The sequence below is a fragment of the Roseateles subflavus genome, from assembly GCF_030285365.1.
In the GTDB taxonomy this organism is placed as follows: Bacteria; Pseudomonadota; Gammaproteobacteria; order Burkholderiales; family Burkholderiaceae_C; genus Roseateles_B; species Roseateles_B subflavus.
The window spans coordinates 56,060-170,031 of the sequence record NZ_JASVDS010000007.1 but is presented as its reverse complement, the minus strand read 5'-3'; the positions used below and the strand labels follow the sequence as shown (position 1 = coordinate 170,031).

At 70.3% G+C, this 113,972-nt stretch carries 93 protein-coding genes (2 of these 93 running past the window's edge); 40 read left to right on the top strand and 53 right to left on the bottom strand.

Going from position 1 to position 113,972, the window contains the following annotated elements; genetic code table 11:
• Together QRD43_RS20355 and aat are read right to left on the bottom strand one after the other, a co-directional pair.
• On the bottom strand, window positions 1–516 hold the 5' portion of the coding sequence (locus tag QRD43_RS20355) for an arginyltransferase (RefSeq protein ID WP_285984337.1). It extends 228 nt beyond the left edge of the window; only the first 516 of its 744 coding nucleotides appear in the window; the start codon lies at window positions 514–516; its stop codon lies off the left edge, out of view.
• 14 nt (window positions 517–530) lie between these two features.
• Window positions 531–1,313: a leucyl/phenylalanyl-tRNA--protein transferase gene (gene aat / locus QRD43_RS20350; protein WP_285984336.1), complete on the bottom strand. Its 783-nt coding sequence runs from the start codon at window positions 1,311–1,313 to the stop codon at window positions 531–533.
• 64 nt (window positions 1,314–1,377) lie between these two features.
• Here aat and QRD43_RS20345 point away from each other — a divergent pair, with 64 nt between their 5' ends.
• The 3 genes from QRD43_RS20345 to QRD43_RS20335 all read left to right on the top strand — a co-directional run bounded on the left by QRD43_RS20345 (window position 1,378) and on the right by QRD43_RS20335 (window position 3,889).
• Window positions 1,378–1,731, top strand: a complete 354-nt coding sequence (locus QRD43_RS20345; RefSeq protein ID WP_285984335.1) for an ArsC family reductase — start codon at window positions 1,378–1,380, stop codon at window positions 1,729–1,731.
• Between the two features lie 193 nt (window positions 1,732–1,924).
• Window positions 1,925–3,127: an ammonium transporter gene (locus QRD43_RS20340; RefSeq protein ID WP_285984334.1), complete on the top strand. Its 1,203-nt coding sequence runs from the start codon at window positions 1,925–1,927 to the stop codon at window positions 3,125–3,127.
• Between the two features lie 63 nt (window positions 3,128–3,190).
• On the top strand, window positions 3,191–3,889 hold the full coding sequence (locus QRD43_RS20335) for a riboflavin synthase subunit alpha (protein ID WP_285984333.1): 699 nt from the start codon (window positions 3,191–3,193) through the stop codon (window positions 3,887–3,889).
• Window positions 3,890–3,910: 21 nt separating this feature from the next.
• Here the strand turns inward: QRD43_RS20335 and QRD43_RS20330 are convergent, their stop codons facing one another.
• From QRD43_RS20330 to QRD43_RS20310, 5 genes are all read right to left on the bottom strand, one after another.
• Entirely contained in the window at window positions 3,911–5,368 is a 1,458-nt protein-coding gene (locus QRD43_RS20330; protein ID WP_285984332.1) for an aminotransferase-like domain-containing protein, read from the bottom strand.
• A 9-nt stretch (window positions 5,369–5,377) separates the two neighbouring features.
• Window positions 5,378–5,965 (bottom strand): LysE family translocator, encoded by a 588-nt coding sequence (locus tag QRD43_RS20325; RefSeq protein WP_285984331.1) that lies wholly within the window; start codon window positions 5,963–5,965, stop codon window positions 5,378–5,380.
• 129 nt (window positions 5,966–6,094) lie between these two features.
• Window positions 6,095–8,425, bottom strand: coding sequence for an eCIS core domain-containing protein (locus QRD43_RS20320; RefSeq protein ID WP_285984330.1), 2,331 nt, complete (start codon window positions 8,423–8,425; stop codon window positions 6,095–6,097).
• 2 nt (window positions 8,426–8,427) lie between these two features.
• Complete coding sequence (locus QRD43_RS20315; protein WP_285984329.1) at window positions 8,428–9,042, bottom strand: hypothetical protein; 615 nt, start codon at window positions 9,040–9,042, stop codon at window positions 8,428–8,430.
• Between the two features lie 6 nt (window positions 9,043–9,048).
• Window positions 9,049–10,002, bottom strand: coding sequence for a DUF2272 domain-containing protein (locus QRD43_RS20310; protein ID WP_285984328.1), 954 nt, complete (start codon window positions 10,000–10,002; stop codon window positions 9,049–9,051).
• Window positions 10,003–10,241: 239 nt separating this feature from the next.
• Here QRD43_RS20310 and QRD43_RS20305 point away from each other — a divergent pair, with 239 nt between their 5' ends.
• A complete protein-coding gene (locus QRD43_RS20305) occupies window positions 10,242–11,633 on the top strand; it encodes a methyl-accepting chemotaxis protein (protein ID WP_285984327.1) in 1,392 nt (463 codons plus the stop codon).
• Window positions 11,634–11,661: 28 nt separating this feature from the next.
• On the opposite strand, the gene QRD43_RS20300 is transcribed toward QRD43_RS20305, so the two are convergent.
• The 21 genes from QRD43_RS20300 to QRD43_RS20200 form a co-directional block, all read right to left on the bottom strand.
• Window positions 11,662–12,306, bottom strand: a complete 645-nt coding sequence (locus QRD43_RS20300) for a hypothetical protein (RefSeq protein WP_285984326.1) — start codon at window positions 12,304–12,306, stop codon at window positions 11,662–11,664.
• 49 nt (window positions 12,307–12,355) lie between these two features.
• The gene (locus QRD43_RS20295; RefSeq protein WP_285984325.1) at window positions 12,356–13,966 is read right to left on the bottom strand and encodes an eCIS core domain-containing protein; all 1,611 of its coding nucleotides are present in this window, start codon (window positions 13,964–13,966) and stop codon (window positions 12,356–12,358) included.
• 74 nt (window positions 13,967–14,040) lie between these two features.
• Entirely contained in the window at window positions 14,041–15,216 is a 1,176-nt protein-coding gene (locus QRD43_RS20290; protein WP_285984324.1) for a hypothetical protein, read from the bottom strand.
• Entirely contained in the window at window positions 15,213–17,957 is a 2,745-nt protein-coding gene (locus QRD43_RS20285; RefSeq protein WP_285984323.1) for a hypothetical protein, read from the bottom strand. The genes QRD43_RS20290 and QRD43_RS20285 overlap by 4 nt, the downstream gene beginning before the upstream one ends.
• Window positions 17,954–19,297 carry an ATP-binding protein gene (locus QRD43_RS20280; protein ID WP_285984322.1) on the bottom strand — a complete coding sequence of 448 codons (1,344 nt, stop codon included), beginning with the start codon at window positions 19,295–19,297 and terminating at the stop codon, window positions 17,954–17,956. Before QRD43_RS20280 ends, QRD43_RS20285 begins: the two co-directional genes overlap by 4 nt.
• Window positions 19,281–21,827 (bottom strand): contractile injection system tape measure protein, encoded by a 2,547-nt coding sequence (locus tag QRD43_RS20275; protein WP_285984321.1) that lies wholly within the window; start codon window positions 21,825–21,827, stop codon window positions 19,281–19,283. The genes QRD43_RS20280 and QRD43_RS20275 overlap by 17 nt, the downstream gene beginning before the upstream one ends.
• Window positions 21,824–24,409, bottom strand: a complete 2,586-nt coding sequence (locus tag QRD43_RS20270) for a hypothetical protein (RefSeq protein WP_285984320.1) — start codon at window positions 24,407–24,409, stop codon at window positions 21,824–21,826. Before QRD43_RS20270 ends, QRD43_RS20275 begins: the two co-directional genes overlap by 4 nt.
• A complete protein-coding gene (locus tag QRD43_RS20265; RefSeq protein WP_285984319.1) occupies window positions 24,406–25,212 on the bottom strand; it encodes a hypothetical protein in 807 nt (268 codons plus the stop codon). Before QRD43_RS20265 ends, QRD43_RS20270 begins: the two co-directional genes overlap by 4 nt.
• The gene (locus QRD43_RS20260) at window positions 25,209–29,180 is read right to left on the bottom strand and encodes a baseplate J/gp47 family protein (RefSeq protein ID WP_285984318.1); all 3,972 of its coding nucleotides are present in this window, start codon (window positions 29,178–29,180) and stop codon (window positions 25,209–25,211) included. The genes QRD43_RS20265 and QRD43_RS20260 overlap by 4 nt, the downstream gene beginning before the upstream one ends.
• A 15-nt stretch (window positions 29,181–29,195) precedes the next feature.
• On the bottom strand, window positions 29,196–29,603 hold the full coding sequence (locus QRD43_RS20255; RefSeq protein WP_285984317.1) for a GPW/gp25 family protein: 408 nt from the start codon (window positions 29,601–29,603) through the stop codon (window positions 29,196–29,198).
• 1 nt (window position 29,604) lies between these two features.
• Window positions 29,605–29,904: a PAAR domain-containing protein gene (locus QRD43_RS20250; RefSeq protein ID WP_285984316.1), complete on the bottom strand. Its 300-nt coding sequence runs from the start codon at window positions 29,902–29,904 to the stop codon at window positions 29,605–29,607.
• 10 nt (window positions 29,905–29,914) lie between these two features.
• Window positions 29,915–31,702 (bottom strand): type VI secretion system tip protein VgrG, encoded by a 1,788-nt coding sequence (vgrG, locus tag QRD43_RS20245; protein ID WP_285984315.1) that lies wholly within the window; start codon window positions 31,700–31,702, stop codon window positions 29,915–29,917.
• 4 nt (window positions 31,703–31,706) lie between these two features.
• Complete coding sequence (locus QRD43_RS20240; RefSeq protein ID WP_285984314.1) at window positions 31,707–32,375, bottom strand: CIS tube protein; 669 nt, start codon at window positions 32,373–32,375, stop codon at window positions 31,707–31,709.
• 2 nt (window positions 32,376–32,377) lie between these two features.
• A complete protein-coding gene (locus QRD43_RS20235) occupies window positions 32,378–32,587 on the bottom strand; it encodes a DUF5908 family protein (RefSeq protein WP_285984313.1) in 210 nt (69 codons plus the stop codon).
• Window positions 32,584–33,099 (bottom strand): phage tail protein, encoded by a 516-nt coding sequence (locus QRD43_RS20230; protein ID WP_285984312.1) that lies wholly within the window; start codon window positions 33,097–33,099, stop codon window positions 32,584–32,586. Before QRD43_RS20230 ends, QRD43_RS20235 begins: the two co-directional genes overlap by 4 nt.
• A gap of 7 nt (window positions 33,100–33,106) precedes the next feature.
• Window positions 33,107–33,565, bottom strand: coding sequence for a phage tail protein (locus QRD43_RS20225; RefSeq protein WP_269633486.1), 459 nt, complete (start codon window positions 33,563–33,565; stop codon window positions 33,107–33,109).
• Between the two features lie 78 nt (window positions 33,566–33,643).
• A complete protein-coding gene (locus tag QRD43_RS20220; RefSeq protein ID WP_285984311.1) occupies window positions 33,644–35,257 on the bottom strand; it encodes a phage tail sheath family protein in 1,614 nt (537 codons plus the stop codon).
• Between the two features lie 9 nt (window positions 35,258–35,266).
• Window positions 35,267–35,986 (bottom strand): hypothetical protein, encoded by a 720-nt coding sequence (locus QRD43_RS20215; protein WP_285984310.1) that lies wholly within the window; start codon window positions 35,984–35,986, stop codon window positions 35,267–35,269.
• On the bottom strand, window positions 35,983–36,564 hold the full coding sequence (locus QRD43_RS20210) for a Pvc16 family protein (RefSeq protein ID WP_285984309.1): 582 nt from the start codon (window positions 36,562–36,564) through the stop codon (window positions 35,983–35,985). The genes QRD43_RS20215 and QRD43_RS20210 overlap by 4 nt, the downstream gene beginning before the upstream one ends.
• 241 nt (window positions 36,565–36,805) lie before the next feature.
• Window positions 36,806–37,462, bottom strand: a complete 657-nt coding sequence (locus QRD43_RS20205) for a response regulator (protein ID WP_285984308.1) — start codon at window positions 37,460–37,462, stop codon at window positions 36,806–36,808.
• On the bottom strand, window positions 37,459–38,157 hold the full coding sequence (locus tag QRD43_RS20200; protein ID WP_285984307.1) for a sensor histidine kinase: 699 nt from the start codon (window positions 38,155–38,157) through the stop codon (window positions 37,459–37,461). Before QRD43_RS20200 ends, QRD43_RS20205 begins: the two co-directional genes overlap by 4 nt.
• A gap of 276 nt (window positions 38,158–38,433) precedes the next feature.
• Between QRD43_RS20200 and QRD43_RS20195 the strand changes: the two genes are divergently transcribed.
• The 9 genes from QRD43_RS20195 (at window position 38,434) to QRD43_RS20155 (ending at window position 46,579) form a co-directional block, all read left to right on the top strand.
• Complete coding sequence (locus QRD43_RS20195) at window positions 38,434–38,982, top strand: META domain-containing protein (RefSeq protein ID WP_285984306.1); 549 nt, start codon at window positions 38,434–38,436, stop codon at window positions 38,980–38,982.
• Between the two features lie 101 nt (window positions 38,983–39,083).
• A complete protein-coding gene (locus tag QRD43_RS20190) occupies window positions 39,084–39,560 on the top strand; it encodes a hypothetical protein (RefSeq protein WP_285984305.1) in 477 nt (158 codons plus the stop codon).
• A gap of 106 nt (window positions 39,561–39,666) precedes the next feature.
• A complete protein-coding gene (locus QRD43_RS20185; RefSeq protein ID WP_285984304.1) occupies window positions 39,667–40,209 on the top strand; it encodes a YbaK/EbsC family protein in 543 nt (180 codons plus the stop codon).
• A complete protein-coding gene (locus tag QRD43_RS20180; protein WP_285984303.1) occupies window positions 40,206–40,445 on the top strand; it encodes a DUF1289 domain-containing protein in 240 nt (79 codons plus the stop codon). Before QRD43_RS20185 ends, QRD43_RS20180 begins: the two co-directional genes overlap by 4 nt.
• Window positions 40,446–40,484: 39 nt before the next feature.
• Window positions 40,485–41,132: a 2-hydroxychromene-2-carboxylate isomerase gene (locus tag QRD43_RS20175; RefSeq protein ID WP_285984302.1), complete on the top strand. Its 648-nt coding sequence runs from the start codon at window positions 40,485–40,487 to the stop codon at window positions 41,130–41,132.
• A 250-nt stretch (window positions 41,133–41,382) separates the two neighbouring features.
• On the top strand, window positions 41,383–43,065 hold the full coding sequence (locus QRD43_RS20170; RefSeq protein ID WP_285984301.1) for an MFS transporter: 1,683 nt from the start codon (window positions 41,383–41,385) through the stop codon (window positions 43,063–43,065).
• A 227-nt stretch (window positions 43,066–43,292) separates the two neighbouring features.
• On the top strand, window positions 43,293–44,336 hold the full coding sequence (locus tag QRD43_RS20165; protein ID WP_285984300.1) for a LacI family DNA-binding transcriptional regulator: 1,044 nt from the start codon (window positions 43,293–43,295) through the stop codon (window positions 44,334–44,336).
• 761 nt (window positions 44,337–45,097) lie between these two features.
• Complete coding sequence (locus QRD43_RS20160; RefSeq protein WP_285984299.1) at window positions 45,098–46,195, top strand: hypothetical protein; 1,098 nt, start codon at window positions 45,098–45,100, stop codon at window positions 46,193–46,195.
• 63 nt (window positions 46,196–46,258) lie between these two features.
• Window positions 46,259–46,579 carry a hypothetical protein gene (locus tag QRD43_RS20155; RefSeq protein ID WP_285984298.1) on the top strand — a complete coding sequence of 107 codons (321 nt, stop codon included), beginning with the start codon at window positions 46,259–46,261 and terminating at the stop codon, window positions 46,577–46,579.
• A gap of 38 nt (window positions 46,580–46,617) precedes the next feature.
• On the opposite strand, the gene QRD43_RS20150 is transcribed toward QRD43_RS20155, so the two are convergent.
• Complete coding sequence (locus QRD43_RS20150) at window positions 46,618–46,803, bottom strand: hypothetical protein (RefSeq protein ID WP_285984297.1); 186 nt, start codon at window positions 46,801–46,803, stop codon at window positions 46,618–46,620.
• Window positions 46,804–47,180: 377 nt separating this feature from the next.
• On the opposite strand from QRD43_RS20150, the gene QRD43_RS20145 reads away from it, so the two are divergent.
• The 7 genes from QRD43_RS20145 (at window position 47,181) to QRD43_RS20115 (ending at window position 56,487) form a co-directional block, all read left to right on the top strand.
• Entirely contained in the window at window positions 47,181–49,481 is a 2,301-nt protein-coding gene (locus tag QRD43_RS20145) for a TonB-dependent receptor (RefSeq protein WP_285984296.1), read from the top strand.
• A 10-nt stretch (window positions 49,482–49,491) separates the two neighbouring features.
• Entirely contained in the window at window positions 49,492–50,493 is a 1,002-nt protein-coding gene (locus QRD43_RS20140) for a PfkB family carbohydrate kinase (protein ID WP_285984295.1), read from the top strand.
• Window positions 50,490–51,845 (top strand): MFS transporter, encoded by a 1,356-nt coding sequence (locus tag QRD43_RS20135; protein ID WP_285984294.1) that lies wholly within the window; start codon window positions 50,490–50,492, stop codon window positions 51,843–51,845. Before QRD43_RS20140 ends, QRD43_RS20135 begins: the two co-directional genes overlap by 4 nt.
• 69 nt (window positions 51,846–51,914) lie before the next feature.
• Window positions 51,915–53,402: a sucrose phosphorylase gene (gene gtfA / locus QRD43_RS20130; protein WP_285984293.1), complete on the top strand. Its 1,488-nt coding sequence runs from the start codon at window positions 51,915–51,917 to the stop codon at window positions 53,400–53,402.
• Window positions 53,403–53,510: 108 nt separating this feature from the next.
• Window positions 53,511–53,723, top strand: coding sequence for a hypothetical protein (locus QRD43_RS20125; protein WP_285984292.1), 213 nt, complete (start codon window positions 53,511–53,513; stop codon window positions 53,721–53,723).
• A 125-nt stretch (window positions 53,724–53,848) separates the two neighbouring features.
• Window positions 53,849–55,813 carry a type IV pili methyl-accepting chemotaxis transducer N-terminal domain-containing protein gene (locus tag QRD43_RS20120; protein ID WP_285984291.1) on the top strand — a complete coding sequence of 655 codons (1,965 nt, stop codon included), beginning with the start codon at window positions 53,849–53,851 and terminating at the stop codon, window positions 55,811–55,813.
• 8 nt (window positions 55,814–55,821) lie between these two features.
• Window positions 55,822–56,487, top strand: a complete 666-nt coding sequence (locus QRD43_RS20115) for a response regulator (protein ID WP_285984346.1) — start codon at window positions 55,822–55,824, stop codon at window positions 56,485–56,487.
• Window positions 56,488–56,600: 113 nt separating this feature from the next.
• Here the strand turns inward: QRD43_RS20115 and QRD43_RS20110 are convergent, their stop codons facing one another.
• Complete coding sequence (locus QRD43_RS20110) at window positions 56,601–57,164, bottom strand: outer membrane beta-barrel protein (protein WP_285984290.1); 564 nt, start codon at window positions 57,162–57,164, stop codon at window positions 56,601–56,603.
• Between the two features lie 312 nt (window positions 57,165–57,476).
• On the opposite strand from QRD43_RS20110, the gene QRD43_RS20105 reads away from it, so the two are divergent.
• The 10 genes from QRD43_RS20105 to QRD43_RS20060 all read left to right on the top strand — a co-directional run bounded on the left by QRD43_RS20105 (window position 57,477) and on the right by QRD43_RS20060 (window position 71,451).
• Window positions 57,477–58,766 carry an MFS transporter gene (locus tag QRD43_RS20105; protein ID WP_285984289.1) on the top strand — a complete coding sequence of 430 codons (1,290 nt, stop codon included), beginning with the start codon at window positions 57,477–57,479 and terminating at the stop codon, window positions 58,764–58,766.
• 34 nt (window positions 58,767–58,800) lie between these two features.
• Window positions 58,801–60,456, top strand: a complete 1,656-nt coding sequence (locus tag QRD43_RS20100; RefSeq protein ID WP_285984288.1) for an MFS transporter — start codon at window positions 58,801–58,803, stop codon at window positions 60,454–60,456.
• Between the two features lie 79 nt (window positions 60,457–60,535).
• On the top strand, window positions 60,536–64,303 hold the full coding sequence (locus tag QRD43_RS20095; RefSeq protein ID WP_285984287.1) for a nitrate reductase subunit alpha: 3,768 nt from the start codon (window positions 60,536–60,538) through the stop codon (window positions 64,301–64,303).
• Between the two features lie 143 nt (window positions 64,304–64,446).
• Entirely contained in the window at window positions 64,447–65,970 is a 1,524-nt protein-coding gene (narH, locus tag QRD43_RS20090) for a nitrate reductase subunit beta (protein WP_285984286.1), read from the top strand.
• A 130-nt stretch (window positions 65,971–66,100) separates the two neighbouring features.
• Window positions 66,101–66,811 carry a nitrate reductase molybdenum cofactor assembly chaperone gene (gene narJ, locus QRD43_RS20085; RefSeq protein ID WP_285984285.1) on the top strand — a complete coding sequence of 237 codons (711 nt, stop codon included), beginning with the start codon at window positions 66,101–66,103 and terminating at the stop codon, window positions 66,809–66,811.
• On the top strand, window positions 66,808–67,551 hold the full coding sequence (gene narI, locus QRD43_RS20080; RefSeq protein WP_285984284.1) for a respiratory nitrate reductase subunit gamma: 744 nt from the start codon (window positions 66,808–66,810) through the stop codon (window positions 67,549–67,551). The genes narJ and narI overlap by 4 nt, the downstream gene beginning before the upstream one ends.
• A gap of 30 nt (window positions 67,552–67,581) precedes the next feature.
• Window positions 67,582–68,439, top strand: a complete 858-nt coding sequence (locus QRD43_RS20075; protein ID WP_285984283.1) for a peptidylprolyl isomerase — start codon at window positions 67,582–67,584, stop codon at window positions 68,437–68,439.
• 17 nt (window positions 68,440–68,456) lie between these two features.
• Window positions 68,457–69,245 (top strand): carbonic anhydrase, encoded by a 789-nt coding sequence (locus QRD43_RS20070; protein WP_285984282.1) that lies wholly within the window; start codon window positions 68,457–68,459, stop codon window positions 69,243–69,245.
• Window positions 69,246–69,588: 343 nt separating this feature from the next.
• Entirely contained in the window at window positions 69,589–70,344 is a 756-nt protein-coding gene (locus tag QRD43_RS20065; protein ID WP_285984281.1) for a hypothetical protein, read from the top strand.
• A 75-nt stretch (window positions 70,345–70,419) separates the two neighbouring features.
• Window positions 70,420–71,451 (top strand): thioredoxin domain-containing protein, encoded by a 1,032-nt coding sequence (locus QRD43_RS20060; protein ID WP_285984280.1) that lies wholly within the window; start codon window positions 70,420–70,422, stop codon window positions 71,449–71,451.
• Between the two features lie 103 nt (window positions 71,452–71,554).
• Here the strand turns inward: QRD43_RS20060 and QRD43_RS20055 are convergent, their stop codons facing one another.
• Both QRD43_RS20055 and QRD43_RS20050 read right to left on the bottom strand, forming a co-directional pair.
• Entirely contained in the window at window positions 71,555–72,286 is a 732-nt protein-coding gene (locus tag QRD43_RS20055) for a hypothetical protein (protein ID WP_285984279.1), read from the bottom strand.
• 451 nt (window positions 72,287–72,737) lie between these two features.
• Window positions 72,738–74,303 (bottom strand): sensor histidine kinase, encoded by a 1,566-nt coding sequence (locus tag QRD43_RS20050; protein WP_285984278.1) that lies wholly within the window; start codon window positions 74,301–74,303, stop codon window positions 72,738–72,740.
• A 412-nt stretch (window positions 74,304–74,715) separates the two neighbouring features.
• Here QRD43_RS20050 and QRD43_RS20045 point away from each other — a divergent pair, with 412 nt between their 5' ends.
• The 4 genes from QRD43_RS20045 to QRD43_RS20030 all read left to right on the top strand — a co-directional run bounded on the left by QRD43_RS20045 (window position 74,716) and on the right by QRD43_RS20030 (window position 79,221).
• Window positions 74,716–75,933, top strand: coding sequence for an NAD(P)H-dependent flavin oxidoreductase (locus QRD43_RS20045; protein WP_285984277.1), 1,218 nt, complete (start codon window positions 74,716–74,718; stop codon window positions 75,931–75,933).
• A gap of 104 nt (window positions 75,934–76,037) precedes the next feature.
• On the top strand, window positions 76,038–76,949 hold the full coding sequence (locus QRD43_RS20040) for a DMT family transporter (protein ID WP_285984276.1): 912 nt from the start codon (window positions 76,038–76,040) through the stop codon (window positions 76,947–76,949).
• A gap of 4 nt (window positions 76,950–76,953) precedes the next feature.
• Window positions 76,954–77,742, top strand: coding sequence for an SDR family oxidoreductase (locus QRD43_RS20035; protein ID WP_285984275.1), 789 nt, complete (start codon window positions 76,954–76,956; stop codon window positions 77,740–77,742).
• 174 nt (window positions 77,743–77,916) lie between these two features.
• Complete coding sequence (locus tag QRD43_RS20030; protein WP_285984274.1) at window positions 77,917–79,221, top strand: CsgG/HfaB family protein; 1,305 nt, start codon at window positions 77,917–77,919, stop codon at window positions 79,219–79,221.
• A 72-nt stretch (window positions 79,222–79,293) separates the two neighbouring features.
• On the opposite strand, the gene QRD43_RS20025 is transcribed toward QRD43_RS20030, so the two are convergent.
• On the bottom strand, window positions 79,294–80,199 hold the full coding sequence (locus QRD43_RS20025) for a DMT family transporter (protein ID WP_285984273.1): 906 nt from the start codon (window positions 80,197–80,199) through the stop codon (window positions 79,294–79,296).
• Between the two features lie 188 nt (window positions 80,200–80,387).
• Between QRD43_RS20025 and QRD43_RS20020 the strand changes: the two genes are divergently transcribed.
• Window positions 80,388–81,350, top strand: coding sequence for a quinone oxidoreductase family protein (locus tag QRD43_RS20020; protein WP_434063913.1), 963 nt, complete (start codon window positions 80,388–80,390; stop codon window positions 81,348–81,350).
• Between the two features lie 4 nt (window positions 81,351–81,354).
• Here the strand turns inward: QRD43_RS20020 and QRD43_RS20015 are convergent, their stop codons facing one another.
• The 3 genes from QRD43_RS20015 to lspA form a co-directional block, all read right to left on the bottom strand.
• On the bottom strand, window positions 81,355–82,872 hold the full coding sequence (locus tag QRD43_RS20015) for a hybrid sensor histidine kinase/response regulator (protein ID WP_285984271.1): 1,518 nt from the start codon (window positions 82,870–82,872) through the stop codon (window positions 81,355–81,357).
• 120 nt (window positions 82,873–82,992) lie between these two features.
• Window positions 82,993–83,871, bottom strand: coding sequence for a DUF2189 domain-containing protein (locus QRD43_RS20010; RefSeq protein ID WP_285984270.1), 879 nt, complete (start codon window positions 83,869–83,871; stop codon window positions 82,993–82,995).
• 113 nt (window positions 83,872–83,984) lie between these two features.
• Window positions 83,985–84,482: a signal peptidase II gene (lspA, locus tag QRD43_RS20005; protein WP_285984269.1), complete on the bottom strand. Its 498-nt coding sequence runs from the start codon at window positions 84,480–84,482 to the stop codon at window positions 83,985–83,987.
• 429 nt (window positions 84,483–84,911) lie between these two features.
• Here lspA and QRD43_RS20000 point away from each other — a divergent pair, with 429 nt between their 5' ends.
• On the top strand, window positions 84,912–85,370 hold the full coding sequence (locus QRD43_RS20000) for a cache domain-containing protein (RefSeq protein WP_285984268.1): 459 nt from the start codon (window positions 84,912–84,914) through the stop codon (window positions 85,368–85,370).
• Between the two features lie 71 nt (window positions 85,371–85,441).
• Window positions 85,442–87,022, top strand: coding sequence for a methyl-accepting chemotaxis protein (locus QRD43_RS19995; protein ID WP_285984267.1), 1,581 nt, complete (start codon window positions 85,442–85,444; stop codon window positions 87,020–87,022).
• 76 nt (window positions 87,023–87,098) lie between these two features.
• On the opposite strand, the gene ileS is transcribed toward QRD43_RS19995, so the two are convergent.
• The 8 genes from ileS to QRD43_RS19955 form a co-directional block, all read right to left on the bottom strand.
• A complete protein-coding gene (ileS, locus tag QRD43_RS19990) occupies window positions 87,099–89,939 on the bottom strand; it encodes an isoleucine--tRNA ligase (protein WP_285984266.1) in 2,841 nt (946 codons plus the stop codon).
• A 106-nt stretch (window positions 89,940–90,045) separates the two neighbouring features.
• A complete protein-coding gene (locus QRD43_RS19985; protein WP_285984265.1) occupies window positions 90,046–91,068 on the bottom strand; it encodes a bifunctional riboflavin kinase/FAD synthetase in 1,023 nt (340 codons plus the stop codon).
• Between the two features lie 60 nt (window positions 91,069–91,128).
• The gene (locus QRD43_RS19980; protein ID WP_285984264.1) at window positions 91,129–92,916 is read right to left on the bottom strand and encodes an ATP-binding protein; all 1,788 of its coding nucleotides are present in this window, start codon (window positions 92,914–92,916) and stop codon (window positions 91,129–91,131) included.
• A 224-nt stretch (window positions 92,917–93,140) separates the two neighbouring features.
• Window positions 93,141–93,872, bottom strand: a complete 732-nt coding sequence (locus tag QRD43_RS19975; protein WP_285984263.1) for a pseudouridine synthase — start codon at window positions 93,870–93,872, stop codon at window positions 93,141–93,143.
• A 7-nt stretch (window positions 93,873–93,879) separates the two neighbouring features.
• Entirely contained in the window at window positions 93,880–94,836 is a 957-nt protein-coding gene (locus QRD43_RS19970; RefSeq protein WP_285984262.1) for a P1 family peptidase, read from the bottom strand.
• A gap of 17 nt (window positions 94,837–94,853) precedes the next feature.
• On the bottom strand, window positions 94,854–95,420 hold the full coding sequence (locus tag QRD43_RS19965) for a DUF3617 domain-containing protein (RefSeq protein ID WP_285984261.1): 567 nt from the start codon (window positions 95,418–95,420) through the stop codon (window positions 94,854–94,856).
• Window positions 95,421–95,500: 80 nt separating this feature from the next.
• Entirely contained in the window at window positions 95,501–96,610 is a 1,110-nt protein-coding gene (locus QRD43_RS19960; protein WP_285984260.1) for an acyl-CoA dehydrogenase family protein, read from the bottom strand.
• 18 nt (window positions 96,611–96,628) lie between these two features.
• Complete coding sequence (locus tag QRD43_RS19955; protein WP_285984259.1) at window positions 96,629–97,828, bottom strand: acyl-CoA dehydrogenase family protein; 1,200 nt, start codon at window positions 97,826–97,828, stop codon at window positions 96,629–96,631.
• A gap of 183 nt (window positions 97,829–98,011) precedes the next feature.
• Here QRD43_RS19955 and QRD43_RS19950 point away from each other — a divergent pair, with 183 nt between their 5' ends.
• The gene (locus QRD43_RS19950) at window positions 98,012–98,971 is read left to right on the top strand and encodes an isoaspartyl peptidase/L-asparaginase family protein (RefSeq protein WP_285984258.1); all 960 of its coding nucleotides are present in this window, start codon (window positions 98,012–98,014) and stop codon (window positions 98,969–98,971) included.
• Between the two features lie 105 nt (window positions 98,972–99,076).
• Here the strand turns inward: QRD43_RS19950 and QRD43_RS19945 are convergent, their stop codons facing one another.
• The 3 genes from QRD43_RS19945 to QRD43_RS19935 form a co-directional block, all read right to left on the bottom strand.
• Window positions 99,077–99,934 carry a PEP-CTERM sorting domain-containing protein gene (locus QRD43_RS19945; protein WP_285984257.1) on the bottom strand — a complete coding sequence of 286 codons (858 nt, stop codon included), beginning with the start codon at window positions 99,932–99,934 and terminating at the stop codon, window positions 99,077–99,079.
• Window positions 99,935–100,201: 267 nt separating this feature from the next.
• A complete protein-coding gene (gene prsT, locus QRD43_RS19940; protein WP_285984256.1) occupies window positions 100,202–102,994 on the bottom strand; it encodes an XrtA/PEP-CTERM system TPR-repeat protein PrsT in 2,793 nt (930 codons plus the stop codon).
• A 103-nt stretch (window positions 102,995–103,097) separates the two neighbouring features.
• Window positions 103,098–103,592, bottom strand: a complete 495-nt coding sequence (locus tag QRD43_RS19935) for a YajQ family cyclic di-GMP-binding protein (RefSeq protein ID WP_285984255.1) — start codon at window positions 103,590–103,592, stop codon at window positions 103,098–103,100.
• A gap of 76 nt (window positions 103,593–103,668) precedes the next feature.
• Here QRD43_RS19935 and murB point away from each other — a divergent pair, with 76 nt between their 5' ends.
• The gene (murB, locus tag QRD43_RS19930) at window positions 103,669–104,748 is read left to right on the top strand and encodes a UDP-N-acetylmuramate dehydrogenase (protein ID WP_285984345.1); all 1,080 of its coding nucleotides are present in this window, start codon (window positions 103,669–103,671) and stop codon (window positions 104,746–104,748) included.
• A gap of 39 nt (window positions 104,749–104,787) precedes the next feature.
• On the opposite strand, the gene QRD43_RS19925 is transcribed toward murB, so the two are convergent.
• From QRD43_RS19925 to argG, 3 genes are read right to left on the bottom strand one after another with little or no spacing between them, the layout of a single operon-like run.
• Window positions 104,788–107,058 carry an ATP-binding protein gene (locus QRD43_RS19925; RefSeq protein ID WP_285984254.1) on the bottom strand — a complete coding sequence of 757 codons (2,271 nt, stop codon included), beginning with the start codon at window positions 107,056–107,058 and terminating at the stop codon, window positions 104,788–104,790.
• 4 nt (window positions 107,059–107,062) lie between these two features.
• A complete protein-coding gene (locus QRD43_RS19920) occupies window positions 107,063–107,602 on the bottom strand; it encodes a putative pterin-binding protein (protein WP_285984253.1) in 540 nt (179 codons plus the stop codon).
• 2 nt (window positions 107,603–107,604) lie between these two features.
• On the bottom strand, window positions 107,605–108,939 hold the full coding sequence (gene argG, locus QRD43_RS19915; protein ID WP_285984252.1) for an argininosuccinate synthase: 1,335 nt from the start codon (window positions 108,937–108,939) through the stop codon (window positions 107,605–107,607).
• Between the two features lie 252 nt (window positions 108,940–109,191).
• Here argG and QRD43_RS19910 point away from each other — a divergent pair, with 252 nt between their 5' ends.
• Complete coding sequence (locus tag QRD43_RS19910) at window positions 109,192–110,922, top strand: long-chain fatty acid--CoA ligase (protein ID WP_285984251.1); 1,731 nt, start codon at window positions 109,192–109,194, stop codon at window positions 110,920–110,922.
• A 38-nt stretch (window positions 110,923–110,960) separates the two neighbouring features.
• Here the strand turns inward: QRD43_RS19910 and QRD43_RS19905 are convergent, their stop codons facing one another.
• The 3 genes in view from QRD43_RS19905 to QRD43_RS19895 are tightly spaced (at most 60 nt apart) and all read right to left on the bottom strand, a layout consistent with a single transcriptional unit that may run on beyond the window.
• Window positions 110,961–111,221 (bottom strand): GNAT family N-acetyltransferase, encoded by a 261-nt coding sequence (locus tag QRD43_RS19905; RefSeq protein WP_285984250.1) that lies wholly within the window; start codon window positions 111,219–111,221, stop codon window positions 110,961–110,963.
• Between the two features lie 25 nt (window positions 111,222–111,246).
• Window positions 111,247–113,409, bottom strand: a complete 2,163-nt coding sequence (locus tag QRD43_RS19900; RefSeq protein WP_285984249.1) for a prolyl oligopeptidase family serine peptidase — start codon at window positions 113,407–113,409, stop codon at window positions 111,247–111,249.
• A 60-nt stretch (window positions 113,410–113,469) separates the two neighbouring features.
• Window positions 113,470–113,972 carry the 3' portion of a YaeQ family protein gene (locus QRD43_RS19895; RefSeq protein WP_285984248.1) on the bottom strand. It continues 58 nt past the right edge of the window, so 503 of the gene's 561 nt are visible here — the last part of the coding sequence; its start codon lies off the right edge, out of view — the gene reads right to left on this strand; the stop codon is at window positions 113,470–113,472.

The following is a 113,972-nucleotide window of genomic DNA, read 5'->3' as shown; positions in this document are numbered from 1 at the left end:
GAGGATGTCGAGGATGGAGACCATCTTCAGCACGGCACTGCCGTCGGGCCGGGGCTCGCGGAACTCCACGAGGCGGGAGTTAATGCGGGACTGCAGCAGGAACTGCGAGTACTGGTCGACGCTGTCGTGGTCCATGCCGCCACCGCTGTGCCGGCCGGCCTGGTAGCGCAGGTAGAGCTGGTAGTGCTCCTCCGAGAAGCCGAGGCGCATCACGCGGGCCTGCAGGCCCTGGTGCTGCTGCCAGGCGCGGCGCTGGCTGCGCGAGGGCTTGAAGTCCGCCACGGGAATGCGCATGGGCACGCAGGCCTGGCAGCCTTCGCAAAAGGGCCGGTAGGTGAACATGCCGCTGCGGCGGAAGCCGGCCTCGACGAGGCCGGAGTAGGCGTCGGCGTGGATCAGGTGGCTGGGCGTCGCGACCTGCGAGCGCGCCATGCGCTGCGGCAGGTAGCTGCAGGGATAGGGTGCCGTCGCGTAGAACTGCAGCTCGGCCAGCGGAAGTTCCTTGGGATGCGTCACGGTGGCGGCAGGGGCTAAGGGGCGTCAGGCCGGTCAGGCGGGCGGTGGTCAGGGGGCGCCGCTGGCGGATCCAGCAGGTCCCAGAGGCTCGGATGATAGGCCCAATCGCGCGGGGCCTCCTCAGCAACCCTCGCCTGCAGATGGGCCTCGAAGGCCTCGCGGGGGACCTCGAAGGCCCCGAGGGAGCTCAGATGGCGCGTGTTCTGCTGGCAGTCGATCCAGGGGATGTCATGGCGGCGGCACAGGCACACCAGGGCGGCGAGCGCGATCTTGGAGGCGTCGGTGCGGCGCATGAACATGGACTCGCCGAAGAACATGCGGCCGAGGTTGACGCCATACAGGCCGCCGGCCAGTTCGCCATCGATCCAGGTCTCGACGCTGTGCACCACGCCGGCGCGCGCCAGGGCCCGGTAGGCCGCCTGCATCTCGGGGAGGATCCAGGTGCCGCTCTGCCCTTCGCGGGGGCTGCCCGCGCAGGCTGCGATGACCTCGGGCGTGGCGCTGTCCACGCGGATCTCGCAACCGGGCGTCTGGCGGAAGCGCTGCAGTGTCTTGCGCAGCGAGCGGGCGAGCTTGAAGTGCCGCGTCTGCAGCACCATGCGCGGGTCCGGGCTCCACCAGAGGATGGGCTGGCCCTGGCCGTACCAGGGGAAGATCCCCCGGGCGTAGGCGGCCCGCAGCCGCGCGGGCGAGAGGTCCCCGCCGGCGGCGAGCAGGCCCGGGGCTTCGGAATTCGCGCCGAGTGCCTGCCGGACCGGGGGAAAATCCAGGGAATCGGGGGCCAGCCAGGGAATCATGGGTGGATGGTAGCCGCTGCCCTGCGAGCGGCCCCGGCTCGGCATACGTTCAAGAGAGGATCAGATGATCAAGGTCTACGGCATTCCCAATTGCGACACGGTCAAGAAGGCCCGCAGCTGGCTGGACGCGCAGGGGCTGCCCTACGAGTTCCACGATTACAAGAAGGCGGGCGTGCCGCAGGCGTCGCTCCCGCAGTGGCAGGCCGCCCTGGGCTGGGAGCCGCTGATCAACCGCAGCGGCACGACCTGGCGCAAGCTGGACGAGGCCGTGCGTGCCGCCGTGGTGGACGCCGCGTCCGCGCAGGCGCTCATGCAGGCTCAGCCGAGCGTGATCAAGCGCCCGCTGGTGGACTGGGGCAATGGGCGCCTCAGCCTGGGCTTCAAGCCGGAGCAGTTCGAGGCCCTGCAGCGGCCGTGAACCGCTGTGCGCACTTGGTGCGCGTCCGTGTGACGTGCGCCAAGGTGGGGCGGGCGCCGCTGCGCGATGCACCGATTCGGTGCCTGCAGGGCGCATCTCCAGCGCCCCAATGTGGGCATTCTTCTTGCGTTCCTGGTGCGCGGTGGTCTGCGCTGGTGCGGGCCCGGCTTCCCGCAACGCCCCAAGGACGCTCATGGAGACCCTCAAGCAAAGTGCCGACGCGCTGTTCATCCTGCTCGGCGCCATCATGGTGCTGGCCATGCACGCCGGCTTCGCCTTCCTCGAGCTGGGCACGGTGCGCAAGAAGAACCAGGTCAACGCCCTGGTCAAGATCCTGGTGGACTTCGCCGTCTCCACCATCGCCTACTTCCTGGTGGGCTACACCGTGGCCTACGGCGTCCATTTCTTCACCGGGGCGGAGGCCCTGGCCGCGAAGAATGGCTACGAGCTGGTCAAGTTCTTCTTCCTGCTGACCTTCGCGGCGGCCATCCCCGCCATCATCTCGGGCGGGATTGCCGAGCGCGCGCGCTTCGGCCCGCAGCTGATGGCCACGGCGGTCATCGTGGGCCTGGTCTACCCCGCCTTCGAGGCCGTGGCCTGGAACCAGGCGCTGGGCTTCCAGGGCTGGCTCAAGGCGCAGTTCGGCGCCGAGTTCCATGACTTCGCCGGCTCCGTCGTCGTGCATGCCGTGGGGGGCTGGATCGCCCTCGGCGCGGTCGTCCTGCTCGGGCCGCGCATGAACCGCTACCGCAAGGACGGCGCCATCAGCGCGCACCCGCCCTCCAGCATCCCCTTTCTTGCGCTGGGTGCCTGGGTGCTGGCCGTGGGCTGGTTCGGCTTCAACGTGATGAGCGCGCAGACGCTGGACAAGATCTCCGGCCTCGTCGCCGTCAACTCGCTCATGGCCATGGTGGGCGGCACGCTGGTGGCGGTGCTGATGGGTCGCAACGACCCCGGCTTCGCCTACAACGGCCCGCTCGCCGGCCTGGTGGCCGTGTGCGCCGGCTCGGACGTCATGCACCCGCACGGCGCGCTGATCACCGGCGGCGTGGCGGGCTTCATCTTCGTCAAGATGTTCACGCTCACCCAGAACCGCTGGAAGATCGACGACGTCCTCGGCGTCTGGCCCCTGCACGGCCTGTGCGGCGCCTGGGGCGGCATCGCCTGCGGCATCTTCGGGACGCAGGCCGGCGGCGGCATCGGCGGCGTGAGCTTCTGGTCCCAGCTGATCGGCACGCTGATGGGCGTGACCTGGGCGCTCGCGGGCGGCTTCGTGGTCTACGGCCTGCTCAAGCGCTTCGTGGGCCTGCGCCTGAGCCAGGAGGAGGAGTTCGAGGGCGCCGACCTCTCCATCCACAAGATCGGCGCGACGCCGGACCGCGAGGTCAGCTGGTAAGCTCAAGGCCTCTTTGACCCCACGCACCGCCTCCGGGCGGTGCCTGCATTTCGAGCGTTCCCGATGTTCACAGGCATTGTTCAAGGCGTGGCCCAGGTGGCCGCTTTGCAGGACCGTCCCGGCCTGCGCAGCTTCACCCTGCAGTTCCCGCCGGGCTTCTGCGAGGGGCTGGAGATCGGCGCCAGCGTCGCCTCCGACGGCGTCTGCCTGACCGTCGTCGCCCTGCACGCGGGCGATCGGGCCGACTTCGACGTCATGCAGCAGAGCCTGAACCTCACCACGCTCGGGGCGCTGCAGGTGGGCAGCCGCCTCAATGTGGAGCGCGCCGCAAAGGAGAACGCCGAGATCGGCGGCCACCCGCTCTCGGGCCATGTGGACTTCATGGCGACGGTCGAGGCCATCCGCCAGCCGGAGAACAACCACGTCATCCGCATCGGCGTGCCCGCGCCCTGGATGCGCTACATCTTCCCCAAGGGCTACATCGCGGTGAACGGCGCCAGCCTCACCGTGGCCGAGGCCGGCCGCGAGCGCGACGGCTCGGGCTGGTTCGAGGTCTGGCTCATCCCCGAGACCCTGCGCATGACCACCTTCGGCGAGAAGGGCGTCGGTGCGCCGCTGCACATCGAGATCGAGCGCCAGACGCAGGTGCTGGTGGACACGGTGCGCGACGCCGTGGACGAGCGCCTGGGCCCGCTGCTGCCCTTGCTCGAGCAATGGGCGGCCGAGAAGGGTCAGGTCTTGCCTGACCTGCTCAAGGGCTGAGCGCGCGGGCCGCCGGCGGCATCAGGAACGCTGCGCCGCGCGCTGCAGCACGTCCTGCACGCCGCTGAGCGCCTGCAGCCGGCTGCGCAGGTAGTCGCCCAGCCGGGCCTGCTGGCTGAAGGCCACATTGAAGCGGATGTGCGGATCGGGCGTCTTGAGCGCCGAGAACGTCGCGCCCGGCACCAGCAGGATCTTGTTGCGCCAGGCGTCCTGCACCAGCTCGTCCACGTCCACGCCCTCGGGCACCGAGGCCCACAGGAAGAGGCCGCCCTCGCCGGGGTGGTCCAGCCGCAGGCCCGCCTCGTCCAGCAGACGGCCCGCCTGCATGCGCGCCTGCAGCAGCCGGCGCTGCAGGCGGTCCAGGTGCTTGCGCAGGCGCCCGGCCATCAGCACCTCCAGCAGCACGTACTCGTTGAGCGCCGCACTGCTGAGCACGGAGCAGATCTTGGCGCGCAGCAGCGGCTTGAGCAGCGCCGGCTCCGCGGCGATGTAGCCCATGCGCAGGGCCGGGCTCATGACCTTGCAGAAGCTGGAGTAGTAGATGACGCCTTCCAGGCCCGCGAGCGCCGCGAGGCGGCTGGGCGGGCCTGAGGTGCCCGAGGCGCCCGGGTGGAAGTGGCCGTGCACGTCGTCCTCGGCGATCAGCACGCCGTACTGCCGCGCCAGCACGAGCAGGCGGTACAGATTGGCCGGGCTGCTGCCCCAGCCCGTGGGGCTGTGCAGCACCGGCTGGAGGAAGAGCAGGCGCGGGCGGTGCTCGCGGCAGGCGGCCTCCAGCTGGTCGAGGTCCAGTCCGTCCGGGCGGCGGCGGATGGCGATGGGCGTCACGCCCTCCTGGCGCAGCCGGTCGAACATCAGGAAGTAGCCCGGGTCCTCCACCAGCACCGTGTCGCCCGCGCGCAGGAAACTGCGGCAGATGAGGTCGATCGCGTGGGTGCCGCCGTAGCAGGTCATCAGCCGGTGGGCGTCCACCGCGATGCCCTGGCCTCGCAGCAGCAGGGCGATGCGTTCGCGCAGCTCGGGCAGGCCCTGCGGCGGGCAGCGCGAGGCCATGCCGGCGCTCGAGCGCGCCAGGCCGCGCTGCACGGCCGCGGCGGGAATCGCGTCCTCCAGCCAGGCCGGGGGCAGGGCCCCGCTGCTGGCCAGCAGCACGCCGGGGCGCTGGTCGTTGGCCTGCTGCGCCAGCCACACGCCCTCCAGCGCATCGCCGGCCTCCAGCCAGGCCTCGTCGCGCTCCATCAGGGGCGCCTCGCAGACGTAGTAGCCGGCCGTCCCGCGGGACTCGATGCGCCCCGCCGAGGCCAGCCGGTCGTAGGCCAGCACCACGGTGTTGGGGCTGACGGCGAGCTGCGTGGCAAGGGCGCGGATCGAGGGCAGGCGGGCGCCCGGCGGGAGCTGGCGGCGTTCGATCAGGCCGGCCAGGCCGGACTCGATCTGGTCGGCCAGAGGCTGGGTGGCGTGGCGGTTGAGCGGGATCACGCGGCGAGCTTAGCGGAGAAAGCTGAACGCCAGCACGGCCAGCGATCCGGCCATGACGAGGTTGAAGCCGCGCATCACGGCCGGGCGCTCCAGCAGCCGGCGGATGGCCACGCCGAACAGCGCCCACATCGAGATGGCCGGAAAGCCCATCAGCGTGCTGACCAGGGCGACGAGCAGGGCGGCCGACAGCGGCGGCAGGCCGGCCGGCATGAACACCGAGGCCAGCGTCACGGCCTTGATCCAGTTCTTCGGATTCACGAACTGGAACAGCGCCCCGTGCCGGAAGCCCAGGGGCCGCGGCAGCGCGCCGGCCTGTGCCAGCGTCGAGCCGCTGAGCTTCCAGGCGAGGTACAGCAGGTACAGCGCGCCGCCGATGCGCAGCCCCTGCTGGGCCAGCGGCCAGGCCAGAAAGAGCTGCCCGAGGCCCAGGCAGCACGCCATCGTCAGCACGAAGCCGCCCATCAGGATGCCGAGAATCTGCGGGAGCGTGGCGCGGTACCCGAAGTGCGCCCCGGAGGTTGTGAGCATCACGTTGTTGGGACCGGGGGTGCCGGACATGAGCAGGCAGTAGCTCATGAGGGGGAGGAGTTCGGACATGGCGTGGCGTGCGTCTGGAGCAAGGAGGGCTTCAGCCTAGGGGCCAGCCGGCAGCGCACCAAGGGACAAGGACGGGTGTGCGGACCAGGGTGTGTATCAGTGCAGCAGCGGATACAGCGATGCGCCCGGCTACTTCTTCGGCTTTTTCAGCAAAGGCTCCATCCCGCCCGTGTCGTCGTCGCTGGGGTCGGCGAACGGCGCGGTGCCGGTAGTGGAGGTGTGGTGGGCCTGGGAGGGGGACTGCGTGGGCAGGTGAAGCAGGCCCGTCAGGCTCCCGAGTGAGAAGGGCACGCCCTGCGGGCTGAATGTCCCCGGCGAAACCTGGACGGATCCACCTCCCGTGCCGCCCTGCAGGGGCACTGCGGCGAAGCTCGGCAGATGGCTGGGGGGCACCGAACCGCCAGGCCGTCCATCACGCGGAGTTCCCTGCGAGGTCTGCAGGCTGGAGGGCGGGGACTGGCCGGAGGATGCCCCTGGAAGGGTTGGCAGCAGGGGCGGCCTCGGGCGCAGGGGGAGCGCCGTTGTCGAGCTCATGGGCATGCCTTGCTGCAACGGCAACCTGCTGGGCTGCGAGGGGGGGCGGCCAGACACATCGCCGTGTGAATCGTGCGGCGTGGTGGACGACGGGTACGGCTGGGGCTGGTGGGTGGGGTAGGGCTGTGGCTGGAACGACGAGTACAGCTGGGGCTGGTGGGTGGGGTAGGGCTGTGGCTGGAACGACGAGTACAGCTGGGGTTGGTGGGTGGGGTAGGGCTGTGGCTGGAACGACGGGTACAGCTGGGGTTGGTGGGTGGGGTAGGGCTGTGGCTGGAACGACGGGTACAGCTGGGGTTGGTGGGTGGGGTAAGGCTGCGGCTGGAACGACGGGTACGGCTGGGGCTGGTGGGTAGGGTGGGTCTGGGGCTGGTACGACGGGGTGCTCACTGGGTGGCCTGGCACGAGTGGCAGACCGATGGGCCGGCCCGGACCTTGTGTGGAGGATGTCGAACTGCTGGAGGCCTGACCCTTGCCATGGCTGCCAGATGCGCCCGGTTGCGGCAGGGACGAACCCGTGGGCAAGCGGGTGCCTGCGCCATAGGCGGTGGATGTGCCCGGCGGGGCTTTGCGCTTCTTCGAATGAGAACTCGTACCTGTGCCGGGGGGCTGGTAGTGCGTGAAGTCGGTGGAATGGAAGACGACCTTCTTGCCGGCGGTGGACGACTGACTGGACTGCTTTCCGCTGGCCAGGATCTTCTCGGTTTCCTTGCGCTTGCTGGCCATGGCCTTCTCGTAGATGTCGGCGTCGAAGGCGAGATCGCCGGTGGTGGGATCGATCAGCTCGTTGACGTTGAGCGCGGGCGTCTTGTCGATCAGGGGACCGTTGCTGATGCTGGTCCCCGACAGAATGGCCTTGAAGTCGACGACGTAGCGGCTGTGGGGGTCGGGGATATAGGTGGCCTTCTCGCCCACGTAGGACGATTCCGTGTCACCCGCGATGTCGTAGCTTTCCAGCCAGTCGGTGCCTGCGGAAGCCTTGTTCTTCCTGATGAGATCCAGGCGAGCGCGAAAGGCGCCTTCGAAGACGGAATAGGCCTTGGTGTTGACACCGGCGTCCTGGGCAAACACGTTGTCCTGGCTGCCCGTGCCGCCGAGGGACAGGGCCAGCACATGCCCGGCATGCGCGCCGCTGTATTCGTTGGGGAAGGCTTCGGACTTGACGATGATGGGCTTCTTGGCCTTGTTGCCCTCGTCGAGGATGGTGTACTGGGCCTGGTAGGCCTTCACCCCATTCCAGCCGATGGAGCCGGCAGGCTCCCCGTCCTTGAAGTCCTCGATGGGCCCCTTGGCGGTGACCAAGACGTTCGAGGCGCTCGGCGCGGCGACGACCGCCACCTTGCGCTGAATCGGGGACCACGGCGCGGGCGGCAGCGGGCGCCTGGCTTGGGCGTGGGGGCTCGCGCCGTGCATGGACGCCAGGCGGCACCCCATCACATCCGCCTCCCGCTCCAGCGCCGCATCGTCATTGATCCCGACGCCGCCCTTCCTCTGCACCGTGGCGCGCACCCGCCCCTGCGCCTGCTGCACCACATGCCAGGCCTCGTGCGGGAGATGCTGCTCCTGGCCCGGCCCGAGGTGGATGTCCAGACCCTGCGCGTAGGCATGCGCCTGCAGGGTGGCCGGCTGGCTGGAATTGCGGTGCACGCGAACGCCCGACAGGTCGAACCCCGAGAGGGCCTCGAGGCCGGCGCGCAGCGACGCCGGCAGGCCGTTCGAGGCGGGGCTCGAGGCGGGGCTCGCGGCGGGGGGCGCCATCGCGCGCAGCTGGGCGATGCGCTGCTGCTGTGCCCGCTGGCGCGGCGTGTGCGCCACGCTGAGGGCCGGCCCGTGCGAGGCCCGCGGCTGCGCGGCGGTGGCGGCCGGCCCCCAGGTCCGGGGCCCGGACGCCGAGGCGAGGGTGCGCGCGGAGTCCGGCGTTCGCATCGTCACCCGCCGGGGCACCCCGGCTCCTTCCCCGGCGGCAGCTTGCGGCTGAACTCGTAGCACGCCCGCAGCCACTGGATGTTGGAACCCAGGTCGTTCAACGGCTTGCCCGGCCCTTTCCAGTTCGCGGCCAGCGCCTGGCGCAGCGGCGCGGTGCGGTCCATGTACTCGTCGGGGAAGGCGATGATCTCGTAGACCAGCGTGAACTCGATGTAGCCCAGCTTCACGAGCGCACCGAGCTGCTCGTAGTGGTAGTGCACGGCCGCGTAGTCGGCCATCTCGTCGGAGAGGTAGAAGGCCTCGCCGCCGCCGGCGACCTCGATCTTCTGGGCGATGCGCGGCTGGATCTCGCGCCAGTGGGTGTCCAGGAAGCGGTGGGCGCGCCGGGCGATCTTGGCGTCCTCGGCGAAGAACTCCTTCACGTGGGACAGCGCGGCAAGCCGGCGCGACATGTCGCCCTTGACCGAGTTGTCCACGAACTCGCGGAACTGGCCGACCGAGATGATGGCCCCCACGATCACGCTGATGCCCGAGGCAATGCCCACGAGGCTGCGCCAGCGCATCAGCAGGGCGCCCAGCCGGGAGCCAGGGGCGGGGCTGGTCAGGTCCTCATCCATGGCGGCTCAAGGGCGGGGCCGGGGGCGGGAGGGGGCGATCCCCGCGGGGTCGAGCGTCCGCCGCAGCACCACGATCCAAGGGCGCTCGGGGTGCATGAGGAGATGGCCCTCGCCATCGATCGCCGCCTCGGTCCACACCACCCGCTCATGCACATTCCCGCCAATGGCACCGACCTTGTCCGGCGCCACCTCGACCACCAGATCGCAATGGAAGGGCCAGCTGCGTTCCCGCTCCTGGCGTGTCAGGCGCTGCAGCTGCGCAAAGCTGCCCAGGCGCTGGACGGCGGCCTCGCGCGGGGCGCAGATGAGGTCCCCGGGCTGCGGGCGGGCCAGGGCGGCGTCCAGGGCCTCGAAGCTGCTGCGGCGCGGCTGTTCCAGGCTGGCCCGGATGTAGCTCCAGTGGGCCGCGCTCGGCGGGAATTGCTGCGCGCTGAGCCCGGCGGTGCGGGCCAGGTAGGAGATGAAGGCCGCGGACCACGGCAGCATCGAGCCGTCGGGGTAGACGAGCCGCTGCTGGGTCTCGGCGGCGCCGATGGCGAACCAGTAGTGCAGCACGCGACTCGTGAAGGCCGGTTCCGCCTCCGTGGGGCTGGCCAGGCCGCGCGGACGCTCCAGCTCGTCCGTCTGCAGCTTCCAGCGCACCTGCCCCCACAGCGTCCACTCCTGCTGCGCGAGCTGCGTGATGCGCTCGTTCCAGTCCGGCAGGCTGACGGGATGCCCACCCGCGCCGTCGCCCTCGCTGCGCTCGATCGTCTCGACATCCGGCAACGTCGGCTCGACGCGCACGGGCGGTGCGGGCGGCGGCGCGAGCGTCGTGCAGCCACCCAGCAGGGCCAGCGCAGCGGCGATCGCCCCCGCCCGCGCCCGGGTGGCGTTGCACAGGCGCGTTCCGGCCGCACGCCGCGCTGAGTCAGCGACGGGAGCGCGGCAAGGACGGGGGGGCAGGGCACCTGCATGCATGGGAACTCCGCCGGACGGCGTGGAGCACGGGAGCCGCAGTGTGGCGCGCGGGGTGGGCCGGCGCCTATCCGTCAAATTCGGATTTCGGCTCGGACAAATGCCGATCAGGCAAGCGGCGGCGGCGCCCCGCCTGTGGCCTGCGGCGCCCGGACAACGGGGCCACGGACCTCGCTTGCGCCCCCGCCCAAAGTCGCTAGCCTTGGGGCTCGCCTCGCATGGGGACGGGGCTGGAGCAAACAATGCAGTGGACGCTCAAGAAACGCTTGACCCTTGGCTTCGGCTTGATGCTGGGCCTCCTGGCCCTGGTCGCCCTGGTCGGGCAGTACCAGCTCGGCCGGATCCAGCACTACAACAGCCGCCTGGACGCCCGTGCGTTCCGGCTCTCGCTGGCTCAGGCCTGGGAGACGCAGGTCAAGCTCGCCGTGGCGACGTCGGCGCCCATGCCGTCGCTGGACCTCGAGCCGGTCGTCAAGCTCAAGTCGCTGGTCGAGGCCCGGGAAGAGCGGACGCTGCTGGAGGCGGCCCTGGGCTCGCAGGCGGGGACACCGGCTTCGCATCAGGCGGCGGTGGGCCAGCTGGCCGGCGGGCTCGTGCAGATGCAGATCACCGACAGCGGCCAGCTCCAGGCGGCCTTGAGCCGCGGCGTCACGCTGAACTGGACGGTGCTGGCCCTGGGCGTCGTGGCGGGCCTGATCGTGGCCGCGCGGCTGCTCCAGGCCATCATCACGCCGCTGCAGAAGGCCTCGGCGCTGGCGGCGCACATCGCCGACGGCGACCTCACCGGCGTGGTGGGCGCCCATGCCAATGACGAGCTCGGCGCGCTGCTGGAGTCCCTGGAGCGCATGCAGGCCAAGCTCGCCACGCTCGTGGGGCAGGTGCGCAACGGGGCGGAGTCGGTGGCGAATGCCTCGTCGGAGATCGCCTCGGGCAACCACGATCTCTCGGCGCGCACGGAGCAGCAGGCGGCCTCGCTGGAGCAGACGGCGTCCAGCATGGAGGAGCTGGGCTCGACGGTGCGTCACAACGCCGACAGCGCCCGGCAGGCCAACCAGCTGGCGCAGCAGGCGTCCACGGTGGCCCGCGACGGGGGCATCGTGGTGGGCGAGGTCGTCCACACCATGCGAGGCATCCACGAGGCCTCGCGCAAGATCGGGGACATCATCGGCGTGATCGACGGGATCGCCTTCCAGACGAACATCCTGGCCCTGAACGCCGCCGTCGAGGCGGCCCGCGCCGGCGAGCAGGGGCGCGGCTTTGCCGTCGTGGCCGGGGAGGTGCGCAACCTCGCGCAGCGCAGCGCCGAGGCCGCCCGCGAGATCAAGGGCCTGATCGGGGCCAGCATGGAGCGGGTGGAGAAGGGCACGGCCCTGGTCGATCAGGCCGGGGGCACGATGAACGAGGTCGTCGGGGCCATCCAGCGTGTCAGCGACATCGTGGCCGAGATTTCCGCCGCCAGCGAGGAGCAGGCCAACGGCGTCACGCAGGTCGGTGATGCGGTCCACCACATGGACCAGGCCACCCAGCAGAACGCGGCACTGGTCGAGGAGATGGCCGCCGCGGCCAGCAGCCTGAAGTCCCAGGCCGACGAGCTGGTGAAGCAGGTCGGGGTGTTCCGGGTGGGGCGCACCTGAGGCGCGCCTGAGGAGCGCCTGCGCCGCGTCAGTGCACGCCATCCACGAGCAGGGCGCTGGCCCCGCTGGCGCCGCCGTCATCCCGGCGGTCGCGATGGAAGTCCTTCCGCCAGTCCTCGACGTCCTTCTCCTTGCGGGCCTTCTCCTGGCGCGCTTCCTCTTTGGCCTTCTTCGTCGCCTCCTTGGCCTCGTTCAGGGACTGCTGGGTCGCGGCGTTCTGGCCCTTGGTGTTGTTCCGGGACGCATGGCCCTTGACGCGCTTGTTGATCTCGCGCGTCGCCTTGGAGCCAATCTGCTTCTCCTGGCCCTTCACGAAGTCCGGCGAGTACTTCGCGGCGTTGTTGGCCTGCCGGTCGGCCTTGCTCTGCGCCCGCCGGCTGCGCTGTTCGGCGGCGGAGACCGTCGGCTTGCCGCCGCCCTTGCCGTCACTCTTCTTCCCGCCGCCCTTGCCACCTCCTTTGCCGCCCCCTTTGCCCCCGCCCTTGCCCCCTCGGCCGCTCAGCTGCACCGTCGGTTCGGCCGCTGCCTTGAGCTGCGCCAGGCGCTGCGACTGCTGCTGTTGCCGGGGGCTGTCGGCCAGCAGCTGGGCCGTCTGTCGGGCCGGCGGGCTCGCGCAGTCGGCCGCCGCCTGATGCTGGGGCGCTGAGGCGGTCTGGGTGTGAAGGCTCTTCATGGGGCAGCTCCTGTTCAAGGGTCGAGGCTGGGCGTCGTGGCCGTCCGCCTCAGTCTTCCCAGTCCGACTCGGGGTCGGACAGGTACTCCACGCGCGGGTCGTCCTCGTCGGACTCGTAGCCCTGCTCCTGCGGCGTGAAGCTGAAATGCGTGTTGAAGGGCTTGAGGCCCGTGTCGCGGCGCTCGCTGTCGCCTGAGCGCGTGTCGGGGTTGCCGCCCCGGACCGTGTTTCTCGGCTGCTTGGCGCGCTTGACCTTGACGCGATAGCCCGTCTGCTTGGCCAGGGCCTGCAGCTCGTCGGGGCTGACGGCCATGTAGGGGTTGGCGTTCTCGCCCGGGTACTTGGCCTTGACCTTCTCGCGCCGGGCCGTCATCTTGCGGGCCTCTTCCCCGCGCAGCTTGTCCATCGGGAGGCGGCTCAGCTTCTGGTCCCGGATCACGTTGCTGCGCCCATACATCTCGACGCTGCCGCCGGGCTTGAGCAGGGGCTTGGCGCTGCTCAGGAAGCGCGGGTCGGTGCGCCATTTGGCTTTGCCGGTGCCCCCGGGGTTCTCCTCCTTCAGGCCGTAGCTGGCACCCCCGAGGCCCTTGACGCCAAAGGGATTGGCCCCCACCACGTGGTCCAGCGATCCCGGGCTGAAGTGAGACCCCAAGGCATTCGCGTTGACCGAGAAGCGCGACTGCAGGCCCTGCTGCTTCGCGATGGAGAGGAAGCCGTTCGGCCCCGCTGTCGGTGCGATGTCCGTGGCCGCGTAGTTGTCGCCGTACTTGGCGGCGAAGGCGCTGGAGAAGCGCCCCTCGCCCGCGCCGGCCTCGACGACGCTGGGCCGGCCGGCCTGCCGGTAGTTCGTCAGGCGCTGCTCGCGCCGCTCGATGTTCTTGCGCGCGGCGCTCTTGCGGGGCTGCAGCTGATCCAACTTGTCCAGGGAGGCCGCGACCACCGGGTCCGGATGGGTGCTCGGCATGCCTTGATTGCGTCGATCAACGGCCGCCGAGCGCCGGGCTTCCTGCGCCTGGGCCTTGTGACGGGCCTTGTTCCTGCGCCGCTTGCCGTCGAGCTGGGCCACGCCGTGGGAGGTGAAGACCGCCTGGGCCGTCTCGCCCCGGGTCTGGCCGAGCGTCTGCGCCTGCGCGGCCTGCCGCGGCGATGCCGCCACCGCCTTCGGCTTCAGCTGCAGGGCACGAGCGCCCATGACGTCCGCCTCCTCCTCCAGGCGATGGTCGTCGTTGATGGCCACGCCGCCGTGCATCTGGACCGTCGGCCGCACGCGCCCCTGGGCCTGCTGTACCAGGTGCCAGGCCTCGTGCGGCAGGTGCCGCTCCTGACCGGGGCCGAGGTGGATGTCCTGGCCCTGGGCGTAGGCATGGGCCTGCAGCGCCGCGGGCTTGCTGGAGTTCACATGGACCCGCACGCCGGACATGTCCATGCCGGACAGCGACTCGATGCCGGCGCGCAGCGCGTCCGGCAGCCCGTCGGCCGCCGGTGTCGGTGGGGAGGCCGAGGCGGGCTCGGCCGCAGCGCTGCGCAGCTGGCTGATGCGCTGCCCCTGCTGCTGCTGGCGCGGGCTGTCACCGCCATTGCCGCCGTTGCCGCTGGCATGCTCCGCCGCCTGCCGAGGGCCGGCCTGCGGGCCCGCCCGGGTTCGATCTGTCGACTTCATGGCCTCTCCTTTGTCGTCCCCCACAGCGCCACAGGCGCCGCCCCGACACGCCCCGTTCGGGGACGCGCCGCGGGCTACTTCTCCAGCCGCCGGCGCTCCTCCACCATCTTCTGGCCGCGCTTGGAACGCCCGTTGTCCTTCACATAGGTCTCCCGCGTGCCGTCGATGCCGTCCCAGCGCGTGGTGATCGCACGCTCCGGGACGTTGGCACTCACCACTTCCATGTTGCGGTAGCCGCTGCGCCGCACCACCTCGTCGCGCTCCCCGGGCGAGACGGCCGGCTTGATGCCTTTCGTCGGTCCCAGGTCCTTCTCCTTGAAGCCCAGCGCCGAATGCACGCCGGGTGCCAAGGGCACCTTGTGCCCGGTGACGGGGTCGAGCTGCCACTGGGCCAGGAAGCTGCCCGGGTCCAGCTGGGACAGGTCGGTCAGGATGGCGCCGTTGTCGTGCTCGCCGAAGCTCGTGTGGCTGTTGCTGAGGATGGGGCGCTGCGTGGCCGTGTGGCTGAAGGCGAACTGGTTGCCGCCGCCACCGCCGCTTTGCTGCATGAACTCCCGGTGCGGCCAGCTGATGCCGTCCGTGCCCTGCAGGCCGGTGGTGTCCATGTTCTTGATGTCGGAGAGCCCCTGGTAGGTGCTGATGCCGGTCGGGTTCAGGTCCCCGGTCTTGGGGTCGTTGCGGTTGAGCTCGCGCCGGATGTAGCGGGGGACGAAGGTGCCGCGCGAGTCCTTCACGTACTCCTTCTTGTTGTCGCCGCGCTTGTACACCCCCGTCTCGCCGACCGGGGCGCCGTAGTAGGCATCGCCGTGGACATGGGCCTCCTCGGGCAGGTCCTTGCCAAGATCCCGGATGCCTTCCTCGTAGCGCTGGCGGATGCTGGCCATGTCCTCGTTGTAGCGCTGGTCCGTCGAGTCGTCGGGCTGCTGGAGCCAGTCCAGGGCGCGCTGGTCCTTGCTCTCCCGCTTGCTCTTCTTCAGCTGCTCGATGGCCAGGCGCACGCTTTCGCGTTTGCTCTCCGGCACTTTGTCGAGGTCGATGCGTCCCTTGCGCTGAATGGGGCCGGGGCCGCCGGCCGGGGCCTGCAGCAATGCCAGCTGCGCCCGCTGCTGGCGCTGCAGCGGCTGGCCGGACCAGGGGCCGGGGCTTGCGGTCTGCGTGGCGGCGGGCGCGGCCGGTCCGGTGTCGTGTGTCGCGGCGGCCGCCGCGCGGGGCGCCGCCCCCGCCGTGTGGTTTGCATCATGGGCCTTCATGGCTTCTCCACCTTTCGCTTGAGCAAGGCCGCCAGCGCGGCGATGACGGGCATCGCGATCAGCGTCACGAGCTGCGCGTTGCTGTTGCGGATGCCGGCCAGCGCCGGGTCGCACTGCAGCAGCGCCGCGCCGACGATCACGGGCGGAATGCCCGCCAGCAGTGCAAGGCGGCCGTACTTCGCGCGCCATTCGCAGTTCCATTGGAAGGCCACCCAGGTCAGCACGCCGGCCAGGAGCAGGAGCTCGAGCAGCAGCCGCAGCGCCCAGCGGTTGGGGCACACCACGCCGCACACGGCCTCGCTGAGCGGGGACGGCGGATCGGTCACGAACACGCGGCGCAGGGTGTGGCGCTGCTCGGCGGTGATTTGGCTGTCCATCAGCGGCGCGGGCCAGAAGCCGATGCCGTCGAAGTTGTCCTGGACGTAGACGAGGTCGTCCTCGTACTGCTGCGGGTTGCGCTGCGGCAGCACGAGCAGGGGCACGACGCTGCGCAGGAAGATGCGGCGGTCCGCGCCCTTGAGCGCCGGGCTCTCCTCGATCAGGCGGCGCAGCTGCTTCTTGCTCTCCGAGCTGGGCTCGGGCAGGAAGACCAGGAAGCGCAGCACCACGTTGCTGCCGCGCTTGTAGGCGTCGCTGCTGGTCTCGACGATGCGGCCGTTGACCTCCTGCGGCTTCTCCACGGCCTTCAGCAGCTCGAACAGCCGTGAGACCGACATCGCGCCGCCCGTCTTGATCTGCTCGAGGTTGATCAGCAGGTTGAGCGAGTAGCTGCGCTGCGGGTTCTCTCCCATCGCGCCGGCCAGGCGCTTGACGAACTGCGGGTAGAACTCGCCGAAGTTGCGGAAGGCCACGCTCTGCTCGTCCGACGGGGTGTTGTCGAAGTAGAGGGTGAGCCCGTCGCCCAGCCGCTGGACGCTGCCGAAGCCGGGCAGGTAGGCCTTCCAGCGCGCCGAGAAGCCGGGCAGCGGCGCATCGAGCCACAGGCGCGCCTGGCGTGGCACGTCGTCGAGCAGGCGCTGCACATAGCGCTCGCGTTGCTGGGGCAGGGTGTCCTCCAGGAAGCGCCAGTCCTGGTGGTAGATGCCCAGGTCGACGCGGGTGTCGTGCCGGCGCGCCGTCTCGATGAAAGCCAGGCGCTGCTTGAGGTCCGGGTCCTCGCCCGGCGGCGTGGCCTTGCGCTGCAGCAGCTGGGGCAGGCTGAAGCCGAAGGCGGTCAGGCGGTGGATGAGGCTGTAGTCGAGCGCTTCGGCGTCGATGCCGGGCTGCCACGTGGGGGCGATGGCGTAGAGCGTCTGGCGCTCGCTCACGTTCACGCAGTCGCAGCCCGCCTCGGCCTTCCAGGCGGCGGACGCGGCCGGGGCGGCCCGGGGCAGGGGGTCGAGCACGCGAGGCTGTGCGGCGGCCTTGGCCAGCCAGACGCCCAGCGGGCCGGGCAGCAGCCACTCCGGCAGGCCCTCCGTGGGCAGGGCCGTGCCGCTCTTGCCGGCGGCAGAGGCCGTGGCGGGCGGCGGTGGTGCGGCGGAGGGTGCGGCGGAGGGTGCGGCGGAGGGCGTCCGGGCCGCGGCCACGGGGCCGGTCGCTGCTGCCTTCTCCTGCGCCTCGGCCCGCTGCCGCGCCTCGGTCAGCCGCTGCTCGCAGGTCCTGGCGCCCGGCGCCGGCCGGACCCGCGGGCGACCCGTGCGCTGGGACTCGATGTTCAGCAGGGCGTCGACCTGCTCGCAGGCCAGGGCGTTCACGGCCGCGAGGAACAGCGCGCGGCTCGGGTACTCCACCCCCATCACCGGCGCCAGCCAGTGCTGGAGCTGCGTCTGCTGGGCTTCGCTCCAGTCCATGGGCGGGGCGGTCGGCGTCGGCTGCTCGGCGGGGAGGCCGGAAGGCGCGGCGGGCGGGCTGGCCGGTGCCGCCGGGGGCAGGGCTGCGCCATCGCCGGCGGGGGCGGGCTCGGGCGCGGTGTAGATCGTCTTGAGCTCGTCGAGCTGCGCCGGCTGCAGCTGGTAGACGATCATGTCCGGCCGGGGCAGCCCGGCGCCGGCCACCTGCTTCAGGTCCACCTGCTGCAGGGGCGTCGGGCTCGAGGCCGGCCGGGCGGGAGGGGCGCTCTTCTGCGGCGCCGGCAGCACCTGCAGCAGATAGGCCTGCTGCGCCTGGCGCCCGACCGCATCCCGCACCATCACGACGAAGCGGCTGCGCTGTACCTGTGAGGGCGTGCCCTGGAGCAGGCCCTGCGGCGTGAGCTCGATGCCGGCCGGTGGCTGGCCGTCCACGACGGTGTAGACATAGGGTGCCTGTCCGCCCTCGGCCTGGATGACGCGCAGGTAGGCAAGGCCCTGGCGGCCCCGGGGCAGGGTCTCCGGCAGGCGCTCCAGGCTCAGCGGATGGGGATCGATGCAGGGCGGTTTGACCGGCGCGCGGCAGGCGGGCCCGGGCGGCAGCGCGATGCTGGAGATGACACCGGCGGGCTGCACGGCCTGGGTCTCGGCCGCCGCGGGCGCGCTGGCGGCACCGGACGTCGCGAGGACCGCCGCGGGCGCCGAGGCGCTGGCGGCCCTGGCCGTCTCGCCGGCCGATGCGGGGGCGCTGGCGGAGGCCGCGGCGGGTGTGCCGGTGGCGGGGCCGGCGGGGGCGGCCGTCCAGGCCGACAGCCCGGCCATCAGCAGCCCGGCCAGGGCCGGCAGCGCCCAGAGGCGTCGGCGGGTGGGCGCGGGGCGCGCCGCCGCATGGGAGGGGCCGGGGTGGCTCATAGCGTCCTACCTTCCTTGCGGAGTTCCTTGGCCAGGCCGGTGCGCAGCTCCAGCAGGCGGATCTGCTGGCGCCCGTCGCGCAAGGCGCTCAGCGCCGCGTGGCGGATCACGTTGGCAATGGCGCCGCCGGCCAGCTCGTGGCGCTGGGCCAGCGCGATGAGGTCGACGTCCGGGGCCAGGTGTTGCGCGGCGAGCATGCCTTGCCACAGGCGCAAGCGAGCCTCCGCGTCGGGCATGGGGAAATAGATCATGGATTGAAAGCGGCGAGAGAAGGCCTCGTCCAGGTTGCTGCGCAGATTGCTGGCCAGGATGACGACGCCGGGGAAGTCCTCCACGCGCTGCAGGAGGTAGGCGATTTCCTGGTTGGCGTGGTGGTCGTTGGCATTGCTCACCGCCCCGCGCTTGCCGAAGAGGGCATCGGCCTCGTCGAAGAACAGGACCCAGCGCCGCGTGGCGGCCTGGTCGAAGACGCGGGCGAGGTTCTTCTCGGTCTCGCCGATGTACTTGGACACCACCATCGAGAGATCGATGCGGTAGACATCGGCGCCGGTGCGCTGGCCGATGAGGGTCGCGGTGAGTGTCTTGCCGGTGCCGGGCGGGCCGTGGAAGAGGGCGCGGTAGCCCGGCTTCAGGGTGCGGGCCAGGCCCCAGTCCTCCATCAGCGTGCGGCCCTGCTGCATCCAGGTGCAGACCTGCTCCACCTCGTCCATCACGTCGGGCGGCAGGATCAGGTCGTTCCAGTCCAGGGGCGATTCGATCCGCTTGGCCGGGAACTGCAGGCTGTAGTCCGGCCGGTCGGCGCGCCCGGTGCTCAGCAGCTGCAGGGCTTCGCTGCTGAGGCTCAGCGTGCCGCTCAGGCGGGGCTCGCCCGGGGGCGGCAGGTCCAGCTGCAGGAAGCCGCGCTCGACCAGCGGGTGGCGGGGATCGAAGAGTTCCAGCAGCGCCACGCGCCGCGCGAGGGACTCCCCGGCGAGCAGGAAGGCCGCCGTCTCGCCCGTCGGCAGGAAGCCGCCATGCGCCTGCGCCTTGATGCCGCCGAACTCGGTGAAGCCGCGCTCCAGGTTCTCGTTGCGCATGAAGAGCAGGTCCAGCGCCGCAGGCCGCAGGTGGGGCACGAGCGCGAGCGCCAGCAGCAGGCGCTCCTCGGTGCCGAGCCGCATCTGGTCGACCCAGCGGCCCAGCTCGCTGCCCGCGGGCGGCGGGGGCGGGGCCTCGGCCGCTTCCAGGCCTTCGCTGCGCTGCTGGAAATGCTGTTCCAGGCGCAGGTTCAGCACCCGGTCGAGCCAGTCCAGCTCGCGGGTCAGGGCCGCGCTGTGCGGGGTCTCAACGCCATTCCACATGCAGCACTCCTTCCATCCAGGGCAGGCGGATCGTCGAGAAGCCCCAGGGCAGGCGGTCCAGCAGCACGTCCAGGCCGCGCTTCTCGACGCGCAAGCGCCACGCCGGCGGGGCATCGTGGCGGGGCCGCTCCTTCAGCAGGCGGCCACGGCGCTGCAGAAAGGTCTCGCGCAGGCCCGCGATCGAGGTGCGCCCCAGCGCCTTCCAGTGCGCGATCACGGCCTGCAGCATCTGCTCCAGCAGGGCCTCGGTCTCGGGCGGCAGCGGCGGCACGTCGGGCAGGCGAGTGGCCGGTTCGGCGCCGCACAGCAGGCGCGAGAGCACGGTGTCGCACTCGTCCCGCACCTGCTCGCCGTGGCACAGGCGTTGCAGGCATTGCACGGCGCGCGCGCGGGCGGCCTCGTCCCGGAAGCGGCCCTGGTCCAGGAGGTCCAGGTGCTTGAACAGCCGTTCGGCATAGGCGGCCAGCAGCACCTGGCCCGCGTCGTCCACCCAGATGGGCTCGCGCTCGGTCGCGGCCGGCGGCGCGGGCCGGGAGGCGGGCTCCGGCGGTGGGGGCGCCGGGGCCTGCTGGTAGGCGTCGCGCAGGGCGTCCGCGGTGGCCGGGCGCCCGTCGAGGAACAGCGCGCGGGTGAGCCGGCGCCAGTGCTCGGCCAGGGCCGCCGCGGGCTCCTGCACGGTCTGCCCGAGCCAGCGCAGCAGGCGGCCGGCGCGCTGCTGCAGGGCTTGCGAGGCTGCGCCGAACTGGGCGCGAATCATCTGCCAGCGCCGGGATTCGTCGAACAGGCGCAGCCAGCGGGTGCAGGCCTGTTCGCTGCTGAGCAGCCGGGCCAGGCGCAGTCGCTGCGGCCAGTGCCAGCGGCCCTGCTCGCACTGCCGGGCCAGGCCCTGCAGCGCGCGGTCCAGCGGTGAGGCTGCCGGGCCGTCCGGCGCCTGCGGGCGCACCGGGCGGGGCGGCGCCGGGGGCAGCCAGGGCGAGGCGGCGGCGGACTCCCCGCCGGCGCGCGGCTCGGCCCCTGCCCGAGGGGGCGCGCGTTCGGGCGTGGGACCGGGCGCCTCCCAGCGCTGCCAGGCGGCGTCCCAGAAGCGTTGCCAGCCGGCGTGGTGGTCGGGCAGGCGTTCGCCGCGGGAGGCGGCGTCGAGGCAGGCTTCCATCAGCAGGGACTGCAGCCGTGACAGCCCGGGACGCAGCCCGGGCGGCGCGCGGCGCTGCAGCCGCAGGGCCGCCTGGCGCAGGGACTCCGCAAAGTGCACGGCCGGGGCCGCCGGGGCGAGCGGCAGCGCCTCACCGGCGCGGGGCGGGGCCGCCGGCGCGGGCATCAGGCAGCCGAGCAGGCCGCCGAAATGCGCCGGGCTCAGCGCGAGCGCCCAGCGGCGCCGCGCGGCGCCGGCCTGGATCCACTGCAGCAGACGCTGGCCCAGCGCCGGGCCGTGGTGGCTGCCCAGCAGGCGCAGCTGGCGCAGGAGGCGCTGCTGCTGGGACAGTGGCAGCGGACGTCCCGCATCCAGCAAGGGGCGCAGGCGCAGCAGCCCGGCCTCCCAGACACGGCCGGGGGAGCGGCCGAGCAGGGTCGCCGCGCTCCCGAGTTCGAGGGTCGCCAGGTCCGCGCTCAGGTCGGCGCTCAGGGCCGGGGTCAGGTCTTGCCTGCGGGACGGGCCGTCGCGGGCCTGCAGCAGCTCCTGCAGCAGGCCGCGCTCGCCGCGGGGCGGGGCGAGCGGCTGCAGGCGTGCCTGCCAGCCCGCACCCAGGGCCTGGCTGAGCTGCGCCTGCAGCGCCCGCCGCAGGCGCTCCCGGCGGGCCTCGCCCAGCGGGCGGCCGCGGGCCTCCCACAGCAGGTCCAGGGCCTCGGCCCGGAGCACCTGCTGGAGGCGCTGGCGTTCATAGGCGCTGAGGCGTCCGCTGGCCTGCAAGGGCAGCAGCGCCTGCTCGTCCAGCTGCTCCAGCTGCCGCCCGAGGTGGGGATCACGCTGTGCCAGCAGCGCCTGCAGCCCCTCGTGCGGGCTGATGCCGCGCAGCCGCGCGAGCAGCCGCGGACCGGCCGGATGCCGCTCCAGGGCCCGCCAGAGGGCGCCCCCCTGCTGCCGCACCAGCCAGGCGAGCCAGCGGGACAGCGAGCCCTGCGGCGTGCCCGCCAGCTGCCAGGGCAGGTGGCCACGATCGAGGTAGCCCAGGAAATGCTGCAGGGACTGCGCCGCCCCGGCGGACGCCGCCGGCCGCCCGTGGGCGCCCCCCCGTTCGTCCGGCGCCACGGCCAGCGGCAGCAGCGCTTCCTCCAGCGCCACGGCGAGGCGGCGCTGCCATTCCTGCTCGTCCTGGCCCGGCCGCAGGCAGCCGAGGTCCAGCTCCAGGCGCCGCAGCAGCGGCTCGCGCAGGCGCGGGGCCCAGTGGTCGAACTGCTGCTCGATCAGCCGCAGCCCGTCGCCGCGGAGGAAGCGCAGCAGCCGCTCGTGGAAGGCATGGCCCTGGGTGGCGGCCTGTCCGCTGCGGTGCCGCAGCTCCAGGCTGAGCGTCTCGATCACGTGCGCGTTCATGGCTGCTCCTGGCCGGCGGCCTGTGTCTGCAGCCAGGCGAGCAAGGCGGTGCCCGCCTCGTCCAGCGGATCGGCGATGCGGGGGGAGACCGAACCGGCCAGCAGGGCCAGGCAGTAGCGGCGCCGCAGCCCGAGCCAGCGGGCCCACATCGTCTCGAAGGCGCGCATCTCCCCGGCGTCCAGCCACAGCAGGCCGCAACGCAGATGGGCCGGCGCCTCCCGCAGCAGCTGCGCCTGCACGAGCTCCCGGTAGCGCTCGTCGCGCGCACGCGCCGTCCAGCCGGTGCACACCAGGTAGAGATCGACCGCTGGTCGTCCCGAGGGCTCCCCGGCGGTGCCGGTCCCCTGCACCACGTCCACGGGGCGCAGCAGCAGCGGCTCGACCAGATGCAGGCCCTCGCATTGCAGCTGGATGAGGCAGGCCAGCTCATGCAGCTCCTGCGCCAGCGCATAGGCCGACGCAGGCCCGTCGTCCCGGCCGCGCCCGCCGAGCTCGATGGACCAGGCCTGCCGGCCGGTGTCGTCCAGCAGCAGCAGCGGGCCGCGTTCGCCGGCCTGCTGGAAACGCTGCGGGTGCAGCGCCGCCTGGAGCCAGGCGAGATCGGGACCCAGCGGCCGCAGCACGTGCGCGAGCCCGGAGAGCCGCTCCGCCAGTGGCGGCCCTTCGAGCGGGCGGGCGCGGGACTGCGCTTCGAGCACGGGGCGCAGGTGGCGCTCGTCGTCCTCGCGGAGGCGGCGCATCGGCCGCTCGCCGGCGCTGTCCACGTCGTCGGTGTCGGTGTCGTCGGTGTCCATCGGCGCCGCGAGGTGCTCGAACAGGGCCTCCAGCGCGCCGCTCAGCCGGCGGCTGTGCCCGGCCAGACAGCCGAGCTGCAGGGCCAGACGCTCCTGCAGCGGGGGTGCGTGGTCCGGGTGGTCCAGCAGCGGCAGGCTGTAGTCCGCCCCCGCGTGGCGGTCCTGCGTGAGCCGTGGCAGGCGCCGCGCGAAGCGGCGCTTGAGCCGCAGCAGGTGCTGCGTCCAGGCCTGGGGCTCGAAATAGCAGGGCAGCCCCTGCAGCGTGCCGTGGTCCAGCAGCTCGCCGTGCAGGGCGAGCTGGTAGTCCAGCAGGCGATGGCGCCGGTCCAGCGCCTCGTCGTCGATCCATGCGCCGCGCGGCAGCCGCTCGCGCCGGTTCTGCAGCAGGGCATCGAGCCCGGGCAGCTGAGCCTCGCCCGGCAGGCCGGGCCAGTAGCTGCGGTGTTCGGCCTGGTCCAGCGCGTAGAGGCGCGGCAGCTGCTCGCGCTGCACCTGCACCTGCACCAGGCCCTGCTCCAGCAGCGCACGATAGCCGGTCCACTGCGCGCGAAGCCCCGGGCCGTGGCCGGCCCCGGCCTGCAGTGCCTGCTCGTAGAGCGGTGGCAGCGCGGCGGTGGCCGGCAGGTGGTCGTCCCGCCAGGCCGGCAGGGGCGGCAGCGCGGCGGGGGCGGGAAAGCCGGGCCAGGGCTGGGCCAGGGCCTGCGACACCGCCTCGCCACCGCTGCCGGCGCGACGCAGGGACATCACCCGCCGCCACTCCTGCAGCTGGCCCAGCAGGGCCCCGCGATCCAGGCGCATGGCCGCGCCGTCCTTGAACACCTGCCAGCCCGCCAGGTCCTGCGGCCGGTCCGGCCAGCGCAGGCGCAAGGCCCAGTCCATGCCCCAGCGCTGCAGGCTGCCCTGCGGCAGCGCCGCGGGGGCGGCACGCTCGGCGTCCTCGCCGGCGAGCGCGAGGTGCAGGTCCTCGACGCCCGCAATGCCGGGCAGCTCGCCCAGCTGCCGGGCGAGGTCGGCCGGGTGCAGCACCGGATGGCGGGACTCCAGCCACTGCAGCTCCTCCTCGTGGGGCGGGCGCCCGAGCGGTCCGTCGCAGAACTCGGGGCCGTGGAGGGGCAGGTCTTGCTCCGGGCTGTCCGGAATGCGGCTGGAGATGGCATCGTCGCAGCGCTGCAGCAGTTCGCCCAGCAGCTCCGCCAGCTCGCGCTCGCCGGTCACGGCGACACGCAGATGCGCCAGCGCGACCCAGCGGGGCGCCAGCGAATGCGGCGGATGGGCCAGGTCCTCGGCCAGGTTGCGGCGGCTCCAGAAGGCCTTGAGCGCCTGCTGCCGCAGCCCCGACCGCTCCAGCGCGTCATCACCCCGGTCCTGCAGGGTGAGCGACCACTGGCCCGTGAAGCGGCCGTCGGCGTCGAGCCGCGCCCGCATCTGCAGCTGGCGGGCCTGGGGCAGTTGCTGGCGGAGCCAGAGCTGCCAGTCCTGCTCGCTCAAGGGGCGGCAGGGCTCCTGCTGACCCCGGCGAGACAGACCGAAGCGCTCCCACGCCGCATCGTCGGCGAGGGGGTCGAGGCCCAGCAGGGTCGGCACCTCCTGGCGGGCGGCGAACACATCCTCGGTGAGCGCGTAGCACAGGGCCTCGATCAGGCTCACGCCCGGGTCGTGCAGGTTGTAGTCCGTCCAGATCCGGCCGGAGGCCTGCTGTGCCCACGCGATGCCCCGCTCGCGCAGGACGTCGAAGCCGAGCGGGTCCGGGCGGTCGCCGCGATGCCGGGCGATGCTGGAGGCGCTCATGGCTGGGCTCCCGGTGCGGCCTGGACCGGGGGCTGGCAGCCGGCCATGTGCGGGTCGAACCACAGCTGGGTCAGGTGGACCTGGATGCGCAGCGTGTCGCCGAAGTTGCAGGCGGTGCGGATCTGCAGCCGGTAGCTCGCCTGGCGGCCCTCGCTGCCGAACCAGCGCAGCTGCAGCCGGTCGCAGCGGCGGCCCCACCAGGCCTGCGTCGTGCGGATGCCGCGCTGGCGGCGGAACCACGTCAGCAGGCCTCGGCCGGGGTTGTAGGTGCTGAGCGCCACGGCGTGCATGAGGCCGAAGTGGCCGCTGCCCGGCTGCCCGGCACCCGCGACGATCTCGAAGCCCTGGCAGCCCTCCAGGTCGCCCGTCAGGTCCTGCCACTTGCCGTTGGCCAGGACGGGGCCGGGCAGCGGGAGGTTGCCGCGCCGCCCGTGCGAGGCCACGTGGCCGCTCACATCGAGCTTGTCGGCCGGGCTGGCGGTGCCGATGCCCACGCGCTGCTGGCGGTCCAGGGTCAGCAGCGGGTCCTTGCCGAGGCCGGGACTGTGGATCAGCAGCTGATCCCGCTGCGCGTGCAGGCCCGCCTGCCACAGCACCTGCTCCGGCATCTGGTCGCGGTAGAAGCTCAGCAGCGCGTCGTGCCCGACGGGGGCGTAGATCTGCTCGCCATGCGCCACGGTCTTGCGGAAGCCCTCGTCGGCCATGTTGAGCATGGAGTCGATGAGGTCGTGGAAGTGGTCCTGCGTGGGCAGCTGCCCGTCGCGGAAGTAGTTCTTCAGCGTTTCACGGTTTCTGCTCGTCATGCTGTGTCCTGCCCGATGATGAAGCTGCCACCCAGGGTGAGCTTGGCGATCCCGCTGGCGGGCGCGTGGGGGCTGGGGTGTTCGCTGAGTTCGAGAAGATGGCTGCGCGTGGGCAGCGCCAGGCTCCAGGGCCGGGCCGGCCGGAGCAGGCGGCCCACGAGGGCGGTGTCGCGCAGCGTGTGGCGGCCGTGGTCGTCCCGCACGATCTGCAGCACCGAGGCCTGCCCGAGCGAGGCCACGCCCGGCTGAGCGCGCAGGAAGGCCTCGACTTCGTCGACCTGCAGGCGCCAGTCGAACTGCATCGTGGGTCCGCCCTCGCGCCAGGGCGAGAGGAAGCCGCGCAGGGCGTCGTTGAGCTGGCGCAGGCGCTCGCCGCGGGGCTCGCCGGCCCTGAGGCGCAGGCTGCAGCGGACCTGCAGCCGCTCGTAGCTCGCATTGCGCACCAGCAGCGGCTGGCCCGGCGGCATGCGCGCGGCCACCCAGCGGTGGATAAGACCCAGCGTGGCGGCATCCAGCTTGGGCGCCTCGGCGCCGTCCGGGGCCATGCCGGCGGGCAGCGCGGGGACGACGACGAGCGTCAGGCGCCCGTCGCCCCGCGGGTCCGAGGCGGGGATGCACTTGATGCGCTGCACCTGCGGGAACTGCTGCAGCACCAGGCGCTCGTAGTCCCAGGGCATGGCCGCGCGGCCGCGGTGGCGCAGGCGCTCGGCGATGCGGGTGATCCAGTCGGGCTCCGCCTCGGCGGCGCGCTCGGCAAACGAGGCCCAGGGCTGGCGCACGGTGGCAAGACCTGGCACCGCGTCCTGCGCCGCCCGGATGGACAGTGGCGCCAGCGGTCGCGGCAGGGGCGCGCCCTGCAGCCGGGCCAGCAGGCCGTTGGTCCAGACGCCCTGCAGCCCGGCCAGCAGCGGTAGGCGCTCGTCGCCCAGCAGGCGCAGCCAGTAGGCGCCGGGCGGCAGGGCGGGGCAGTCCGCGCTCATGCCCACCGGCAGGTCCAGCACGACGACGCCCGTGCGCAGCAGGCCCTGCGTGCCGTCCAGCAGCACGCGGTGGGCCTCGAGATCCGCCCAGTCGTCCCCGCACCAGGCCTGCCATCGCAGCAGGGGCAGGTCACGGCCGAGCGGCTCGCGGGCCGATTCGGCCCGCAGCTGGAAGAGCAGGCTCAGCGCCCCTTGCGGCGGCTCGCCCTCGAGGCCGATCAGCAGCTGGCCGGTGGCGGGCCAGCGCTGCAGCACGTGGCGCGGGGCGGCCTGCGGGAGCGTGTGCAGCGCCTGTGAGCCGAAGGGGCCGAGGTAGCGGATCTCGGTGCCGTCGGCCAGCGGTGCGGTCCCGTGGGCGGCGATGCGCTGCGTGGCGGCGTAGTCGGCCTCGACGCTCGCCAGCGTCGGCGTGTAGGGGGCCTGGGGCAGAGGGGCCGGCTTCTTCAGACGGCTGTTGAGCGTCAGCGTCTCGGTCAGCAGGCGGGGGTAGGCGGCATGCCCGAAGGCGTGAGGCGAGCCGGCCAGGCTCAGGCGGAAATAGCCATGGCGGGTGAGCAGGTTGTAGTCCTGCCCGGTGCCGGGCACGGCGCCGGCGGGGCGGTGCAGGCGCAGCAGCGGCGTGCCGTCGAAGTCCAGTGTCTGATCGCTGGCGGGGCGGCCGCGCGTCGTGTCGCCGAACAGCGGCAGGCCGGGGCCGCCGATGTCCCGCCACTGCCCGTCGGCCAGGACCGAGGTCTGCGCGATCAGGGTGCGGGGGGTCCACGGGCAGTCGGGATAGCCGGCGTAATGCTCGTCCCAGGGCCGGCGCGGCAGACCCTGCCACTGCAGGCGCAGCTGCAGCGACTGCAGCGCCTTGCCCGCCAGTTCCGGGTGGCTGAACATCAGGTAGGCGCCCGTCTCCGGCAGCGGGCCGAAGGGCATGAAGGGCTTGCTCGGGTCCAGCCGGCCCAGCTGGTTGTGTAGCTCGAGCGCGCGCAGGCCCTGCACCCGGACCTCCAGCTGCAGGGACTCCAGCGGCAGCTGCTGCAGCAGGCTGCTCGCAAAGAGGCGCGATCGGCTCTGCAGCGTGAGCTGCAGGACCGGCAGCCCCGGCCATTCGGCGCCATGGACGGCCGCGGTGGTGGCGCCGATGGCGGGCTGGTCGGACCCGATCTGCAGCGACAGGACGAGGCCGCAGGCCCGCGCGGGGGGCGGGGGGTCCGGGCTCTCGAGGCCCGGATCGTGGAGCGGCGCCTTGCCCGCATCCGGGCTCGGCGCCGGGTCCGGCTCGCCCTGGGATCCATGCGTGGCGAACACCTCGTCGTGGGTCATCCAGCCCTCGGCGGTGCTCAGCCGCGCAGACCAGGCGCCCCGGAAGACGCGGTCGAAGATGAGCGAACGCTCCAGCGGGCGCTCGGAATAGAGCAGGGCCAGCGGATCATCGACATCCACGTGCTGGCCGGGCTCGGGCACGTAATCGACCAGCACCTGGGCCGCGTGGCGGCGCAGCAGGGCCAGCGCATCACGGCTGAGATGGCGGGTCGTGGCGCACAGCCAGACGGCGAAGAGGCGACCGAGCCAGGGCGTCAGCGTCTCGGGGCGGTTCGCGTGCAGGCAGCGCACGAGCAGGTACTGCAGCCAGGGGGCGCCGGCGAGCCCCGGGGCGTCGCTGCCCAGGCGCTGCAGCCACTGCGCCCACTCGGCCGCCGCGGGCTCGGCGCCCACCGGCAGCCAGCCCTCCTGCCGCTCGCGCTGCGCCAGGTGGGTGCAGGCCAGGGCGCTGGGCGTGGGGCCGCCGTCCTCGAAGCCGGACGGGACGCGCAGGTTCACGTGCAGCTGCAGGTGGCGACGCCCCTCGTGCAGCAGAAGCAGCGGGCTGGCGAGCGCGAGTCCCTGCCGGGCGGGCACCGCGTCCGGACCGCCGCCCAGCGGCGGACGGGCGCGGGGCGGAACGTCCGCCAGCGTGTCCGGTGCCGGCGTGCGGCCCTGCCAGGCGACGGCGCTGGTGGCGTAGCCGTAGTCCCGTTCGGGGGAGATGTCCTCGTCCTGCGGCTGGTGCAGGCTCAGCAGGTGCGTGACTTTCTGCGGGCTCAGCCAGAGCTCGTGCAGGGACTCGGCGCTGCGGCTGCTGCCGTCCTGCGTCGCCACGAAGCGCGTGCCTGCGGGCAGCTGCACCGGGCGCCGGGCATGCGGCTGCCGCTCCAGCAGCAGGTGCACGAGCGCCGGGGCATCGGGCTCGCGGCCGAGACCGAGCCGGGCGGCGTAGTAGTGGTGGGTCAGGCGCTCATTGAAGCGGTCCAGCGGCTCGCGGCTGTGCTGCAGCAGCTGCGTCACCGCGAGCAGCAGGCCGGTCGAGGGCTCGTGGTGCTGCGTGCGCAGGCTGTCGGGCAGCGCCTTGCGCGCGGCCTGCTGCAGCCCGGCGAGCACGCGGCACATCGAGAGCCACAGCAGCCGGTGGTCACGCAGCTCGCTCGGGGGCGCCTCCGCCGGATGGGCGGCATCCGGCGGCAGGCCCCAGTGCGGATGCCAGTGCAGCGGCGCCGTGCGGCCCGGGTCGTCCGCCGCGAGCAGGCGCTGCACCTGGGGCGCGAGCACGCCGGTCAGGCGGTCCTGCAGCAGGCGGGAGACGGCATGCAGCGGGTCGTCCGTCCGGATGCCGGGCTCGTCCAGGCAGGCGAGCAGCCGGGCATGCCAGCGGTTGATCGCCTGAGCCAGGGCCAGGCACTGCCGGCGCTGCTGCGTGATGGACAGACGGTCCAGCTGCAGGGCCTGGGCCTGCCACTGGGCCAGCGGCAGCGCGGACAGCTCGGCCAGCAGCAGGCTCAGGTCCTGCTCCAGGAGGTCGGACCAGCGGCCCTCGGCCTGCCCCTGCAGCGTGACGAAGTCCAGCTGCCGCGCCCATTGCAGCAGCTGGCGCAGGCGCTGGGCCAGGCTCAGCTCGTCGGGCCGGAAATGGCCGGGGCGCAGCGCGGGGCTGAGCCGGGTGTCCTGTTGCGATCCGGTGTGCATGCCTGGCGTCCTGGGTCAGGTGGCCTGCACCGGATGGCTGGCCTGCTCCAGGTAGAGCGGGTAGACCATGTTGTGCCGCGTGTTGGTGGTGCGCACGCGGTAGCCGAGCTGCACCTCGACGCGCGCCCAGTCCTCGGGCGAGACGACCGCCTCGAGGGTCTCCACCTCGATGCGCGGCTCGAAGTACATGATGGCCAGGCGCAGCATGCTGCACAGCTCGGTGAGCGTCTGTTCGTTCGTCAGCTCGAAGACGAAGTGGTGCAGCAGGCTGCCGTAGGCATGCTGCATCACCCGCTCGCCGCGGCGGGTGCGGAAGAGGATGTGCAGGCTCTCCTCGATGTCCGGCACGTCCTCGCACAGCACGGCGCGCTGGTCGGCGTCGAAGCGCGGGGGGAAGCTCCAGCCACGGCCCAGGATGCTCATCTCAGCCTCCGATGATGACGGTGAAGCAGCCCAGCACGATGCTGCCGCCGTGGGCCGTGGTGTCCCCGATGCGGGCGGCCGGCTTGCCGCCGATCAGCACCGTCGTCGAGCCCATGGCGATGCAGTCGGGCGGTCCGACGCACACCGCGTTGTCGCCGACCACCGCCGCCGGCAGCATGCCGATCAGCACCGTCGGCACGCCCGGCCCGATGACCGGGCCGCCCACATGCGGGATCGGCGGCAGGCCGGGGGTCTGCTGGGGGCAGGTGTGGAGGTCGGTAAGGCGGGCGGCGGGCGGCATGGCGGGCCTCTCAATTGATCATGACCAGACCGCCCTTGACGGTGGTCTGGCCGGCAGCGGACAGCTCGGCCGTGGCGTTGCCCTTGGCCGTGAGACCCACCTGGGCTTCCGCGGAGATGTTCAGGGCCGACGCCTTGAGGTTGGCCTGCGCGTTGAGCGTGATGCCCGCCGTGGCGTCGCCCTGGATGTTGGCCTGGGCGGTCATCTTGATGTCCTTGACGCTGTTCAGCGTGATGCCGCCGGCGTCCAGGGTGATGCTGTTGCCGTTCTGGTCCTTGAGCACGCACTGCTTGCCGTCGTCGTCGAGGATCAGCGTGTTCTTCGAGGCGGTCTCGATGGTGATGGACTTCTTGTCCTCGTCGAAGATCACGCGGTGCTTGTAGCGCGTGACGATGGCCTTGGTGTTGTTCTCCGCGGCGAGCTCGTAGGGCGGCGGGCGGCTGCTGGAGTAGAGGCTGCCCAGGACCACGGGATGCGAGGGGTCGTCGTTGAAGAAGCCCACGATCACCTCGTCGTCCACCTCGGGCAGGAAGAAGCTGCCGAAGCCGTTGGAGGCATGGAACTGCGCGAGCCGGGCCCAGACATCGGGGGTCTCGGCCATCAGGGCGGGCAGGGAGATCTGGACGCGCTGCTGGCCGTCCGGGTCGCCGTCCAGCTTGACCACCTTGCCGATGTGCAGGCCGCGCACGCCGGGCAGCAGGCCGGCGTTGGGCGGCGCCTGGACGTCGGCGCGCTGCATCTGCCAGTCGGCGGGCATGCCGAAGTCGGCGTGGCAGATCCAGTTGCCGTCCTGGATCTCGTGCTGCACGGCGCTGAGGTAGCAGTTGCCGCTGAAGCGGGCGCCGATGCCCTTGAGTTCGAGCACGGTGCCAGGTCTTGCCAGCGCCGAGCCCTGGAAGCTGAGGCTGCCCCGGTGGCGGGCGAGCGCGGCCTTGAGCTGGGCGGACTTGGCCCAGGCGTCGAGCAGCGGCTTGGCCTGCGGGGCGCAGCTCTGCAGGGCGTAGGTGGCGGGGGAGGCGACGGCCGCCAGCGTGCTGCCGTCCAGGTTGCCCTGGCCGGTGCCGGAGGCGGGCTCCTGGCTCGTGCCCTGGAGCAGGGCCTGGCTGGCGATGTCCCAGCTAGAGGCCTGGACGGCGGTCCATTGCGGACGGGCGTCGATGTCGCTGCTGAACTCGATGAGGTCCGTGCCCCACGTCACCTGCAGCGCTGCGGCGGCGTCGAAGGCGGGCGCCTTCACGGCGAGCTTGCCGTCCTCGCACTGCACCACCAGGCCGAGGAGGTCGGCGCGGGCGAGCATGAAGTCCCAGTCGCTGCAGTAGTGCTGGGCCAGGGTCTTGTGCTGGACCGTGGTGGCCTCGACATCCGCCGTCAGCCCGTGGTTCGAGATGAGCGTTTCGATGATGGCGCTGTCCGTCTGGTCCACGTGGTGGGCGCTGCGGCGGCCCAGCGTCATCTTGCAGGCCGTGTGGCGGCATTCGATCTCGAGCCGGCTGTCGTTGTCGCCGTGGATGCGGAAACCGTGGCGCACCACGATGCCGCTGAAGAGGGCCTGCTCGTCGTCCCCGTAGCCCACGCTGATGCTGATCTGGGCGCCGGGCTTGAAGAGATCGCCATCGCTCAGCGGCACCTTGCCCTCGGGCATGTCGCCGTCCTGCAGGACGAGTCGGGCCCAGGACACCGTGTTGAGCGCGTGGCGCACGTTCAGCGAGATCAGCGGCAGCCCGTCCTGGGGCGTACCGTCGCAGGTGACGGTGACCCGGACCGGGCCTTCGGTGTCGACGGCAGGGGACTGCGGCATGGCGTCAGCTCAGCGGCGGGAAATGCAGGCGCAGGCCGGGCGGCAGGCGGCGGAACTCCCGCAGGCCGTTGAAGGCAGCCACCTCGGGGTAGTAGCGGGCGTCGCCGTAGATGCGCAGGCACAGCAGGGGCAGGGTGTCCCCTTCGACGACCTCGACGGCGTGGCTGAGGTCGGGCGAGGAGCGGTTGGCCTCGAGGTTGCCCTGCGTGTTGCTCGCGAAGCCGACGAAGCTCAGCTCGCAGCGCGCGCGCAGCGGGGCGCCGCTCGGCTTGAAGAGGGTGTACTGCGTCGTGAAGGACTGCAGCCGCCCATTGAAAATCAGCGTGCCCCAACCGACCTGCACGTGGTGCGGCTCGTGGGCGCTGCTGTCGTAGTTGTAGACGATGCGGCTGAGCTGCTCGAGCTGCGTCACGACCTCCACCGGCGGGCCGTCGCCGCCCACGGCGCCGGTGCCGTCCAGCACCAGGCTGAAGGTGATCGTGCCCGGGTCGATGGCGCTGAAGCGCATCGGGTTGCTGTTCTGGCCCTGCGTGCGCTGGCGGTTGTAGCGGATCCGCCGCGTCTGGCTGAACTCCGACGGGTTGATCTGCACCTTGAAGCGCTTGCTCTTGTCGGGCTGCGGCGGGTTGCTGTTGGGCACCAGCTGCGTGATGGTGAGGGGCAGCTTGCTCATGATCAGCGCTCGCGCTGCTGGCGCAGGGCGTCCTGGAACCACTGGCGGCAGGCGGCGAGGATCTCCTGCTTGAGCTGCTCGGGGTCGAGCGCCGGCGTGGCGCGGTCGTCCGATGCCGAGCCGGACGCGCCCGGCCGGTCGTTCGCGGCCTCCTCGTCGGCGCCATCGGCCACGGTCGCCTTGAGCACCAGCTGTCGGACTTCCAGGCTCATGACGGGCTCACCAGCGTCTGGTAGACCAGCTCGACTTCCTCGATGGCCACCTCGTTGCGTTGGGACTCGAAGCCGTTGACGCTCCAGCGGACGGGGTAGGCGTTGTTGCAGGCCCAGACCATCAGCGGGCGGCGATCGGCATCGATCAGCTGCACCTGGACGTCGATGAGCTGCAGCGGGTCACCCAGGCCGCCCTGCAGATGACGCCGGCACCAGCCGACGAAGCTGCCGTCGCGCTGCACCAGGCCGCGCTTGAGCTGCAGCCGGCGCGGCTTGGGCTGCGTGGGCAGCTGGTGGACGAAGCGGTTCTCCCCGCCCTCGGGCACGTCCTCGGTGTTGAGGCTGTGCTCGAGGCCGGACACCTCCTGGAACGACGCCGTGACCGGATTGGGCTGGCCGGGCATGCGCAGGAGCGAGACGCGGAAGGCGAAGGCCACCGGCATCTCGGCCGGCGGCGTGGGCGCCGCGAAGGCGGCGACCGAACGCATCCAGGCGGGGAGCTTCTCAGCCATCGTGACCTCAGGCGTTGGCGATCGTGAGGCCCTCGTGGACGATCTCGATCGTCTCGACGGCCACTTCGTTGCCCTCGGACTTGAGGTCCGTGCCGGTGATCTTGCTGGGCCAGGCATTGGTGAGCGTCCACACCATCGTGGGCTTGCCTTCCTCGTCCAGCAGGCTGATCGTGACCGGCACGCGCTTGATGGTGTTCATCTTGATCTGGTTGAACCATTCCCAGAACTTGTTGTCCGACTTGAACACGCCCTTCTTCATGGTCACGTTGCCGTACTTCTTGAGGCCCGGCATCTTGATCGCCGAGAAGACGGGGCTGTCGCCATGCCGGTACTCGATCGGCTGGGCCTCCACGTCCAGCCCCGAGATTTCCTCGAAGGACAGCACGGCGGAATCCCACTTCACCTGGAAATAGAACTTGGGCAAGGGCCACACATTGGTGGATTGCTTGGAACCGTCATCAGCCATTTCTTTGCTCCGTTGCTTGTTGCCTTGGGGGCAGGGGGGCTAGCGCACCGCCCTGCGGCCAGTCGAATGCCGTCCCGTTCAGGACTTGGGCATCTGCTGCTGGAAGGTGATCTCGATGAACTCGGCGGGGCGCACCATGGCCACCAGCACGGTGACGCGCAGGATGCCCTCGAGCACGTCGTCGGGCGTCATGGTCTCGCCCAGGCCCACGTGGACGCTGAACGCGTCCTCGGGCACGGCCCCCATCAGGCCGCCGCGCTTCCACACGCTCGTGAGGAAGTTGCTGATCATGCTCTTGACGGTCACCCAGGTGTTCGCCACGTTCGGCTCGAAGACGAGGGCCTTGGCGGCCAGGCGGCAGGACTCCTCCAGCATGATCATCGTGCGCCGCACGTTGATGTAGCGCCAGTCCAGGCTGTTGCCGTCCAGGGTGCGGGCGCCCCAGACCAGCACGCCCTCGCCGATGAAGCTGCGGATCGCGTTGATGGACTTGCCCTGGGCCGTCACGTTCAGGTCTTCCTGCTGCTCGGCGGAGATGCTGACGGTGGGCGACGTGACGCCGGCCAGGCTCACGTTGGCCGGGGCCTTCCAGACACCGCGGGTGTTGTCCACCATGGTGTAGATGCCGGCCATCGCGCTGCTGGGCGGCATGACGTTGAGGTGGCGGCGGGACTCGGCCAGCACGGTGTTGAAGACCGAGCTGTGGCGGCTCAGGGTCTTGTTCAGCAGGGCCTTGCGGGCGAGGATGCCGGCCTCCATCTCGTCGGGCGTCAGCGGCTTGGCGTTGGGGCGCTTGGCCGCCTCGTCGGTGACCAGCTTGGCGAAGTCGCCGTTGATCTCGTCGATGGCGTCGTTCAGCGCGCGGGTCTGGGCGCTCACGCCGTCCGGCAGCGGGCTCGCAATGCGCAGCTCGGCGCGGATCAGGGACTTGAGCAGGTCGATGCTGTCCGTGGAGACGTTCTCGAAGCTCAGGTCCTTCTCGCCGACGACCGTGGTGTTCAGCCACGGGTAGTAGGCCGCCGCGAAGTCCAGGAAGTTGATGCCCAGGTTGTCGCGGAACTTGCCGACCGGGTTGTCGTCATTCAGGGCCTTGTGGCCGTTGTAGACGTCCAGGATGGCGATGCGGTTGCGCATGCGGTTGCCGCAGTGCTGCAGCATGGCCTGCTGCAGGTCCGTGCACTGCTCTTCCTTGAGCTTCACGGCCTCGGGCACCAGCAGCATGGTGGGCTCCTGCTCCTTCAGCAGCTCGTCGATGCCCAGCTTGAAGCGGTCGGGATCGAGCTCCTGCTTGTAGGTGCCCACCGAGACGATGTAGCAGGGCCCGCCGCCGTTCTGGTAGAAGTGGCGCAGCGCCTGGTAGAGCGTGTAGCTGCCGCCGTCCGGGCCGTCCAGCTGCGTCATCCGGTAGCCCTTCTTGCTGGACGGGTCGTCCACCACGGTCTGGGCCATGAAGTCCGGCTGGTCGGCGGTCTCCTCGAGCTTGAAGACGGGCTTGGGCGGTCCGCCGAAGAACTGGTGGTACTCGGCCATGGAGCTGATGCGCCAGGGCGTCAGGGCCAGCGGCTTGTTGCGGTTGTCCGCGAACTCCGTGTGGCCGACGAAGGCCGGGACCGCGGTCGCGACCTCGACCACGGAGTTGGGGAAGGCGTTCTTCTCGACGATGTAAACGCCTGGCGTCTTCATAACGGCCATAGGGCTCTCCTAGGGGTGAACAAAGATCTCGCTCACTGGCCGCGTGCGACCATGGCGCTTCTCGAGGATCAGGCCGCGCGGGGCGGCCAGGGGCAGGCGGGCCTGCAGGATGCGTTCGCGGCGTCCTGCGAGGTCCTTCAAAACCAGGTGCTGCGGGCCCAGCGCGCCCATCGGCCAGCGCCGGCGCGAGCGAAAGACCCAGGCCGTGCGGCCGTCCGGGAGCCGCTCGTCCTCGTCACGGCGGAAGGCCGCGGGCTGGCCGGCCATCTCCAGCGTGGGCGCCTCGGCATCCCAGGCGCCGAGGAACAGGTACTTCCAGGTGCACAGTCGCGGCCGTAGCTCGATGGCGAGCTCCTGCGGTGCGCGGCCGGGCAGCTCCTGCAGCGTGCCGACGGCGGCATCGATCAGCGGCGCCTCCAGCGTGCGCGGGGCGCGACGGTCGGTGTAGAGCAGGTAGTCCGGGTCCGCGGATTCCAGCTGCCACTGCAGCCGCCGCGGCCGGCCCTCGGCCTGCAGGCGTTCCGACCACAGCAGGTCCAGGCGGTCCGCGGGCGCGTGCAGCCACAGCTCGGTGCCGTCGCAGCGTTCCACGAGCTGGTGGCGGGCCACGAAGGCGGCGGTCTCGGGCGAGGCCCGCAGGCGCAGGCGCTGCGGGCGCCCCTCGGCGAAGAAGCCGTGGCGCAGGCGCAGCACCAGCAGGGCCTGCCAGCTCATCAGGCGCGGGTTCATGACAACCCCCGCAGGGACCGCGGATCGACCTGCGAGATCGGCGTCTCGCGGCCCAGGACCTGCTGCCCGCTGATGCTGACCATGCGGATGCGGTAGAGCACCGAGGGCAGGTAGCGACCGCTGTGGATGCCCCACAGGCTGTGCATCTCGGCGCTGCTGAGGTTCTCGATGTTCAGCACGAGCTTGTCCAGCCGCGCATCCAGCTCCGGGGTGTTCTGGTGGTCCAGCACGGGCCGCTCGTGGAAGAAGTGGATGGCGCCGGAGAGGAACTTCAGCGCCTCCGGATAGTTGCTGCCGCTGAAGTTGGCGGCGCACATCATGAGCAGGTTCAGGTAGACCGGCTCGGCGCCGCGCAGCTGGCCCTGGGCGTTCATGCCCATGCCGATCGCGCGATGCGCGTAGGCGTCCTGCTCGACGCCCACGAGGAAGAGCACCAGCTTGTTGGCGATGAGCGGCACGAGCGTGCCGTTCTGCTCGAGCAGGTTCGACAGCACGGCCAGGTCCTCGTTCACCTGGAAGCGATGGCGCAGGTGCACATTCAGCTGGCTGGTGATCTGGGTGAGGGCGGCGTCGATCATGGCGGAGCGCGAGGGCAGGATGCAAGACTAGGTCCCGCCCGGCGCGGCCGCCATCGGCACGGCGCGGAAATCATCTAGGTCAAATGCTGAGGGCCCTCGGCCCGGAGCGGAGAACGGCCCCACGACGCGGCGCGCTGCGTGAACGACATCGCCCCCGGCGGCGACGGGGCCGGCGGGGGCGATGCAAGCTTCCGCGAACTCTGTGGGGGTCAGGTCTTGCCTGATCGGGGCGGGGCGCGGATCAGTGGCGGCTGCGGTGGACGTCCAGACTGCTGATGCCCTCGCGCAGGGCGAAGCGCGTCAGCTCCGCGATGCCGTGGATCTGCAGCTTGGCGAAGACGTTCTCGCGGTGCGTCGCGACCGTCTTGGCGCTCAGGTGGAGCTGGTCGGCGATCTCCTGGGCGCTGTAGCCCTCGGAGAGCAGCTGCACCATCTGCCGCTCGCGCGGCGTCAGGCGATGGCTGTCACGCGGGGGCGTGAGCTGCGGCTGCAGCAGGGCGCCCATCAGCTCGCCGCTGACGAAGACCTGGCCCATCATGACGTTGCGCACGCCGCGTGCCAGCTCCTCGTAGGAGTTGTGCTTGAGCAGGTAGCCGCGCGCGCCGGCATCGAGCACCTGGCGCACCTGCGCGGCGTCGGCCTGCACGGACAGCGCGATGCAGCGCGGCCCCCAGTCCTCCTTGCGCATGTGCTGGATGGCCTCGATGCCGTTGAGACCGGGCATGCACAGGTCCACCAGGGCGACGTCGGGCGCGAGCTCGCGGCAGTGTCGCATCAGCTCCATGCCGTCCCGCGCCTCGGCGAGCACGCAGATGTCGGCCTCCCGTTCGAGCAGGGCGACCAGGCCCTCGCGGACCAGCTTGTGGTCATCGGCGATCACCAGGCGGATGGACTTCATGCGGCACTCCTGGGAGCGGGCCAGAGGATGGCGGCGTGGACGCGGTCGCTCTGGCGTTGCCAGAACAGCTGGGCGTCGATGGTGGACAGCTGCTCGCGCACGAGGCTCAGGCCGCGGCCGCCTGCGAGGCGTCGTTCGGGGGTGTCGGCAGGGAGGGCCCCTGGCGGCGCCGCATTGGTCACGCTGATGCGCAGCTGGCGGTGGCCGCCCACCAGTCGAAGCCGCGCCGACGAGGGGCGGCCATGCTGGCAGGCGTTGATCAGCAGGCCGCGGCTGGCGGCGAGCAGGGTCTGCACCGTGCCGGGCGGCAGCTGCTCCGTGTGCCCCAGGGCGCTGAAGCCCAGCTGCTGCTGGTGCTGGTCCGCGAGGTCCTGCACGCTGAGGTGCAGTCCCGCGGCCAGGTCGGCGAAGCCGGCCGTGGAGAGGGGCGATGCCGGGCTGCGCACCTGCTCGATCAGCCGGCGGCAGGACTGCAGGGCGTCCAGCACGCGCAGCTCGGCCTTGCGCAGGGGGTCGGTGTCGGGCTGCTCGCGGCGGGCCTGGGCCAGGTGGACCAGGCCGAGGGAGAGGAGCTGGCAGAGTTCGTCGTGCAGGATGCGGGCCAGTTGCAGAGGCTGGGCGGCAGGGGATTTGAGGGCGGCAGCGCCCGGGGGAGTCGTTGTGCTGGCGGCGGGACCCTGGCGAGGGCTGTTCATGGGCGGAACCTCATTGCCTGGACGTTTCGAGAGGAGGGCCTGCGGCGCTTCTCGCGCGGCATCACCCTGCAGACGAGGACCGGTGACCGGGCAACACGGGGACCAGGCATGTCGTTTGCCGCAGCAGATTAGGTGGTCGTTTCAAAGAGGGTCAAGCTGTAAGAACTCGCAAGGTAGGGGGTTCCCGGCATCACTTTGGTGGCTGGCCTGCGCAGCCACCAGATCGCACCTGCGACTGCGCCGCGCGCGATGCCGAAGGGCCGCTAACATGCGCTGATGCGCCTGCCCACCCCTGCTTCCGTTCGCTGCCATCGCCGGTCGATCCGCGTCTTCGGCGCGTGGCCCGCGCGGGGCCTGATCGCCGCGGGCCTGATGGCCACGGCCCTGGCCGGCACGGCCGCGGAGCGTCCGGCCGCCGAGTCCGCATCAGCCCCGCGCGAGGCGGCCTCGGTGCCGGCCGGCGCGCAGCAGGCGGCGCAGCAGGGGCTCTTCGGTGTGCGCTGGCGGGTGCAGGAGCTGCTGGGTGCGCCGCTCGGGCCGGCCGCGGGCGGGCAGCGGGCGCCGCATCTGATCCTGGATCCGTCGCACATGCGCCTCAGCGGCAGCGGCGGCTGCAACCGGCTGATGGGCAGCTTCGCGGTCGACGGCGCCCGGCTGACCTTCAAGCGCGTGGTCACGACGATGATGGCCTGCCCCCAGGGGATGTCGCAGGAGCGCCGGCTGATCGAAACGCTGGGCGACGTCCAGCGCTGGCACCTGGAGGACCGCACCCTCCTGCTGATGAACTGGCAGCAGCAGGTGCTGGTCAAGCTGGTCCAGGCGTGAGCCCGGGTCCTGTTGGCGTCTTGCAAGGCATGTAAGCGCTTGTCAGCCGCTGTCCTCCGAGCGGTCTCCTCGGGCGTTGGGTCCCTACACTGGAGGCACCTATGCAGATCGCCCGTCTTTGCGCCCTTGCGCTTCTCCCTGTCACGCTGATGCTGGCGCCGTCGGCGCGTGCCGCTGACGTCGGCATCTCCCTGAGCGTCGTCCAGCCCGGTGTCTACGGCCGCATCGACATCGGCCCGCAGTACCGCCCCGATGTGGTCTACGCCGAGCCCGTGTGGATCGAGCGTCCGCGCCGGGTGTACCGTGCGACCGCGCCCATCTATCTCTACGCACCGCCGCACCATGTGCGGGACTGGGGCCGCTACTGCGGCAGCTACCGCGCCTGCGGCCAGCCGGTGCTGTTCATCGAGGACCGCTGGGTGCGGGACTGGCATGAGCATCGCGGCTGGGAGCGCCACCACGGCCACGGGCACGGGCACGGCCATGACCGGGACCGCGGCTGGGACCGCGACGATCGCGGCCGCGGCTGGGACCGCGACGGCGACCGCTACGCCCCGCGTCGGGACCGTCGCGACTGAGGCTCACCCGCTGCCGGGCGGCGGGGCGCGTTCGCGACATCGCCATGGCGCCCCCCTTCATCACCCGGCGGGCGCGGCGGTTCCCGGCTGCTGAGACAATGCAGCCATGAGTGATCTTCCGACTCCCCTGGCGGCCGACGCGCCGGCCGCCCCCTCGCATGAAGGTTTCGAGCGCGTGCGCGACGCGCTGCAGCGCCTGTCGCATGCGCATCCCCCCCGCTGGCTGGACGTCGCCGCCCGCACCGCCCAGGAAGCGGCGGACGCCCTGGGCGTGAGCCTCGGCCAGATCGCCAAGAGCGTGGTGTTCCGCCGCCGGGCCGACGACCGGGCCGTGCTCGTGATCGCCGCGGGCGACCGCCGGGTCGACGAGAAGAAGCTGCAGGCGCACACCGGCCCCCTGGGTCGCGCTGACGCCGATTTCGTCAAGTCCCGCACCGGCTTTTCCATTGGCGGCGTGTCTCCGCTGGGCTTTGCGCCCACGGAAGGTCAGCCGCTGCCTTCGCTGTTCATCGATGCCTCGCTGATGCGCTTCGACCGCATCTGGGCCGCCGCCGGCCACCCGAACGGCGTCTTCCCGATGACGCCGCAGGAGCTGCAGGCCCTCACCGGCGCACCGGTGATCGAGGTGGTGCAGGAGGTGTCGGCATGAGCACGCTGCCCCTGACCCCGCCGCCGCCGCCCCGCGTGGCTTCGCCGTGCACCAACGTCTGCCGCATCCACCAGCCGACGGGCTGGTGCGAGGGCTGCGCCCGCACGGTGCCGGAGATCACCGTCTGGTCCAAGGCCGACGATGCCACGCGCCTGGAGATCCTGGCCCGCCTGCCCGAGCGCCGCCTGGCGCTGGTGGAGCAGGGCATCTTCACGGCTGCCGAACCGAGCGTCTGACCCGCCCGGCCCGGCACGATCACGCCCGAGGAGTCCGGCATGCGTCACCTGCGCTTCTACTTCGACCCCATCTCGCCCTATGCGGCCCTGGCCTTCGCGCGCCTGCCCGAGGCGCTCGCCGGTCTGGGGGTGACTGTGGACTATGTGCCGGTGCTGTTCGCCGGCTTCCTCAAGGCACACGGGCACAAGGGTCCCGCCGAGATCCCGGCCAAGCGCGACTGGACCTACCGCCAGGTGCTGTGGGAGGCGCACCGCCTGGGTCTGCCGCTGCAGCTGCCGCGGCACCATCCCTTCAACCCGCTGCCGCTGCTGCGCCTGTGCTGGGCGACGGCGCCCGAGGGGATGACGCCCTCGCGCTGGGCGGTGGAGCAGGTGTTCCGTCATGTCTGGGAAGGCGGCGGGGATCCGCTGGACCCGCAGCGCCTGCAGGCCCTGCAGACGCACCTGGCGCCCGCGCTCGACCCGACCGCCGAGGTCGTCAAGCAGCGCTTGCGCCAGGCCACCGACGACGCGGTCGCGGCCGGGCTCTTCGGGGTGCCGACGGTAGTGGTGGACGGGCAGCTCTTCTGGGGGCTGGACGGCCTCGCGCTGCTGGCGGCCTATCTGCGGGGGGACCCGTGGTTCCAGGGGCCGGACTGGGCGGACGCCGCCCGCCTGCCCATCGGCCAGGCGCGTCCCGGCAGCTGAGCGCCGCAACGCGTCGGCGCGCGGCCGGGCAAGACCTGACCCTCGTTCCCCGGAGCGCCTGACGCGCTCCCCGGGCTTTCCCGAGCGTCCGTCGCCAATTTCTCCATGTGAAATTTCTCCTCCGGGTTCCAACGGGTTTCGTCAGCGAACGTTCAGGCTCGCGTCAGATCGAGGTCAGAGGAAGGGATCACAGTCGCCCCAAGGCTCACCGGGGTGGTGAACCTCAGACGAAAGATCCAGGAGACAAAACATGGCGACTGCTTCCGCAGTGTCGACCAGCACGCCGATGACGGCTGAAGAGAAGAAGGTCATCTTCGCCTCTTCACTCGGCACGGTGTTCGAGTGGTACGACTTCTACCTCTACGGTTCGCTGGCAGCCATCATTGCCAAGCAGTTCTTCTCGGGCCTGGACCCGTCCGCGGCCTTCATCGCCTCGCTGCTGGCCTTCGCCGCCGGCTTCATCGTGCGCCCCTTCGGCGCCCTGGTGTTCGGGCGACTGGGCGACATGATCGGCCGCAAGTACACCTTCCTGGTCACCATCCTGATCATGGGCCTGTCGACCTTCATCGTCGGCGTGCTGCCCAGCTATGCGCACATCGGCGCAGCCGCACCGGTCATCCTGATCGGCCTGCGGATGCTGCAGGGGCTGGCGCTCGGCGGTGAGTACGGTGGCGCCGCCACCTACGTGGCCGAGCACGCGCCGCAGGGCCGCCGCGGTGCCTACACCTCCTGGATCCAGACCACCGCGACGCTGGGCCTGTTCCTGTCGCTGATGGTGATCCTGGGCACCCGTACCGCCATCGGCGAGACCGCCTTCGCCGAGTGGGGCTGGCGCGTGCCGTTCATCGTGTCGATCCTGCTGCTGGCCATCAGCGTGTGGATCCGACTGTCGATGAATGAATCGCCTGCCTTCCAGAAGATGAAGGCCGAGGGCAAGACGTCCAAGGCCCCGCTGTCCGAGTCCTTCGGCCAGTGGAAGAACCTGAAGATCGTGCTGCTGGCGCTGTTCGGCCTCGTGGCCGGCCAGGGCGTGGTGTGGTACTCGGGCCAGTTCTACGCGCTGTTCTTCCTGACCAGCGTGCTGAAGGTGGACTCGGCCACGGCCAACATCCTGGTCGCCGTGTCGCTGATCATCGGCACCCCGTTCTTCGTGGTGTTCGGCACGCTGTCCGACAAGATCGGCCGCAAGCCCATCATCATGGCGGGCCTGCTGCTGGCCATCGTGACCTACTTCCCGCTGTTCAAGGCGCTGACGGAAGCCGCCAACCCGGATCTCGCCAAGGCCCAGGCCACGGCCCAGATCACGCTGACCGTCGACCCGGCCACCTGCTCCTTCCAGGGCAGCCCGGTGGCGCGTGAAGTGGACTTCACCAGCTCCTGCGACATCGCCAAGCGCGCCCTGGCCCAGTCGGCCGCCAGCTACGAGACCATTCCCGGTCCCGCCGGCACGGTCGCCCAGGTCAAGATCGGCGAGACGGTCGTGAACTCGCTAAACGCCACCAAGGCGACCGAGCACAAGTTCGACGAGGCCAGCACCAAGGGCATCGCCGCCTTCAAGAAGGAACTGGCTGACGCCCTGAAGTCCGCCGGCTACCCCGCCAAGGCCGATCCGGCCAAGGTGAACAAGCCGCTGGTCGTCGCCATCCTGACCGTGCTGGTGATCTACGTCACCATGGTCTACGGCCCGATCGCCGCCATGCTGGTGGAAATGTTCCCGACCCGCATCCGCTACACCTCGATGAGCCTGCCGTACCACATCGGCAACGGCTGGTTCGGCGGTCTGCTGCCTTCGATCACCTTCGCGATGGTGGCGCAGAACGGCAACATCTATCACGGCCTCTGGTACCCGATCGGCGTGGCCGCCATGAGCTTCGTGATCGGCATGCTGTTCGTGCGCGAGACCAAGGACGTGGACATCTACGCCCGCGACTGACCTGCATGACCCGAGGGGACTCCCCTCGATCCGCAAAGGCGGCCCCCGGGCCGCCTTTTTTCATACCTGCGCGCGGAGGCGGCGGCGGGAGAGGGGGGAGGTCGCAAGCTTGATATTGGTCAAGACTTCACGAATGGACCACTCTTCTGGATGCCGAAGCCGGCTGCGAGGCCCGTGACTGGGGGGAGTTGCGGGCTGGCGCGCCCGGGCGCAGTATGCTTGCGCCCATGAGTGAAGAGAAGCAAATCCCGCGCGCGGAACAGCGCCGCCTGCAGATGGCCGACATTGCGCGCCTCGCGGGTGTGTCCGTGTCCACCGTGTCCCGTGCGCTGAACGGCAGCACGCTGGTGAATGCCGAGACGCGGCAGCGCGTGGCCGACCTGGCCCGCTCGCTGAACTACTCGATCAACCTCAGCGCCCAGAACCTGCGCCTGCAGAAGAACCGGACCATTGCCGTGGTCGTGCCCTATGACGCGGGCTCCCGGCAGCACATTTCCGACCCGTTTTTCCTGTCCATCGTGGGTGCGATCGCCGACGCACTGACGGACCGCGGCTACGACATGCTGCTCCAGCGCGTGGACGCCGAGCACCTGGATCAGGCCTCGCATGCCGTCGATTCCGGCAAGGCCGCGGGGCTGCTGATCATCGGCCAGTGGCGCCACCACGACCAGCTCAACGAGCTCGCGGCCCGCAAGCTGCCGGTGGTGGTCTGGGGCGCGCAGCTGCCGCAGCAGCTCTACTGCAGCGTCGGCGGCGACAACGTGCTGGGCGGGCGCCTGGCCACGGAGCACATGCTGTCGCTGGGGCGCCGTCGCATCGCCTTCCTCGGAGATGCTGACCTGCCCGAGGTCATGCACCGCCGGGAAGGCTACTGGCAGGCCCTGCGGGCCGCCGGCCTGCAGCCCGAGCCCGCGCTCGAGCTGCCCGCGCCGTTCGAGGTCAGCATGGCCCGCGAGCAGATGCAGGACTTCTTCGCGACCCACCCGGAGGTCGACGCCGTGGTCGCCTGCAGCGACCTGCTGGCCCTGCAGTCCCTGCAGGTGCTGCGTGCGCAGGGGCGCCGCGTGCCCGACGAGGTGGCCGTCATCGGCTATGACGACATGGCCCTCGCGGCCTACAGCGACCCGCCGCTGTCCAGCGTTCACCAGCCCGTCTCCAAGGCCGGCGCCGAGCTGGTCGAGGCCCTGCTGAAGATGCTGGAAGGCGAGCGTCTGGCGCCCATCATGCTGCCGGTGCACCTGAGCCTGCGCGCGAGCGCGCCGGCACGCTGAGCGACCGAGGGGCCGCGCAGCGGTCCCTGCCGGGCCTGCCGGGAGGCAGGGGCGTTCGCTCGACGGGGGCGTGAGCGGGGGGGCAGACCCGCAGACTTGAGGAGATTCCGCATGCTTGCCGTTGACCGGAGTGGGCGATAGGAATGACCTCACAAGTACGCGTCTAGAGGGCGGCGCAACGCACGGTGGCACCTGATGCCAGGCGTCGTCGGCCCGTCGATCTTCCGGTGCGCCGCACCTCCGATCATCCCCATCAGGGAGCAGCCGATGTCTTGCCGTCCTTGGCGCGCCACCATGCGCCGGTCCACCGGGTCGTTCGAGAAGGCGCTGGCCGCTCCCGGAGGATCCTCCAGCCTCGCCCTGTCACTGGCGGCACTAGGGCTCTTGTGCAGGCCCTCGGCCGCGGTGGCCGCCTGCACGGTCCCCGGCCTTTGGTCCGATGCCTACGGCGGAAATGCCAACATGGCGCCCCCGCTTGCGGGCACCATGAAGCTTCCCTACTGCGCCGCCACGCACCACCTGACGGTCACGCTGGTGGGCACAAGCGGTTTCAGGATGGTTGCTCGCGATGGCGGTGACGGCGCCGACTGCCAGGGCTTCGCCGAATCCCTCACTTCCGCCACGGACTGCAGGCCGGCCGCAGGCAGCTGTGTCCACGTCGACGGCGGGCCGGGCTGCATGCGCGGGCTGCGCCAAGCCGCAGGGAGGGGCGGCGCTTGCCAGACACCGCAAGGCAGTACCTGTCCAGGGAGTGCATTGAAATGAATCGACTGCTTTCCTTGATGGCCGTGGCGCTTGTCGCCGGAGCCAGCCTCTGTGCCGGAACATTGGCGGCGTCGCCCCTGTCGGGCCTGAGGATCGCCGCAGTGCGCGGCGGCCAGGTCTGCGTGAGCCTCGACGGCGGCGCCCTGCATTGCTTCGGCATGGCCTCGTCCCGGGCCCGGCTGCCAGCCTGGTCGCGTGACGGCAGCCGGATCGCCTACATCGACGATGCGGACCCGGGCTCGGCCCTGGCCTGGCTGGTGGTGATCGACCCGCAGGGCCGGGTGCTGACCCGCCTGCCCGTCAAGCCTCTTGCTGCCGGCGAGGTGCGCAGTGGCCTGCGTTTCGTCGAGTCTCTGGAATGGCTGGGCAGCGACCGCGTGGTCGCCAGCGGGAGCCTGAATCCCTCGAGCACGGAGAGCCTGGTGTTTGATCTGGGCCGCAACGCGGTGGTCGCCGAATACGTGGATGACGGCCGTGGGGCCTCCTTCTCGCCGGATGGCAGGCACGTGCTCCTCGTCGAAGGGGCCCCGCACTTCACGAGCGGGGACACGCGCGCGCCGGTGCTGAGCCTGAATGGTCACGCCGTGCTGGCCGGCCTGCCCGTCGACCTGTCGGCGATCGGCCCGGTTCGCTGGTCCGCGGACGGAACGCGTTTCGCCTTGACGGCACGGGACGCCTCCGGGCGTCACCGCCTGGTCCTTGGGCACGCGCAGACGAAGGCCGCCCGCTGGGTCGACCTTCCGCCTGCACCGTCTGACGCGGCCCCGGCGCCTGAGCTGTTCTGGTCGGGTCATGACTTGCATGTGCAGCGCCTGGTGCCGGGCGAAACGCAGGGGGCGGCCTCGGAGGCGAAGGGGAGCGCACCCGGCGCCCGCCCGCTGCGCATGGGCGACCATGTCCTGAACACGGATCAGCGCGAGAGCCGCTGGAAGCGCGTGGCCGAACCGGCCGTCAATCCCGTCCACGCCGCCGCGACATGGCGAGCGACCACCCTGGGGCATTCCTTGCCTGCCGGGGTTCTTGATGCCGACGTGTGGTGCAAGTCTTGCGCGCTGGACCTGGTGGCACGACGGCGCGGCGACGCCGCTGACTGAGGCCCCCACGGGCTGCGCCGAAGCTTTCGCGCCTGTCCGATTCATTGTCATGAGGGCTGCCGCATGAATCTGTCATCTCTTCTTCGCGTGCTCGTGCTCGGCGCGTCTTGTCTCGTGGCCCAGCCTGCCACCGCCGTGCCCATCACCTACCGCCTTTCCGGCGTTGGCAGCGGCCACCTCGGAAGCCAGGCCTTCACTGATGCGGCTTTTGTCTTCACCGGGGTCGGCGACACCGACGCCATCGCGCCCATCGGCGGCGGGGTGTGGGTGAATCCGCTGCTGTCGCTGCAGGTGCGAGTGAGCGGGCATGGCGCAGCGCAGGGAGCTCCACGCGGTCGATTTCTTTGTCAACAAGACGTCTGGCGGCCTGGGCTTTCTGGATGAGCTCGTCGGGGACATCATCGATGTGCTGGGGCCAGGCATCAGTGATGTCGACGGCCGGCGAGTTCCTGCTGGCGCAGGGGGGGGGGCTCACTGGTGTTCACGGCCCAGTTGGCGCCAGCCACGGTGCCGGCGCCGGCCTCGTCCTGGCTGGCGGTCAGCGCCTTGCTGACCCTGGCCTGGGTCCGGCGGCGCGCACGCCAGTCCACCGCCGCGGCTCCGTACATTGCTCCTGGCCCGCAGGTCTTGTAAGGGCGAGGCGCGTACGCTGGTGCTGCAGGGGCAGGTTGGCATGGCATGGCGTGGCGGCCTCTGGTTGCTGGTGATCCGTTCGCAGCATCGGCAGTCGCTCGACCTATCGAGTGCAATGGATTGCAGCTGTGATGCGAATGTGTTGGCTTGAGAGCCTGTTTGCTTCATTGAAATGGCAAAATTGTTCTCGTTTGTCCTTAGATGCAATCGATTGCAAAACAAGGCGCATCACTCCACAATAGTGCCAGCGGTTCCCCATTGGTGCTTGACGCCTCCATATGGCGCAGGCGGGTGAACCGTCGCATGATCAGCGGCGCCACAGCCGCAGCCCCCCGGGCACTCAGGAGACAAGATGCAGCACCGTTCACTTTCGCGCGCCAGCGGCTGGCGCCATGCTTCGCAGGCGGGGTTCCGCCTCCAGATCCTTTGCGCGGCCCTCGCCGCCCTCGGCGCCGGAGCCCAGGCGCAGGAGGCCGTCCCGGCCCCCGCTGCCAGCGATGGCCTCAAGCTGGACCAGGTCGTGCTGACCGGCACCTCCACCCAGGTCTCCAAGATGAAGCAGAGCCTGTCCGTGTCCAGTGTGGATGCGGAACAGATGGGCAAGATCGGCGCGACCAACGCGGCGGAATTGCTGCGCGCGGTGCCGGGCCTGCGCTCGGAATCCTCCGGCGGCGAAGGCAACGCCAACATCACCGTGCGCGGCGTGCCGCTGTCGGCCGGCGGCTCGCGCTACGTGCAGATGCAGGAGGACGGCCTGCCGGTGCTGCTCTTCGGCGACATCTCCTTCGGCACCGCGGACCAGTTCGTGCGGGCCGACTACAACGTCGAGCGCCTGGAGGTGGTGCGCGGCGGCTCGGCCTCCACGCTGGCGAGCAACTCGCCCGGCGGCCTGATCAACTTCATCAGCAAGACCGGCAAGGAGTCGGGCGGCAGCCTCGGGCTCAGCGCCGGTCTGGGCAACCGCCTGTGGCGCGTGGATGCCGACTACGGCGGCAGCCTCGGCCGCGGCACCAGCTTCCACGTGGGCGGCTACCAGCGGGTGGGCGAGGGCGGCCGGCCGACGGGCATGAACGTCGAGAGCGGCGGCCAGATCAAGGCCAGCATCACCCAGCAGTTCGACCAGGGCTTCATCCGCCTGAGCCTCAAGGCGCTGGACGACAAGACCCCGTCCTTCATGCCCGTGCCGGTGAAGGTCAGCGGCGGCCAGATCCAGGAGATCCCCGGCATCGATCCGCGCAAGGCCTTCTTCATCACCCCGAGCCTCGCCCGCGACACCACCTTCAACAAGGACGGCGGTCTCACCACCAGCAGCACCCGCGACGGCCTGCACGTGAAGAGCAACGCCATCGGTCTGGAAGCCGGCCTGGACCTCGGGGCCGGCCTGCGCCTGGACGAGAAGTTCCGCAAGAGCAGCAACAGCGGCCGCTTCATGGCGCTGTTCCCCGCCGACAACGGCAATGGCACCGGCAACAGCGGCACCGCCGGCAGCTTCACGGGCACGCTGTTCAACACCTCGCTGGACGACATGGGCAACACGTTCAACGACGTGAAGCTCACGAAGACGATCCAGTCCGGCGCCGGCAAGTTCAATGTGGTCGGCGGCCTGTTCTATGGCTCGCAGACCGTGGCCCAGACCTGGTTCTGGAACCAGTACCGGCTGAGCATGGACGGCAACAACGCCCAGGTGCTGGACGCCAACGGCAAGCCGTCGACCGCGCCCATCGCCGAGGGCTGGACGACCTGGGGGGGCTGCTGCACGCGCACCTACCACGTCGAGTACACCCAGACCTCGCCCTACGCCGCGCTGACCTGGGAGCAGGGGCCGGTGAACCTGGACTTCAGCCTGCGCCGCGACGAGCAGAAGGCCAGCGGCTACACGCTGTCGGGTGACAACGCCAACAAGCGCTGGGACGCCGCCAGCCAGAAGACCATCAACTACAAGGTCGCCCACACCAGCTACTCCCTGGGCGGCAACTACGCGCTGGACAAGGACACCTCGCTGTTCGCACGCGCCAGCAACGGCGTCTCCTTCAGCGCCGACCGCCTGCTGTATGGCAATCCGCTGGACGGCTCCGTGCCCGTCGCGCTCAACGAGATCGACCAGCAGGAAGCCGGCGTGAAGTGGCGCGGGGCCGGTCTGAGCCTGTTCGCCACCCTCTTCAACGCCCGCACGAGCGAGAGCAACTACGAGGTCACCACCCAGAAGTTCACCGCCAACAAGTACAAGGCCAACGGCCTGGAGCTGGAGGCGGCCTACACGATGGGCGAGCTGCGCCTGAGCGGGGGCGCCACGTTCACGCATGCCACGATCTCGGCGTCCAATGACGCCAGCACCGTGGGCAAGACGCCGCGCCGCCAGGCCCGCCTGGTGTGGCAGCTGAGCCCGAGCTACGTGATGGGCCCGCTGGAGTTCGGCGCCTCGCTCGTGGGCTCCGGCAAGTCCTATGGCGATGACCAGAACACCATCACCATGCGCGGCTACACGGTCGTCAACGGCTTCCTGAGCTACCAGATCAACCCGAAGACCACCGTGTCCCTGCAGGCCAACAACCTGTTCAATGCGCTGGCCTACACGGAGATCGAGGGCGACGGCCACGCCGCCCGTGCGCTGAACGGCCGCAGCCTGCGCGCGACGCTGAAGTTCGACTTCTGATCGACGCCGCATGAACGCAGTCCTTCATCCGGGCGTGATGCTGGTCGGTGAGGCGCTCGTCGACGAGTTCGCCGAGCAGCCGGTCGCCGGCGGCGCGCCGCTCAACGTGGCGCGCTCGCTGGCGGCGCTGGGGGTGCCGGCCACGCTGGTCTCGCGCCTCGGCGTCAGTCAGCACCTGGGGCCGGGCACCGGCGCCAGCGCGGCGGACGCCGGCGCCCGCCTCGTGCTGGCCAGCCTGCGGCGCTTCGGCCTGGACGAGCGGGGGCTGCAGTTCGACACGGCGCACGCCACGGGTCGCGTGTCCGTGGTGGAGGAGGGCGGCACGCACGCCTTCCACATCCACCCGGACGCTGCCTGGGACCACCTGGACGGCGCCGCCGCCCGAGCGCTGCTGCAGGCGCGGCCTCCGGCGGTGCTCTACTTCGGCAGCCTGGCGCAGCGGGCGCCGGCCTCCCGCGCGGCCATCCAGGCGCTGCTGCAGGACGCCCGGCGGCTGCGCTGCCTGCGCTACCTCGATCTCAATCTGCGCGAGGGCTGCATGGAGCCGGCGCTCGTGGCCGGCAGCCTGGCGCAGGCCGACTGGCTCAAGCTGAACGATCCGGAGCTGTTGCAGGTGCACCAGTGGTTCGGCAGCGGCCCGCTGGACCCGCTCCAGCCCGCGCCGCAGCTGCAGCCGGCGGTCCAGGCGCTGATGCGCCGCTTCGGCGTGCAGCGCCTGATCCTCACCCGCGGCGCGGCCGGCTATGCCTGCTTCGGGGCCCGGGGCGAGGTGCTGGCAGAAGGGACGGGTCAGCAAGACCTGACCCTCGTGGACACCGTCGGGGCAGGCGATGCCTTCAGCGCGATGACCCTCGCCGCCCATCTGCGGGGCCTGGACATTGCCCACGCGCTGCACCTGGCCAATGGCTACGCCGCCGCCATCTGCGGGCAGCGCGGCCCCATCCCGGACAAGGATCCGTTCTTCCAGCCCTGGCAGCAGGCGCTGGCGCAGGCAGGAGTCGCCACCGCATGAATGCACGCCACCTCTCCGAGACCACGGCCAGCGGCAAGCCCCGCCTGAGCCTGTGGCAGATCCTGAACATGAACATCGGCTTCTTCGGGATCCAGTTCAGCTTCGGGCTCCAGCAGAGCAACATGAGCCCGATCTACAAGTACCTGGGGGCGGACGAGGCCAGCCTGCCGCTGCTGTGGCTGGCCGGGCCGCTGACCGGCCTGCTGGTGCAGCCCGTCATCGGCGCCATGAGCGACCGCACCGTCAGCCGCTGGGGCCGGCGCACGCCGTACTTCCTCATCGGCGCGCTGCTGTGCAGCCTCGGCCTGCTGCTGATGCCCATGAGCCCGACGCTGTGGTTCGCCGCGGGCCTGCTGTGGATCCTCGACGCCGCGAACAACGTGACGATGGAGCCCTATCGCGCCTACGTCAGCGACCGCCTCGACGAAAGCCAGCATGCCCAGGGCTTCCTCAGCCAGAGCGCCTTCACGGGCCTGGCCCAGACGCTGGCCTACCTGTCGCCCTCGATCATGGTGTGGTGCGGCATGAACCCGGACGCCCTCAATGCCAGCGGGATCCCACAGGTCACCGTGGTGGCCTTCGTGCTCGGGGCGGCCCTGTCCTTCACCACCGTCTGGTGGTCCGTCCGGCGCGTGCCCGAGCTGCCGATGAGCCCGGCCGAGCAGGCCGCGCTGCGCGCCCGCCCACGGGGCCTGGCCGCCACGCTCGGCGAGATCTGGCTGGCCGTGAAGGAGATGCCCGAGACCATGCGCCAGCTCTGGTGGATGAAGCTGCTGCAGTGGTACGCCATGATGTGCTACTGGATCTACATCGTGCCGTCGCTCGCACTGACGCTCTACGGCACCAGCGACGCCAGCGCCCAGGGGTTCCGCGACGCCGGCCTGGTGAACGGCCAGATCGGGGGCTTCTACAACTTCGTCGCCTTCCTCTCGGCCTTCGCCATGCTGCCCTTCACGCGCCGCTTCGGTGCGCAGAAGGTCCACGCGCTGTGCCTGACGCTCGCGGGCCTGGGCCTGATCGCGCTGCCTGCGCTGCACAGCAAGGCGCTGCTGTTCATCCCGATGCTGGGCCTCGGCCTGGCCTGGGCCAGCATCATGGGCAATCCCTATGTGCTGCTGGCGGGGAGCATCCCGCCGGAGCGGGCCGGGGTCTACATGGGCATCTTCAACATGTTCATCGTGATCCCCATGCTGATCCAGATGCTGACGCTGCCCCTGATCTACGGCCCGCTGCTGCAGGGGCGGCCCGACAACGTCATCCGGCTGGCCGGGGTGCTGCTGCTGGGCGCGGCACTGGCGGTCCTTCGCGTGCGGTCGACCCGCGGGGGCGCGGCGCCTCCAGGCAAGACCTGACCCGGCAAGACCTGACCCTTTCACCCGATCTTGAGCCATGCGGCGTCGTCCGCAGGGAATGCAGTACCCATGAAGAACCAAGTCCAACTCATCACCTACGTCGACCGGCTGGGTGGCGGCGGTCTGCCGCTGCTGCGCCGGATGCTCTCCACCCACGGGGAGGGCCCGCTGGCCGGGCTGTTCGGCGGCGTGCACCTGCTGCCCTTCTTCCACCCGATCGACGGGGCGGATGCCGGCTTCGATCCCATCGACCACACCCGCGTGGACCCGCGCCTCGGCGACTGGGAGGACGTGCGCGCCCTGGCGGCGGACGTGGACGTGATGGCGGACGTCATCGTCAACCACATCTCCGCCGATTCGCCGCAGTTCCAGGACTACTCCGCGAAAGGCGCCGACTCGCCCTATGCGGGCCTCTTCCTGACGCTGGACACCGTGTTCCCGGACGGTGTGACCGAGCAGCAGCTGCTCCAGGTCTACCGCCCCCGGCCCGGCCTGCCGCTGACGACGGCCACGCTGCGCAACGGCGAGAAGAGGATCCTGTGGACCACCTTCACGCCCAAGCAGCTGGACATCGATGTGCAGCATCCGCAGGGCGAGGCCTATCTTGACGGCATTCTGCAGCGCCTGGCGGACAGCGGCGTGCGCATGATCCGGCTGGACGCCGCCGGCTATGCCATCAAGAAGGCGGGCGCGTCCTGCTTCATGATGCCCGAGACCTTCGAGTTCATCGCGCAGTTCAGCGCCCGCGCCCGCGCGCTGGGGTTGGAGGTGCTGGTCGAGATCCATGCCTACTACCAGCGGCAGATCGAGATCGCTCGACAGGTGGACTGGGTCTATGACTTCGCGCTGCCGCCCCTGGTGCTGCATGCCTTCGCGTTCGGCACGGCGGCGCCGCTGCTGCGCTGGATCGGCATGCGCCCCACGAACGCGCTGACGGTGCTGGACACGCACGATGGCATCGGCATCATCGACATCGGTGCCGACAGCGCGGACCGTGCGGGCTCGCCCGGCCTCGTTCCCCCCGAGGAGCTGGACGCGCTCGTGGATCGCATCCACGACGCCAGCGGCGGGCAGAGCCGCCTGGCGACGGGGGCGGCCGCCTCCAATCTCGACCTCTACCAGGTCAACTGCAGCTTCTTCGACGCCATGGGGCGGGACGAGCGTCGCTACCTCCTGGCCCGTGCGCTGCAGTTCTTCCTGCCCGGCGTGCCCCAGGTCTATTACGTGGGCCTGCTCGCCGGCCTCAACGACATGGCGCTGCTGGCGCGCAGCGGCACCGGCCGGGACATCAACCGCCACCACTACACGCCGGCCGAGATCGAGGCGGCGTGCCAGCGCCCGGTGGTGCAGCAGCTGCTGCAGCTCATCCGCCTGCGCAACGACCATCCGGCCTTCGGCGGGCGCTTCGAGGCCCAGCCCCTGGGTGACACCGGCCTGCGCCTGCGCTGGGATGCGCCGGGCGCGAGCGCCACGCTGGAGCTCGACTTCGCCACGCTGGCCCACCAGCTTCGCTTCAGCCGGGACGGCGAGGCCGATGTGACCCTGCAGCTGGGTTGAGCGGGAAGGGGGCGGACGCGTGCCGGACGGCCCGTGCACGCCTCAGCCAGCTGTCAGGGAAGGTCGCCAGAATCCCCCCATCGTTTACAAACCCGGTGGATCAAAACCATGTGGAAACTCGTCGTCGGCTTCATCGCCTTTGCTGCCCTGGCCCTGTTCATCCTGTTGAAGAGCGGGGGTGACATCGACATGAGCGGCGAGAAGCACGACGTCGGCGCCGGCCATGCCGAACCGGCCGCCTCGGTGGCTTCCGCCGCCGCGCCCGCCGCCGCCTCGGCCCCCGAGGCCGCCAGCGCCCCGGCCTCCGGCGCCTCGCAGTAAGCCTGTCACCCCTTGCGCGCCGACGCCCGGATGGGCGGGCGGCGCGCCTCCGGCCCGTGTCCGCCCTGGCCTGGAGTTGACATTGGTCAAGCCGGCCGGGAGGCTTCGCTTCTATCGTGCGCCCCATGCGCACCCTGTTTCGCAGCCTGGCGGGCAAGCTCGCCCTCATCCAGACCACCTTTCTGACGGTGGCGCTGGCGGCCATCGCCTTCACGCTGTGGGTGTCCTGGCAGCTCGAGGGCGGCGCCGGTGCCATCAACGAGGCCGGGCGGATGCGCATGATGACGTACCGCCTCGCCCTGGCCCATGAGCGCGGGGACTACGGCGAGGTGGCCGGTGGCGTCGAGGTGTTCGACGACATGGTGGCCAGCCTGCGCCAGGGCGACCCGAGCCGCCCGCTCTTCATTCCCGACAACCAGGCCTGTGCCGACCGCTTCAACGAGGTGGCCGCCGCCTGGATACCGCTGCGCCAGCAGCTGCTGAAGCCCGGCGAGCGCGCCCAGCTGCGCGTGCAGTCCGACCAGTTCGTGAGCACGGTGGACGGCTTCGTCTCGGCCATCGAGCGCACCATCTCCACGCGCACGGCGCTGCTGGGTGGCATGTGCTTCGGCCTCGTGGTGCTGGTGGTGGGCGCCTCCGTCGTCTTCGTGTCCGGCACGCTGGTGTGGATCGTGCGCCCGCTGCAGCGCCTGCGTGACGGCCTGGCCACGATGGCGGCGCGGGACTTCTCGCCCCGCATCGACGAGCGCAATTCGGTGGAGGAGTTCTCCTCGCTGGCGCAGGGCTTCAACACGATGGCCGACGCGCTGCAGCGCTCCTACCAGGGCCTCGAGGCCAAGGTCGCGGAGAAGACGGCCAGCCTCGCGCAGCAGAACGAGCGCCTGGCGGCCCTGTACGACGTCGCGCTGATGGCCAGCCATGGCAGCGACGACCGTGCGCTGCTCGCCAACGACTTCGCGGCCAAGATCGCCCGCGTGGCCGGTGCGGACGCCGCGGCCGTGCGCCTCGCCAACGAGGACGGCGACCGCCTCCTGCTGCTGGGCCAGACCCGCCTGCCCCAGCGCATGAGCGAGGCGGAGCGCTGCGTGCACCTGGGCGACTGCGCCTGTGGCGAGCACCTGCAGACCCAGGTCGGCGCGCGGGTCATCCCGATCCGCCAGCTCGGACGCCAGGCCCTCGGCTTCTGCGAGCAGGCGGGCTACCAGACGGTGATCGCGCTGCCGATGCGCAGCGGGCCGCGCACGTTGGGCGAGGTGGAGCTGTTCTTCTACGGCGAGAAGCGGCCGACGGAGGCCGAATCCCAGCTGCTGGACGCGCTGGTGGGCCACTTCGGCACGCTGCTCGACAACCTGCGCCTCGCGGCCCGGGACCGGGAGATGGCCGTCAGCGAGGAGCGCAACCTGCTGGCGCAGGAGCTGCACGATTCCATCGCGCAGTCCCTGGCCTTCCTGAAGATCCAGGTCCAGCTGCTGCGAGGCGGCCTGGCGCGCCAGCGGCCGCAGGACGTCGAGGCCGCGCTGACCGAGATCGACACCGGTGTGCGGGAGAGCTACGCGGACGTGCGCGAGCTGCTGCTGCATTTCCGCACGCGCCCCGGGCACGAGGACATCGAGCACGCGCTGCGCACGACGCTGTCCAAGTTCGAGCTGCAAAGCGGTATCCAGGCGCAGCTGGTGGTGCAGGGGAGCGGCGTGCCGCTGCCACCGGACCAGCAGATCCAGGTGCTGCACGTGGTGCAGGAGGCGCTGTCCAATGTCCGCAAGCACGCCGGCGCGAAGCTGGTGGAGGTGCGGGTGCTGCAGGAGCCGACGTGGCGCTTCGAGGTGAGCGACGACGGCCGCGGCTTCGACACCGAGAACGGCCGCTTCGACGAGACCCATGTGGGCCTGCGCATCATGCGTGAGCGGGCCCAGCGCATCGGGGCGCACGTGAGCATCCGCCCGCGCGAGGCGGGGGGCACGATCGTGGCGCTGGAGCTGCCGCGCACCGGCCTGGACGCCGGCGCGCTGACCCGGGACGCCGCCCTGCAGGCGGACGAGAATGCATCCCGGGCGGCGCAGGTGCTGTTGCCTGCAGGAGGACTGGCGTGATTCGTGTGATGGTGGTCGATGACCACAAGCTCTTCCGGCGCGGGCTGATCGCCCTGCTGGCCCAGGAGGACGGCCTGGAGATCGTCGGCGAGGCCGCCGATGGCGCCGAGGCCCTGCGCCGGGCGGGGGAACTCAAGCCCGACCTCGTGCTCCTGGACAACCACATGCCTGGCGTGCGCGGCGTGGACCTGCTGCCCGGGCTGCGCGAGGTGCTGCCGCAGGCTCAGGTGCTGATGCTCACCGTCAGCGAGGACGAGCAGGACCTCACCGCGGCCCTGCGTGGCGGCGCGGCCGGCTACCTGCTCAAGACGATGGACGGCCCGGATCTTGCCGCGGCCCTGCGCCGCGCGCATGAAGGCGAGTCCGTCGTGAGCCCCGAGATGATGTCCAAGCTGGTGAGCGCACTGCGCGCCAGTGCGCTGCCCGTGGCGGTGCCGCAGGTCGCGGCGCTGGCCGAGACGGCGGTGGCGCCGGACGTCGAGGCCGGCCTGTCGCCCCGCGAGGGCGAGATCCTGCGCGAGATCGTGCAGGGCGCGAGCAACAAGGAGATCGCGCGCCGCCTGGGCATTGCGGAGACGACGGTCAAGATCCACGTCCAGCACATCCTGCGCAAGCTCGGCCTGAACTCCCGCGTGCAGGTGGCCGTGTGGGCCAGCGAACGCGGCATCGGCTAGGCTCGCAAAAAAAAATGCCGCTACCCGTGAGGGTAGCGGCCAACCGTTGTCAATCGAGGGTCAGGGCTTGAGGTCCGCCGCATTCCGATGGCGGACCCCCAGTCACTCAGGCATCAGAAGCGGTACTTCAGGCCGGCCGACACGTTGTTGGCCGTGCGGCCGAAGCCCTGGCCATCCGCCGTCGGGATGTTGTTGTAGCGGGTCACTTCACCACGCAGCGAGAGCTGCTCGCTGAGCTTGTACTCGAGACCGGCGCCGACCTTGAAACCCATGGTGTGGTCCGAGCTGCCGACGCTGAAGTCGCGGTCGTAGCGGGCGGCGCCCAGGCGGCCGTACACCGACAGTTCCGGGGTCAGGGCCGTGCCGGCCAGCAGGTCGGCGTTCAGGGCCTTGGTCTTGGCGCTCGTGTCGCCGATCTTGGCCTTGCCCAGGTCGGTGTAGCCCAGTTCCACGGCGAAGTGCTTGTCGATCTGGTAGCCGCCGTACAGGTTCAGGCTGCCCGAGTTGCGGTCGGACGTCTGCGCGCCGGCGCTCAGGTTCTGCTTGGTGCGGCCGACGTCGGCGCCCATGTAGAAGCCCTGTTCCTTGTCCGCGGCGTGGGCGGTGAAGCTGGCCAGGGCGAGCAGGCTGCCACCGGCAGCGGTCGTGATGATGCGGGTGATGTGCTTGGCGTTCATGGCGTTCTCTCCTTTGCTTGCTGCGAAACATTCGCGGCATGGAAAGAATTCTGTTCGTCAGGCCCGCTGGCGTCAGTGGCGCTTGCGTATGCGCTTTGTGACGGTTGTTGACAGCATCCGGCGGGTGACGCGGGCCCGGGCGCCTTGATCCACCGCAAAGGCGGGTCATTCTCCAGGTGGGCTACTCCTTCGGAACGAGGGTCGCGCGGCGGCGGCTAGTTCTTGTGCAGCCGGCAGCTTGGCTCCACTGAAGGATGTTCGCGAGGGCCCCCTTTGGCCACAGTAGCGACATGGAGAAAAAGGAGCCCGTCCATGTCTGATTCCACTGCGCCCCGGCCCGCTGGCGGCCGTGCGCTCTCGGTGCTGATCGTCAGCACCCTCGCGTTCACGGTCTGCTTCATGGTCTGGATGATGTTCGGCGTCATCGGCATTCCCATCAAGAAGCAGCTGGGCCTGAATGCCACCGAGTTCGGCCTGCTGACGGCCACGCCCGTGCTGACCGGTTCGCTGATCCGCGTGCCGCTGGGCATCTGGACCGACAAGTTCGGCGGCCGCATCGTCTTCTTCACCCTGATGCTGGCCTGCGTGATCCCCATCTGGCTGATGGCCTATGCCACGGCCTACTGGCACTTCCTCGTCATCGGCCTGTTCGTGGGCATGGCGGGTGGATCCTTCTCGGTGGGCACGCCCTATGTGGCCCGCTGGTTCCCCAAGCAGCGCCAGGGCTTCGCGATGGGGGTGTTCGGTGCCGGCAACTCCGGTGCGGCCGTCAACAAGTTCGTGGCCCCGGGCCTCGTGGTGGCCTTCGGCTGGGCCATGGTGCCGCACGTCTATGCCGCGGTGCTGCTGGGCACGGCCATCCTGTTCTGGTTCTTCAGCTACCACGATGACAGGCACGTGGTCGTGAGCAACGCCAGCTTCGTCTCGCAGCTCCAGGCGCTGAAGGACCCCAAGGTGCTGAAGTACTGCCAGTACTACTCCATCGTCTTTGGCGGCTATGTCGCGCTGAGCCTGTGGATGGTGCAGTACTACGTCGGCGAGTACGGCCTCGACATCCGCGTGGCCGCGCTGCTCGCGGCCTGCTTCTCGCTGCCCGGCGGCGTGCTGCGCGCCATCGGTGGCTGGCTCAGCGACAAGTACGGCGCCCACAGCGTCACCTGGTGGGTGATGTGGGTGAGCTGGATCTGCCTGTTCCTGCTGTCCTACCCGCAGACCGACTTCACCATCCAGACCGTCAACGGTGCCCGCAGCTTCCACTTCGGCCTCAACGTCTACGGCTTCACCGGCCTGATGGCCATCCTCGGCGTGGCCTGGGCCTTCGGCAAGGCCAGCGTCTTCAAGTACATCAGCGATGACTACGGCGCCAACATCGGCACCATCAGCGGCATCGTCGGCCTGGCCGGCGGCCTGGGCGGCTTCATCCTGCCCATCCTGTTCGGCCTGCTCATGGACGCCACCGGCGTGCGCTCGAGCTGCTTCATGCTGATGTATGGCGTGGTCTGGGTCTCGCTGATCTGGATGTACTGGACCGAAGTCCGCAAGACCGAGGTGATGGGCAAGAACGCCCCGCTGTCGCCCATCTCGCAGTCCTTCGCCCGCTGAGCGTGCGGACCGCCCCGATTTTCCAGGAGTTGTCATGAACACCACCACCCATCCCGGCGTGCCGGCTGCCCAGGGCGGCAGCGGTGCCGACATCCAGGACTGGCGTCCCGAGGACGAGCAGTTCTGGGCCCAGACCGGCAGCAAGATCGCCTACCGCAACCTCTGGATCTCGATTCCCGCGCTGCTGTGCGGCTTCGCGGTCTGGGGCATGTGGGGCATCATCACCGTGCAGATGCTCAACCTCGGCTTCCCCTTCAGCCAGGCCGAGCTCTTCACGCTGACGGCCATCGCCGGCATCTCCGGCGCCACCATGCGCATCCCGGCCTCCTTCCTGATCCGCATGGCCGGCGGCCGCAACACCATCTTCCTGACCACGGCCATGCTGCTGGCCCCGGCCATCGGCACGGGCATTGCGCTGCAGCACCCCGAGTGGCCGCTGTGGGTCTTCCAGCTGATGGCGCTGTGGTCGGGCGTGGGCGGCGGCAACTTCGCCTCGTCGATGTCCAACATCAGCACCTTCTTTCCCAAGCGCCTGCAGGGCACGGCCCTGGGCCTCAACGCCGGCCTGGGCAACTTCGGCGTCACGACCATGCAGATCGTGATCCCGCTGGTGATGACCATCGGTCTGTTCGGTGCCTTCGGTGGCGAGGCCAAGGCGCTCATCAAGGACAGCGGCTGGATCTTCGGCAAGATCAAGGCGGGCACGCCCACCTACATCCAGAACGCCGGCTTCGCCTGGGTGCTGTCCCTGGTGCCCCTGGCCGTGCTGTGCTGGTTCGGCATGAACAACCTGAAGACGGTGACGCCGAGCAGCGGCTCGCCCATCACCGCCTTCCTGAAGATCACCTACCTGTACTCGCTGGCCTTCGTGCCCTCGATCGGCATGCTGTACCTGTACCTGCCGGCACCGACGGGTCTGGGTCTGCTGAACATGTGGGTCGCGATCCCGCTGGACATCATTGCCGCGCTGGTGGTGATGAAGCTGGCCGCCTTCGGCACCATGAAGGAGAACGTGGCCAAGCAGTTCGAGATCTTCAAGAACAAGCACACCTGGAGCATGACGGCGCTGTACGTCGTGACCTTCGGCAGCTTCATCGGCTTCTCCATGGCCCTGCCGCTGGCCATCACCGTGATCTTCGGCTTCATCCACGCGCCGGATGCCGCCGGTGTCATGCAGCACACGCTGAAGAACCCCAATGCCCCGTCCGCACTGACCTATGCCTGGATCGGCCCCTTCGTCGGCGCTGCCGTGCGCCCCATCGGCGGCTGGATCTCGGACAAGGTGGGCGGCTCCATCGTCACGCAGGTCATCTCGGCCGTCATGGTCGTGGCCTCGGCGGCGGTGGGCTACGTGATGATGCAGGCCTACGGCTCGGCCACGCCGGAGCAGTACTTCCCCCTGTTCATGGGCCTCTTCGTGCTGCTCTTCGCCGCCAGCGGCGTGGGCAACGGCTCGACCTTCCGCAGCGTGGGCTTCATCTTCGACCGCCAGCAGGCCGGCCCCGTGCTGGGCTGGACCTCGGCCGTCGCCGCCTATGGCGCCTTCATCGCCCCGGTGCTGATCGGCCAGCAGATCAAGGCCGGCACGCCGCAGCTCGCCTTCTACGGCTTCTCCGTCTTCTACGCCGTGTGCCTGGTGCTGAACTGGTGGTTCTACCTGCGCCCCAAGGCCTACGTGAAGAACCCCTGACAGGCCGCGAACTCACCCGCATTCGACGGCCGGCCTCTGCACCAGGAGCCCGGCCGCCCCCAAGACACAGGATCAGCATATGAGCCACTTTCTCGACCGACTGAGCTACTTCGCCCAGCCCAAGGAGGACTTCGCCGACGGCCACGGCCGCGTCACCGGCGAGGATCGAACCTGGGAAGACGCCTACCGCAACCGTTGGGCCCACGACAAGATCGTGCGCTCCACCCACGGCACGAACTGCACGGGCTCCTGCTCGTGGAAGATCTACGTGAAGGGCGGCATCGTCACCTGGGAAACCCAGCAGACGGACTACCCGCGCACCCGCCCGGACCTGCCCAACCACGAGCCGCGCGGCTGCGCCCGCGGCGCCTCCTACAGCTGGTACCTCTACAGCGCCAACCGCGTGAAGTACCCTATGGTGCGGGGCTCGCTGCTCAAGCACTGGCGTGCCGCGCGCGCCGTGGCCAAGAGCCCGGTGGACGCCTGGACTAACATCGTCGAGAACCAGGACGCCCGCCGTGAATGGCAGCAGGAGCGCGGCCTGGGCGGCTTCGTGCGCTCCAGCTGGGAGGAAGTCAATGACATCATCGCCAGCGCCAACATCTACACCGTCAAGAAGCACGGCCCGGACCGCGTGATCGGTTTCTCGCCGATCCCGGCGATGTCGATGATCAGCTACGCCGCGGGCAGCCGCTACCTGAGCCTGCTGGGCGGCGTGTGCATGAGCTTCTACGACTGGTACTGCGACCTGCCGCCGGCCAGCCCGCAGATCTGGGGCGAGCAGACCGACGTGCCCGAGAGCGCGGACTGGTACAACAGCAACTACATCATCGCCTGGGGCTCCAACGTGCCCCAGACCCGCACGCCGGACGCGCACTTCTTCACCGAGGTCCGCTACAAGGGCACGAAGACCGTCGCCATCACGCCGGACTACGCAGAGATCTCCAAGCTCTGCGACATCTGGATGCACCCCAAGCAGGGCACCGATGCGGCCATCGCGATGGCCATGGGCCACGTGATCTTCAAGGAGTTCTACTTCGACAAGCGGTCTGCGTACTTCGACGACTACGCGCGGCGCTACACCGACCTGCCGCTGCTGGTCCAGCTCAAGAAGACCACGACGCCCGACGGCCGCACCCTGCTGGTGCCGGACCGCTACCTGCGCGCGAGCGACTTCGGCGGCAAGCTGGGCCAGGACAACAACCCCGACTGGAAGACGCTGGCCTTCGACCAGGACGGCAAGGTCGTGGTGCCCAACGGCTCCATCGGCTTCCGCTGGGGCGCCAGCGAGCGCGATGACCTGGGCAAGTGGAACCTGGAAAACAAGGAAGCCCGTGGTGACAGCGATGTCACCCTGCGCCTGTCGCTGCTGGAGGCCAGGGAGCCGCAGCATGAGATCGCCGAGGTCGGCTTCCCCTACTTCGGCGGCATCGAGTCTCCGCAGTTCACCGCCAACAAGCAGCAGGACGTGCTGGCCCGCAAGGTGCCGGTGCAGCGCCTGAAGCTGGGCAAGCACGAGGACGCGGCCGAGGTCCTGGTGGCCACCGTCTTCGACCTGCAGGTGGCGCAGTACGGCGTCGACCGCGGCCTGGGCGATGACTGCCCCAAGAGCTACGACGACAACAAGCCCTACACCCCCGCCTGGGCCGAGCACATCACCGGCGTGAAGCGCGAGCAGATCACCACCGTGGCCCGCGAGTTCGCCGACAACGCCGACAAGACCCGCGGGCGCTCGATGGTCATCATCGGCGCCGCGATGAACCACTGGTACCACTGCGACATGAACTACCGCGGCATCATCAACATGCTGATGATGTGCGGCTGCATCGGGCAGACCGGTGGCGGCTGGGCGCATTACGTGGGCCAGGAGAAGCTCCGCCCGCAGACCGGCTGGACGGCGCTGGCCTTCGCGCTGGACTGGATCCGCCCGCCGCGCCAGATGAACTCCACGAGCTTTTTCTACGCCCACACCGACCAGTGGCGCTACGAGAAGCTGGACGTGCAGGAGGTGCTCTCGCCGCTCGCCGACAAGGCCAAGTTCGGCGGCAGCCTGATCGACTACAACGTCCGCGCCGAACGCATGGGCTGGCTGCCCAGCGCACCGCAGCTGCAGACCAATCCGATCGAGGTCGTGAAGACGGCGCAGGCGCTGGGCCTCGACGCCAAGGACTACGCCGTCAAGGCGCTGAAGGAAGGCCAGCTGCGCATGAGCTGCGAGGATCCGGACCATCCGGACAACTGGCCGCGCAACATGTTCGTGTGGCGCTCCAACATCCTCGGTTCCTCCGGCAAGGGCCACGAGTACTTCCTCAAGCACCTGCTGGGCACCACCAACGGTGTGCAGGGCAAGGACCTGGGCAAGGATGATGCGAAGCCCGAGGAAGTGGTCTGGCATGACCAGGCGCCCCAAGGCAAGCTGGACCTGCTGGTCACGCTGGACTTCCGCATGAGCACGACCTGCCTGTACTCGGACATCGTGCTGCCCACCGCCACCTGGTACGAGAAGAACGACCTCAACACCAGCGACATGCACCCCTTCATCCACCCGCTGTCCACCGCGGTGGACCCGGCCTGGCAGGCCCGCAGCGACTGGGAGATCTACAAGGGCTTCGCCAAGCGCGTGTCCGAGCTGTGCGTCGGCCACCTGGGCGTCGAGAAGGAAGTCGTGCTGACCCCGCTGATGCATGACAGCCCCGCCGAGCTGGCCCAGCCCTTCGACGTGAAGGAATGGAAGAAGGGCGAATGCGACCTCATCCCGGGCAAGACGGCGCCGCAGATCGCGGTGGTCGAGCGCGACTACCCGAACCTCTACAAGCGCTTCACCGCCCTCGGCCCCCTGATGAACAAGGCGGGCAACGGCGGCAAGGGCATCGGCTGGGACACCCAGACCGAGGTCGAGCAGCTGGGTGAACTCAACGGCCGGGTGCGCGATGAGGGCGTCACGAAGGGCATGCCGAAGATCGAGAGCGACATCGACGCCACCGAGGTGGTGCTGATGCTGGCGCCCGAGACCAACGGCCATGTGGCGGTCAAGGCCTGGGATGCGCTGTCCCGGCAGACCGGCCGCGAGCACGCGCACCTGGCGCTGCACCGCGAGGACGAGAAGATCCGCTTCCGCGACATCCAGGCGCAGCCGCGCAAGATCATCTCCTCGCCGACCTGGTCCGGTCTCGAGAGCGAGAAGGTGTCCTACAACGCCGGCTACACCAACGTGCACGAGCTGATCCCATGGCGCACCCTCACGGGCCGCCAGCAGTTCTACCAGGACCACCCCTGGATGCAGGCCTTCGGCGAGGGCTTTAGCAGCTATCGCCCGCCGGTGGATCTCAAGACCCTGTACGAGGTGCAGGGCAAGAAGCCCAACGGTCACAAGGAAATCGCGCTGAACTTCATCACGCCGCACCAGAAGTGGGGCATCCACTCGACCTACAGCGACAACCTCATGATGCTGACGCTCAACCGCGGCGGCTCGGTGGTGTGGCTCTCGGAAGAGGATGCCAAGGAAGCCGGCATCGAGGACAACGACTGGATCGAGCTCTTCAACAGCAACGGCGCCATCGCGGCGCGGGCGGTGGTCAGCCAGCGCGTGAACCAGGGCATGACGCTCATGTATCACTCGCAGGAAAAGATCATCAACACCCCGGGGGCGGAGATCACCGGCACGCGCGGCGGCATCCACAACTCGGTGACCCGCATCGTCACCAAGCCCACCCACATGATCGGCGGCTACGCGCAGCTGAGCTACGGCTTCAACTACTACGGAACGATCGGCACCAACCGCGATGAATTCGTGCTGGTGCGCAAGATGGCCAAGGTGGACTGGCTCGACGAGGAGTCGGGCCACTGACCCGGGAGGCGCAAGCCCATGGACATCCAGTTTTCGACGGCACGGGGGAGGGCGCTGCTTGCCAGCTCCTTCCTTCTGACGAAGCGTCCTCCCCCGAGGCCTTCGGAACTGACTCAGCGATCTGAAAGACAAGGAGTTCCGCGATGAAAGTTCGCGCACAAATCGGCATGGTGCTGAACCTGGACAAGTGCATCGGTTGCCACACTTGCTCCGTCACCTGCAAGAACGTCTGGACCAACCGCTCCGGCATGGAGTACGCGTGGTTCAACAACGTCGAATCGAAGCCCGGCATCGGCTATCCCAAGGAATGGGAGAACCAGGACCGCTGGCACGGCGGCTGGATGCGCAAGAGCGACGGCAACATCGTGCCGCGCCAGGGCGGCAAGTGGAAGCTGCTGATGCGCCTGTTCGCCAACCCGAACCTGCCCGAGATCGACGACTACTACGAGCCCTTCACCTTCGACTACGACCACCTGCAGTCGGCGCCGAAGTCCAATGCCGCGCCCACCGCACGCCCGCGCAGCCTGATCACGGGCCAGCGCATGGAGAAGATCCAGTGGGGCCCGAACTGGGAGGAAATCCTCGGCGGTGAATTCTCGAAGCGCAGCAAGGACGCCAACTTCGAGAACGTGCAGAAGGAGATCTACGGCCAGTTCGAGAACACCTTCATGATGTACCTGCCGCGCCTGTGCGAGCACTGCCTCAACCCGGCGTGCGTGGCCTCCTGCCCCTCGGGCTCGATCTACAAGCGCGAGGAGGACGGCATCGTCCTGATCGACCAGGACAAGTGCCGCGGCTGGCGCATGTGCGTCTCGGGCTGCCCCTACAAGAAGATCTACTACAACTGGCAGAGCGGCAAGGCCGAGAAGTGCGTGTTCTGCTACCCCCGCATCGAGTCGGGCCAGCCGACCGTCTGCTCCGAGACCTGCGTGGGCCGCATCCGCTACCTGGGCGTGCTGCTGTACGACGCCGACCGCATCGAGCAGGCCGCGTCCATCGAGGATGACAAGGCGCTGTACCAGGCGCAGCTGGACATCTTCCTGGACCCGAACGACCCGGCCGTGATCGAGCAGGCCCGCAAGGACGGCGTGCCGGAGGCCTGGCTGCTCGCCGCCCGCAAGAGCCCGGTCTACAAGATGGCCGTGGACTGGAAGGTCGCGCTGCCGCTGCACCCGGAGTACCGCACGCTGCCGATGGTCTGGTACGTGCCGCCGCTCTCGCCCATCAGCGCCGCCGCGAACGCCGGGCATGTGGGCGTCAACGGCCTGATCCCCGACGTCAAGCAGCTGCGCATCCCGGTGCAGTACCTGGCCAACATGCTCACCGCCGGCGACGTGAAGCCGGTCGAGCGCGCGCTGGAGCGCATGCTGGCCATGCGCGCCTACCAGCGCGGCAAGCACGTGGACGGCGTCGAGGACAAGACCGTGCTGGACCAGGTCGGCCTGCTGAAGAACGAGGTCGAGGACATGTACCAGGTGATGGCCATTGCCAACTACGAGGACCGCTTCGTCATCCCGACCACGCACCGCGAGTACGCCGAGAACGCCTACGACCTGCGCGGCGGCTGCGGCTTCAGCTTCGGCAACGGCTGCTCCGACGGCCAGACCGAAACGAGCCTGTTCGGTGGCGACAAGAAGCGCACCATCCCGATCAAGACGACGGTCTGAACGCCCACCCCCTACGCGCTGCGCGCGCCCCCTCGAGGGGGCGGGCCTGCAGGTCCGGCAGCGCCGGATCCTCAGGCCCCACTCGGCAGACCGCTGACTGGCGCAGCGGCAGCGCAGCAAGGAGACGATGATGAAACGAACGAAATCTGAGATGGCGTCGCGCGGCATGAGCCTCAGCTGCCGCGTCCTGGCGCGGCTGCTGGACTACCCCAGCGACGAGATGCTGACGGCCCTGCCGGAGCTGCTGGACGCCCTGCGCCAGGAGCAGGCGCTGAGCGCCGAGCGCCTGCAGGAGCTGGAGGCCCTGGTCGCCTGGATGGCGTCCAAGGACCGCTTCGCCCTGCAGTCGGAGTACGTGGAGACGTTCGACCGCGGCCGTGCCAGCAGCCTGCACCTGTTCGAGCATGTGCATGGCGACTCGCGCGAGCGCGGCCCGGCGCTGGTCGACCTGGCCAAGACCTATGAGTCCGCCGGTGTCTTCTTCGATGCCAAGGAACTCCCTGACTACCTGCCCGTGGTGCTGGAGTTCGCCTCCACGCAGCCCCCGGCGCTGGCGGCGGGCTTCCTGGCGGAGATGGCCCACATCCTCAACGCCATCCACAGCGCCCTGATCAAGCGCGGCGTGAAGCCCTGGGCGGCCGCCATCGGCGCCGTGCTGGAGCTGGCGGGCGAGACGCCGCAGGCCGTGCAGATCACCGTCGATGAACCCCTGGACGAGGCCTGGGTCGAGCCTGCCGCCTTCGAGGGCTGCAGCTCGCGCGGCCAGAGCAAGCCCGGCACGCCGCAGCCGGTGCACATCGTCCGTCGTCAAGAACCCCCCAAGCAAGGAGTGCGCGCATGAGCCCCGCATCCAGCCTGTCCAGTTCGCCGCTGGACTTCGCCCTGTTCGGCATCTATCCCTACATCGCCCTGACCGTGTTCCTCGTCGGCAGCCTGCTGCGCTTCGACCGGGACCAGTACAGCTGGAAGAGCGACTCCTCGCAGCTGCTGCGCGCCGGCAGCCTGCGCTGGGGCAGCAACCTCTTCCATGTGGGCGTGCTGTTCCTCTTCTTCGGCCACACCGTGGGCATGCTCACGCCGCACTTCCTGTACGAGCACTTCATCAGCGCCGGCAACAAGCAGCTGATGGCCATGGTCAGCGGCGGCATCGCCGGCCTGCTCGGCTTCGCGGGCGTGAGCATCCTGCTGCACCGTCGCCTCTCCGACGAGCGCATCCGCATCAACAGCAAGACCAGCGACATCCTGCTGCTGGTGCTGCTGTGGATCCAGCTGGCCCTGGGGCTGGCCACGATCCCGCTGTCGGCCCAGCACCTGGACGGCGGCATGATGATGCTGCTGGCCGAGTGGGCCCAGCGCATCGTCACCTTCCGCGGCGGCGCCGTGGAGCTGCTGGCGAGCGCGTCGTGGGTCTTCAAGCTGCACATGTTCCTGGGCATGACGGTGTTCGTGATCTTCCCCTTCACCCGCCTCGTGCACGTGTGGAGCGGCTTCGGCACGCTGGCCTATGTGTTCCGCCCCTACCAGCTCGTGCGCAGCCGCCGGATCAGCCTGCCGGCCGGCCACACGACGCCCCAGCGCTGAACGCCTGACTGAACCCGACAGGAGATCGACATGAGTGGATGTGGTGGTGGCAGCTGCGGCTGCGGTGGTGGCAAGAGTCAGGGCGCTGACGGAGCCTCGGTGGCCGAGGCGCTGGCGCCCATCGCGGTGGCCCGCGTGAACGATGTGGCCCTGCATGCGCCGGGCGAGGCGCTCGGTGACGAGGCGCTGCGGCAGCGCGCCTACGCTGAGCTGCTGCGTCAGGCCGCGCAGCGCGCCGGCCTGCTGGCCGCGACGGACCCGGGTCCGATCGACGGCGTGCACAGCGAGGCGGCCAGCGAGGCGATCGAGGCGCTGCTGGCGCGCGAGATCACGCTGCCCGAGCCCGACGAGCGGGCCTGCCGGCGCTACTTCGCCGCCCATCCGCAGCGCTTCGCCCAGGGCGAGCGCGTGCGCGCGGCCCACATCCTCCTGGCGGTGACGCCGGGCGTGGACGTGGCGGCCCTGCGTGCGCATGCGGAAGGTCTGCTGGTGCGCCTGCGCTGCGAGGACGAGGCCGCCTTCGCCAAGGCCGCGGCCGAGAACTCCAACTGCCCCAGCGGCGAGCAGGGCGGGGTGCTGGGCTGGCTCACGCGGGACGAGTGCCTGCCAGAGATCGCGAGCCTGCTGTTCGCGCAGGACGAGGCCAATCGCCACACGGGCGTGCTGCCGCGCCTGCTGAGCAGCCGGCACGGCTTCCACATCCTGCGTGTCGACGAGCGCGAGGCGGGCGCCGTCCCGGACTTTGCCCAGGTGCGCGGTTCCGTCGCGGCGCTGCTGCGCCATCAGCTGAGCGTGACGGCCATGCGGCAGTACCTCGACCTGCTGGCCGGCCAGGCGCAGCTGCAGGGCGTCTCGCTGAGCCAGGCCGATTCGCCGCTCGTCCAGTAAGCGCGGGAGGCCCGGCCATGACGGACGAACTGCTCGCCCGCCTGCGGCGCTTCAACAAGGACTACTTCCCGCAGTACGAGGCGCGCTTTCGCGATCTCGTCGAGCAGGGGCAGCATCCGAGCACGCTGTTCATCGGCTGCTCGGACTCCCGCATCGTGCCCTACATGCTGACGGGTGCCGGGCCGGGTGAGCTCTTTCTGGTGCGCAACGTCGCCGCCTTCGTGCCGCCCTACGACGGCACCCTCGAGGACCGCGGCTGTGACGCCGAGGACCACCGCGGCTGCCAGCACCTGGAGGCCGGCGGCGGCGATCGACAGTGGGTGGGCCATCACGGCACGGCCGCGGCCATCGAGTATGCGGTGCTCGCGCTGGAGGTGAAGCACATCATCGTCTGCGGCCACAGCCACTGCGGCGGCATCCGCGCGCTGTATGGCGACGTGCCGGCCGAGGCGCGCAATCTCAAGGCCTGGCTGGACATGGGCCGCGAGGCCGCGCTGCCCGTGCAGCCCACGCCCGAGGCGCTGCGCCGCACCGAGGAGCGCTCGGTCGTGCTGCAGCTCGAGCGGCTCATGGACTACCCCATGGTGCGCAGCCGCGTCGAGCAGGGCAAGCTCTCCCTGCACGGCTGGCACTACGTGATCGAGGACGGCGAGGTGCATGTCTTCGATGTGCAGCAGGGGCGCTTCGTCCCGGCCTCGACGGCCGAGCACAGCGGCACCGGCCCCTATCGCGATCTGCGGGATGCCGAGCGCGACACCGGGGCCCTGTTCAACGAGATCGACGACGCCTGGGCGCCACCGCGCTGAGATCGCCCTGCCGCGGCACCCGGTCGGCGCTCGACCTGCGGCGCGCGGTTGCAGGCAGATACACATGGCCCCTCTTCGGGGGATTCCTCAACGCGGTGCGAACACGTGAAATCCGCGCTGGAAAAACGACCGGCGCCGCATGAGGGAGCAGGGGAGCCGACGCCGATGCGCTGGCCGCCTCCTGACAGGGTGGGCGGCAATCGCCCGAGCGGACGCGGGGCTGTCCGCCGAATCATCCTTCTGCGCGTTAGGCCGGATCGGCCCCCTCGACCTCCGTCGGGTGGGCAGCCAACCCCGACACGCATCGGCATCGATGCGTGCATCCATCGCTCCAGGAGATCTCATGGCAATCAAGACGGCCTTGCAATGCACCCTCGCACTGAGTGCGAGCCTGTTCCTTCAAGGCCTTGCGCAGGCGGCCGACAACCCCGACGTCGGCGGCCTGCGCCTGGGCATGAGTGTCGAGGAGGCGATCAAGATCCTGGAGGCGGCCAAGCAGAGCAAGGTCTTCGTCCGCGACGGCAGGATGACGCTGAACCTGACCATCGACCGCATGAAGGGCCGGTTCGACAACTACGTCTATGGCGGGCAGTTCGACTCGGGCGGCACCATCATCGCCTTCGGTGTCTCGCCGCTGACCAACAAGGTGTGGTCCATCACCAAGACCGAGCAGATCAAGGACAGCCGCCCGACGGTCAAGGCCATCACCGAGGCGGCCGGCAAGTTCGGCCCGCTCGACCCCAAGGCGGTCCGGCCCCAGCAGTACGCCCAGCACTGGATGTACGACCGGTCGGGCAAGGAGATCGAGTGGGTCAACGTCTACGACAAGCCCCGCAACGGCAACTGCTTTGAAGACCTGAAGAGCTACACCGTCGGGGGCTTCTACATCGGCCTGCAGTACCCGCTGGCCCCGACGGCCGCCTGCTCGCGCATCTACAGCATCACGGCCAACTCCCGCAAGCAGGATGGACTGGTGGACGACTACGTGATCAGCGCCCTGGACGTCGGGGCCTATCTCGACTGGTACAAGGTGCTCAACACCGCCTCGGACAAGGCCCTCGAGGCCGAGGGAAAGCGCGCGGCCAAGCCGTCGCTCTGATCCCGTCCCCCTGAACCGTTCTCGGCGCCCCGGCCCTTGGCCTGAGCGCCCGTCTTCCTGCTTGATGGAGCTGGCATGAATCTCACCCGTCCCCGACACGGCCGTCCCGGCCTGGCCTGGCCCTTCCTCCTGCTGGCGATGCTGTGCCTGGTCCTGGCCTCGCGGTCCGCGCAGGCCGGCGCCAACGAGATGCGCCGCAACCTCGCGCCGCACATGAAGCAGTTCAACCCGCCCATCTGCAGCGGGGCGGTCCACAACACGCTGGTGCGCGGCCTCTACCGCTGCGACGGGCCGACGGGCTACGGACACACCTACATCAACGAGGCCGCCTCGCTGGTGATGCCGACCAACAGCCGCGACATCACGGACTTCATCGAGACGGGCGCCGGCGCGAAGCCGGTGCCCGAGGCCGAGCGCCGCGCCCTGGTGGCCGACATGATCCGCAACCTCCGCTTCGAGGAGCTCATCCACATCAAGCAGGGCAATGGCAGCGCCAAGGTGCTGCTGCTCTCGGCCTTCGACTGCCCGTTCTGCGTCCGGCTCGAGCGCACGATGGCAGCGCCGGGCAGCCGCATCGATGCGGACGTCTACATCCTGCCCTCCACGCTGGACAGCAGCAAGAATGCCAACGTCTCGACGGTGCGGAACATCTGGTGTGCGCGGGACAACGCGGCGGTGTGGCGCAACACCCTGACGAAGGCGACCGGCGGCTACTTCGATCTGCCCCACGGCAGCTGCGACCTGTCCAACCAGGACACCAAGGACGTCGAGACGCTGCTGGCCGTCCTCGGCCCGGACTTCAAGCGCCGGGCCTACCCGCGCATGATCCTGGGCAACGGGCAGATCTACACGTCGGCCACCGATCCCGCCGAGCTCCGTGAGCAGCTGGCCCAGGGCGCCGGCAATGCGTTCTGGAGCGAGGCCCAGACGGACAGCTACCTCAACTTCCGCCCGGGCAACCGGACGGCAGCGGCGAACAACGAGCCGGCCGGCAACGGCAAGAAGCGGGTCTCGGTGAGCCTGGGCGATCTGTTCAAGCGACTGGGCAGCGGCGACGACAGCAAGAAGACCGAGAAGCAGGAAGGCAGCGCAGGCGAAAGCCCCTGAACGCCCCACGGAAACGACGAAGCCCGCAGACGCCGTCTCAGGCGCTGCGGGCTTCGTTGCGTGCGGGTCCGGCGGCCGGGGCGGCCGCCTCATGGCGCCGGCATTACTGCTTGGTGGCGTCCTTGGTGGGCAGCAGGGCCGTGGGGAAGCCGTCGGCGTCCAGCGGCTTGGAGAAGTCACCGCTGAACATGTCGTTGCCCACCAGCATGATCAGGTCCTTGGTCACCAGCGCACCGGCCGTGTAGGGGCGGCCCGCGTAGGTGATGCCGTTGATGCTGACGGTCTTGGCGCTGATGCCGGGGAAGTAGGCCTCGCTGTAGAACATCGCCTTGTAGGCCGTCCGCCCAGCCACCGTGGTGCTGCCCACGATCTCCATATAGGTGCCGGAGCCGGACACGGTCAGGGTGCCCTTGGGCTGGCTGGCGCAGCTGCTGTCAGCGAAGAACTCGTACTTCAGGACGGCCATGGCCTTGGTCTCGGACGAGGGGGCCGCCGTGAAGGTCGTCGTGAAGCGGCTGTACAGCGGCTGCTTCGTCGCCGTGTCGGTCACGGTGCTGCCTTCGTTCTGGCAGGCCCAGACATAGGTGCCCAGGTATTGCGAGGCGACGCCGCCGGGCTGCGTGGAGGTGCCGCCCGTGTTGCCCGTGGTGTTGCCAGACGTGCTGCCAGACGTGCTGCCGGACGTGTTGCCGGACGTGTTGCCCGTGTTGCTGCCGTTGCCGATCGCCGACTCGGTGCCACCGCCACCACCGCCGCAGGCGCTCAGGAGGGCCAGCGTCAGGGCCAGTGGCGTCAGCGTCCAGGCGCGGGTCCAGGGGGAGGAGGTCTTGCTCACGAAATGCATAAGTCTCAATAGGCTCAGGAAGGGGCCACCTCACGGTGGCAGGATCAACAGGGGCGGGCCGGCGAAGGGCCGCGTGTCCGGCGCCGCCGGACCTCGCCGCAGGCGGTGCTGGGGCAGACAGGGGGAGGGCGGATCGACAGGCCGGCGTGCACGCCAGCCGCCACGCGCGGGGCCGCGCGGAGAGGGCCCGGCCAGGCAACCGGCCGCAGGGCGGTCGGCGGGCAGGCAGTCGGGGTGGGTTCGGCCGCGGGGCGAAGCGCCGGATTCTAGGCGAGCAAACCTAGTGAAAACCCTTAATCGAGAGCTGCCTCTAATGCGGCGCGGTCGCCGGGGGTGAGCCGCGTGACAAAGGCACGGGTCACGGTCCGGTTCGGGCGCCGCTTCGGCGACCCGATCCGGGCGACGTCCCGGCCGCTGGCGGCGAGGGCCGCAGCGGGCGGGCTCAGGGGTTGATGAGCTCCTCGGCGCTCGAGCGCAGCGGCGCCGAGCGGGGCATCAGCATGGTCATGCGCGAGCCCTTGTCGGGCGTGGACTGCACCTCGATCTGGCCGCCCAGCACATTCGTGACGATGTTGTGCACGATGTGCATGCCGAGGCCCGATCCACCCTTGCCGAGCTTGGTGGTGAAGAAGGGATCGAAGATCTTGCGCACGATGGAGGCGTCCATGCCGCGACCGTCGTCCTCCACGACCAGCTCGACCTGGTCGGTCCCGGCGGGCCGGCAGGAGACGCTCACCACGCCCGCCTCGCGGCCCTCGAAGCCATGGACCAGCGCGTTCATCAGCAGGTTCGTGAGCACCTGGCCGAGGGCGCCGGGATAGCTGCTCATCTCGAGGTCCCGCGTGAGGTCGGTGACGATGCGGAAGGGCGTGTGCTTGAAGCTGGGCTCGACCATCACCAGCACGTCCTCGATCACCTGGGAGAGGTCGAAGTCACGGCGGGAATCGGTGGTCTGGTCGATCGCGACCTGCTTGAAGTCCCGGACCAGGTCGGCAGCCTTCTGCACGTTGCGCTGCAGGATGTCCTGGCCGCGCCGCGTGTCCTTCACCAGCTCTTCCAGCTGGCTGCGGCGCATGGGGGTGTTGTCCGTGAGCATCTGGTCGAGCTTGGCCCAGCGGTCGCCCAGCGCGGACACCACGGTCATCGCATTGCCCAGCGGTGTGTTGAGCTCATGCGCCACGCCGGCCACCAGCCGGCCCAGCGAGGCCAGCTTCTCGGACTCCACCAGCTCGCGCTGCGCGGTCTTGAGGTTGGCCAGCGCGAGGGTCAGCTCGCTGTTCGCGGAGGTCAGCTCGGCCGTGCGCTGCGCGACCTGGTCCTCCAGGGTGGAGGCATGGCCGCGCAGGTCCTCGAAGGCGCGCAGCAGCGCCTGGCGCATGCGTTCCATGGCGATGCCGACGCGGGCGATCTCGTCCTCGCCGCCCAGCTCCAGCGGCTGGTCCAGCCGACCGGCGGCCAGTTCCTCGGCGGCGCGGCTGAGCTTGTCCATGGGATGCAGCACGCGGCGCTGCAGCACACCAAGGATCAGCACGAGGGACAGCGTCACGATGCCGACCGAGCGCGCGAGGGCGCGCCAGGCCTCGTTCTGCTTGGCCTCGAGCAGCGGCGCGGCGCTCATGGCCACCGTCAGCTGCGCGATCTCGCGGCCGTCCCGCGTGACGGGGCGGGTGAGGGTGAGCGTGAGGTCCGGGTCCGGATCCGGACGCTGCATCTGGATGAAGGGCTGCGCGTTGTTGGGCTCGATGACGAGCACGCGAACGAAGCGGGGATCGCTGGTCTGCGCATCGATCATGGGCTGCGCGAGCTCGGCAGACACCTGCCAGATGGGCTCGGACAGCGACAGCGCCAGCACCTCCACCGTGCGACCGAGGTCGCGGCGCAGGTCCTCCATCGCGGTGTGCCGCGAGGCCTGCCAGTCGTACATGAGCACAAGGCTCGTGGGCACGAGCAGACCAATCCCCAGTGCGAGGATCACGGCATTGCGCAACGAGCTCTGGAACAGTCTCAAGGACAGGCTCTCCCCCTGCGTCCATCGTCACCGCCTGCAACTCCCGGCGGCCTGCATGCCCGGGCGCCTGGCCCCTTCATGCTGGCTGGATTATGTAGCCGATTTGCCGGGTGCGGCTCAAGGTTTGCGCCGTGTGCACCCCCTTGAAATGCGACAGGGTTCTCGGGCTGCGCGGCCTTGTGCCGCCGGCGGCGATCCGGCGGGGCCAGGTCTTGCCTACCGGCCGCGAGGCGGTCTGTTGGCCTGCAGTCGCTTCGCATTCGCATCTTTCGCCCTCCGGGCAGCCCTGAATCCGGCGAAACATGATGTGTGTCAAGGCCGCTCCCGGGGGCTGGACCTACGCTGCGCCAGCCTTCCGCCCGCGCCGACCGTCCGGCTGGTGCAGGCGCACAACAGTCCAAAGCGAGACATCATGAGTTCTGCCCACATCGACGCCCAACTGATCCCGGCCCTGCAGTCCGGCGGCCTCAAACCTCTGCAGCTGGGCGGCCGCGAGCTGCTGCCCATCGTGCAAGGCGGCATGGGCGTGGGCGTGAGCGCCCAGAAGCTGGCCGGCACCGTGGCCGCGATGGGCGGCGTGGGCACGCTCAGCTCGGTGGATCTGCGCCGCCACCATCCGGACCTGATGGCCCGCACCGAGGGCCTGAACGCCGGCGAGGAGGCCAAGCGCCAGATCAACGCAGCCAACCTCGAGGCGCTGGACCGCGAGATCGCCGGGGCGCGCGAGCGCTCGCAGGGGCGCGGCCTCGTGGCCCTGAACGTGATGCGCGCCGTGAGCGAGTACGCCACCTCCGTCAAGCGGGCGCTGGAGGCGGGCATCGATGCCGTGGTCGTCGGCGCGGGTCTGCCGCTGGACCTGCCGGACCTGGCCCAGGACCATCCCAAGGCGCTGCTGATTCCCATCCTCAGCGATGCGCGCGGCGTGCAGCTGATCGTGAAGAAGTGGGAGCGCAAGAAGCGCCTGCCGGACGCCATCGTCATCGAGCACCCGCGTCTGGCCGGCGGCCACCTGGGCGCCGCACGCATCAGCGACCTGGACGACGAGCGCTTCAACTTCGACCGGGTGATTCCCGAGTGCCTGGAGTTCTTCCGCAAGATGGGCATCGAGCGCGAGATCCCGCTGATCGCGGCCGGCGGCATCCGCACGCACGGCGACATCCAGCGCCTGCAGGACCTCGGCGCTGCCGCGGTGCAGCTGGGCACGCCCTTCGCGGTGACGCAGGAAGGCGATGCCTCCGACGAGTTCAAGCGCGTGCTGGCCGAGGCGCGTGACGAGGACATGGTCGAGTTCACCAGCGTGGCCGGCCTGCCGGCCCGCGCCGTGGGCACGCCCTGGCTCAAGGCCTACCTGAAGATCGAGCACAAGCTGCAGGCCGTGGCCCACGTGAAGAGCCGCTGCACCAAGGCCTTCGACTGCCTGGCCCAGTGCGGCCTGCGCGACGGCCTGAAGGACTGGGGCCAGTTCTGCATCGACAACCAGCTCGCCGCCGCGCTGCGCGGGGACATCAAGAAGGGCCTGTTCTTCCGCGGCGCAGGCTCGCTGCCCTTCGGCGACCAGATCAAGAGCGTGCGCGAACTGATGGAACGTCTGCTCGCGGCGCCGGCCACGGCCCCCCAGCCGGCCGCCTGATCCGGGGCGTCGCGCGCGGCGCTTCGTCGATGGCCGCAGCTCGCCTGCCGGGGCACGAAGCCCCTGGGCGGGTGCGGCCGCCGCGGGCTTCCTAGAATGGCCGGATGCAGTCAGCCACGCCGCCTCCGGCGCCTCCTCGCCGCGCCTGGATCGGCCTGCTCATGGCCAGCCTCGGGGCCCTGGGCTTCTCGGGCAAGGCCATCATCGTCAAGCTCGGCTACCGCCATGGGGCCGACGCCATCACGCTCCTGGGCCTGCGCATGCTCTTCGCGCTGCCGCTGTTCCTCGGCCTGGCCTGGTGGGCCGGGCGCGGCAAGGCGCCCCTGGTGCGACGCGACTGGCTCGCCGTCGCGGGGCTCGGCTTCAGCGGCTACTACCTGGCCAGTTTCCTCGACTTCGCCGGGCTGGCCTACATCAGCGCCAGCTTCGAGCGCCTGATCCTCTACCTCAACCCCACGCTCGTGCTGCTGCTGGGCTGGCTGCTGCTGGGGCGCCGCGTGGGCGGGCGCCAGCTGCTGGCGCTGGGCGTGAGCTATGCCGGCGTGCTGTGGGTCTTTGCGCAGGAGCTGCACTGGCAGGGCGAGCACGTCTGGCTGGGCGCGCTGCTGGTGCTGGGCTCGGCGCTCAGCTATGCCCTCTACCTGCTCTACAGCGGCGAGGAGGTGCACCGCCTGGGGGCCATGCGCCTGACGGGCCTGGCGACGTCCGTGGCCTGCGTGCTGTGCGTGGCGCAGTACCTGCTGCTGCGCGGCCCGTCGGCCCTGCTGCAGGTGCCGGATGCCGTCGTGCAGCTCTCGCTGCTCAATGCGCTGCTGAGCACCTTCGTGCCGGTGCTGCTGGTGATGCTGGCCATCGAGCGCCTGGGCGCCGCGGTGGCCGCGCAGACGGGCATGCTCGGGCCCATGGCGACGATCGCCCTGGGCGCCTGGCTGCTGGATGAACCCCTGACGGCCGGCGTGCTCGGCGGGACGGTGCTGGTGCTCGGTGGCATCCTGCTGCTGAATCGATGGAGGTGATGACATGGATCTGGGACTGACGGGCCGCTGGGCCCTGGTGTGCGCCTCGAGCAAGGGCCTGGGCCGCGGCTGTGCCGAGGCCCTGGCGGCCGAGGGCGTGAATCTCGTGATGAATGCGCGCGGCGCCGAGGCGCTGGCGCAGGCGGCCGCGGCCATCCAGGCGGCGCATCCGGCGCTGCAGGTCCGCTGCGTGGCGGGTGACATCAGCCTGCCCGCGGTGCAGGCGGCGGCGCTGGCGGCCGCGCCGCAGCTCGACATCCTCGTCAACAACGCCGGCGGCCCGCCCCCGGGCGACTTCCGGGACTGGGAGCGCGAGCACTGGCTGGCGGCGCTGGAGGCCAATATGCTCACCCCCATCGCGCTGATGAAGGCGGTGGTGGACGGCATGGCGCAGCGCGGCTTCGGCCGCATCGTCAACATCACCTCCGGGGCCGTGAAGGCGCCGATCGACACGCTGGGCCTCTCCAACGGCGCGCGCGCCGGGCTGACGGGCTTCGTGGCGGGCCTGGCGCGGCAGTCGCGGCTGGCCGCGGCCAATGTGACGATCAACAACCTGCTGCCCGGGGCCTTCGACACCGAGCGCCTGGGCAAGACCCTGGCGGCCAGCGCCGAACGCAGCGGGCAGGCCCTCGAGCAGGTGCGGCAGCAGCGTGCGCATGGCATTCCCGCGCGGCGCTTCGGCACGGCGGCGGAGTTCGGCGCCGTCTGCGCCATGCTGTGCAGCGCGCAGGCGGGCTACCTCACGGGCCAGAACGTCCTGCTGGACGGCGGCGCCTATCCCGGCACCTTCTGAGCAAGGGCGCACGGGCCCCCGCGCTGTCACGTCGTCCCACACATTGGGGAGATCGTTACCGCCGGTAACGCCTTCACAATCGGGCCGGCAGCCAAGCACGGAGCGCTTGGCGACAATGCGGCGCCCTGGATCCTCCTGTGATCCCGGGACCATTTGCGGAGGTTAGCGAATCACATGAAGTCCAAGATCGCCCTGGCCCTGGTGGGCCTCCTGGCAGGCCTGCACACGGTGCCTGCGTTTGCCGAAGAGACGAGCTCGCAGGTCGAGCGGTGCAACCAGAAGCTGGGGGTCATCGCCGTCGTCGAGCCGCAGTCCGGCTGGGCCCACCTGTCGCAGTACGGCCTGGGCTCGCCCTCGGCGCTGCTGCGCATGATGATCCAGCAGTCCGGCTGCTTCGACGTCGTCGAGCGCGGTGTGGCCATGCAGAACCTCCAGCAGGAGCGCGCCCTGGCCCAGGGCGGTGACCTGCGCCAGGAATCCAATGTCGGCAAGGGCCAGATGCAGGCCGCGGACTTTGTCATGACGCCCAATGTGCAGGTTGGCGCCTCGACCACCGGCGGCATCGGCGGGGCCCTGCTGGGCCGCGTGGGCGGCGTGTTCGGCGCCATCGCCGGCAACCTCAAGTTCCGCGAGGCCTCGACCAGCCTGCTGATCGCCGACGTGCGTTCCAGCATCCAGGTGGCCGCGGCCGAGGGCAAGGCCACCAAGACCGACTTCGGCATCGGCGGCTGGGGCTATGCCGGCGCCGTGGTGGGCCTGGGCGGCTACACCAGCACGCCCGAGGGCAAGATGGTCGCGGCCAGCTTCCTCGACAACTACAACAACATCGTCAAGACCGTCCGCGACCAGCCCAGCCTGATCCGCACGAGCAGCGCCGCCGGCGACGCCAATGCCGCCGGCTCGACCAAGGCCGAGACGCCCCAGCCCGCCGGCCAGACGCTGTGCCCCAAGATCGGCAACGTGAAGGCCTACGCCAGTGCCGCCAAGGACGCCAAGGTCGTGGCCTCCATCCCCAAGGGTGAAGAGCTGATCGCCTCGGGCGAAGTCAAGAACGGCTTCGTCTACGTCGATGCCGCCAACTTCAGCGGCTGGGTCCAGCGCACGCTGGTCGGGGCCTGCGGGCCGCAGCAGTCGGCCTCGCCGCTGCCGGTGACCAACACGCCCGCGTCCGGCGGCATCTTCGGCAGCTTCGCCGGTTCCTTCAACGGTCCGGAGCAGGGCACCTTCAACGTGGTGATCACCCCGGGCGTGGGCGGCATGGGCGTCGTGAGCGGCGGGGGCGTGTCCAACCAGACGGGCGCCTTCAGCGTGAGCGGCACCGTCGCGGCCAACGGCCGCATGAACATGACGGCCTCCGGTTCCGCCGGCTCCGCCATCTACCAGGGCTTCCTGGACGGCAACACCGGCAATGTGAGCGGCACCTGGCACTACGCCCACCGCTCCAATGCCAGCGGCAGCTTCGGCGGCCAGCGTCAGTAAGGCGCACCGGGCGGCCTGATCCGCCCGTCATTTGCCCGTCACCCGCCCGCCACCCGCCCCCTTCCGGGCGCCTCAGCGCCGGGCTGACACCACGATCCCCGCCGCGATCAGCCCGAAGGCCGCCCCGTGGTACCACTGCGGCCACTCGCCCAGCAGCGCGGCGGACAGCAACGCCGCGAACACGGGCGTGAGATTGCCGAAGAAGGCCGCCAGCGCCGGCCCCGCCTGCGTCACGCCCAGCCCCCAGCAGCGGTAGGCCAGCAGCGAGGGCCCCAGCGCCACATAGACGAGCGCCAGGGCAAGACCTGACCCCCACACCACCGGCTGCGTGTCCAGCGCCTGCTCCACGCCGGCGGAGAGCCCGGCGAATCCCAGTCCGAACACCAGCTGTGCCATGAGCAGCGACGCCCAGTCCCACGCAGGCCGCGCCGGGCCCTGCATGTGGGCCGGCGGGCGGGCCAGCTGCCAGCTGTAGATCGCCCAGCTGAAGACGGCCAGCAGCATCAGCAGGTCGCCCTCGACGAACTGCACCTCCCGCAGCGTCTGCAGATGGCCCCGGCTCAGGACCAGCGCCACCCCCAGCAGCGACAGCAGCGCGCCGAGCACCTGGCGGCGGTCCGGCCGCACGCCATGGAAGATCGCCCCCACGCCCAGCATCCACAGCGGCAGGCTGGCGGCGATCAGGGTGACGTTGAGCGGCGTCGAGCTGTGCAGGGCCTGGTACTGCAGCGCGTTGTAGCAGCCCATGCCCAGGAAGCCCGTCCAGGCGAAGTAGCGCCAGCGCCGGCGCAGCGCCGCGCGGTCGGCCCACAGCGGGCGGGCCAGGGGCGCGAGCACCACGAAGGCCAGCAGCCAGCGCAGGAAGTTGAGCGTCAGCGGCGGGATCGCACCGGCCGCCCAGCGCCCCACGACGGCATTGCCGGCCCACAGCAGCGGCGGCAGGGTGAGCAGCAGGGCGAGCTTGGGAGGGAGCTTCATGAGGCGGCGGTGCGGGCCGCGCCACGGCAATGGCCGCAGCGCTGCGCAGGGGTGCAAAGGCTGGCACGATAGCGGAATCCGCTTGTCGCCACGCTGACGATCGTGCCCGCACGCCACGCCCGCGCCTCCGGCGGCCCCCGTGTCCTCTTGATCAGGAGAGTCCGATGTCCCAGGAACAAGTCGTTCGCATGGCCCAGCCCGGGAGTGCCGACGTGATGGAGTTGTCGCGCGTGGAAGTCGGGGCGCCCGGCCCCGGCGAGGTGCGCGTGCGCCAGGCCTTCTGCGGGCTCAACTACATCGACATCTACCACCGCAGCGGCGTCTATCCGCTGCCCACGCCCTCGGGGCTGGGCATGGAGGCCTCGGGCGTCGTCGAGGCCGTGGGCGAGGGCGTGAGCCACCTGGCCGAGGGCGACCGCGTGGCCTATGCCAGCCAGCCGGTCGGCGCCTATGCCACGGCCCGCGTGATGCCCGCCCGCTGCGTGGTGCGCCTGCCCGAGTCCATCGCCCTGGACACGGGCGCGGCCATGATGCTCAAGGGCCTGACGGTGCAGTACCTCCTGCGCAAGACGCTGCCGCAGGGCGGCCTGCAGCCGGGGGACACGGTGCTCTTCCATGCCGCGGCCGGCGGCGTGGGCCTGATCGCCTGCCAGTGGGCCCGGCATCTCGGGCTGAACCTGATCGGCACGGCCGGCAGCGACGAGAAGTGCGAGCTCGCGCGCGCGCACGGCGCGGCCCATGTCATCAACTACCGGCGTGAGGACTTCGCCGCCCGCGTGAAGGAGATCACCGGCGGGCGCGGCGTCAAGGTCGTGTACGACTCCGTGGGCGCCGACACCTGGGCCGGTTCGCTGGCCTGCCTCCGTCCCTTCGGCCTGCTGGTCAGCTTCGGCAACGCCTCGGGAGTCGTGCCGCCGGTGAGCCTCTCGAGCCTTGCCGCGGGCTCGCTCTACGTGACGCGCCCGACCCTGTTCACGCACCTGGCCACGCGCGAGAGCACGCAGGCCATGGCGGACGAGCTCTTCGAGGTGGTCGGCAGCGGCGCCGTGCGCATCCCCATCGGCCAGCGCTATGCCCTGGCCGAGGTCCGGCAGGCCCACCGGGATCTCGAGGCCCGCACGACCACGGGCTCGGGCCTGCTGATCGTCTGACCGGCTAGGCCCGGGCCGGGCTCGGGCTCGGCGCCACGTGGTCGGCGGCCGCGGCGGCCGGCAGGCGCAGCTCGAAGCTGAAGCACGAACCCGTGCCCGGCTGGCTCTCCACCTCCACCTGCCCGCCCATCAGGCTGACGAGGCGCTGCACGATGGTGAGACCGAGCCCGGTGCCGCCATAGCGCCGGGTGATGCTGCCGTCCGCCTGCGTGAAGGGGGCGAAGATGTGGCGGATCTGGTCTGCCGTCATGCCGATGCCGGTGTCATGCACCGAGAAGCGCAGGCGCACCTCCTCGGCCGGGTCCACGGGCTCGCCGTCCTCCTCTTCGGGCAGCTGGATCACCTCCAGGCGCACCTCGCCGTGCTCGGTGAACTTCAGGGCATTGCCCACGAGGTTCACGAGCACCTGGCGCAGGCGCAGGGCGTCGCCCACCAGCTGGGCCGGGACGCAGGGCTGGACCAGCGCGTGCAGCCGGATGCCCTTCTCGTGCGCCTGCAGCAGCAGCGGGTGCAGGCTCTCCTTCAGGCAGTCGTGCAGCACGAAGGGGCGGTGCTCGATCTGCACGCGGCCCGCCTCGATCTTGGCGACGTCCAGCAGATCGTTGATGATCACCAGCAGCCCCTTGGCCGAGCCATGCGCCAGCTCGATGAAGCGGCGCTGGCGCTCGTCCAGCTCGGTCTGCAGGACCAGCTCCGTGAGGCCCAGCACGCCGTTCATGGGGGTGCGGATCTCGTGGCTCATGTTGGCGAGGAAGGCGCTCTTGGCCTGGCTGGCGGCCTCGGCGGCCTGGCGTGCCGCCTCCAGCGCGGACTGCGTGGCCTTGAGGTCCCCGATGTCCCGGGCGTTGAGCTGCATGACGAGGTCCCCGGTCACCGGGTCGCGCATCGGGCGGGCGTCCAGGCTGTGCCAGCGCCGCCCCATCTGCGTGTGCAGCTCCAGGTCCGCAGCGAAGGTCTGGCCCCGCTGCACCTGGGCCAGGATGCGTCGCCCGACCTCGGGGTCGGGGAACAGGCTCACGAACTCGCCCTGGCCCTTGTGCCGCGCCAGGCCGGCGAAGCACATGGCCGCGGCCGGGTTGCGCATCAGGAAGTTGCCGTCCCGCAGCGAGACCATGCCGATGCGCACGGACGTGTGCTGCAGGGCCTCGACGCCGCGCAGCATCGCCTTGTCTGCCGCGCTGGACAGGTGGTCGACGGCGAAGAGCATCACCTGGCGGCCGTCCGGCGTGAGGATGCCGCGCGAGGCCAGCATCACCGTGACCGGCTGGTCCTTGGGGTAGAGCGTCCACTGCTCACGGACGATCTTGCCCAGGGCGTGGTCCGCGGCGGTCAGGGCGAGGCGGGCGCGCACGGTCTCGGAGCTGTCCTCGTGCTTGCGGGCCAGGAACTCCTCGGCGCTCTCCGCCTGCCAGAAGCTCAGGGCCGCGGCATTGGCCCAGAGATTGCGCTGGCGTTGCGCATCGAAGATCCACATGGGGACGTCAAGCCAGTCGTAGTGCGTCAGGCAGGCGTAGTCGAGCATGGGGTGAGGGCGCGGCAGGTCGGAAGAGCAGGTTGGCTGGCGGGGCTGCGGCCCATTGTGGCGCGCCGCGCCGGGATCGGCGGCGGGCGGGGGCCGGCGATTCGGGGCCTTGCGAGGCCGTCAGGAGTCTGCTACGGCCGCCCGGTAGGCATGCCAGCTCGCGTGCCCCAGCACCGGTCCCACCACCAGCAGGCCCAGAAAGCCCGGCAGCAGCGCCAGCACCACCAGCACCACCACGAGCGCCCCCCACCAGAGCATGACGCCCGTCTGCGTCAGCACCAGGCGCAGGCTCGTGAGGCCGGCGGTCACGGCATCCACCTGCTGGTCCAGCATCATGGGGATCGAGATGACACTGACGGCGTAGATCAGCCCGGCGAAGAGCGCGCCCACGGTCAGGTAGGTGGCGATGAAGCCCAGGTTGTCGGGCTCCAGCAGCTTGGTCAGCGAGCCGGCGAAGTCGGGCATGCCGTCGAAGCTCACCGCGAAGATGACCAGCGAGGCGCGGCCCCACAGCATCTCCAGGATCAGCAGCACACCGCCGAAGATGGCCATCTGGCCCATGTGCGTGTCCCAGGCGGTGAGCGAGTCGCCGAGGTCGGGCTGCTCGCCGCGCTCCAGGCGCATGGAGACCTGGTAGAGCCCCATGCACAGGAAGGGGCCCATCAGCAGGAAGCCGGCGGACAGCGCCAGCGTGTAGGCCGGGGCGTTCTGGTAGACCTTGAGCAGCCCCCAGCCCATCAGCACGAAGCACACGCCGTAGAACAGGCCGATGCCGGGGTGGCGGCAGAAGTCCCGCCAGCCCAGGCGCAGCCATTGCAGAGGCTGGCCCCAGCGCAGGGTGTTCAGCTGCAGGTGGAAGGGCGAGATGCCGGCGGCGGGCGCCGGCGCGGTCTCGCCGGCCTCCACGGCCTCCACGGCCTGGGGCGGCGCTTGATCGGGATCAGTCGCGCGGGCCGGCCTCGTGTCGGGCGTGGGCTCCTGCGCCAGGGGGTGGCTCATGGGTGTCTCCTTCTGCCGGCTAGGCTAGAGGGAGGCGTCCACGGCGTCAGCGGGCCTTACCCTAGGCCCTGCACCTGACATGGATCAAGCGGTGCCCGGGCCCGCGCCGGGCCTCAGCTGCGGCGCACGCGGCGCAGCTCGTCCAGGATGAGAAGTGCCGCGCCGATGGAGATGGCGGTGTCGGCCACGTTGAAGGCCGGGAAGGTCCAGGTGTTCTGGTAGTGGAACAGGAGGAAGTCCACCACATAGCCGTGCAGGAGGCGGTCGATGACATTGCCCACCGCGCCGCCGAGGATCAGCGTCAGGGCCGTCGCGAACAGCGTCTGGTGCCCGTGGCGGCGCAGCAGCCACAGGATGAAGCCCGTGGCCACGGTGCCCAGCCCCACGAAGAACCAGCGCTGCCAGCCGCTGCCCCAGGCCAGGAAGCTGAAGGCCGCGCCCGGGTTGTGCCAGCGCACGATGCTGAAGAAGGAGGTCACGGGGCGGCTGTCACCGAGCTGGAAGCTCCCCAGGATCAGCACCTTGGTGAACTGGTCGGCCAGGATGATCAGGAGGGCGATCGCCAGCCACTGGATCAGGCGCGGGGCGTTGGAGGAGGTGGCCATGGGCATGTGCGGTTCAGAAGCAGGGCGCTACTGTAGCCGGTCCTGGCGACCGACCCGCCGACGGGCGCCGCCCAAGGGCCTGTGCCGGGTGGGGTGGTGCGGCTTGATGTTTGTCATGCCGGCCGGCGCACCCTAGAGTCGCTGTGGGCGAGGCACCCCGCGAAATGCCCCGGACGGGACCGGCGCGCCTCGCGGGCAAGCCGCTCGGAGAAGCCCTTCGGCAGGGCCTCTGTTGCGCCGGGCTGACGTCATGGCGGGCGACAACGCGACTTGTGCCGCACGGAACGTCCCATCCGGCCGCAGCGGACAGCGGCCAGGCTTTCTCTTCCGGGCCGAACAGGCGTATGGTTAGCTTCCTGTTACAGATGGCCCCGGTGGCCGGTCCGCCGGGTTCCTGCGCAACATCCCCGCGATTCAACCAGGAAGGATGCAGACATGAGGCGATTCAATGCAGGCTGGGGGGCCGCCCTGGTGGGTGCCCTGATCACGAGCGCCCACGCCGCGGACGGCGGTGCCACCCCGGAACAGGCGGTGGCGATGGTCAAGAAGGGCGTCGCCTACATCAAGGCGAACGGCAAGCAGAAGGGCTACGCCGAGATCACCAGCAAGACCGGGCAGTTCCGCTACGAGGACCTCTACCTCGTGGTCTACGGGCTGGACGGCGTCGTGCATGCGCATGGCGCCAACGAGAAGATGGTCGGCCGCAACCTGATCGAGCTGAAGGACGTCGACGGCAAGGCCTTCGTGAAGGAACGCGTCGAGATGGGCAAGTCCAAGCCCAGCTTCTGGCAGGACTACAAGTTCACCAACCCGGAGAACAAGAAAGTCGAGCCGAAGTCCATGTACTGCGAGCGCCTGGAAGAGACCGTCGTCTGTGGCGGCATCTACAAGTAGTCTCGCCACGGGGCGCGCGGGCAGGCCCGGGCCGCCCGCCGTCCAGGGCAGTGCGGCAGGGAGCAATAAAAATGAGACTCGGACCCAAGTTGATGCTGGCGCCTCTGGTGGCCATCGCGGTGGTGATGGCGGCGGCGGTGAGCACCGCGTGGATGCTGCGCAGCCAGGCCGCGGAGGCCCGCGGGCAGTTCAGCCACGTGGTGCATGTCTTCAAGGGGCTCAGCGCGCAGCAGCAGCGCCTGGGCACCGTGCACGCGAGGACCTACCGGACCTTCACCCTGATCGCCTCGCTCGACGAGGCCCAGGTGAAGGCGGCGCGTGCGGACCTGGCGCAACAGATGGCCAGCATCCGCCAGGCGCTGCAGGGCCTGGCCGGCGCTGATGCCGCCCAGGACGGCGCTGCGGGCGATGCCGACGATGCCGCGCTGCGCAAGCTCATCGCCGACAGCGGGGCCGTGATCGAGGCCTACGTCAAGCAGGCTGACGCCGCGATCGACATGGCTTCCGTCGATCCGAACATGGGCGTGGCGGCCATGCAGAACGCCGATGCCAGCTACGAGAAGCTGGCGGCGCAGATCGCCAGCCTCGTCGGGCAGATCGAGACGGATTCCACCGAGCTCGCCGCGCACGCGCAGCTGGCGGAGCGCCGCACCTTCCTGTTCGCCTCGGTGGTCGGGCTGGCCGCGGCACTCGGGGCCGCGCTGGCCGTGATGCGGCTGCGCCGGCGCGTGGTGGGTGATCTGCTGCGCGCGCAGGCCCTGGCGCAGGCCGTCGCGGCCGGGGATCTGCGGCAGTCCATCACATCGGACCAGGACGACGAGGTGGGCGACCTCATGCGCAGCCTCGCGGACATGCGCAGCCGGCTGCTGACGCTGGTGGACGAGCTCAAGCACAGCGCGGATCGCATCCAGGTCAGCAGCACCGAGTTCGCCAGCGGCAACCAGGACCTGAGCAGCCGCACCGAGGTCGCGGCCAGCAACCTGCAGCAGACCGCCTCCAGCATGGAGCAGGTGAACGGCAACGTCCGCCAGACGGCCGACGCCGCCCGTCAGGCCGAGCAGCTGGCCACGAGCGCCACGGATGTCGCCCAGCGCGGCAGCGAGGTCGTGGTGCAGGTGGTCGAGACCATGAACGGCATCAACAGCGCCAGCAACCGCATCGCCGACATCATCGGCGTGATCGACGGCATCGCGTTCCAGACCAACATCCTGGCGCTCAATGCCGCGGTGGAGGCGGCGCGGGCCGGCGAGCAGGGGCGCGGCTTCGCGGTCGTCGCGGGCGAGGTGCGGGCGCTGGCTCAGCGCAGCGCACAGGCCGCGCGCGAGATCAAGACCCTCATCGGCGCGAGTGTCGAGCAGGTCGAGTCCGGCACGCGCCTGGTGGGCGATGCCGGCCGCACGATGACCGAGATCGTCACCAGCGTGCGGCAGGTCAGCGACATGATCATCCGCATCACCGCCGCCACGGCCGAGCAGAGCGATGGCATCGGCAAGATCAGCGAGTCCGTCACGCTGCTGGACCACATGACGCAGCAGAATGCCGCGCTGGTCGAGCAGAGCGCCGCGGCCGCGGAGTCGCTTCAGGACCAGGCCCAGCGGCTGGCAGGGATGGTGGGCAGTTTCCGCACGGTGGGGCAGGCCGGCGGCGCCTGAGCCCCCTTGAAAGTCACCGAGGGCCGCGGATCGTGAGATCCGGCGGCCCTCGGCGCGTCCCTCAGTGCGGTGGTGCTCAGGCGATGTGGCGCACCTCGCCGCTGCCATGCAGATTGCTGTGGCAGCGACCGCACAGGCCGGGATGCTCGGCCACGGCGCCGACGTCCTCGCGGTAGTGCCAGCAGCGCTCGCACTTGGCGTGGGCCGTGGGCGTGACGGTGACGCTCAGCTCGGCCGCGGCCTCGACGCGGGCCGCCGAGGTGATCAGCACGAACTTGAGGTCCTCGCCCAGGGACTGCAGCAGGGCCAGGTCTTGCTCGGCCGCGCCGATCACGACCTCGGCCTGCAGCGAGGCGCCCACCAGGCCCTGGCCGCGCACGTCCTCGATGGCCTTGTTGGCCAGCTCGCGGATCTCGCGCACGCGGCTCCACTTGGCCAGCAGGGCCTCATCGGCCGCCTCGAAGGTCCAGAAGGTCTCGGTGAAGATCGTCTCGCCGCCGTTGAACACCTGCCAGGCTTCCTCGGCCGTGAAGCTCAGGAAGGGCGCCATCCAGCGCAGCATGGCGTTCGTGATGTGCCACAGCGCGGTCTGGGCCGAGCGGCGGGCCAGGCTCTTCGGGGCCGTCGTGTAGAGGCGGTCCTTCAGCACGTCCAGGTAGAAGCCGCCCAGGTCCTCCGAGCAGTAGACCTGCAGCTTGGCCACGACCGGGTGGAACTCGTAGCGCTCGAAGTGCGCCAGCACCTCGGCCTGGAACTGCGAGGCGCGGGCCAGGGCGTAGCGATCGACCTCCAGCAGCTGGTCCAGCGGCAGGGCTTCGGTCCTGGCGTCGAAGTCCGAGACATTGGCCAGCAGGAAGCGCAGGGTGTTGCGGATGCGGCGGTAGCTGTCGACCACGCGGGCGAGGATCTTGTCGTCGAGGCCCAGGTCGCCGGAATAGTCGGTGGCGGCAGTCCACAGGCGCAGGATCTCGGCGCCCATCTTGTCGGACACGGCCTGCGGGGCGACCACGTTGCCGACCGACTTGCTCATCTTGCGGCCCTGGCCGTCCACGACGAAGCCGTGGGTCAGCAGGCCCTTGTACGGCGCGCGGCCGTACAGCGCGGACGCGATCAGCAGCGAGCTGTGGAACCAGCCACGGTGCTGGTCATGGCCTTCGAGGTAGAGGTCGGCCTCGGGGCCCTCCGCATGCGCCGCGCCGGCATGGCTGCCCTTGAGCACGTGCTGGAAGGTCGAGCCGGAGTCGAACCAGACGTCCAGGATGTCCTGGCCCTTGGCGTAGTGCTCGGCCTCCGCACCCAGCCACTCGGCCGGGTCCAGCTTGGCCCAGGCCTCGATGCCGGCTTGCTCGACCAGCTGCGCGGCACGCTCGATGAACTCCAGCGTGCGCGAATGCGCCTCGCCCGTCACCTTGTGCAGGAAGATGGGCAGGGGCACGCCCCAGCTGCGCTGGCGCGAGATGCACCAGTCGGGCCGGTTGGCGATCATGTCGCGCAGGCGGGCCCGGCCGTTCTCGGGGTAGAAGCTGGTGGCATCGATGGCGGCCAGCGCCGTCTGGCGCAGGGTCTGGGCCGGCTGCTCGCTCGCGAACAGGCCGGTGCCTTCGTCCATGCGCACGAACCACTGCGCGGCGGCGCGGTAGATCACGGGCGTCTTGTGGCGCCAGCAGTGCGGGTAGCTGTGGGTGATCTTGGCCTGTGCCATCAGGCGGCCGGCGTCGGCCAGGGCCTGGGTGATGACGGGGTTGGCCTTCCAGATGTGCTGACCGCCGAACAGGGGCAGCTCCGCCTCGTAGGCCCCGTTGCCCTGCACCGGGTTCTTGATGTCGGTGAAGGCCATGCCGTGGGAGACGCAGCTCTGGAAGTCGTCCAGGCCGTAGGCGGGCGCGGAGTGCACGACGCCGGTGCCGTCATCCGCCGTGGCGTAGTCGGCCAGGTAGACGGGGCTTTCCCGGTCGAAGCCCGGGTCCACATGGGCCAGCGGGTGCTTGAACTTCAGCAGCTCCAGCGCGCGGCCCTGCGTGACGGCGACCTGCTCGCCCTCCAGCTGCCAGCGCGCCAGGCACTTCTCGACCAGGGCCTCGGCCACCACGAAGTAGCCGCGCGGGGTCTTGACCAGGGCGTAGGGCAGCTCGGGGTTGAGGTTCAGCGCCTGGTTGGCGGGGATGGTCCAGGGGGTGGTGGTCCAGATCACCGTGAAGGCGTCCTGGTCCAGCGCGGGGAGGCCGAAGGCGGCGGCCAGCTTGGCGGGCTCGGCGCACAGGAAGGCGACGTCCACCGCCGGCGACTGCTTGTCGGCGTACTCGATCTCGAACTCGGCCAGCGAGGAACCGCAGTCGAAGCACCAGTAGACGGGCTTCAGGCCGCGGTAGACGAAGCCGCGCTCGAACAGGCGCTTGAGGACGCGGATCTCGCCGGCCTCGTTGGCGTAGTCCATGGTGCGGTAGGGCTTGTCCCATTCACCGAGGATGCCCAGGCGCTTGAAGTCGGCACGCTGGCCGTCGATCTGCTCGGTGGCGTAGGCGCGGCTCTTGGCCTGGACCTCGTCGCGCGGCAGGCCGCGGCCGAAGGTCTTCTCGATCTGGTTCTCGATGGGCAGGCCGTGGCAGTCCCAGCCGGGGATGTAGGCCGCGTCGAAGCCGGCCAGCTGGCGGGCCTTGACGATCATGTCCTTGAGGATCTTGTTGGCGGCGTGGCCGATGTGGATCTGGCCGTTCGCGTAGGGCGGGCCGTCATGCAGCACGAACTTGGGCGCGCCGCAGCGGGCGTCGCGCAGCTTCTTGTAGATGCCTTGCTCCTCCCAGCCCTTGACCCAGCCCGGCTCGCGCTTGGGCAGGTCGCCGCGCATGGGGAAGGGGGTGTCGGGCAGGTTCAGCGTGGCGCGGTAGTCGGGTGCAGCGGGCTTGGTGGCGTCGGTCATGGCAGCAATCAGGCAGGGCCGCTGGCGTGAGGCCAGACGGCGGGCAGGGGGAGCACCGGGGCGGCGCAGGGGCGTCAGGGCAGCAAGCCCCGAGGGCGGGCCCGCGTCAAATTCGATCGCGGGTGGTCTGGCGGCGCATCGAGGCGTGGGTGGCCAGGAAGGCGCGTGCCTGCTCGACATCGCGGGCGATGGCCTGAGTCAGGGCGTCCAGCCCGTCGAATCGGGCTTCGTCACGCAGTTTGTGCAGCAGTTCCACGCGCACGAGTTTACCGTAGGCCCCGTTGGGACCCAGGGCCGCGGGCCAGTCCAGGCAATGGACCTCCAGCAGCACACGGCCCGCATCCTCCACGGTGGGGCGCACGCCGAGGCTGGCAACGCCGTCCAGCGGCTGCGCCGCCAGGCCGTGCGTGCGGACGGCATAGATGCCCCTGGCGGCGGGCTTGGCATGGGAGAAGCGCAGGTTCAGCGTGCGGAAGCCGTCGGCCGCGCCGGACGAGCTCTCGCCGAGCTGCCGGCCGAGCTTCTGGCCGTGGATCACGTGGCCCGAGATGGCGTAGGGGCGGCCCAGCAGCCGCTCGGCGTCGTCCATGCGGCCCTCGGCGAGGGCCTCGCGCACGGCCGAGCTGCTGACGCGCAGGCCGTGCACCTCGTAGCTCATCATGCGGGCCACGTCGAAGCCCTGGCGCTGGCCGGCGGCGTCGAGCGTCGCGTAATCGCCCTGGCGCTTGGCGCCGAAGCGGAAGTCGTCGCCCACGAGCACATAGCGCGCACCGAGGCCGTCCTTCAGCACGCGCTGGATGAAGTCCTGGGCCGGCAGCGAGGCCAGGCGCTCGTCGAAGCGCAGCACCACGGCCTGGTCGACGCCGCAGCGCTCCAGCTCCTGGAGCTTGTCCCGCAGCGTGGCGATGCGGGCAGGCGCCAGCTCCGGCTTGCCGAGCTTGCGAGCGAAGAAGTCACGCGGATGCGGCTCGAAGCTGAGTACGCAGGACGGCAGCCCACGGTGCTGGGCCTCCGAGCGCAGCAGGGCCAGCATGGCCTGGTGCCCGCGATGGACGCCGTCGAAGTTGCCGATGGTGAGGGCACAGGCCGGGGCGATGCCCGGGTGATGGAAGCCGCGGAATACCTGCATGGGGGGCATTATCCGTGCCCGGGGTGGGCAGCCGGCTCGCGGGGGCGCCGGGTGTTGCGATCAGGCCCAGGCGGCGGCCTGGGCGGGCTGCGCCTGGCCGACATGGCGCATCAGCAGCTCCATCAGCTGCTCCATGCAGAAGGGCTTGAGCAGGTAGCCGTCCATGCCGGCGTCCTCGCAGCGCTCGCGATCCTGGGGGGCCGAGCTGGCGGTGAGCGCGACGATGGGCACGCGGGGACGCCCGAGGCGGCGCTCGTCCTCGCGCCAGCGCGCGGTGGTCTCGTAGCCGCTCAGCTCGGGCATGAGGCAGTCCATCAGCACCAGCTCGAAGGCCTCGCGACGCAGCAGCTCCAGCGCCTGGCGGCCGCTTTCCGCCTGCACGACCTCCACGCCGCAGTGCGCCAGCATGGACGCCGCGACCAGCAGGTTGACGGGGCTGTCGTCCACCAGCAGCACGCGGCCCTGCAGCGCGGGCAGCTGGGACTCGCGGACGTCCACCGGGTCCGCCGCCGGGGCCTCGCAGACCTGCAGCGGGAGGGTCAACTCGAACATGGAGCCGAGGCCCCGGCGCGAGCTCGCGCGCAGCTCCCCGCCCATGGCCTGGGCCAGCTCGCGGGAGATGGTGAGGCCGAGCCCGGTGCCTTCGCGGCGCTGGAGCTTGCCGCCGACCTGCTCGAAGGGCGCGAAGATGCGCTCGAGCTGGTCGGCCTCGATCCCCTCGCCGGTGTCCCGCACGGCAAAGCGCAGCAGCGCGCCCTGGCGGTCCTGCACCACCGCCACGCCGACGTCGACCGAACCCTGCTCGGTGAACTTGATCGCGTTGCCCACGAGGTTGTGCAGCACCTGCCGGATGCGGGAGGCGTCGGCCACCACGTGCGTGGGCAGGCCCTCGGCCAGGCGGACATTCAGCTGCAGGCCCTTGTCGCGGGCCGGGGTGCTCAGCAGGTGGCAGACCTCGTTCACCGCCCCGGCCAGGTCCATCGGGGCCGGGTCGATCACGAGCTTGCCCGACTCGATGCGGGCCAGGTCCAGGAGGTCGTTGACGAGATGCAGCAGGTGGCGGCCGGAGCTGTGGACGACGGCCAGCTGCTCGCGCTGGCGCTCATCCAGCTCGGAGCGCTCCAGCAGCTGCGTCATGCCGAGGATGCCGTTGAGCGGGGTGCGGATCTCGTGGCTCATCACGGCCACGAAGCGGCTCTTGCTGGTGCTCGACTGCTGGGCGGACTGCAGCGCGCGCTGGCGCTCCTCGGCCAGCTTGGCGTGCTCGAAGCGCAGGCGCAGCAGCTCCAGCCGCCGGGCCTGGACCCGGCGGGACTCGGTACAGGCCACGTACAGGAAGATGAGCAGCCCGGCGGCAGACAGCCAGCCCTCGCGCGTGCCGAGCAGGACGTTGTAGGCCAGCACCGGCAGGAAGGTGATGCCGCTGAAGAGGGCGTTGGCGCGGAACTCGGCGCCCATCGCGAAGAGCGAGACGGCCCCGAGGCCCACCATGGACGCCAGGATGAGGCCGTCAAGACCCGGCACCGCCGGCGTGTGGAAGCACCAGCCCATCGCACCCCAGGTCATGGCGTCGGCGGCCAGCAGGGTGTAGTAGCGGCGGCGCCAGCGGCGGAGCTGAGGCCCCTCGGGGCGGCTCAGGCGGAAACTGCGGGTGTCCAGCGCGCGCAGCAGCACCAAGGCCAGGCGGCAGGCCAGCCAGCCCAGCAGCAGGGCCGCGGGCAGGTGGCCCCAGAGCAGCAGGACGGGGCAGGCACTGAACGCAGCGCCCAGCAGCGTGGGCCGCAGGCTTTGCTCGTAAAGCGAGCTGAGACGTTCGCGCTCGATTTGCGCGGCGATGTCCTGATCCAAGGACGGAATCCCTCTGTGCCCCCGGCTCGGGCCGGCGGCTGTTGTACGTCAGCGGAACGGGTGCCGGCCTTCTCCGGGGCCGCCCCCGTGCTCCTCCCATGGCACCTCCTCGGTGCTGCCATGGCGGGCAGTGGTTTGTAGCCGCAGTCGGGGGGCCGGAGGCTAGGAGGAACCCTGGTCCGCAGGCCGATCGGCGCAGGGATCGGCGGGATCAGTGAAGGATCTCACGCCGCAGCGCTGGTCCCGAGGATGCGGGCCGGGCTGTCGATCCAGCACCACTGGCCCTCGGGCACCTCGGCCGGCAGCACCAGGGCGCCGAACTGCGGCCGATGCAGGCGCTCCACGCGGTTGCTCACCGCGGCCAGCATGCGCTTGACCTGGTGGTACTTGCCCTCGGCCAGCGTCAGGCGCACGCCGTGGCTGCCCATGGGCTCGGCGGCGAGGGCCTTCACCAGCTCGGGCTCGCGGTGGACCTTGAGCTCGTGCTCGTGCAGCTCGACACCGGCCAGCAGCTGCTCGATCTGCCCGGCGTCGACGGGGTGCTTGCAATGTGCCTCGTAGACCTTGGGCACATGGTGCTTGGGGCTCGTGAGCTTGTGGATGAGGGTGCCGTCGTCCGTCAGGAGCAGCAGGCCCGTGGTGTCCTCGTCGAGGCGCCCGACGGGCTGCACGCCGCGCTCACGCAGCGGCGCCGGCAGCAGGCTCATGACGCTGGGATGGTGGCGGGGCTTCTGCGAGCACTCGTAGCCTGCTGGCTTGTGCAAGAGGATGAGCGCCTTCTCGTAGTAGGGCCAGGTCTTGCCTGACACCTCGAACTGGAGGCCCTGCGGGTCGAAATCGGCATCCGGGTCGTCCACGACTTCGCCGTGGACCTGGACCTCGCCATGGTGGATCAGGCCGGCGCAGAGACGACGGCTGCCGAAGCCTTGCGAAAAGAGGATCTGGGACAAACGCATGCCGGCATTATCCAAGCTCGCCGGCCGCCGGGAGGCCGGGCAGGCCGCGGGCCGATCGCACGGCGTCCAGCACGGCCTGCGCGAGGGCCTCGACGGCCATGACGCCGAGCAGGCCCAGGTCGGCCGGGCCGCTGCCGCCGGTGGCCAGGCTGAAGACGATGTCGCCGTCGCTCGGCTGATGGACGGGGTGGATGCTGCGGGCCAGGCCGTCGTGGGCCATCTGCGCCAGCTTGGTGGCCTGCGCCTTGTCGAGGTGGGCATCCGTGGCGATGACGGCCAGCGTGGTCGCGCCGCCGGCGACGGGCCGGATCGGAGCCTCGCCCGCCAGCAGCGCGCGGGCCGTGTTCCTCAGTCGGCCATCGGCGCCACGCGCGCCCGCCACGATCGAGCCGGTGGCGGGGTCCAGCACATCGCCCACGGCGTTCACCGCAGCCAGGGCACTGAGCGCCGTCCCGCCCACGCGCAGCGAGGCCATGCCCAGGCCGCTCTTCATCGCCCACTGCGGGCCCAGCAGCTTGCCGACCGTCGCCCCCGCGCCCGCGCCGACGCTGCCGCGCTCCGCGGTCGTGCTGGCCGCTTCACAGGCCGCATGGCCGGCCGACGCATCCGGCGTGAAGGTCGGATCGCCCAGCCACAGGTCGAAGAGCACGGCCGCCGGCACGATGGGCACGCAGGCCGGTCCCACGCGCAGGCCATGGCCGCGCTCGCGCAGCCAGCGCATCACGCCGGACGCGGCATCCAGCCCGAAGGCACTGCCCCCGCTCAGCAGCAGGGCGTGCACCTGCTGGACGGTGTTCTCGGGGCGCAGGAGGTCCGTTTCGCGTGTGCCGGGCGCCGCGCCGCGCACATCGACGCCGGCCGTCACGCCCTGCGGGCACAGGATGACGCTGCAGCCCGTCGGGCGGCGGGTGTCCGTCCAGTGGCCGAGGCGCAGGCCGGCGACGTCGCACAGATGGCCCGGCATGGCGGCGCCCCGATCAATCAGCGGGCGCTGGGCTTGAGATTGCCGCAGTCGGCGCCGAGCCAGCGCCCCTCGCCGGTGGAGGAGATGGTGCGACCCTGCGTCTGGATGGTCATCTTGCTGGTGTAGTGCCCGGGGCCGTCAAAGGTGAACTCGCCGCTCCCCTCGGCGGGCGGATCGTTGCAGACGAAATGCATGCGGCCCGTGTTGCCGCTGCGGGACCCGTCGTGCTTGCAGCGGCCGGACTCGTCGATCGGCGGCTGCTGGCGCTCCGCCTGTTCCTTGCTGATGCAGACCTTGAAGCTCAGGGAGGCCGACGAACCCTGGCCGAGGTTCAGCTGCACGCCACGCTGGCGCATCATCTGCTCCATCTGCTGGCGCTGCTCGGCCGGCATGTTGGCCATCGCCTGGCGAGCCTGGTCCAGCTGGGCCTGCTGGGCCGGGTCCAGGAGCGTCTTCTGGGACAGCTCCCAGAGTCCTGCCTTCATGGTCTCGGCGCCGGCCAGCAGGGGCAGCGCCCCCATCAGGCTCAGCAGCAGGATGCGTGCAAGGGGGTGAGCCTTGGCGGTGCGGTGACGGATGCTCATGTTCTCTCCCAGGAAGGGTTGCCAAGGGCCAGTGTAGTGGCCGCCCGGAGCTCCCGAGGAGCGCGCGACTCCCTAGCTTGTCAGGCGAAGACGCCGGCCTGCTCGGTCATGCGCCCGCTGACTTCCGCCAGGTGGTGCAGGCCGTCGCCCCACTGCAGTTCCATCACGGTGAGGCGCTTGAAGAAGTGGCTGGAGATGTACTCGTCCGTCACGCCGATGCCGCCGTGCAGCTGGGTGCACTGCTGGCCCACGAAGCGCATGGACTGGCTCAGCTGCACTTTCACCTGCGCCAGCGCACGGCGGCGCTGCGGGGGCGCCTCGCCGAGCTTCAGCGTGGCGAAGTAGCTCATCGAGCGAGCCAGCTCCAACTGCATCTTGACGTCGGCCATGCGGTGGCGCAGGGCCTGGAAGCTGGCGATCGCCACGCCGAACTGCTTGCGGGTGTTGAGGTAGTCGGCCGTGAGCCGGACCAGCGCGTCCATCGCCCCCACGGCCTCGGCGGCCTGCGCGGCGATGGCGGTGTCGGCGGCGAGTTCCAGCAGCGCCTGGGCCGCCTCGGCACCCGCCAGGCGCTGGCCCGGTGTCGAGCGCAGCTGCAGCTCCGCGGCGGCGGAACCGTCCTGCAGCGCGTGGCCACGCGCCGTCAGCCCGTCGGCGCCCGCCTCGACGAGGTAGAGCGCCGGGCCCTGTTCGTCCTCGGCCGGCACGATGAAGGCGTGGGCATGGGCGCCCGCGCTGACAAGGCTCTTGCTGCCGGTGAGGCGCCCGCCCTGGGCGCGCAGGGCTCCCATGCCGAGCCGGTAGCGCAGCCCGCGTTCCTGGTGCGCCAGCACGACCAGCGCCTCGCCGCCCGCGATGCGAGGCAGCCAGGCCTCCTGCAGGGCCTGCGGTGCCTGTGACAGCAGCTGCGGTGCCAGCAGCGCGCCTTGCGCGTAGGGCTCCAGGACGAGGCCGCGACCGAGCTCCTCCATCACGACCATGGCCTCCACGGGGCCCATGCCCAGGCCGCCGTGCGCTTCGGGCACCTGCAGTCCCATCAGACCGAGTCCGGCCAGGCCCTCCCAGGCGGCCTGCGAGAAGCCGCCCGCGCGGACGATCTGCCGGCGCTGCTCGAAGCCGTAGTCCTTTTCCACGAATCGCTGCACGGCGTCGCGCAGGGCCTGCTGGTCGTCGCTGAAATCAAAATCCATGGCGGGGTCTCCTGCGCGTCAGCCCAGCAGGGTCTGGGCGACGATGTTGCGTTGCACCTCGTTCGATCCACCGTAGATCGTGGTCTTGCGGTGGTTGAGGTAGTGGCTGGTCAGCGAGGCGCAGTGGGCCGCGCCGCCGGGCCACAGCCCGCCGAGCGCCTGATCGCCCTGCCAGCCGGCCTCCATGGCCTCGTGGAGGTAGGGCGTCGAGAAGGGGCCGCCGGCGAGCATCATCAGCTCGGTGTAGCGCTGCTGGATCTCGCTGCCGCGGATCTTGAGCAGGCCGGCCACCTCCAGCGACTGCCGGCCCGAGCTCTCGGCGGAGAGCACGCGCAGCACCATCATCTCCAGGGCGATGATGTCCACCTCCAGCAGCGCGATCTGGTCGCGGAAGCGGCTGTCCTCGTACACGCCCTCGGCAACGGCGATGCGCTTGAGGCGCTCCAGCTCGCGCTTGGCACGGTTCACGTCGGCGATGTTGGTGCGTTCGTGGGCCAGGAGGTACTTGGCATAGGTCCAGCCCTTGTTCTCCTCGCCGATGAGGTTCTCGGCGGGCACGCGGACGTTGTCAAAAAAGACCTCGTTCACCTCGTGTTCGCCGTCCAGCATGATGATGGGCCGCACGGTCACCCCGGGCGACTTCATGTCGATCAGCAGGAAGGAGATGCCGGCCTGCGGCTTCACCTGCGTGTCCGTGCGCACGAGGCAGAAGATCCAGTCGCCGTACTGGCCGAGCGTGGTCCAGGTCTTCTGGCCGTTCACGAGGTAGTGGTCGCCCTGGCGCTCGGCGCGCGTCTTGACCGAGGCCAGATCCGAGCCCGAGCCGGGCTCGCTGTAGCCCTGGCTCCACCACACGTCGCCGCTCATGATGCCGGGCAGGAAGCGCTGCTGCTGGGCCGGGCTGCCAAAGGCCATGATGACCGGCGCGACCATCACCGGCCCGAAGGGCACGACGCGGGGGGCCCCGGCGAGGGCGCACTCCTCCTCGAAGAGATGGCGCTGGATGGCATCCCAACCCGGGCCGCCGAACTGCTTCGGCCAGGCCCAGCCATGCCAGCCCTGTTTGCCGAGAATGCGTGCCCAGCGCTGGAGGTCGTCCTTGTGCAGACGCTGGGCGCGGTGCACCTTGTCGCTGATGTCCTGGGGCAGGTGGTCGGCGACCCACGCGCGGATCTCCGCGCGGAAGGCTTCCTGTTCGGGGGTGAAGGCCAGTTGCATGGGCGTGTCTCCTGGGCCCGTCCGGCAGGGCGGGCATGGGGCCTGTGATGGCAGGCCGATGGAAGCAGGTTTTAGCACGGCCGTTCTTTTCCGCCCTGTCGAATGGGGGACAGTCGGTGCCTAGGGAATGCCCTGCCGGGCGCAGGGTGGCGGTGGTCCGCCCCGAGGCTCGGGCCCTTCACAATGCGGGCCATGAACACGATTCCCGCCACGCTGGCCATCCACGGAGGTGCCGGCACGATTCTTCGCGAAACGACGCTGCCGGCCGTCGAGCAGGCCTATCTCGACGCCTTGCAGGACATCCTTCGCGCAGGCGAGCAGCTGCTGGCCCGGGGCGCACCGGCGCTGGAGGTGGTCGTCGAATGCGTGCGGCTGCTGGAGGAGAACGAGCGCTTCAATGCTGGCCGCGGCGCGGTCTACACGGCGGATGCCACGCATGAGCTCGACGCCAGCGTGATGGACGGGCATACGCGTCGCGCGGGGGCGGTGGCCGGCCTGCGCAGCACGCGCAATCCGGTGCGCGCGGCCCGCGCGGTCATGGAGGCCAGCGGCCACGTGATGCTGATCGGTGCCGCCGCCGATGCCTTTGCCGCGGCGCAGGGCCTGGAGCAGGTGTCGCCGGACTGGTTCGGCACGCCGGAGCGCCTCGCCCAGCTGCGGCGTGCACAAGGCGTGGGGACGGCGGCCATCCTCGATCACGACGGGGCACAGCCGCCGCTGGATGAGCGCCACAAGTTCGGCACGGTGGGGGCGGTGGCGCTGGACGCGCACGGCCGGCTGGCGGCGGCCACCTCGACCGGCGGCATGACCAACAAGCACCCCGGGCGGGTGGGAGACTCCCCCATCCTCGGCGCCGGCTGCTATGCGGATGGCACGGTGGCGGTGTCCTGCACCGGCACCGGGGAAGCCTTCATGCGCGTCCTGGCGGCACATGAGATGTCGGCACAGATGCGCTATCTGGGCCGCAGCCTGGCCGAGGCGGGCCGTGATGTGGTGGACACCCTGCTGCCGGCGGTGGCCGGGCAGGGCGGGCTGATCGCGGTGTCGCACACGGGCGAGATCTGCCTGCCCTTCAACACCGAGGGCATGTACCGCGGCTGGGTCCGCTGCGGGCAGGCCCCCGAGGCACGCATCTTTCGCTGAGCACCGTCGCGTCGCGGCCCCTCTCAGGCCGCCAGCGGCCCCGGAAAAGCAAAAAGCAGCCCGGAGGCTGCTTTCGTGAGACGCCCCGAGGGCGCTGGCCGGCGCTTACTGCTTGCGGCGGCGGGTGTAGGCCACGGCACCGAAGGCGGCGAAGGCCAGGGCGATCGAGCCGGGTTCCGGCACATTGCTGACCTTGTCCGTCACCGACACGAAGGCCTGCGACGTCGGGCTGGACGTGCTCTTGTACACGGTGAAGTTGTAGGCGGACTTCGTCAGGCCGAGGCTGCTCGTCCAGAAGGACTCGTTCGCGTTGTTCAGGGCGTCGAGGTACTTCTCGGCCTGGGTGCGGACGGCTTCATAGGCCGAGTTCGACGAGGCGCCGATGTAGGCACCGCCGTTCTTGGTCGGATCGGCGACGTTGCTGGAGGCATCGCCCAGCAGTTCCCACAGCACGTACTGGAAGGCAGCCGACTTGGTATTGCTCGTCAGGCTGTCCTTGTAGGCGTAGTTGTAGAGCTCGACCAGGTTGTTGTACAGGGCCACGGTGCCGGACTGGTACTCGTAGTTGTCAGCGACGGCGTAGGGCCCGCTCGTGTAGAGGGTCTTGTAGCCCGACGCGGCGCCGTTGCCGCTGCTGGCGGAACCGTTGGCGCCGAGCGTGACACCCATGAAGGCATCCAGCGTGGACGTCGCGTAGGTGTTGCTCAGCTTGCTGGTGGTCAGCGGGTCGATGCAGTACACCCAGAAGGAGGTGTTCGCGGAGGAATCGTTCACCAGCGTGGCGCCCATCGACTGGCCAGGCTTGGCATAGCTGCCGATCTGGACGTCGGCCTGCGCGTACCGGTTGGTGCCGGTGCTCGACAGGGTGGTGTTGTAGGCCAGCGCCGAGCCCATGCTCAACACCGCAAGCCCGAGGCTCAGGCCCAGGGTGGCAAAGGTCTTGGTCATTGCTGAAGTGCTCATGGTCTTGTCGCTTTGTTGCTTGCCGGCGCATCTCGCCCAGCTACGGACGGGAGGCTACCAGTGATGGTCATTCTGTTCATCCCGTGAACGAGGGGCTCTGTGGCAGCCGCCGGATCTCGTCACACTTGGCGAACAATGTAAGCAATTATGAGGCCAGTGTTGGCAAGCCTATGATTTATAAAGATTTGTTGTCGAATCCGCTGGCGTTGCTGAGCCGGGTTGTAAGACTGGCCGACAAGCGAACAGGCGGCGCAGCCGTGCGGCGGTTCACAGGCCCAGCTCGGCCTTGAGCGCCTTGAAGTCGCTGCTGTCCCGGAATCGCCCCGGCATGCTCAGGGCCGCCTGAAGCTCCTCCTTGGCATCCGGCTTGCGACCGGACTTCGCCAGCGCGTAGGCCAGGTGGAAGCGCAGCACGCCCTGGTTGGGGTCACGCAGTCGCGCGTCGCGCAGCAGGCGCAGGCCGGCCTCGATCTCTCCGCGCTTCACATGGATCCACCCCTGGGCGTCGAGGGTTTCCGGGCTCTCCGGCGCCAGCTTGCGGGCGCGCTCGGCCATGGCCAGGGCGCCTGCATCGCCCAGCCGCTGCAGCAGCAGCGCATAGGTCGCCATGGCGGACACGTCCTGCGGGTCCCGGGTGATGAGCGTCGAGAAGCTGCGCTTGGCGGCGTCGTTCTTGCCCAGCTCGGCCTGGGCTTCGGCGAGGACCCGCAGCAGGCCGAGGTCCTGTGGTGACTTCTGCGACCAAGCCTCGAGCGTGGCGAGACCCTTCTGCGGATCGCCGCCGCTGGTCTGGGCCCGGGCCAGCAACAGGGCATTGCCCGACGTCGGCTCCAGGTCCAGCACCTGCTGGTAGCGCTTGGCGGCCTCGGCGAACTGCCCCCGGGCGTAGGCCAGGTGGCCGGCCGTCAGCAGGGCCGGCATCGCGTTGGGGTACTTGGCCAGCAGCGTCTTGAGTGTGGCGTCGGCGCGGGCGTTGTCCTTCTTCCGGTTGGCCACCTCGATGGACAGCACCAGCACGTTCAGGGCCTCGGCGCCGTTCTGCTGGGCCTTCTGGAGGTTGTAGCCCGCACCGTCGACATTGCCGATGGCCAGCTGCTGCCGCCCGACGATGACCTGCGCCTCGGGGTCGTAGCCTGCGATGCGCGTGGCTTCCTGCAGCAGCGTGCGGGCATTGCTCATGTCGCCGTGCATGGCGTAGGCACGGCCGAGCGTCAGGGCGACCTCCAGATTGCCCTGGTACTTGCCGTTGAGCCCCTTGCCGACCGCGATGGCCTGGTCCATCTTGCGTTGGCTCGTGTAGAGCTCCATCAGCGAGAGGCCGGGCCGGGGGTCATTGCGGGAGAGGTTCGACGCCTTCTCCAGGGCCTCGACGGCCTCGTTGAAGCGCCGCGCCCGCAGTTCCAGCACGCCCAGCTGGTAGAGCAGCTGCGGGTCCTCGGCGTCCTTCTTGAGCAGGCCGTCGATCCGCTGCCGTGCCACGTCGAACTGCTTTTCCTCGATGTCCAGCCAGCTGAGGTTGATGAGGGCCGGCTTGAAGCCCGGGCTCTTGGCCAGGGCCTGCTGGAAGGAGGCGCGGGCGCCGCCCTTGTCCCCCAGCCGCCCCTTGATGTTGCCCAGGTAGTTGATGAGCATGGGGTTCTGCGGGTCGCTCTTGAGCAGGTTCTCGGCCAGCTGCAGGGCGCGCGAGCCCTTGCCCATGCTGGCGTAGGCGGTGATGAGCTGGATGGCGGCGCGGGTGTCGCCCGGGTTGACTGCCAGCACCTTCTCCAGGTTGCTGATGCCGGCGTCACCCTGGCCCAGGGAGAGCTGGCTCAGCGCCAGCTCGCGGATGGTGTCCGGCGTCGGCTGCAGCGACGCGGCCTTGTCGAAGGTCTCCGCGGCGAGGTCGTAGCGCTTGCGGGCCAGGTGGATGCTGCCCTGCAGATAGAGGACCTGCGGGTCGTTGGGGCGCAGGCGCAGCAGGTTGCTGACCACCTGCTGGGCCTGGACGGGATCCCGCTGCTCCAGGGCGATGCTGGCCGCCATCAGCTGGCCGGCGTAGTGGTTCGCATTGAGCGCGAGGAGGTTGCGCAGGTGCTCCCGGGCCTTCTCGTTGTCGCCGAGGGCCTTGTAGGCCATGGCGCCCGCGAAGTTGAGGCTCTCGTCGCTGTTGATCACGCCCGCCGGCTGCAGGGCCAGCAGCTCGGTGGACTGGATGTAGGCATCGCGTGCCTTGGCGGCATTGCCCTTGCGGGTCTCAAGCACCCCGCGCAGGTAGGAGGCCCGCGCATCGGCCAGGCTGGCCTGCTCGAGGGCGACGAGGTCCTGCTCGGCCTCCTTCAGCTGGTTGCCCGTCACGTACAGGCCGGCGCGCGCGACACGCGCGTCGACGTTCAGCGGCTGGTGTTGCAGGGCCTTGCCGAAGGAGGCGAGCGCGCCGCTGCCGTCCTTGAGCCGCTGCTGAACCGTGCCCAGGGCATACCAGGCCGCGCTGTTGGCGGGATCGAACTCCAGCGCCTTGCTGATCTGGGCCCGGGCCTTTTCCAGGTCGCCCTGGCGCGTCAGCATGGTCGCTTCGGCCAGCAGGGGCAGCGGCGAGCGCGGCGCCAGCGCACGCGCCTCGGCGAAGGACTTGCTGGCGGCCTCCTTCTGACCCAGCGTCGCGAAGGCGGTGCCGCGCAGCGTCAGGATCTCGGCGTGGCTGCCCACCGGCACGCCGTTGGTGTTGACCCGCTCCAGCAGCTTCTTGTACTCGCCCAGGGCGATGTAGAGCTGGCCGAGGTCGACCATCACCTCGCTGCGCGAGACGCCCTGCTTGAGCGCCTCGTCGAAGGCCGCCTCGGCGGAGGCGAGATCGCCCACCTTCAGCAGCGTGCGGGCCAGCAGGAGGTGCGCGGACAGCATGCGCGGATCCGCCTGCAGCGAGTTGCGCAGCTGGATCAGCGCGCCCTCGATGTCCTTCTTCTCGAGACGCTGCTGGGCGTCATCGTAGAACTTGCTGGCCGCATCACCCGCGCCCTGGGCCTGGAGTGAGGCGCCGAGGAGCAGGGCGAGAAGCAAGCGGGAGGGCAGGCGGTTCATGGGCGATCCAGTGCGGCGGTGCCGGCCCCAGCCCGCGCGGGCGTGGGAGACCGGTGAAGAAAAGGGACCGCGGCGGCGGTCCCGGCAGGCGACGGGCGCAGGCTCAGTCGCGGAAGTTGTCGTAGCTGAGCGGCAGGTCCGCCATGTCCTTCTTCAGCTGGGCGATGGCCAGCTGGAGGTCGTCACGGTTCTTGCCGGTGATGCGCACGACGTCGCCCTGGATCGAGCTCTGGACCTTGAGCTTGCTGTTCTTGATCGCCGCGGTGATCTTCTTGGCGTTGTCGGCATCGATGCCCGAGCGGATCTTGTAGACCTGGCGGACCTTGTCGCCGCCGAGCTTCTCGATCTTGTCCTTCTTCTCGAGGAAGCTGATGACCACGCCCTGCTTGGTCAGCTTGCCGTAGAGCACGGCCTCGATCTGCTCCAGCTGGAAATCGCTGTCGCCGGTCGAGTGGATCTCCTTCTCCTTGGCCTTGAGCTCGACCTGGGCGCTGGTGCCCTTGAAGTCGAAACGCGTGTCGATCTCTTTCTTGCTGTTGTCCACGCCATGGCCGATCTTGACCATGTCGGGTTCCAGCTTGGTGTCAAAGCTAGGCATCAATTACATCCTTGAGGGCAGTGCCCGCGCCGGAAGCGGCGGGGGAATCTGGGAAAATTCTGCCATGCAACACGAGATGCCGAACACCCGGGACGAGGGTCCGCGCCTGAATGGGGGCCCCGCGACCCTCACGATCGAGGAGGGCGTGAACCTGCGGCCCTACAACAGCTTCGGCCTGCCGGCCACGGCGCAACGCCTGGTCCGCATCCGCCAGGAGGCTGATCTGCGCCGGGTGATCGACCACCCGGAGCTCGGTCTGTGCCCGAAATTCGTGCTGGGCGGCGGCAGCAACATCGTGCTCACGCGGGACGTCGAGGCGCTCGTGCTCAAGATGGAAATCATGGGCAGGCGCGTCATCGAGGAGCGCGACGACGCCTGGATCCTTGAGGTCGGCGCCGGCGAGGTCTGGCATGACGTCGTCCGCTGGAGCCTCGAGCAGGGGTGCCCGGGCTTGGAGAATCTCGCCCTGATCCCCGGGACGGCCGGCGCGGCGCCGGTGCAGAACATCGGCGCCTACGGCGTCGAGTTGAAGGACCGCCTCGAGGCGGTGGATGTCGTGGACCTCGTCACCGGCCGGCCCGTGCGGCTCCCGGCCAGCGTCTGCGCCCTCGGCTACCGGGACAGCGTGTTCAAGCAGACCGGCTTCGGCGGCCTGGCCGGCAAGAGCGTGATCACCCGTGTGCTGCTGCGCTGCCCGAAGCCCTGGGTGCCGCACCTGAGCTACCTCGACCTCGAGCGCAAGATGGGCGAGACCGGCATCTCGGCACCCTCGGCGATGCAGATCTTCGACTGGGTCTGCCAGATCCGGCAGGCCAAGCTGCCCGATCCCCGCCAGATCGGCAATGCCGGCAGCTTCTTCAAGAACCCGGTGGTCACCGAGGAGCAGTGCCGGGACATCATCGGCCGCGACCCCGGCATCGTGCACTACCCCATGCCCGACGGCACGGTGAAGCTCGCTGCCGGCTGGCTGATCGACGCCTGCGGCTGGAAAGGCAAGAGCGTGGGCGGCGCGGCCGTCTACGAGCGCCAGGCGCTGGTGCTCGTCAACCGCGGTGAGGCGCGGGGCGCCGAGGTGGTGACGCTGGCGCGGGCCATCCAGGAAAGCGTCTACGGCCGATTCGGCATCCGCCTGGAGCCGGAGCCGGTGATTGTCTGACGACGGCCGCCGGGCCGGTGCGTCCGGCCCGGGTCGGGGTCAGGTCTTGATGAAAGGGTGCTCGCACAGCGCCCGGCAACGGGCGATGGCCTGACGGATGCGTTCGGCCAGGGCCTGCAGGACCTCCTCGTGGCGCCCCGCGGCGGCGGCGGCTTCGAGCTCGGCAGCCGGCTGGCTGAGCAGGCGCAGGCCGAGGTTGGCGGCGGCGCCCTTGAGCTCGTGTGCGAGTTCCCGCAGCTGCGTATGGTCGGGGCCCGCCAGGCCATCCGCCAGCCGCTGCTCGATGGCCGGCAGGCCGGCCACGAAGCGCTCGTAGAGCTGTGCCACGGCCTTGCCGCTGAGGTGGTGTCCCAGCTCGGCGATGACCTGGGCATCGAGCTCTTCATCGTCGGCCGGTGCCGGTGCCGGCGCCGGGCTGGGGGCCGGCCGGGCCGTCCGCTCCGCGCCGCCGCACGGGGCCGAGGGCGCGTCGACGGCCTCCCACGGCTGGCGGTTCAGGGCGGCGGTCAGCTCCTGGATGCTCAGCGGCTTGGCCAGGAACTCGTCCATGCCGGCGTCCTCGGCCTGCCGGCGCGTGGCGTCGAAGGCATCGGCGGACAGCGCGATGATGCGGACGTCGCGCCGCGGGCCCGCCATGGCGCGGATGTGCCGCGTGGCCTCCAGCCCGTCCATGACCGGCGTGTGCAGATCCATCAGCACCAGGTCGAAGTCCTCCTGGCGCAGCCGCTCGACGGCATCCCGGCCGTTGTCGCAGAACACGGCCTTGTGCCCCAGGCGTTCGAGGACGGCCTCCAGGAACTGACGGTTCGTGGCGTTGTCCTCGGAGACGAGGATGCGCAGCTGCCGAAGGGCCGCCAGCGGGACGGTGGTCGTCGGCGCCAGCGGCCGGGTGGACGGCCCGGGCAGGCACTCGTTGAGCTTGAGCTCGACCGTGAAGACCGAGCCCTGGCCCAGGGCGGACTGCACCTGGATGTCGCCGCCCATGGCGCGGGCGAGGGTGCGCGAGATCTCCAGGCCCAGCCCGGTGCCGCCGAAGCGCCGCGAGCTGCTGGCGTCGCCACGGCTGAAGCGCTGGAAGAGCAGGGCCTGCGTGGCGGAGTCCATGCCGATGCCGGTGTCGCGGATTTCGAATCGCAGCAGATCGCTGCCCAGCGCGTCGGCCTGCCGGCTCACCTGCATGCTGACCTGACCGTGCTCGGTGAACTTGATGGCATTGCCCAGCAGGTTGAGCAGGATCTGGCGCAGCCGGGTCGGGTCGGCCATCACCCAGCGGGGGACGTCGGGCTGCAGCTGCAGGTCCAGCGCCAGATCCTTGGCATGAGCCTGCGGCCAGCACACGTCCTCGAGCTCGCGCAGCAGCGCCGGCAGGGCGGTGGGCTCCGGACGGATGTCCACGCCGCCGGCCTCCATGCGGGAGACATCGAGGATGTCGTTGAGCACGGCCAGCAGATGTCGGGCGGAGTCGTTGGCAGCCTGCAGCTGCTGGCGCTGGGGTGCGTCGAGCGGGCTGTCCTGGAGCAGGGACAGCATGCCCAGCAGGCCGTGCATGGGCGTGCGCAGCTCGTGGCTCATGTTGGCCAGGAACACGCTCTTGGCGCGGCTGCCGGCCTCCGCCTGCTCCTGGGCCTGGGCCAGGCGGCGAGCGTGGGCGCTCTGCTCGCGCGCGTGGGCCCGCAGCCGGCCGAACTGCCGCAGCAGCAGGGCCGAGAGCAGCAGCACGATGCTCACCTGGAAGGCATTGAGCCACAGGCCGGTGCGGTTGTGGTCCCGCACGATGGCATGGCGCTCGGAGACCTGGGCGGCCACGAAGTGCGAGGCCGTCAGGGACAGCTCGCGGATGGGCTCCGCCAGCGACTCCAGGCGGTCCAGCGCCTCGCGCAGGCGCTCCGGCTGCCGGGTCACCAGGCTGGCGTTGAGTGGCAGGGCGTCCGCCCAGCGGATGAAGGTGCGGGTGCGCTCCAGCGTGAGCCGGTAGTCGGGGTGCTGGCGCAGGATCTGCGTCGCATGCTCGGCCTCGATGAGGCTCAGGCGGCTGACGAAGATCTCGTAGCGCTGCACGACCTGCTCGGGGTCGATCGCCGGGTTGGTGCCGAGGGCCTGCTCCAGCGCCAGGCGCAGACGCAGGGACTCGGTCTCGAACTGGAAGAGGCTCCAGACGAGGTAGTCGTCCTGGTAACGCTCCGTGGCGTCGAGCAGCTTGTACTGGCGCCACTGCAGCCAGCCCATGCCGCCCAGTGCCAGCAGCAGGACCAGCACCATGGCCACCGGCAGATTGAGCCAGCGGCGAAACGTGCGCGTTCTGGGCTCCATGCCGTCAGCGGATCTCCAGGGCCTTGAGCTGCCAGGCGCAGCGGCTGTAATAGATGCTGCTGCGCAGGCGACGGTCCTCGTCGAAGGGGTAGATGATGAACAGCGGCCCCTTGTCACGCACGGACATGGGCTGGTCGTCCATCAGCCGCGCGAGGATGACCGGGTACTGCAGCACGTCCTCCATCGGGATGGTGACGCGGTAGTCGTTCAGCGCGTAGGCCTCGATGCTGCCGCCCCGCACGCCGGCCTGGGCCAGGACGTCGCGCAGCAGCGGGCCGGTGAACTTGCGGGCCTCGGGGTACCAGGGCGTGTGCACCGTGAAGCTGCGCTGCGGCAGCGCGGCGAGCATGTCCATGTCGAAGGCGGCGCGGCCGTCGACATTGGTCTTGAGTCCCGTGCCGCTGAGGGTCAGCACCACCCGGCCCTTCGGGGCGTCCAGGGCGAGCGCCCGCCGGGGCAGCGCCGCGCCCAGGGCGAGCAGGCCAAGCGCCGCCAGGCCCGCGCGGCGGCCGGGCTGCAGGGCGGGGAGGCGGCGCGGCTGCATCGTCAGTCTTCGTTCTTCAGCTGGGGCAGGGCGAGGCCCGAACCCGGCGTCAGCAGGCCGACCTGGCTGTAGGTCATGAGCTTGTCGCGGGTGTCGATGATGTCGAGGTTGCGCATGGTCAGCTGGCCGATGCGGTCGGCCGGCGAGAAGGGGGCGTCCTCGACCTTCTCCATGGACAGGCGCTCGGGCTTGTAGGTCAGGTTGGCGCTGCGGGTGTCGAGCAGCGAGTAGTCATTGCCGCGGCGAAGCTCCAGCGCCACTTCGCCCGTGACGGCGCGCGCCACCCAGCGCTGGGCGGCCTCGCGCAGCATGATGGCCTGCGGGTCGAACCAGCGGCCCTGGTACAGCAGACGGCCGAGCTTCATGCCGTTGATGCGGTACTGCTCGATCGTGTCCTCGTTGTGGATGCCGGTCACCAGACGCTCGTAGGCGATGTGCAGCAGCGCCATGCCCGGGGCTTCGTAGATGCCGCGGCTCTTGGCCTCGATGATGCGGTTCTCGATCTGGTCGCTCATGCCCAGGCCGTGGCGGCCGCCGATGCGGTTGGCCTCGAGCATCAGGGCGACGGGGTCGCTGAACTCCTGGCCGTTCAGGGCAACGGGCAGGCCTTCCTCGAAGCGCACGGTGACGGTCTCGGGCTGGATCTGCACGTCTTCGCGCCAGAAGGCCACGCCCATGATCGGGTTGACGATCTTGATGCCGGAGCTCAGCAGCTCCAGATCCTTGGCCTCGTGGGTGGCGCCCAGCAGGTTGGAGTCGGTGGAGTAGGCCTTCTCGGCGGACATCTTGTAGGCGAAGCCGGCCTTCTGCATGAAGGCGGACATCTCGGCGCGGCCGCCCAGCTCGTCGATGAAGGTCTGGTCCAGCCAGGGCTTGTAGATCTTCAGCGAGGGATTGGTCAGCAGGCCGTAGCGGTAGAAGCGCTCGATGTCGTTGCCCTTGAAGGTCGAGCCGTCACCCCAGATGTTGACGTCGTCTTCCTTCATGGCGGCCACCAGCATCGTGCCGGTCACGGCGCGGCCGATGGGCGTGGTGTTGAAGTAGGTCAGCCCGCCGGTGTGGATGTGGAAGGCGCCGCTTTGCAGCGCGGCGATCCCTTCGTGGACCAGCTGCGCGCGGCAGTCGATCAGGCGGGCCTGCTCGGCGCCATAGAGCATGGCCTTGCGAGGGATCTCGTCGTAGTCCGGCTCGTCGGGCTGGCCGAGGTTGGCGGTGTAGGCGTAGGGAATGGCACCCTTCTGGCGCATCCAGTGCAGCGCGGCGCTGGTGTCGAGGCCGCCGGAGAACGCGATACCGACCTTTTGGCCGGCGGGGATCTGCTGAAGAATCGTGGACATGGGTGCTTGCTGGAAGGGTAGGCGCAGGTGCTGCGCTCCCGCTGCGCGGTCGGGAACGCCCGGGACGCTGGTCCGGATCCGAATATTCTCTGCGAAATCGGACGGGTTTTCCGACCTGGCGACGGCCGCTCGCTTGACGCTTGGCAGATGCAGCGTTCGCGCAGCGGCCGGGCCATGTCGCCGCGGCGACAAACGCGGCCGCGCCGGCCCGGCAAGATGCGCCGCACGGGCAGGGTGCCCGAGGGAGCGGGCATGAGCGACGGCAAGCAGGCATCGGTTCCATGCGCGGGGCCGGCCGCGCAGGCACGGCCGGCGTCCCGGTACTGGCCGGCGCGACTGCCCCGGCAGCTCGTGATCCCCGAGACGTCGCTGTGGTTCAACCTGGAGGTCGCGGCACGCCGCTTCCCGGCCAAGGCCGCCACGCTCTATGGCGGCAGCGCCATGAGCTATGCCACGCTCCACGCCCGGGCCGAGGCCCTGGCCGGCTGGTGGCAGTCCCAGGGCCTGCAGCGCGGAGATCGCGTCGCCCTGTACCTGCAGAACTGCCCGCAGTTCCTGGTGGCCTTCTACGCGGCCCTGCGGGCCGACGCGGTGGTGGTGCCTGTCAACCCGATGAACAAGGCCGAGGAGCTGGCCCATCTGCTGGCGGACTCGGGGGCGCGGGGGCTGGTCTTCGCCGCGGACCTCGGCCCGGTGGTGCAGCAGGCGCTGTCCGCGCTCCCGGGGCCGGCGCCGGTGCTGCTGGGCCTGCACTACGCCGACGCCTGGCCCGCCGACGGGCCGCCGCCGGCGTCCGGCCTGACGGGCCCACTGCGGGACTGGCTCCTGGCCCGCCCGCCACTCATCCCGGGCGCCACGGCCTGGCCGGCCGCGCTGGAGGCCGGCTGCCGGCCCGGCCCGGCGCTGAACGGCCCCGACGACCTGGCCCTGCTGCCCTACACCTCCGGCACGACCGGTCTGCCCAAGGGCTGCATGCACACCCATCGCAGCCTGATGGCCAACACCTGCGGCGGCGGGCTGTGGGGCTCGGCGTCCCCCGAGGCCGTGGGGCTGGCCGTCGTGCCCATGTTCCACATCACCGGGCTGCTGTACGGCGTGCTGGCGCCGGTGTACTGGGGCATGACGATGGTGGTGCTGCCGCGCTGGGACCGCGAGCTCGCCGGGCAGTCCATCTCCCGTCACGGCGTCACGCACTGGACCTGCGTGCCGACCATGATCATCGACCTCTTCGCGAGCCCCCATTACCGCAGCTTCGACCTCTCCAGCCTGCGCTACATGAGCGGCGGCGGCACGGCCATGCCGCAGGCGGTGGCGCAGCGCCTGCTGGACGAGTTCGGCCTGCAGTTCGCCGAGGGCTACGGCCTGACCGAGACCGCCGCCCCCACGCACGCCAACCCGCCCGAGCGCGCCAAGCTGCAGTGCCTGGGCATTCCCATCTTCGGCGTCGATTCGCGCGTGGTGGATCCTGTCACGCTGGCGGCGCTGCCGCCCGGCGAGGTGGGCGAGATCCTCAGCGCGGGGCCCATGGTGTTCCAGGGCTACTGGCGCCAGCCGGAGGCCACGGCGGCGGCCTTTGTCGAGATCGACGGCCGGCGCTTCTTCCGCACGGGCGACCTCGGCCGCATGGACGAGGAGGGCTACTTCTTCCTCACCGATCGCCTGAAGCGGATGATCAATGCCAGCGGCTACAAGGTCTGGCCGTCGGAGGTGGAGCTGCTGCTGTTCCAGCATCCCGGCGTGCAGGAGGCCTGCGTCATCGCGACGCGGGATGCGTACCGCGGCGAGTCCGTCAAGGCCGTGGTGGTGCCGCGGGCCGAGGCCCGCGCCACGCTGACCGAGGAGGCGCTGATCGCCTGGGCCCGCGAGCACATGGCGGCGTACAAGGTGCCGCGCAGCGTCGAGTTCGTGGAGAGCCTGCCCAAGTCGGGGGCGGGCAAGGTGATGTGGCGGGTGCTGCAGGCGCGGGAGAACGAGGCGTCCTGAGGCGCGGGGCGCCCAGGGATCGGCGTCCGCCGGGCGGCTCAGCCGCGTCGCGCCTGCCGGTTCAGGTAGCTCGCGACGTAGCTGCAGGCGGGCACGACCCGCAGGCCCTGCTCGCCGGCCCATTGCAGGCCGGCGGCCACCAGCCGTGCCGCGAGACCCTGGCCCTGCAGGGCGGGCGGCACGCCGGTGTGCGTGAACACGACGGCATCCCCCTGGCGCTGGTAGTCCAGCACGCAGCGCTGTCCGGGCTCGGGTTCGAGCCAGAACTGCTGCGCTGCGGGGTCGTGCCGGACGTCCATGGGGTGCCTGATCGTGCCGGGCGCCTCAGCGGCCCAGCTGCTGCCAGAGGTAGCTGTACTCGAGCGCCTGCAGCGTGGCGCGCTGCTCGTTGTCGGCCGCGCCGCCGTGGCCACCCTCGGTGTTCTCGTAATAGTAGACCTCATGGCCGAGCTCGGTCATGCGGGCCACCATCTTGCGGGCATGGCCGGGGTGGACGCGGTCGTCACGCGTGGACGTCGTGAAGAAGACCTTGGGGTAGGTCTTGTCCTTGCTGACGTTGTGATAGGGGCTGTACTGGCGGATGACGTCCCAGTCCTTGGCGTCGTCCGGGTTGCCGTACTCGGCCATCCACGAGGCGCCGGCCAGCAGCTTGTGGAAGCGGCGCATGTCCAGGAGCGGCACCTGGCAGACCACGGCATTGAAGAGCTCCGGGCGCTGCGTGAAGGTGGCGCCCATCAGCAGGCCGCCGTTGCTGCCGCCCATGATGCCGAGGTGGCGAGGCGAGGTGATCTTCGCGGCGATGAGGTCCTCCGCCACGGCGATGAAGTCCTCGTAGCTGCGCTGCTTGTTGGCCTTGATGGCCGCCTGGTGCCAGGCCGGGCCGAATTCGCCGCCGCCCCGGATGTTGGCCAGCACGTAGACACCGCCACGACCCAGCCACGCACGGCCGCGGCCACCGGAGTAGCCCGGCTGCAGCGAGACCTCGAAGCCGCCGTAGCCGTACAGCAGCGTGGGATTGCTGCCATCCGCCGTGGCGCCCTTGGGCCAGATCACGAAGTAGGGCACGCGGGTGCCGTCCTTGCTGGTGGCGAAGCGCTGCTCGGCGCGCATGCCGGTGGCGTCGAACTGGGCCTGGCGGGACTTGAGCACCTGGCGTTCGTCACTGCCGGCGCGCGACAGGAAGAGCGTGTCCGGCGTGAGGAAGTCGGTGTAGTACAGGACGTAGCGATCCGCCAGCTCGTCCCGGGGCAGCTCGCTGTCGTACAGCGAGGCCAGATGCAGCGCGCCGGGGAAGGGCGCCTTCACCTCGCGGTGGCGCGGGGCCTGCGGCTTGCTGAAGTCCCACTCCTCCAGCTTGCTGGCCACCTGGTCGATCACCGACAGCAGCACGTGGCTGCGCGTCAGGTTGTAGCTGGCCAGCGAGCGCGTGGCCGTGGGCTGGAACAGCACCTTGAACTTGCGTTCGCCACGCTGGTAAGCCTTCAGGTCGGTGATCAGCAGCGTGCCGCTCTTGTAGGTGCTGCCGCCGACCTGCCAGTCATTGCGGGGCTTGAGCAGCATCCAGGGGCCCCAGAAACCGGACTCGACGTCGTCCGGGATCTCCAGCTTGACGAGCTTGCCGCCCTGCAGGAAGAAGCTGCTGCTGCTGTAGAAGTCCAGGGCGCGCTGGAAGAACACACGGTGGTGGCCGGGCGTGCGGTCCACCACGACGCTGGCGGCGACGTCCTTGGCCTCGCCCTCGAAGACCGTCATGGCCGCGCTCAGCGGCGTGCCGCGCTTCCATTGCTTGATGACGCGCGGGTAGCCGGAGTCGGTGAGGCTGCCCGGCCCGAAGTCCGTGCCGACGAAGAGGGTGTTCTCGTCCAGCCAGGTCAGCTGGCTCTTGGCCTCGGGCAGCTCGAAGCCGCCCTTGATGAATTGCTTGCTGACGGTGTCGAACTCGCGGCTCACCTGGGCATCCGAACCCCCGCGCGAGAGGTTGACCATGCAGCGGCGGTAGCTCGGGCCCAGACACTGCGCGCCATGGAAAACCCAGCTCTCTCCTTCGGCGGCGCCCAGGGCGTCCAGGTCCAGCACGGTTTCCCAGGCGGGCTCGGCCTTCCGGTACTCGGCCAGCGTGGTGCGGCGCCACAGGCCGCGCTTGTGCTGCTCGTCCTGCCAGAGGTTGTAGAGGAAGCCGCCCATGCGGCTGACGCCCGGAATGCGGTCGCGCGCATTGAGCACGCCCAGCAGGTCCTGACGCAGGGGTTCGAACTCCGGCCGGGCCTTCAGCACCTTGAAGCTGGCCTCGTTGCGCTCCTTGACCCAGGCCAGGGGCTTCTCGCCCAGGACTTCCTCGAGCCACTGATGCGGATCGGCGGGTTCCGGGGCGCTGGCCGCGTCGGCGGCGTGCAGCGTGCCCGGCAGCAGGGCGGCGGCTAGGCTCACGGCGGCTCCCAGGGTGGTCAGTTGACGGCGCTTGAGGCGCAGCAGGTCCAAGGTCTTCATCGCTTCTCCGGCATTGTTGGCATGGGCCGCCCTCCTGGCAGCCGGGCCGGAGTCTAGCGGTCAGGCCTCGGCGTGCTTAAGGGCACGGGGGTGAATCTCCAATTGACGCGAGGCCGTGGACAGGTACACGTGCCCGTCCTGGATGCTGACCTGCAGCTGCATGCTGCGCTCGGCGAAGGCGGCCAGGGCCTGCGACTCTTCCGGCGCGATCTGCCAGACGGCCAGCTTGGGCGCCCGCGTGAGCTTGCTCTCGATGCCCGCCCACCAGACGGGGGTGCTCGCGGCGTAGCAGTAGAGACTGACGCGTCCGGCGCGGCCGTGGGCCTTCATCAGGCGGCGCTCGTCGGGCTGGCCGAGGTCGATCCAGTGGACCACCTCGCCGGTGAGGTCGAGCTGCCACAGGTCCGGATCGTCAACCTCCGACAGCCCCCTGGTGAACTCGAGGCGCCCGCGCAGGTCGTCGGCGGGCACGTTCAGTGCGTAGGCCAGCACGCGCATCATCATGCGCTCGTCCGTCTCGCTGGGATGCTTGGCGATGGTGAGGTTGTGCTCGCCGTAGACAT

Coding starts and splice junctions, on each gene's coding strand:
- QRD43_RS20035 (WP_285984275.1), top strand. CDS start 76,954: ATGGATCTGGGACTGACGGGCCGCTGGGCCCTGGTGTGCGCCTCGAGC.
- QRD43_RS19945 (WP_285984257.1), bottom strand. CDS start 99,934: ATGAGCACTTCAGCAATGACCAAGACCTTTGCCACCCTGGGCCTGAGC.
- QRD43_RS20260 (WP_285984318.1), bottom strand. CDS start 29,180: ATGCACACCGGATCGCAACAGGACACCCGGCTCAGCCCCGCGCTGCGC.
- QRD43_RS19960 (WP_285984260.1), bottom strand. CDS start 96,610: ATGGATTTTGATTTCAGCGACGACCAGCAGGCCCTGCGCGACGCCGTG.
- QRD43_RS20145 (WP_285984296.1), top strand. CDS start 47,181: ATGCAGCACCGTTCACTTTCGCGCGCCAGCGGCTGGCGCCATGCTTCG.
- QRD43_RS20280 (WP_285984322.1), bottom strand. CDS start 19,297: ATGTGGAATGGCGTTGAGACCCCGCACAGCGCGGCCCTGACCCGCGAG.
- narH (WP_285984286.1), top strand. CDS start 64,447: ATGAAAGTTCGCGCACAAATCGGCATGGTGCTGAACCTGGACAAGTGC.
- QRD43_RS20030 (WP_285984274.1), top strand. CDS start 77,917: ATGAAGTCCAAGATCGCCCTGGCCCTGGTGGGCCTCCTGGCAGGCCTG.
- QRD43_RS20075 (WP_285984283.1), top strand. CDS start 67,582: ATGAGTGGATGTGGTGGTGGCAGCTGCGGCTGCGGTGGTGGCAAGAGT.
- QRD43_RS20185 (WP_285984304.1), top strand. CDS start 39,667: ATGAGTGATCTTCCGACTCCCCTGGCGGCCGACGCGCCGGCCGCCCCC.
- QRD43_RS20250 (WP_285984316.1), bottom strand. CDS start 29,904: ATGCCGCCCGCCGCCCGCCTTACCGACCTCCACACCTGCCCCCAGCAG.
- lspA (WP_285984269.1), bottom strand. CDS start 84,482: ATGCCCATGGCCACCTCCTCCAACGCCCCGCGCCTGATCCAGTGGCTG.
- QRD43_RS20015 (WP_285984271.1), bottom strand. CDS start 82,872: ATGCTCGACTACGCCTGCCTGACGCACTACGACTGGCTTGACGTCCCC.
- QRD43_RS19970 (WP_285984262.1), bottom strand. CDS start 94,836: ATGCCGGGCCATCTGTGCGACGTCGCCGGCCTGCGCCTCGGCCACTGG.
- QRD43_RS20190 (WP_285984305.1), top strand. CDS start 39,084: ATGCAGATCGCCCGTCTTTGCGCCCTTGCGCTTCTCCCTGTCACGCTG.
- QRD43_RS19995 (WP_285984267.1), top strand. CDS start 85,442: ATGAGACTCGGACCCAAGTTGATGCTGGCGCCTCTGGTGGCCATCGCG.
- aat (WP_285984336.1), bottom strand. CDS start 1,313: ATGATTCCCTGGCTGGCCCCCGATTCCCTGGATTTTCCCCCGGTCCGG.
- QRD43_RS19900 (WP_285984249.1), bottom strand. CDS start 113,409: ATGAAGACCTTGGACCTGCTGCGCCTCAAGCGCCGTCAACTGACCACC.
- QRD43_RS20285 (WP_285984323.1), bottom strand. CDS start 17,957: ATGAGCCACCCCGGCCCCTCCCATGCGGCGGCGCGCCCCGCGCCCACC.
- QRD43_RS20095 (WP_285984287.1), top strand. CDS start 60,536: ATGAGCCACTTTCTCGACCGACTGAGCTACTTCGCCCAGCCCAAGGAG.
- QRD43_RS20210 (WP_285984309.1), bottom strand. CDS start 36,564: ATGATCGACGCCGCCCTCACCCAGATCACCAGCCAGCTGAATGTGCAC.
- QRD43_RS20345 (WP_285984335.1), top strand. CDS start 1,378: ATGATCAAGGTCTACGGCATTCCCAATTGCGACACGGTCAAGAAGGCC.
- QRD43_RS20155 (WP_285984298.1), top strand. CDS start 46,259: ATGAATCTGTCATCTCTTCTTCGCGTGCTCGTGCTCGGCGCGTCTTGT.
- QRD43_RS19905 (WP_285984250.1), bottom strand. CDS start 111,221: ATGGACGTCCGGCACGACCCCGCAGCGCAGCAGTTCTGGCTCGAACCC.
- QRD43_RS20205 (WP_285984308.1), bottom strand. CDS start 37,462: ATGAAGTCCATCCGCCTGGTGATCGCCGATGACCACAAGCTGGTCCGC.
- QRD43_RS20150 (WP_285984297.1), bottom strand. CDS start 46,803: ATGTACGGAGCCGCGGCGGTGGACTGGCGTGCGCGCCGCCGGACCCAG.
- QRD43_RS19925 (WP_285984254.1), bottom strand. CDS start 107,058: ATGGAGCCCAGAACGCGCACGTTTCGCCGCTGGCTCAATCTGCCGGTG.
- QRD43_RS20315 (WP_285984329.1), bottom strand. CDS start 9,042: ATGGATGAGGACCTGACCAGCCCCGCCCCTGGCTCCCGGCTGGGCGCC.
- narJ (WP_285984285.1), top strand. CDS start 66,101: ATGAAACGAACGAAATCTGAGATGGCGTCGCGCGGCATGAGCCTCAGC.
- QRD43_RS20070 (WP_285984282.1), top strand. CDS start 68,457: ATGACGGACGAACTGCTCGCCCGCCTGCGGCGCTTCAACAAGGACTAC.
- QRD43_RS20110 (WP_285984290.1), bottom strand. CDS start 57,164: ATGAACGCCAAGCACATCACCCGCATCATCACGACCGCTGCCGGTGGC.
- QRD43_RS20340 (WP_285984334.1), top strand. CDS start 1,925: ATGGAGACCCTCAAGCAAAGTGCCGACGCGCTGTTCATCCTGCTCGGC.
- ileS (WP_285984266.1), bottom strand. CDS start 89,939: ATGACCGACGCCACCAAGCCCGCTGCACCCGACTACCGCGCCACGCTG.
- QRD43_RS20325 (WP_285984331.1), bottom strand. CDS start 5,965: ATGTCCGAACTCCTCCCCCTCATGAGCTACTGCCTGCTCATGTCCGGC.
- QRD43_RS19920 (WP_285984253.1), bottom strand. CDS start 107,602: ATGCAGCCGCGCCGCCTCCCCGCCCTGCAGCCCGGCCGCCGCGCGGGC.
- QRD43_RS19935 (WP_285984255.1), bottom strand. CDS start 103,592: ATGCCTAGCTTTGACACCAAGCTGGAACCCGACATGGTCAAGATCGGC.
- QRD43_RS20180 (WP_285984303.1), top strand. CDS start 40,206: ATGAGCACGCTGCCCCTGACCCCGCCGCCGCCGCCCCGCGTGGCTTCG.
- QRD43_RS20265 (WP_285984319.1), bottom strand. CDS start 25,212: ATGACGAGCAGAAACCGTGAAACGCTGAAGAACTACTTCCGCGACGGG.
- QRD43_RS20320 (WP_285984330.1), bottom strand. CDS start 8,425: ATGCGAACGCCGGACTCCGCGCGCACCCTCGCCTCGGCGTCCGGGCCC.
- QRD43_RS20140 (WP_285984295.1), top strand. CDS start 49,492: ATGAACGCAGTCCTTCATCCGGGCGTGATGCTGGTCGGTGAGGCGCTC.
- QRD43_RS20275 (WP_285984321.1), bottom strand. CDS start 21,827: ATGAACGCGCACGTGATCGAGACGCTCAGCCTGGAGCTGCGGCACCGC.
- QRD43_RS20100 (WP_285984288.1), top strand. CDS start 58,801: ATGAACACCACCACCCATCCCGGCGTGCCGGCTGCCCAGGGCGGCAGC.
- QRD43_RS20225 (WP_269633486.1), bottom strand. CDS start 33,565: ATGGCTGATGACGGTTCCAAGCAATCCACCAATGTGTGGCCCTTGCCC.
- QRD43_RS20235 (WP_285984313.1), bottom strand. CDS start 32,587: ATGAGCCTGGAAGTCCGACAGCTGGTGCTCAAGGCGACCGTGGCCGAT.
- QRD43_RS20065 (WP_285984281.1), top strand. CDS start 69,589: ATGGCAATCAAGACGGCCTTGCAATGCACCCTCGCACTGAGTGCGAGC.
- QRD43_RS20230 (WP_285984312.1), bottom strand. CDS start 33,099: ATGGCTGAGAAGCTCCCCGCCTGGATGCGTTCGGTCGCCGCCTTCGCG.
- QRD43_RS20135 (WP_285984294.1), top strand. CDS start 50,490: ATGAATGCACGCCACCTCTCCGAGACCACGGCCAGCGGCAAGCCCCGC.
- QRD43_RS20200 (WP_285984307.1), bottom strand. CDS start 38,157: ATGAACAGCCCTCGCCAGGGTCCCGCCGCCAGCACAACGACTCCCCCG.
- QRD43_RS19950 (WP_285984258.1), top strand. CDS start 98,012: ATGCGGGCCATGAACACGATTCCCGCCACGCTGGCCATCCACGGAGGT.
- QRD43_RS19965 (WP_285984261.1), bottom strand. CDS start 95,420: ATGAGCATCCGTCACCGCACCGCCAAGGCTCACCCCCTTGCACGCATC.
- gtfA (WP_285984293.1), top strand. CDS start 51,915: ATGAAGAACCAAGTCCAACTCATCACCTACGTCGACCGGCTGGGTGGC.
- QRD43_RS19910 (WP_285984251.1), top strand. CDS start 109,192: ATGAGCGACGGCAAGCAGGCATCGGTTCCATGCGCGGGGCCGGCCGCG.
- murB (WP_285984345.1), top strand. CDS start 103,669: ATGCCGAACACCCGGGACGAGGGTCCGCGCCTGAATGGGGGCCCCGCG.
- QRD43_RS20020 (WP_434063913.1), top strand. CDS start 80,388: ATGGCCCAGCCCGGGAGTGCCGACGTGATGGAGTTGTCGCGCGTGGAA.
- QRD43_RS19985 (WP_285984265.1), bottom strand. CDS start 91,068: ATGCAGGTATTCCGCGGCTTCCATCACCCGGGCATCGCCCCGGCCTGT.
- QRD43_RS20025 (WP_285984273.1), bottom strand. CDS start 80,199: ATGAAGCTCCCTCCCAAGCTCGCCCTGCTGCTCACCCTGCCGCCGCTG.
- QRD43_RS20060 (WP_285984280.1), top strand. CDS start 70,420: ATGAATCTCACCCGTCCCCGACACGGCCGTCCCGGCCTGGCCTGGCCC.
- vgrG (WP_285984315.1), bottom strand. CDS start 31,702: ATGCCGCAGTCCCCTGCCGTCGACACCGAAGGCCCGGTCCGGGTCACC.
- QRD43_RS20165 (WP_285984300.1), top strand. CDS start 43,293: ATGAGTGAAGAGAAGCAAATCCCGCGCGCGGAACAGCGCCGCCTGCAG.
- QRD43_RS19975 (WP_285984263.1), bottom strand. CDS start 93,872: ATGCGTTTGTCCCAGATCCTCTTTTCGCAAGGCTTCGGCAGCCGTCGT.
- QRD43_RS19955 (WP_285984259.1), bottom strand. CDS start 97,828: ATGCAACTGGCCTTCACCCCCGAACAGGAAGCCTTCCGCGCGGAGATC.
- QRD43_RS20305 (WP_285984327.1), top strand. CDS start 10,242: ATGCAGTGGACGCTCAAGAAACGCTTGACCCTTGGCTTCGGCTTGATG.
- QRD43_RS20045 (WP_285984277.1), top strand. CDS start 74,716: ATGAGTTCTGCCCACATCGACGCCCAACTGATCCCGGCCCTGCAGTCC.
- narI (WP_285984284.1), top strand. CDS start 66,808: ATGAGCCCCGCATCCAGCCTGTCCAGTTCGCCGCTGGACTTCGCCCTG.
- QRD43_RS20240 (WP_285984314.1), bottom strand. CDS start 32,375: ATGAGCAAGCTGCCCCTCACCATCACGCAGCTGGTGCCCAACAGCAAC.
- QRD43_RS20170 (WP_285984301.1), top strand. CDS start 41,383: ATGGCGACTGCTTCCGCAGTGTCGACCAGCACGCCGATGACGGCTGAA.
- QRD43_RS20195 (WP_285984306.1), top strand. CDS start 38,434: ATGCGCCTGCCCACCCCTGCTTCCGTTCGCTGCCATCGCCGGTCGATC.
- QRD43_RS20040 (WP_285984276.1), top strand. CDS start 76,038: ATGCAGTCAGCCACGCCGCCTCCGGCGCCTCCTCGCCGCGCCTGGATC.
- QRD43_RS20105 (WP_285984289.1), top strand. CDS start 57,477: ATGTCTGATTCCACTGCGCCCCGGCCCGCTGGCGGCCGTGCGCTCTCG.
- QRD43_RS20120 (WP_285984291.1), top strand. CDS start 53,849: ATGCGCACCCTGTTTCGCAGCCTGGCGGGCAAGCTCGCCCTCATCCAG.
- prsT (WP_285984256.1), bottom strand. CDS start 102,994: ATGAACCGCCTGCCCTCCCGCTTGCTTCTCGCCCTGCTCCTCGGCGCC.
- QRD43_RS20300 (WP_285984326.1), bottom strand. CDS start 12,306: ATGAAGAGCCTTCACACCCAGACCGCCTCAGCGCCCCAGCATCAGGCG.
- QRD43_RS20215 (WP_285984310.1), bottom strand. CDS start 35,986: ATGAACCCGCGCCTGATGAGCTGGCAGGCCCTGCTGGTGCTGCGCCTG.
- QRD43_RS20010 (WP_285984270.1), bottom strand. CDS start 83,871: ATGAGCCACCCCCTGGCGCAGGAGCCCACGCCCGACACGAGGCCGGCC.
- QRD43_RS20000 (WP_285984268.1), top strand. CDS start 84,912: ATGAGGCGATTCAATGCAGGCTGGGGGGCCGCCCTGGTGGGTGCCCTG.
- QRD43_RS20125 (WP_285984292.1), top strand. CDS start 53,511: ATGTGGAAACTCGTCGTCGGCTTCATCGCCTTTGCTGCCCTGGCCCTG.
- QRD43_RS20175 (WP_285984302.1), top strand. CDS start 40,485: ATGCGTCACCTGCGCTTCTACTTCGACCCCATCTCGCCCTATGCGGCC.
- QRD43_RS20220 (WP_285984311.1), bottom strand. CDS start 35,257: ATGGCCGTTATGAAGACGCCAGGCGTTTACATCGTCGAGAAGAACGCC.
- argG (WP_285984252.1), bottom strand. CDS start 108,939: ATGTCCACGATTCTTCAGCAGATCCCCGCCGGCCAAAAGGTCGGTATC.
- QRD43_RS20160 (WP_285984299.1), top strand. CDS start 45,098: ATGAATCGACTGCTTTCCTTGATGGCCGTGGCGCTTGTCGCCGGAGCC.
- QRD43_RS20335 (WP_285984333.1), top strand. CDS start 3,191: ATGTTCACAGGCATTGTTCAAGGCGTGGCCCAGGTGGCCGCTTTGCAG.
- QRD43_RS20295 (WP_285984325.1), bottom strand. CDS start 13,966: ATGAAGTCGACAGATCGAACCCGGGCGGGCCCGCAGGCCGGCCCTCGG.
- QRD43_RS20270 (WP_285984320.1), bottom strand. CDS start 24,409: ATGAGCGCCTCCAGCATCGCCCGGCATCGCGGCGACCGCCCGGACCCG.
- QRD43_RS20290 (WP_285984324.1), bottom strand. CDS start 15,216: ATGAAGGCCCATGATGCAAACCACACGGCGGGGGCGGCGCCCCGCGCG.
- QRD43_RS20310 (WP_285984328.1), bottom strand. CDS start 10,002: ATGCATGCAGGTGCCCTGCCCCCCCGTCCTTGCCGCGCTCCCGTCGCT.
- QRD43_RS20255 (WP_285984317.1), bottom strand. CDS start 29,603: ATGAGCATCCTGGGCCGTGGCTGGAGCTTCCCCCCGCGCTTCGACGCC.
- QRD43_RS20115 (WP_285984346.1), top strand. CDS start 55,822: ATGGTGGTCGATGACCACAAGCTCTTCCGGCGCGGGCTGATCGCCCTG.